Source organism: Pseudomonas sp. fls2-241-R2A-110, from assembly GCF_030209165.1.
In the GTDB taxonomy this organism is placed as follows: Bacteria; Pseudomonadota; Gammaproteobacteria; order Pseudomonadales; family Pseudomonadaceae; genus Aquipseudomonas.
The window spans coordinates 1-83,012 of record NZ_JARVSN010000045.1 but is presented as its reverse complement, the minus strand read 5'-3'; the positions used below and the strand labels follow the sequence as shown (position 1 = coordinate 83,012).

At 58.2% G+C, this 83,012-nt stretch carries 86 protein-coding genes, 1 tRNA gene and 1 pseudogene; 45 read left to right on the top strand and 43 right to left on the bottom strand.

Annotated elements, in window-relative coordinates:
* The 4 genes from QRN31_RS30230 to QRN31_RS30215 form a co-directional block, all read left to right on the top strand.
* Positions 1-941 (top strand): RHS repeat-associated core domain-containing protein (locus QRN31_RS30230; RefSeq protein WP_285436502.1); only part of this gene is annotated, 941 nt, incomplete at its 5' end.
* Between the two features lies 1 nt (position 942).
* On the top strand, positions 943-1,338 hold the full coding sequence (locus QRN31_RS30225) for a hypothetical protein (protein ID WP_285436501.1): 396 nt from the start codon (positions 943-945) through the stop codon (positions 1,336-1,338).
* A 94-nt stretch (positions 1,339-1,432) separates the two neighbouring features.
* Positions 1,433-1,825, top strand: a complete 393-nt coding sequence (locus QRN31_RS30220; RefSeq protein ID WP_285436499.1) for a hypothetical protein — start codon at positions 1,433-1,435, stop codon at positions 1,823-1,825.
* 41 nt (positions 1,826-1,866) lie between these two features.
* The gene (locus QRN31_RS30215) at positions 1,867-2,280 is read left to right on the top strand and encodes a hypothetical protein (protein ID WP_285436498.1); all 414 of its coding nucleotides are present in this window, start codon (positions 1,867-1,869) and stop codon (positions 2,278-2,280) included.
* 177 nt (positions 2,281-2,457) lie between these two features.
* Here QRN31_RS30215 and QRN31_RS30210 read toward each other — a convergent pair whose 3' ends face one another.
* The 8 genes from QRN31_RS30210 to QRN31_RS30175 all read right to left on the bottom strand — a co-directional run bounded on the left by QRN31_RS30210 (position 2,458) and on the right by QRN31_RS30175 (position 5,864).
* Positions 2,458-2,670, bottom strand: a complete 213-nt coding sequence (locus tag QRN31_RS30210) for a hypothetical protein (RefSeq protein ID WP_285436497.1) — start codon at positions 2,668-2,670, stop codon at positions 2,458-2,460.
* A 105-nt stretch (positions 2,671-2,775) separates the two neighbouring features.
* The gene (locus QRN31_RS30205; protein WP_259150869.1) at positions 2,776-2,970 is read right to left on the bottom strand and encodes a hypothetical protein; all 195 of its coding nucleotides are present in this window, start codon (positions 2,968-2,970) and stop codon (positions 2,776-2,778) included.
* Positions 2,971-3,098: 128 nt separating this feature from the next.
* Positions 3,099-3,527 (bottom strand): glycine zipper domain-containing protein, encoded by a 429-nt coding sequence (locus tag QRN31_RS30200; RefSeq protein WP_285436496.1) that lies wholly within the window; start codon positions 3,525-3,527, stop codon positions 3,099-3,101.
* A gap of 192 nt (positions 3,528-3,719) precedes the next feature.
* Positions 3,720-4,085, bottom strand: coding sequence for a bacteriocin (locus tag QRN31_RS30195; protein WP_285436494.1), 366 nt, complete (start codon positions 4,083-4,085; stop codon positions 3,720-3,722).
* Between the two features lie 335 nt (positions 4,086-4,420).
* A complete protein-coding gene (locus QRN31_RS30190) occupies positions 4,421-4,609 on the bottom strand; it encodes a hypothetical protein (protein ID WP_285436492.1) in 189 nt (62 codons plus the stop codon).
* Positions 4,610-4,795: 186 nt separating this feature from the next.
* Positions 4,796-5,116: a YbjQ family protein gene (locus QRN31_RS30185; RefSeq protein WP_285436506.1), complete on the bottom strand. Its 321-nt coding sequence runs from the start codon at positions 5,114-5,116 to the stop codon at positions 4,796-4,798.
* Positions 5,117-5,259: 143 nt separating this feature from the next.
* Positions 5,260-5,442, bottom strand: a complete 183-nt coding sequence (locus tag QRN31_RS30180; RefSeq protein WP_208672255.1) for a hypothetical protein — start codon at positions 5,440-5,442, stop codon at positions 5,260-5,262.
* A 332-nt stretch (positions 5,443-5,774) separates the two neighbouring features.
* Positions 5,775-5,864, bottom strand: a tRNA-Ser gene (locus QRN31_RS30175).
* A gap of 308 nt (positions 5,865-6,172) precedes the next feature.
* On the opposite strand from QRN31_RS30175, the gene QRN31_RS30170 reads away from it, so the two are divergent.
* The 3 genes from QRN31_RS30170 to QRN31_RS30160 all read left to right on the top strand — a co-directional run bounded on the left by QRN31_RS30170 (position 6,173) and on the right by QRN31_RS30160 (position 8,932).
* Positions 6,173-6,862 (top strand): crotonase/enoyl-CoA hydratase family protein, encoded by a 690-nt coding sequence (locus tag QRN31_RS30170; protein WP_285436490.1) that lies wholly within the window; start codon positions 6,173-6,175, stop codon positions 6,860-6,862.
* Between the two features lie 213 nt (positions 6,863-7,075).
* Positions 7,076-7,798, top strand: a complete 723-nt coding sequence (locus tag QRN31_RS30165) for a lysophospholipid acyltransferase family protein (RefSeq protein WP_285436488.1) — start codon at positions 7,076-7,078, stop codon at positions 7,796-7,798.
* A gap of 162 nt (positions 7,799-7,960) precedes the next feature.
* Positions 7,961-8,932, top strand: a complete 972-nt coding sequence (locus tag QRN31_RS30160; RefSeq protein ID WP_285436486.1) for a magnesium and cobalt transport protein CorA — start codon at positions 7,961-7,963, stop codon at positions 8,930-8,932.
* A gap of 91 nt (positions 8,933-9,023) precedes the next feature.
* Here the strand turns inward: QRN31_RS30160 and QRN31_RS30155 are convergent, their stop codons facing one another.
* From QRN31_RS30155 to QRN31_RS30145, 3 genes are all read right to left on the bottom strand, one after another.
* On the bottom strand, positions 9,024-9,746 hold the full coding sequence (locus QRN31_RS30155) for an amidotransferase (protein WP_285436485.1): 723 nt from the start codon (positions 9,744-9,746) through the stop codon (positions 9,024-9,026).
* Between the two features lie 95 nt (positions 9,747-9,841).
* Positions 9,842-11,986, bottom strand: coding sequence for a 3-hydroxyacyl-CoA dehydrogenase NAD-binding domain-containing protein (locus QRN31_RS30150; RefSeq protein WP_285436484.1), 2,145 nt, complete (start codon positions 11,984-11,986; stop codon positions 9,842-9,844).
* 25 nt (positions 11,987-12,011) lie between these two features.
* A complete protein-coding gene (locus QRN31_RS30145; protein WP_285436483.1) occupies positions 12,012-13,217 on the bottom strand; it encodes an acetyl-CoA C-acetyltransferase in 1,206 nt (401 codons plus the stop codon).
* Between the two features lie 272 nt (positions 13,218-13,489).
* Between QRN31_RS30145 and QRN31_RS30140 the strand changes: the two genes are divergently transcribed.
* Complete coding sequence (locus QRN31_RS30140) at positions 13,490-13,702, top strand: hypothetical protein (RefSeq protein WP_222590499.1); 213 nt, start codon at positions 13,490-13,492, stop codon at positions 13,700-13,702.
* Positions 13,703-13,807: 105 nt separating this feature from the next.
* A pseudogene (locus QRN31_RS30135) lies at positions 13,808-14,630 on the top strand (c-type cytochrome).
* Positions 14,631-14,692: 62 nt separating this feature from the next.
* Here QRN31_RS30135 and QRN31_RS30130 read toward each other — a convergent pair.
* The 10 genes from QRN31_RS30130 to QRN31_RS30085 form a co-directional block, all read right to left on the bottom strand.
* Entirely contained in the window at positions 14,693-15,508 is an 816-nt protein-coding gene (locus QRN31_RS30130) for a transglutaminase family protein (protein ID WP_285436480.1), read from the bottom strand.
* Positions 15,505-16,455, bottom strand: a complete 951-nt coding sequence (locus QRN31_RS30125; RefSeq protein ID WP_033055742.1) for an alpha-E domain-containing protein — start codon at positions 16,453-16,455, stop codon at positions 15,505-15,507. Before QRN31_RS30125 ends, QRN31_RS30130 begins: the two co-directional genes overlap by 4 nt.
* A 12-nt stretch (positions 16,456-16,467) precedes the next feature.
* The gene (locus QRN31_RS30120; RefSeq protein ID WP_090181836.1) at positions 16,468-17,877 is read right to left on the bottom strand and encodes a circularly permuted type 2 ATP-grasp protein; all 1,410 of its coding nucleotides are present in this window, start codon (positions 17,875-17,877) and stop codon (positions 16,468-16,470) included.
* A 397-nt stretch (positions 17,878-18,274) separates the two neighbouring features.
* The gene (locus QRN31_RS30115; RefSeq protein ID WP_090181832.1) at positions 18,275-18,616 is read right to left on the bottom strand and encodes a ribonuclease E inhibitor RraB; all 342 of its coding nucleotides are present in this window, start codon (positions 18,614-18,616) and stop codon (positions 18,275-18,277) included.
* A gap of 218 nt (positions 18,617-18,834) precedes the next feature.
* Positions 18,835-19,068, bottom strand: coding sequence for a hypothetical protein (locus QRN31_RS30110; protein ID WP_285436478.1), 234 nt, complete (start codon positions 19,066-19,068; stop codon positions 18,835-18,837).
* A gap of 155 nt (positions 19,069-19,223) precedes the next feature.
* Complete coding sequence (gene speE / locus QRN31_RS30105; RefSeq protein ID WP_285436476.1) at positions 19,224-20,099, bottom strand: polyamine aminopropyltransferase; 876 nt, start codon at positions 20,097-20,099, stop codon at positions 19,224-19,226.
* A gap of 267 nt (positions 20,100-20,366) precedes the next feature.
* Complete coding sequence (locus QRN31_RS30100; RefSeq protein WP_054048570.1) at positions 20,367-20,558, bottom strand: PLDc N-terminal domain-containing protein; 192 nt, start codon at positions 20,556-20,558, stop codon at positions 20,367-20,369.
* Positions 20,559-20,621: 63 nt separating this feature from the next.
* The gene (locus tag QRN31_RS30095; protein WP_259150902.1) at positions 20,622-21,152 is read right to left on the bottom strand and encodes a hypothetical protein; all 531 of its coding nucleotides are present in this window, start codon (positions 21,150-21,152) and stop codon (positions 20,622-20,624) included.
* 72 nt (positions 21,153-21,224) lie between these two features.
* Positions 21,225-21,743 (bottom strand): ankyrin repeat domain-containing protein, encoded by a 519-nt coding sequence (locus QRN31_RS30090; protein ID WP_285436472.1) that lies wholly within the window; start codon positions 21,741-21,743, stop codon positions 21,225-21,227.
* A 111-nt stretch (positions 21,744-21,854) separates the two neighbouring features.
* Positions 21,855-23,681, bottom strand: coding sequence for a long-chain-acyl-CoA synthetase (locus QRN31_RS30085; RefSeq protein WP_285436504.1), 1,827 nt, complete (start codon positions 23,679-23,681; stop codon positions 21,855-21,857).
* Between the two features lie 343 nt (positions 23,682-24,024).
* Here QRN31_RS30085 and QRN31_RS30080 point away from each other — a divergent pair, with 343 nt between their 5' ends.
* Positions 24,025-24,303, top strand: coding sequence for a DUF3509 domain-containing protein (locus QRN31_RS30080; RefSeq protein WP_208671975.1), 279 nt, complete (start codon positions 24,025-24,027; stop codon positions 24,301-24,303).
* 200 nt (positions 24,304-24,503) lie between these two features.
* Here the strand turns inward: QRN31_RS30080 and mtnC are convergent, their stop codons facing one another.
* Genes mtnC through aroC form a run of 5 tightly spaced genes read right to left on the bottom strand, consistent with a single transcriptional unit; the run spans position 24,504 to position 28,651 of the window.
* Positions 24,504-25,187, bottom strand: a complete 684-nt coding sequence (gene mtnC / locus QRN31_RS30075) for an acireductone synthase (protein ID WP_285436469.1) — start codon at positions 25,185-25,187, stop codon at positions 24,504-24,506.
* Between the two features lie 4 nt (positions 25,188-25,191).
* The gene (locus tag QRN31_RS30070) at positions 25,192-25,737 is read right to left on the bottom strand and encodes a 1,2-dihydroxy-3-keto-5-methylthiopentene dioxygenase (RefSeq protein ID WP_285436468.1); all 546 of its coding nucleotides are present in this window, start codon (positions 25,735-25,737) and stop codon (positions 25,192-25,194) included.
* Positions 25,738-25,757: 20 nt separating this feature from the next.
* Positions 25,758-26,384 (bottom strand): methylthioribulose 1-phosphate dehydratase, encoded by a 627-nt coding sequence (locus tag QRN31_RS30065; RefSeq protein ID WP_285436466.1) that lies wholly within the window; start codon positions 26,382-26,384, stop codon positions 25,758-25,760.
* Complete coding sequence (locus QRN31_RS30060; protein WP_222585367.1) at positions 26,381-27,547, bottom strand: MFS transporter; 1,167 nt, start codon at positions 27,545-27,547, stop codon at positions 26,381-26,383. Before QRN31_RS30060 ends, QRN31_RS30065 begins: the two co-directional genes overlap by 4 nt.
* 12 nt (positions 27,548-27,559) lie before the next feature.
* Positions 27,560-28,651 (bottom strand): chorismate synthase, encoded by a 1,092-nt coding sequence (gene aroC, locus QRN31_RS30055; RefSeq protein ID WP_285436464.1) that lies wholly within the window; start codon positions 28,649-28,651, stop codon positions 27,560-27,562.
* Between the two features lie 129 nt (positions 28,652-28,780).
* On the opposite strand from aroC, the gene QRN31_RS30050 reads away from it, so the two are divergent.
* Both QRN31_RS30050 and QRN31_RS30045 read left to right on the top strand, forming a co-directional pair.
* Positions 28,781-29,734: an alpha/beta hydrolase gene (locus QRN31_RS30050; protein WP_285436463.1), complete on the top strand. Its 954-nt coding sequence runs from the start codon at positions 28,781-28,783 to the stop codon at positions 29,732-29,734.
* 96 nt (positions 29,735-29,830) lie between these two features.
* Positions 29,831-30,622 (top strand): hypothetical protein, encoded by a 792-nt coding sequence (locus tag QRN31_RS30045; RefSeq protein WP_285436461.1) that lies wholly within the window; start codon positions 29,831-29,833, stop codon positions 30,620-30,622.
* Positions 30,623-30,748: 126 nt separating this feature from the next.
* Here the strand turns inward: QRN31_RS30045 and prmB are convergent, their stop codons facing one another.
* A complete protein-coding gene (gene prmB / locus QRN31_RS30040) occupies positions 30,749-31,657 on the bottom strand; it encodes a 50S ribosomal protein L3 N(5)-glutamine methyltransferase (protein ID WP_090181807.1) in 909 nt (302 codons plus the stop codon).
* Between the two features lie 239 nt (positions 31,658-31,896).
* Here prmB and QRN31_RS30035 point away from each other — a divergent pair, with 239 nt between their 5' ends.
* From QRN31_RS30035 to QRN31_RS30025, 3 genes are all read left to right on the top strand, one after another.
* On the top strand, positions 31,897-32,487 hold the full coding sequence (locus tag QRN31_RS30035; protein ID WP_259150920.1) for a cysteine hydrolase family protein: 591 nt from the start codon (positions 31,897-31,899) through the stop codon (positions 32,485-32,487).
* Between the two features lie 130 nt (positions 32,488-32,617).
* Positions 32,618-32,938, top strand: coding sequence for a hypothetical protein (locus QRN31_RS30030; RefSeq protein WP_222585363.1), 321 nt, complete (start codon positions 32,618-32,620; stop codon positions 32,936-32,938).
* 85 nt (positions 32,939-33,023) lie between these two features.
* Positions 33,024-33,581: a Smr/MutS family protein gene (locus QRN31_RS30025; protein WP_222585362.1), complete on the top strand. Its 558-nt coding sequence runs from the start codon at positions 33,024-33,026 to the stop codon at positions 33,579-33,581.
* Positions 33,582-33,627: 46 nt separating this feature from the next.
* On the opposite strand, the gene QRN31_RS30020 is transcribed toward QRN31_RS30025, so the two are convergent.
* The gene (locus tag QRN31_RS30020) at positions 33,628-34,287 is read right to left on the bottom strand and encodes a hypothetical protein (protein ID WP_285436458.1); all 660 of its coding nucleotides are present in this window, start codon (positions 34,285-34,287) and stop codon (positions 33,628-33,630) included.
* A 369-nt stretch (positions 34,288-34,656) separates the two neighbouring features.
* Between QRN31_RS30020 and folE the strand changes: the two genes are divergently transcribed.
* Complete coding sequence (folE, locus tag QRN31_RS30015) at positions 34,657-35,202, top strand: GTP cyclohydrolase I FolE (RefSeq protein ID WP_010456659.1); 546 nt, start codon at positions 34,657-34,659, stop codon at positions 35,200-35,202.
* Between the two features lie 101 nt (positions 35,203-35,303).
* A complete protein-coding gene (locus tag QRN31_RS30010) occupies positions 35,304-35,675 on the top strand; it encodes a glutathione S-transferase N-terminal domain-containing protein (protein ID WP_222585361.1) in 372 nt (123 codons plus the stop codon).
* A 168-nt stretch (positions 35,676-35,843) separates the two neighbouring features.
* Here the strand turns inward: QRN31_RS30010 and QRN31_RS30005 are convergent, their stop codons facing one another.
* Positions 35,844-37,010 carry an aminotransferase-like domain-containing protein gene (locus tag QRN31_RS30005; protein WP_285436455.1) on the bottom strand — a complete coding sequence of 389 codons (1,167 nt, stop codon included), beginning with the start codon at positions 37,008-37,010 and terminating at the stop codon, positions 35,844-35,846.
* 82 nt (positions 37,011-37,092) lie between these two features.
* Between QRN31_RS30005 and QRN31_RS30000 the strand changes: the two genes are divergently transcribed.
* From QRN31_RS30000 to QRN31_RS29990, 3 genes are all read left to right on the top strand, one after another.
* Positions 37,093-37,539: a MarR family winged helix-turn-helix transcriptional regulator gene (locus tag QRN31_RS30000; RefSeq protein WP_285436454.1), complete on the top strand. Its 447-nt coding sequence runs from the start codon at positions 37,093-37,095 to the stop codon at positions 37,537-37,539.
* Positions 37,540-37,872: 333 nt separating this feature from the next.
* Complete coding sequence (locus tag QRN31_RS29995; protein ID WP_222585358.1) at positions 37,873-39,222, top strand: NCS2 family permease; 1,350 nt, start codon at positions 37,873-37,875, stop codon at positions 39,220-39,222.
* Positions 39,223-39,300: 78 nt separating this feature from the next.
* On the top strand, positions 39,301-39,927 hold the full coding sequence (locus QRN31_RS29990; RefSeq protein ID WP_222585357.1) for a LysE family translocator: 627 nt from the start codon (positions 39,301-39,303) through the stop codon (positions 39,925-39,927).
* A 193-nt stretch (positions 39,928-40,120) separates the two neighbouring features.
* Here the strand turns inward: QRN31_RS29990 and uraH are convergent, their stop codons facing one another.
* Positions 40,121-40,474, bottom strand: coding sequence for a hydroxyisourate hydrolase (gene uraH / locus QRN31_RS29985; protein WP_010456673.1), 354 nt, complete (start codon positions 40,472-40,474; stop codon positions 40,121-40,123).
* A 419-nt stretch (positions 40,475-40,893) separates the two neighbouring features.
* On the opposite strand from uraH, the gene puuE reads away from it, so the two are divergent.
* From puuE to QRN31_RS29945, 8 genes are all read left to right on the top strand, one after another.
* The gene (puuE, locus tag QRN31_RS29980; protein ID WP_285436451.1) at positions 40,894-41,820 is read left to right on the top strand and encodes an allantoinase PuuE; all 927 of its coding nucleotides are present in this window, start codon (positions 40,894-40,896) and stop codon (positions 41,818-41,820) included.
* Entirely contained in the window at positions 41,817-42,332 is a 516-nt protein-coding gene (uraD, locus tag QRN31_RS29975) for a 2-oxo-4-hydroxy-4-carboxy-5-ureidoimidazoline decarboxylase (RefSeq protein ID WP_285436449.1), read from the top strand. The genes puuE and uraD overlap by 4 nt, the downstream gene beginning before the upstream one ends.
* A gap of 90 nt (positions 42,333-42,422) precedes the next feature.
* Positions 42,423-43,418 (top strand): allantoicase, encoded by a 996-nt coding sequence (gene alc, locus QRN31_RS29970; protein WP_090181786.1) that lies wholly within the window; start codon positions 42,423-42,425, stop codon positions 43,416-43,418.
* 143 nt (positions 43,419-43,561) lie between these two features.
* A complete protein-coding gene (locus tag QRN31_RS29965) occupies positions 43,562-44,065 on the top strand; it encodes an ureidoglycolate lyase (RefSeq protein ID WP_090181784.1) in 504 nt (167 codons plus the stop codon).
* Positions 44,066-44,115: 50 nt separating this feature from the next.
* Entirely contained in the window at positions 44,116-45,417 is a 1,302-nt protein-coding gene (locus tag QRN31_RS29960; RefSeq protein ID WP_285436448.1) for a urate hydroxylase PuuD, read from the top strand.
* A gap of 139 nt (positions 45,418-45,556) precedes the next feature.
* On the top strand, positions 45,557-46,915 hold the full coding sequence (locus tag QRN31_RS29955) for a nucleobase:cation symporter-2 family protein (RefSeq protein ID WP_285436447.1): 1,359 nt from the start codon (positions 45,557-45,559) through the stop codon (positions 46,913-46,915).
* A 160-nt stretch (positions 46,916-47,075) separates the two neighbouring features.
* Positions 47,076-47,861, top strand: a complete 786-nt coding sequence (locus QRN31_RS29950) for an outer membrane protein OmpK (protein WP_285436445.1) — start codon at positions 47,076-47,078, stop codon at positions 47,859-47,861.
* 376 nt (positions 47,862-48,237) lie between these two features.
* A complete protein-coding gene (locus QRN31_RS29945) occupies positions 48,238-49,023 on the top strand; it encodes an outer membrane protein OmpK (protein WP_285436444.1) in 786 nt (261 codons plus the stop codon).
* A gap of 106 nt (positions 49,024-49,129) precedes the next feature.
* Here QRN31_RS29945 and QRN31_RS29940 read toward each other — a convergent pair whose 3' ends face one another.
* Both QRN31_RS29940 and QRN31_RS29935 read right to left on the bottom strand, forming a co-directional pair.
* Positions 49,130-50,302, bottom strand: a complete 1,173-nt coding sequence (locus QRN31_RS29940) for a patatin-like phospholipase family protein (protein ID WP_285436442.1) — start codon at positions 50,300-50,302, stop codon at positions 49,130-49,132.
* Positions 50,303-50,337: 35 nt separating this feature from the next.
* Positions 50,338-51,270: a lipid A biosynthesis lauroyl acyltransferase gene (locus QRN31_RS29935; RefSeq protein ID WP_285436441.1), complete on the bottom strand. Its 933-nt coding sequence runs from the start codon at positions 51,268-51,270 to the stop codon at positions 50,338-50,340.
* A gap of 118 nt (positions 51,271-51,388) precedes the next feature.
* Between QRN31_RS29935 and minC the strand changes: the two genes are divergently transcribed.
* From minC to QRN31_RS29900, 7 genes are all read left to right on the top strand, one after another.
* Positions 51,389-52,126: a septum site-determining protein MinC gene (gene minC, locus QRN31_RS29930; protein ID WP_090188538.1), complete on the top strand. Its 738-nt coding sequence runs from the start codon at positions 51,389-51,391 to the stop codon at positions 52,124-52,126.
* A 191-nt stretch (positions 52,127-52,317) separates the two neighbouring features.
* Positions 52,318-53,130 (top strand): septum site-determining protein MinD, encoded by an 813-nt coding sequence (gene minD, locus QRN31_RS29925; protein WP_090181772.1) that lies wholly within the window; start codon positions 52,318-52,320, stop codon positions 53,128-53,130.
* Positions 53,130-53,384 (top strand): cell division topological specificity factor MinE, encoded by a 255-nt coding sequence (gene minE, locus QRN31_RS29920; RefSeq protein WP_007898843.1) that lies wholly within the window; start codon positions 53,130-53,132, stop codon positions 53,382-53,384. Before minD ends, minE begins: the two co-directional genes overlap by 1 nt.
* 90 nt (positions 53,385-53,474) lie before the next feature.
* Complete coding sequence (locus QRN31_RS29915) at positions 53,475-54,110, top strand: RluA family pseudouridine synthase (protein WP_030131660.1); 636 nt, start codon at positions 53,475-53,477, stop codon at positions 54,108-54,110.
* 170 nt (positions 54,111-54,280) lie between these two features.
* Positions 54,281-55,570 carry a M18 family aminopeptidase gene (locus QRN31_RS29910; protein ID WP_285436435.1) on the top strand — a complete coding sequence of 430 codons (1,290 nt, stop codon included), beginning with the start codon at positions 54,281-54,283 and terminating at the stop codon, positions 55,568-55,570.
* A gap of 179 nt (positions 55,571-55,749) precedes the next feature.
* Complete coding sequence (locus tag QRN31_RS29905) at positions 55,750-55,926, top strand: hypothetical protein (protein WP_167360485.1); 177 nt, start codon at positions 55,750-55,752, stop codon at positions 55,924-55,926.
* 76 nt (positions 55,927-56,002) lie between these two features.
* Entirely contained in the window at positions 56,003-58,162 is a 2,160-nt protein-coding gene (locus tag QRN31_RS29900; RefSeq protein ID WP_285436434.1) for a mechanosensitive ion channel family protein, read from the top strand.
* Between the two features lie 139 nt (positions 58,163-58,301).
* Here QRN31_RS29900 and QRN31_RS29895 read toward each other — a convergent pair whose 3' ends face one another.
* Positions 58,302-59,015 (bottom strand): UTRA domain-containing protein, encoded by a 714-nt coding sequence (locus tag QRN31_RS29895; RefSeq protein ID WP_090181765.1) that lies wholly within the window; start codon positions 59,013-59,015, stop codon positions 58,302-58,304.
* Between the two features lie 349 nt (positions 59,016-59,364).
* On the opposite strand from QRN31_RS29895, the gene QRN31_RS29890 reads away from it, so the two are divergent.
* From QRN31_RS29890 to QRN31_RS29865, 6 genes are all read left to right on the top strand, one after another.
* Positions 59,365-60,429 (top strand): ABC transporter substrate-binding protein, encoded by a 1,065-nt coding sequence (locus tag QRN31_RS29890; protein ID WP_285436433.1) that lies wholly within the window; start codon positions 59,365-59,367, stop codon positions 60,427-60,429.
* Positions 60,430-60,612: 183 nt separating this feature from the next.
* Entirely contained in the window at positions 60,613-61,419 is an 807-nt protein-coding gene (locus QRN31_RS29885) for an alkaline phosphatase family protein (RefSeq protein WP_285436432.1), read from the top strand.
* Positions 61,416-62,261 (top strand): ABC transporter permease, encoded by an 846-nt coding sequence (locus QRN31_RS29880; protein ID WP_285436431.1) that lies wholly within the window; start codon positions 61,416-61,418, stop codon positions 62,259-62,261. The genes QRN31_RS29885 and QRN31_RS29880 overlap by 4 nt, the downstream gene beginning before the upstream one ends.
* A complete protein-coding gene (locus QRN31_RS29875; RefSeq protein WP_285436430.1) occupies positions 62,248-63,048 on the top strand; it encodes an ABC transporter permease in 801 nt (266 codons plus the stop codon). The genes QRN31_RS29880 and QRN31_RS29875 overlap by 14 nt, the downstream gene beginning before the upstream one ends.
* A complete protein-coding gene (locus QRN31_RS29870) occupies positions 63,045-64,034 on the top strand; it encodes an ABC transporter ATP-binding protein (RefSeq protein ID WP_285436429.1) in 990 nt (329 codons plus the stop codon). Before QRN31_RS29875 ends, QRN31_RS29870 begins: the two co-directional genes overlap by 4 nt.
* A 35-nt stretch (positions 64,035-64,069) precedes the next feature.
* The gene (locus tag QRN31_RS29865; RefSeq protein WP_008145849.1) at positions 64,070-64,723 is read left to right on the top strand and encodes an HAD family hydrolase; all 654 of its coding nucleotides are present in this window, start codon (positions 64,070-64,072) and stop codon (positions 64,721-64,723) included.
* A 111-nt stretch (positions 64,724-64,834) separates the two neighbouring features.
* Here the strand turns inward: QRN31_RS29865 and QRN31_RS29860 are convergent, their stop codons facing one another.
* The gene (locus QRN31_RS29860) at positions 64,835-65,797 is read right to left on the bottom strand and encodes a zinc-binding dehydrogenase (protein ID WP_285436428.1); all 963 of its coding nucleotides are present in this window, start codon (positions 65,795-65,797) and stop codon (positions 64,835-64,837) included.
* 139 nt (positions 65,798-65,936) lie between these two features.
* Between QRN31_RS29860 and QRN31_RS29855 the strand changes: the two genes are divergently transcribed.
* Both QRN31_RS29855 and QRN31_RS29850 read left to right on the top strand, forming a co-directional pair.
* Positions 65,937-68,018, top strand: coding sequence for a carboxy terminal-processing peptidase (locus QRN31_RS29855; protein WP_285436427.1), 2,082 nt, complete (start codon positions 65,937-65,939; stop codon positions 68,016-68,018).
* Between the two features lie 137 nt (positions 68,019-68,155).
* Positions 68,156-69,946 (top strand): bifunctional diguanylate cyclase/phosphodiesterase, encoded by a 1,791-nt coding sequence (locus QRN31_RS29850; protein WP_285436426.1) that lies wholly within the window; start codon positions 68,156-68,158, stop codon positions 69,944-69,946.
* Between the two features lie 459 nt (positions 69,947-70,405).
* Here QRN31_RS29850 and QRN31_RS29845 read toward each other — a convergent pair whose 3' ends face one another.
* The 9 genes from QRN31_RS29845 to bamJ all read right to left on the bottom strand — a co-directional run bounded on the left by QRN31_RS29845 (position 70,406) and on the right by bamJ (position 79,668).
* Positions 70,406-70,783 carry a UCP019853 family protein gene (locus QRN31_RS29845; RefSeq protein WP_285436425.1) on the bottom strand — a complete coding sequence of 126 codons (378 nt, stop codon included), beginning with the start codon at positions 70,781-70,783 and terminating at the stop codon, positions 70,406-70,408.
* A gap of 84 nt (positions 70,784-70,867) precedes the next feature.
* Positions 70,868-71,251 (bottom strand): hypothetical protein, encoded by a 384-nt coding sequence (locus QRN31_RS29840; protein ID WP_285436424.1) that lies wholly within the window; start codon positions 71,249-71,251, stop codon positions 70,868-70,870.
* Between the two features lies 1 nt (position 71,252).
* Positions 71,253-75,905, bottom strand: coding sequence for an RHS repeat-associated core domain-containing protein (locus QRN31_RS29835; protein ID WP_285436423.1), 4,653 nt, complete (start codon positions 75,903-75,905; stop codon positions 71,253-71,255).
* A 300-nt stretch (positions 75,906-76,205) separates the two neighbouring features.
* Positions 76,206-76,532, bottom strand: coding sequence for a hypothetical protein (locus tag QRN31_RS29830; protein ID WP_285436422.1), 327 nt, complete (start codon positions 76,530-76,532; stop codon positions 76,206-76,208).
* Positions 76,533-76,973: 441 nt separating this feature from the next.
* The gene (locus QRN31_RS29825; protein ID WP_285436421.1) at positions 76,974-77,381 is read right to left on the bottom strand and encodes an SEL1-like repeat protein; all 408 of its coding nucleotides are present in this window, start codon (positions 77,379-77,381) and stop codon (positions 76,974-76,976) included.
* Complete coding sequence (locus QRN31_RS29820; RefSeq protein ID WP_003223109.1) at positions 77,382-77,753, bottom strand: hypothetical protein; 372 nt, start codon at positions 77,751-77,753, stop codon at positions 77,382-77,384.
* On the bottom strand, positions 77,750-78,091 hold the full coding sequence (locus QRN31_RS29815; RefSeq protein ID WP_222585337.1) for a helix-turn-helix domain-containing protein: 342 nt from the start codon (positions 78,089-78,091) through the stop codon (positions 77,750-77,752). The genes QRN31_RS29820 and QRN31_RS29815 overlap by 4 nt, the downstream gene beginning before the upstream one ends.
* Before the next feature lie 114 nt (positions 78,092-78,205).
* Positions 78,206-78,661, bottom strand: a complete 456-nt coding sequence (locus QRN31_RS29810) for a YkvA family protein (RefSeq protein WP_285436419.1) — start codon at positions 78,659-78,661, stop codon at positions 78,206-78,208.
* Positions 78,662-78,954: 293 nt separating this feature from the next.
* Positions 78,955-79,668, bottom strand: a complete 714-nt coding sequence (bamJ, locus tag QRN31_RS29805; RefSeq protein WP_222585335.1) for a BamJ family beta-barrel-assembly machinery protein — start codon at positions 79,666-79,668, stop codon at positions 78,955-78,957.
* Between the two features lie 268 nt (positions 79,669-79,936).
* Between bamJ and QRN31_RS29800 the strand changes: the two genes are divergently transcribed.
* Complete coding sequence (locus QRN31_RS29800) at positions 79,937-81,745, top strand: di-heme-cytochrome C peroxidase (RefSeq protein WP_285436415.1); 1,809 nt, start codon at positions 79,937-79,939, stop codon at positions 81,743-81,745.
* Positions 81,742-82,875, top strand: a complete 1,134-nt coding sequence (locus QRN31_RS29795) for a catalase family protein (RefSeq protein ID WP_285436412.1) — start codon at positions 81,742-81,744, stop codon at positions 82,873-82,875. The genes QRN31_RS29800 and QRN31_RS29795 overlap by 4 nt, the downstream gene beginning before the upstream one ends.
* Positions 82,876-83,012 lie beyond the last annotated feature (137 nt).

Genomic DNA, 83,012 nt, shown 5'->3' with positions numbered 1-83,012 from the left:
GGCAAGGCGACCACCTCGTCGCCGAAAGCAGCCGCGAACACTACCGCAGCTACGTATACGAACCCGGCACCTTCCGCCCACTGGCCATGCTCGACGGCAAAGGCCCGCGCCAGGCGTGCCCTTTCTACTACCAACTCGACCACCTTGGCACGCCGCAAGAACTGACTGACTACAGCGGCGACATCATCTGGGCCGCGCAATACAACGCGTATGGCCGCCTGACCCGACTCAACCGCGACACCCATCAGGTGCTGGATCAGCCGTTGAGGTTTCAGGGGCAATATTTCGATGCCGAGACAGGCCTGCATTACAACCGGCATCGGTATTACAACCCGGATGTGGGGCGGTATCTGACGCCGGATCCGAGTGGATTGGCGGGCGGGTTAAACGGGTATCAGTACACAAGGAACCCGACGGGGTGGGTTGATCCGTTGGGGTTGAATGAGTGTCCTGGGGGGGATGGGTGTCGCAAGCCTTCGTTTGGGAATGAGGATCCGGTTGGGAAGGTTAAGATAGGTGAGGGGGAAGTAATACTTCCCGAGCCTAGCATCAAGACTGAATATCTCTATCGTGGTGATTTGAAACACCCAGATGAAGTATTCAAATCAGGATTTAAGAGCAAAGGAGAAAGCCGTGATCTATTGCTTCACGCTATGGACAGTGATGATCCACCCAGCTATTTCATCAGTACCTCACCATCGCGGCGCACAGGCATCCAATTTGGAACTAAGTTTGAAACAAGAAAAGGTTTTTTATACTCACTGAAAAAAATTGATGGGATAGATGTGAACAAAGAGTTGAAAAACCTTGTTCCGTTCGGAGATGAAACTGAAATAGCAATCCCCAACAAAATCGACACAGCCGACATATTGGGTGTAACACCGCTAAAAAAGGACGGGAGCTACGTCGGATACTCCACTCCAAATCCAAACAGGAAATAAAATGGAAACCACTAAAATATCAATAATTGTAGACGGTCGTGAAGAGCAGGCGACACTGCAATTTGATGCCGTAAAGATGCTGATAAAAATCACAATGAACAACGGGTTCTGCAAAACATACGAAAGCGACGACCTCTATCTATGCTTAGCAAAAATCAGACAAGACCTTCCACATATTAAATTCTTATGCAAAGGAGCAAAACTCAATGTTACCCCTTCTAGAATGTGCTCTCAGATGAGTGGCGGGGCCGTTGCCTATCAACTCACAATGGGAAAATCCGCAACATTCGACGATATAGTTCACATATTCGATTACGAAAATAACAATATTGCAGCCACACCAGACGAGCAGAGAGAGTTTTATAAAAAATGGTTACAGTCGTTGAGCACTAGGTGATCGGAATCGGCACAAAAGAGATGAGGAACAATTTTGATAACGCTTGGGCGCTCTTCGAGAATAGCTTATACAGTCCTATTCAAAATAAACAACAATGACAGTTGAAACAGTTCCTATTTTGATCAAGGACAAACTAGAGATTGCTGTACTCGATTGTGATGAAGATACACCCTCCATCCAAATAACATTGGAGAGCGGCCGAACACAAAAATTTTCAGGGCTTGATATTTATGAATGTCTTGGAAAAATAATCAAGTCGTTTCCTGAAATTAAATTTCTATGTAAAGGCGCAAAAATAAACGTGCGTCCCTCCAGTATGTCGTCGCAGATGAGCTGTGGGATTATGGCCTACGAGCACAAGTTAGGAGTCCGAGCGTCTAGAAAGGATCTGGTCAATATCTTTCAGTATGATGATCAAGACATTATTCATGACCCACAAATGCAAACTGATTTTTTCCATCGCTGGCTAGAATCAATCAAAAAATAGTCAATACAAATAAAAAACCACCCTATACCTTAAAGGTGCTCATGAAAGCATTTGAAATAGCCACACTCTCCGATGGCACCACTGACAGTACTATAATTGAATACCAGCGCGAAGGAGCGCTATTGTCCTTGCGAGCCAGATGCAACCCAGAGAAAACTTACAAAGCGTATGACCTGTTCCAATGCTTTGGTCTATTGCGAGCAGATAACCCGACCACAAAATTTTTATGCAAAGGCGCTAAAATCAATGTTTATACTTCGAGTATGTCATCGCAAATGTCTGCCGGCCTAGTTGCGTATGAGCTTCAACTAGGCAGACCTGCGGAGCTTGAGGGTGTAGTGAGAATATTTGACTATGAGGAAAACAACATCACAAACAACATCCAGCTACAACAGGAGTTCCGCAAACGCTGGATCGAGTCGCTAGCGAACAGGTGTAAAAATAGCTGCTTGTAACGAATAGATTGCTACAGGCCTGAAAACAAAGACTATCGTAAATCCAAAAAAACTAGATGGCTTTTATTTGTAAGCGCATCATCGAACTGACCATGACGCATCTCTTTTAAAAAAGGTGCATACCTGATCTGGCAGCGCTCTCTTTTTAAAGCTGCAACACAATCGATAAGCGGCTTTTCAGCTCGGCTCACCCGAATAATCCTCACCGGCAATGTCCGGATCTTCAGGATCCGCCTCGACATCACCGCGCCTCACATCATCAGCGGGCACTTGTTCCACCGCCGTGTCGTCATCCGGCGGCCGCTGATCGCGGCTTAAAGAATCGGTGGGCGAAGGCAGCGAGTATTCAGGGGTGTCGTCGGTTTCGGCATCTTTCGGGTCAGCGTTCATTCAGCACCTCTCAAAGGGCCTGAAGAGCAGGCCCTGAAATTTCGAGGGTGGGTCTCTACGAGCGTTCGATCAGAGAGATGATCGGTCGATCCGCTCCAATGCGGGTCAATCTTCCTCATTTTCTTCGTCTTCATCCTCTTCTTCATACTCGACGTTACCCACATCACCGGCATCATCGGAATCGTTGAGTGGCACCGTAGCGTCATCCATTAATGAACCTGGATCTTCGTTGCCGGGATCATTGATAAATGGCAGTCCGCTCGGGCCTTTTTCTTCTTTGCCTTCGGTTTCAGGTGTCATGACGTGCCTCGTAGGATTCAGGGAGCTATGAAGTTCGAGGCGGCCTACGGCCAAACGTTCCGATACCCAACAGACAGAAACGAAAAACCCGGCACCAGGCCGGGTTTTTTCTGTCACTCACTGACGAATCAGTGATTTTTGTTTCTGTGTTTGTTCTTATGCTTGTGGCCGTTTCCAGAATGAGAACCGCCACCGCCGCTGTCAGTGCCCAGGTTGTTGCCGAGAGCGCCGCCTGCTGCACCGCCGAGGCCTGCGCCAATGGTCGAACCGGTGGATCCACCGAGGCGATTGCCGATCACTGAACCACCGGCAGAGCCCAAACCACCGCCAATGGCTGCTTCTGTGCGGCTTCCCTTGTTAGCGCCGACGGCACTACCTGCCGCGCCGCCCACACCAGCGCCAATCGCCGCGCCTGTGCTGCCGCCCATGCTCTGGCCGACCGCGTTGCCCAATGCACCGCCTAAACCACCGCCAACTGCCGCAGTGCCGTCACCGGCAGCCATTGCACCTTGAGCGACCAAAAGTCCCAGAAACAACGTGGACAATGTCAAACGCATGATATGAACCTCAAATTCCGCATCGGGGGTAAGAGTACGCTCTGCGGATGGGCGCGAGTCTAGCACCTGCACCCACTGAATCCGGTCAGCGATGTAGGTTGGACAGCTTTTAATTCGAAGTAAGCGCAAAAGAAACATTCAGATACGAAAAGCCCGGCATTAAGCCGGGCTTTTCAGCAAATCAATTCACAATCAGTGACGTTTGCGACCCAGGTTGCTGCCTACACCGCCACCCAACGCACCACCCAAGCCGGCGCCGATGGTAGAACCGTTCTTGCCGCCCAGGCTGTTACCGATCACCGAACCGCCCGCCGCGCCGACACCGCCACCAATGGCTGCTTTGGTGCGGCTGCCTTTACGTGCGGCAACAGCGCTGCCGGCTGCGCCCGCAACGCCAGCACCAATCGCCGCGCCAGTGCTGCCGCCCATGTTCTGGCCGATCACGTTGCCCAACGCACCACCCAGACCGCCACCGATCGCCGCGGTGCCATCACCGGCAGCCATTGCACCTTGAGTCACCAGAAGTCCCAGAACCAGAGCAGGCAGTGTTAAACGCATGACGAAAAACCTCAAAAATAGGGGGAAACCGAAAAGCCGGGGATTGAATGCTTTTGAGGAGGTAACGTCCACACAAAAACCACCGTACCTCGCAATTAGCGACGGTTGGACAGCTTTTATGGGAAAGGTTTTATGACAGGCAAAAAAAAGCCCGCTGGGGAACGGGCAGGTACTGCTTTCTAACGGATGAGCTGAGACTACGGCGCAAGGTGTGAAAAGTTTGTGAAATTAAATCAACAGGAAAATGATCATTCTTCTGTAGGCCATTTCGCGGAAAATCAGTCCTGGAAAAATGAAAACCCCGCTCTGATAGGCGGGGTCTGAACCGTTGAATGCTACTTCCTGGGAGGCGCCGCCACCCGAGGCAGGAATTTCGTCTTGGCCCCTCGGGGCGCCTTGGATTTCACTTTTTGAGTCTGGACCGGATCTTCGCCAAAACCCGCCACATACTCCGTCTGGCCACATTGCACGCAATTGTTGATTGGAAACTCTGCCCCGTCGTCTTCGATATACGGATCAGCCATAGCTCTTCCCCTCTCAAAGCGGGATCGATACCGGCAAGCCCTATTTGCCTGAAAAATATCGACCACCAAGGCTTTTGAGACTAGCCGGTCATTAGCGGACTTGTAATTCAGATTTTGCCATGACCGACGAATGGACCGCGTCGCTTCCTACAAATCAACCAGACGAATAAACAGATCCACGCCCCCTCACCTCAGCTTCACAGCCGTCCCGGTCACAAACACCACCACCATCCCGCCCTTGCCGCCCGGCATGCTGATCTCAAAATCCAGCCCCACCACCGCATCCGCCTGAAGAGCCCGCGCCCGCTCCTTGATCTCGTCGGTCGCCTGAATTCGCGCTTCCTTCAACGCCCGCTCCAACGTCTGAGACCGGCCACCGAAAAAATCTCGCATGCCAGCGAACATGTCGCGGATAACGTTGACACCCTGCACCGACTCGGCGCTGACGATGTCCAGGTAGGCAGTGATTTGCCGGCCTTCGATGGCGTGGGTTGTGGTGGTGATCATCGGAATTCCTTCTTCACGGGGGCAAGCATTATTCCCCGACAGCCAACTGAAAACAAAAAAGCCCAGCATCGTCTGGGCTTTTGAATTCATATTTCGCTCAAGTATCAGGAAATATCGGGAGTCGGGCAGCGGGCTCAACAAGGTCATAGTAGCTTGATCAACACCGTCGTAATGGTTGCCACGGTTCCAATCAATCCTGTCGCAACAGCCACTGGATACCAAAAAGTTTCACGGGTCATCTTGCCAGCTTCGGCATTCAGTTTGCGTTGTTCAGAGAGCAACTTGACGATCTCTACGTGAACCTTTTCCAGCTCGGCCTGTTTCATGGTCATTTCCTGCATATCTTGCGTACGTCCATCTCGGATAAGGGAGAGCGCCACTTGCGCTGCTCTTTGATTCATTTTGTACCTTTGAGGTACAAAACAAATACCCCACCCCAAAGCAGCTCATTAGAGGTGCAAGCCCCCATGGAAGCACCGAAGCAACTGGCTTTCCAGCATTACTTCCGACACCCCAATGACTTTTCCTACATCATTTCAGGACGTGTCTTCGCCGATTCAGCTGCTTCCAAATCGGCGCAATGACTATTATTCAGTCTCCCAGAAACCACAAAACCCCTGATTTCTCTCGAAATCAGGGGTTCTGGTTACATCGAATTTGGCGGTGAAGGAGAGATTCGAACTCTCGATACAATTTCTTGTATACACACTTTCCAGGCGTGCTCCTTAAGCCACTCGGACACTTCACCGTATCTCGTCAAACATGTTCTGTCTGTCGAGGCGCGCTAATGTAGTCGAAAGCTTTTGCGATGGCAAACTTTTTTTGCAGAATTTTCATGTGCTTAGCGTTTCAGTCGTTCCAGCAGATTCCGGGCCATGGCAAACCTGCCAATCTCCGGCTTCGCGTCCTCTTCTATAGAGAGGGGAATGCGTTGTGGGGGCGGCGGACTACGCTTGCCGGGCGGGGAAAGGGTGACTGGCGGGTCAGTCACGGCGCTTTACCTGGCCTGTCGTGGTGGGTAACGTCTGCCCCAACTTTCATATAAGGAATAGCGTCATGAGTGAGTTGATTTCCTACCATCTCGAAGACGGTATCGCGACCCTGACCTTGAGCAATGGCAAGGTCAATGCCATCTCGCCGGACGTGATTGCAGCGTTCAATGCTGCGCTGGATCAGGCAGTGACTGATCGTGCGGTGGTGATTATTACCGGTACGCCCGGGATTCTGTCCGGTGGTTATGACTTGAAGGTGATGACGTCCGGCCCTAAGGAAGCGGTGGCGCTGGTCACGGCTGGCTCGACCCTGGCCCGTCGCCTGTTGTCGCACCCGTTCCCGGTCATCGTCGCGTGCCCTGGGCATGCGGTGGCCAAAGGCGCCTTCCTGCTGTTGTCGGCGGACTACCGCATCGGTGTCGACGGCCCGTTCAGCATTGGTCTGAACGAAGTGCAGATCGGCATGACCATGCACCACGCTGGTATCGAGATCGCGCGTGATCGTCTGCGCAAGTCGGCGTTCCACCGCTCCGTCATCAACGGTGAGATGTTTAATCCTCAAAGCGCCGTGGATGCCGGCTTCCTCGACATAGTGGTGTCGGCCGAGGAACTGCAAGGCGCGGCGCTGGCGGCGGCCCGTCAGTTGAAGAAAATCAACATGACCGCGCACAAGAACACCAAGTTGAAAGTGCGCAAGGCACTGCTGGAGACGCTGGACAACGCGATCATCCTGGATCAGGAACACTTGGGTTAAATCCAAACGCGCCACACCGAAAAGCCCGACCGTCGTGTCGGGCTTTTTCTTACGCCCATTGTTGAAAACCCAACAACCGCTCTAGAACGCGTCTGACCCACAAGTCGGAAACATGCGCACAAACATCGCCTATCTCCTTCCTCTATAGGCGCAATTGCCGAAAACAGTGCACATCCGTACACTGCGCCACCTTTTGTCCCGGTGGGCCTGCAAATGCTGTTTGTGTTGCGTATGTTATTGATGGGCCTGCACTTTGTTCTGGCGGGCGTGCTGGGAGTGATACTCGGTCTGTGTAGACCCTTCAACCCGGACAACAGCCGTCTGTGCGCGCGCCTGTATGCATGGCCGGCGATGTGTATTTTACGTTTGCGAGTGAAGGCCGACGTCGGGCCGTTGATGAACAAACCCGAGAGCTGCGTGATCATCGCCAACCACCAGTCCAACTACGATCTTTTTGTGTTCGGCAACGTGGTGCCCCGCCGCACCGTGTGCATCGGCAAGAAAAGCCTGAAGTGGGTGCCGCTGTTCGGTCAGTTGTTCTGGCTGGCGGGAAATGTGTTGATCGACCGGGGCAATGCGCACAAGGCGCGCCAGTCGATGCTGACCACCACGCATACGTTGCAGCATGAGGACACCTCGATCTGGGTCTTCCCGGAAGGCACGCGTAACCTCGGTGAAGAACTGCTGCCCTTCAAGAAAGGCGCGTTCCAGATGGCGATCGCCGCCGGGGTGCCCATCGTGCCGGTGTGCGTCAGTAGCTACGTCAAACACATGCGATTGAACCGCTGGCGCAGTGGGAAAATTCTGATTCGCTCGCTGCCGGCGATTCCAACCGCGGGATTGAGCCTGGACGATATGCCTCTGCTGATTGCCCAGTGCCGTGAACAAATGCGCGAGTGCATCGAGTCGATGGACCGGCAACTGCAAGCCGCGTAAAAGGAAAACCCGCCTTGTGCGGGTTTTCTTTTGCCTGCGAGCTTTGGCCCACGAACTCTGTGGTGTTTGCCGACTCTCAAGCAGCAGACACGGCTAAGCTTAATAGTGCTTGCCACTGAGTTTTCGCTGATAAAAACGCTGAATAAGAAGTGAATCAACATCATGGGTAGAGTTGTCGCTGCAGCGGTGTATAGCGCCGGTAAGAAAGTCTCCAATATCACCCTCGACGAAGGCGCTGCCTGGGCTGCGAAGCCTGGCCACTTTGTCTGGATCGGCCTTGAAGAGCCGAATGCGCACGAACTGGCCAACCTGCAACGCCAGTTCAATCTGCACGAACTGGCCATTGAAGACGCCCTGGAGAAACACAGCCGACCGAAGCTCGAAACCTTCGGCGATGCGTTGTTTATCGTCACGTATTCGCCGATCCGCCACGAAGGCAAACTGCAGTTCATCGAGACTCATATTTTTGCCGGCAACGGTTACATCATTACCGCACGCAATGGACATTCGGCGTCCTACGCCCTTGTCCGACAACGTTGTGAGGCGCGTCCGATTCTGCTGGAGCACGGGGAAGACTTCGTCCTCTATGCCATCCTCGATTTCGTCATTGAAAACTACCAGCCGATGGGCGAAGCGATCCATGCCGAGATCGATGAACTGGAGCGCAACGTGCTGTGCAGTGAGTTGAAGGAACATGACATCCAGAAACTCCACAGCCTGCGCCGGGATGTATTGCGCCTGCGTCGTTACGCGGGGCCGATGGTGGAAATCGGTGAGGAACTGCAAAAGCTGAGCTTTCCATTCATCGACAAGAACATGCGCCCCTACTTTCGCGATGTGCAGATTCACGTCACGCGGCAATTGGAAGACCTGACAACACTGGCGGACATTGCCAGCCAGACGATTGAGGTTGGCGTTTTGCTGGAAGCGGCACGCCAAAGCGTGGTGCAACGCAAGTTTGCGGCGTGGGCGGCCATTCTGGCATTCCCGACGGCGGTGGCCGGGATTTATGGGATGAACTTCCAGAACATGCCCGAGTTGGCGTGGCACTACGGCTATTTTGCGGTGTTGGGGTTTATTACGCTGGGATGTGCAGGTTTGTGGGCGAGTTTCAAGAAGTCGGGGTGGCTATAGCCAACACCGATTCGCCTGGAATAATCGCGAGCAGGCTCGCGCCCACATTGATCTGCGCAACACCGCAGAGCCCATGTGGGCGCTTTTAGCGTCAAACAGCTTCCGGCTTGTGCGCCACAAACCGCATCATCCATTCCGCCACGGTCGTGCCGTGATGCTCATGCTCAAGACTCGCCATGCCTTGGGAATAAACCTGCTCGCCCAGCGCTTCCTGACGGATATCCAGTAACGCTCGCGAGTAATCGTGAATGAATTCAGGATGGCCCTGGAAACACAGCACCTGGTCGTTGATGTGGTACGCGGCGAACGGACAGAAATCGCTCGAGGCGATGACCGTGGCGTTTTCCGGCAGCGACGTCACCTGATCCTGGTGGCTGATCAACAAGGTCAGCTCTTCGCGCAGCGGGCTCATCCACGGCGCTTTCGCAGCCATTTTGTATTTGTGCGTGCCGACGCCCCAGCCTTGGGTCGCGCGCTCGCTCTTGCCGCCCAACAGCAGCGCCAGCAACTGATGGCCGAAGCACACGCCCAGCAGTTTGTCGCCGCGCTCGTAACGCTTGAGCAAGTAGGCTCGCAAGGTTTCAATCCACGGGTCGGTGCCGAAGGAGTCAGCCTTGCTGCCCGTGATGAGGTAGGCATCGAACGTCAGATCATCGCTCGGGTACTCGCCCTGCATCACGTTGTAGACGCTGAACTCGGCCTCGATGGGTTGCTGCGAAAACAGGCGCTGGAACATCTGCCCGTAACCCTGATATTGATCGACCAGTTCTGGACGCAGGATGTCGGTTTCCAGAATGCAGATGCGTAACGACATAAAAAATACCTGACACGTGATGGGAATAATGCACACCCCAGAGCCTGCCTTGAAACACGGTGGCAAGGCAAGCCCCGGAGTGCGTCATACGTCCCTTAGAAGGCCTCCCCTCTGGCGGCTTTCTCCAGCAGCAACGCAGGCGGCAAAAAACGCTCGCCATATTGCCGGGCCAGGTACTGGGCACGGGCGACGAAGTCTTTCACGCCGTACTGGTTGATGAACTGCAGCGCGCCGCCGGTCCAGGCCGCAAAGCCGATGCCGAAGATCGAGCCAACGTTGGCGTCCGCCGTCGAAGTCAACACGCCCTCCTCCACACAACGCACGGTTTCGATGGCTTGCACGAACAGCAAGCGATCACGCACGTCCTTGGGCGAAATCTGTCCGTCGGCTTTCTCGAAACGAGTTTTCAGCCCGGGCCACAGATGTTTCTGGCCACCGGCCGGATACTCGTAGAAACCGCCCCCTGCCGCTTTACCAGGCCTTTTGTATTCGTTGAGCAGCAAGTCAATCACGGCGAACGCCGGGTGCTCTGTCAGTGGTTTCCCTTCGGCTTGCAGGTCTTTGGCGGTTTGCTGGCGGATATGGCTCATCAGGCTGAGGGATACTTCGTCGGAGATCGCCAGCGGCCCGATCGGCATGCCGGCCTTGCGCGCTTCGGTCTCGATCATCGGCGCGCTCACGCCTTCGCCGAGCATGGCGATGCCCTCGTTGGTGAAGGTGCCGAACACCCGCGAGGTGAAGAAACCGCGACTGTCGTTGACCACTATCGGGGTTTTCTTGATTTGCAGGACGAAATCGAATCCACGCGCCAGGGTTTCGTCGCTGGTGTGGGTGCCTTTGATGATCTCCACCAATGGCATTTTTTCCACAGGGCTGAAGAAATGCAGGCCGATGAACTTGGTTGGGTCCGGCACGGCGGTGGCCAGGCCGCTGATCGGCAACGTCGAGGTATTGGAGGCGATTACGGCGTCAGGGCCAACGACCTCCTGCGCGGCCGAAGAGACGTTGGCTTTCAGTTCACGGTCTTCGAACACCGCTTCAATGATCAGATCGCAACCGGCAAGATCCGCATCGCTCTGCGTGGTGTGAATCCGCGCCAGAATCGCCTCGCGCTGTTCGGCAATCATCTGCCCGCGGGCGACTTTCTTGTCCAGCAGTGCTGCCGAGTGCGCCTTGCCCTTCTCCGCTGCCGCGAGCGTGACGTCTTTGAGCACCACTTCAATACCGGCCGATGCACTGACAAACGCAATACCGGCGCCCATCATCCCGGCGCCGAGTACGCCGACTTTCTGCGTCACGTAAGGAGCAAAACCTTGAGGTCGCGAGCCGCCAGCGTTGATCTCATTGAGTTGAAACCAGAACGTACCGATCAGGTTTTTCGAGATTTGGCCGGTGGTCAATTCAGTGAAATAGCGGGTTTCGATCAGGTGCGCCGTGTCGAAATCCACCTGGGCACCTTCCACCGCCGCACACAGGATTTTCTCCGGCGCGGGCAGACAGCCTTGGGTTTTACTGCGCAGGATCGACGGCGCGATGGCCAGCATTTGCGCAACTTTCGGGTTCGACGGCGTGCCACCCGGAATCTGATAACCCTTCACGTCCCAACGCTGAACGGCCGACGGATTGGCCACAATCCAGGCCCGCGCCTTGCTCAGCAACTCATCGTGATCCTTCGCCAACTCGTCAATCAATCCCGCCTGCAACGCTTGTTGCGGCCGGACTTTTTTACCCTCGAGCAAGTAAGGTAAAGCCTTTTCAATCCCCAGCATGCGCACCATGCGCACCACCCCGCCGCCGCCCGGCAATAAGCCAAGGGTCACTTCCGGCAAGCCAAGTTGCACCGATGGATTGTCCAGTGCCACCCGGTGATGACACGCCAGGCAGATTTCCCAACCGCCGCCTAATGCCGCGCCATTGATCGCGGCGACCACCGGTTTTTCAAGTGTCTCCAGCGTACGCAATTGGCCCTTGAGGGTCAGCACCATGTCGTAGAAGGCTTTGGCTTCGGGTTTGCCGACCTTGATCAATTCATTGAGGTCGCCACCGGCAAAAAAGGTTTTCTTGGCCGAAGTGATGATCACGCCGGCAAGGCTGTCCTTTTCGGCCACCAGTCGGGCAACGCAGGTGGCCATGGCCTCGCGATAGACCGCGTTCATGGTATTGGCACTCTGGCCCGGCATATCGATGGTCAGGACGACGATCTGGTCCTGACCTTTTTCGTAACGAATGGCTTCTGTCATGTCATTTGTTCCTTAAGGTCGGGGCTCAGAGGCGTTCGATGATGGTGGCAATGCCCATGCCGCCGCCGACACACAAGGTCGCAAGGCCGTAGCGCAGGCGCCGGGTTTCCAGTTCATCGAGCAAGGTGCCGAGAATCGCGCAGCCCGTGGCGCCCAGCGGGTGCCCCATGGCAATGGAGCCGCCGTTGACGTTGACCTTCTCCGGGTCGATGGCCATGTCCTTGATGAATTTGAGCACCACCGAGGCGAAGGCTTCGTTGACCTCGAACAGGTCGATGTCTTCGACCCGCAGCCCGGCCTTGGCCAATGCCTTGCGCGTAGCCGGTGCAGGGCCGGTGAGCATGATGGTCGGATCGGTGCTGGTCACGGCAGTGGCAACGATCCGCGCACGCGGCTGTAACCCGAGCGCCCGGCCCTTGGCCTCGGAGCCGATCAACATCAGCGCCGCGCCGTCGACGATCCCGGAGCTGTTGCCCGGTGTGTGCACGTGGTTGATCCGCTCGACATGGCTGTACACCCGCAATGCGGTGGCGTCGAAGCCCATTTGCCCCATCATCTCGAAACTCGGCTTGAGTTTGGCCAGGCCTTCGAGGGTCGATTCGGCGCGGATGAACTCATCGTGATCGAGCAGGATGATGCCGTTCTGGTCCTGTACCGGCACCAGTGACTTGTTGAACGAACCATCAGCCCGCGCCCGCGCTGCTTTCTGCTGGGAGTGCAACGCGTAGGCATCGACGTCCTGACGGCTGAAACCTTCGATCGTGGCGATCAGGTCGGCGCCCACGCCTTGCGGGGTGAAATGGCTGTGCAGGTTGGTTTCCGGGTCCAGCGCCCAAGGGCCGCCGTCGCTGCCCATGGGCACGCGAGACATGGACTCGACGCCGCCGACCACCACCAGGTCTTCGAAACCGGAACGGACTTTCATCGCGCCCAGGTTCACGGCTTCCAGTCCCGAGGCGCAAAAGCGGTTGATCTGCACGCCTGACACGCTCACGTCCCAATCGGCCACTTGTGCCGCGGTTTTGGCGATATCGGAGCCTTGATCGCCGATTGGCGTGACACAGCCGAGCACCACGTCATCCACTTGGCTGGTGTCCAGAGACAGGCGCTGTTGCAGTGCCGTAAGCAGCCCGGCCACCAGATTCACTGGCTTGACGCTGTGCAGCGAGCCCTCAGGCTTCCCTTTGCCACGGGGCGTGCGTAACGCGTCGAAAATCAAAGCTTGAGTCATGACGTCCTCGAACCTGGCGGTGAGTAAACACTGAGCCTCCACCTTATTCCGAGCCCGCGCCGATTCAATGACCGCAATGCTCACTGGCGTTGACGGACACGCTCAGACGGACGGTCGCCAACCCGTCGATTAAGCGATTCACGCCACCAAGCTGTCTAGCAAAAGGGCGCCCAAGAAGCTGGCAATAGGCCTCATGCCTTTTTAATAGCCTGTAGCACGCGAACCATATGAAATGGATCTAAACCAAGCGTGACGCGGGCTCTAAGGTGAACATGTACGAAGTTGTCGTCGGGTTTTGCCGAGGCACTCGTCTTACAGGAAGTGCAGCGCTCGCCGTCATGGAGATATGCAGGCAGGCATCAGGAAATAACAAAAAAGGCGGTCAAGCCATGTTCAAACATTCGAAAGTACGTCAAGCCGGGCTCATTTTATTCGCCACTACGCTGTTGTTGATTTTGCCGAACCTGACGAAAGTGATCGGCTAGTCGATCATTAACGGTGCCAGGTTTTTATATCGCCCACTTAAAAATGTGACTGGCTCGCTACCCGGGCCAGCGTGGGTGTGCCAACCTTTATGGAATTCTCACGACATGGACGGCGATCATCTTGAAAACGTTTATTTTGTTCGGGGCCTTGCTGCTCGGCTCGCCCCTGTATGCCGCACAGCTGAATCTGGAGCTGGGCGCGAACAGTCGCACCTGGCAGACCGAGGAGTTGCTCAAACACCCTCAAGCCCAGACCATCACCATCAGTAACGACGTTTCCTACAAACGGGACATGAGCTATCGCGCCGTTCCGTTGAGCGCATTATTGACCGGTATCAAGCCTGACGATCATCTGCAAGCCGTGGCGGCGGACGGGTTTGCTGCGGAGTTGCCGGCGGCGCCGTTACTCAATGCCAAGGGCGCGCGCGCATGGTTGGCGATTGAGGACCCGGCCAAGCCGTGGCCGGCGTTATCTGCAGGTAAACACGGTGCAGGGCCGTTTTATCTGGTCTGGACCAATCCGCAGGCTGGCAACATCAGTCCCGAGCAATGGCCATACGAGCTGGCAAGCATCAAGCGCATGGCGCCCGTGGCCGAGCGCTTCCCTGCCCTGTTGCCGGATCCGGCGTTGAAGGCAGACGACCCCGTCAATAAAGGCTTTGCGCTGTTTCAGAAAAATTGCCTGGCCTGTCATCGACTTAATGGTGCAGGGGACGCGCAGTTTGGGCCGGACCTGAATATTCCGTTCAGCCCGACCGAATACTTCGGGGCGGAATTTCTCAAGCGCTACATTCGTGATCCGCAAAGTTTGCGCCAGTGGCCGCAAGCGAAGATGCCGGGGTTTGCGCAGTCGGTGTTGCCGGATGGCGATCTGGAGATGTTGGTGGGGTATTTGAAACACATGGCGGGGCGCAAGGTTAAGCCCTGATACCTATCCCATTGTGGGAGCGGGCTTGCCCGCTCCCACAGGTTTTGTTGTGGTGTTGCGGATTATTGTTGCTGAACGGAGATTACCGGCGCCGGCATCGGCGTTGGCGATACAAACACCTTCGCGTGCATCTGCTCACACCCACCACCGCGCCGCATGCCGCGCACCGGGCAGGCGTCCAGGTAATCCAGGCCCACGGCCAGTTTCAAATGGCGCTCCGGACGGGCCAGCTCGTTGGTCACATCGAAGCTGTACCAGGCGTCATCCAGCCAGGCTTCGGCCCAGGCGTGACTGGCCAGGTGCTCGCAGTTCTCGCTGTACAAATAACCCGACACATAACGCGATGGAATGCCCAGGCTGCGCGCACAGGCGAGGAACGCATGGGTGTGATCCTGACAGACGCCTGCACGTCCGGCGAAAGCTTGGGCGGCGCTGGTGTCGACTTCAGTAGAGCCCGGTGTGTAGGTCATGTGCGAGTTCAAGCCATGCATCAAGTCGATCAGCGCCGTGCGATCCCGACGTTTCTTGCATTCTTTTTCCGCAAACGCGCGCAGGGCTTCGTCCGCTTCGGTCAGCCGTGTGAAGCGCAGGAACGGCAGCGCCGACTGGCTTTCATGCTCGGCTTCCCTCAACTCGTCAATGTCGACCTGGCCACGGGCGCCGATGATGATCGCTTCATGCGGCTCGTCCATGGTCAGCACATGCAAGATATTGCCGAACGGGTCCAGTTGCGCGCGCACCGGGCGCGGCAGGTCGAGCTGCCAGCTCAGAACGTGCTGGCGCTCACTGTCGTGGGGGGTCAGTCGCAAATACTGGATGCTCGCCCGCACCTGATCTTCGTAGTGATAGGTGGTCTCGTGGCTAATGGAAAGTCTCATGCAGCCTCCAGGTAGGAACTGTGAATGGCGTTACCCAACTGGCGCACCAGCGGGATGAACTCGGTCAGCCAGGCGTGCAGGCCCTCGTCGAGAATTTCGGTGATGCCGGTGTAACGCAGGCGCGCGTCCATCTCAGCCGCCAGACGTTGCGCGGGACGGCCGTTGGCCCCCGGCAACTGGGCGAGGATCTGGTCGATTTCTTCGGTGCAGGCGCGCAGGGAACGCGGAACGTCCGCTCGCAGCAACAGCAGCTCGGCGACATGGCGGGCGCCGGGCGCGTCGCGATAGATTTCGGTGTACGCCTCGAACGAGGACAACGCCCGCAGTAACGCGCTCCACTGGTAATAGGCGTGAGCGGTGCCGTCGCTGACCGCCTCGGCCTGATCGCCGGCCATTTCATAGCGGGCGTCGAGCAGGCGCAACGTGTTGTCGGCCCGCTCGATAAACGTCCCCAGGCGAATGAAGCGGAACGCATCGTTGCGCATGATCGTGCCGTAGGATGCGCCGCGAAACAGGTGGGAACGCTCCTTGATCCACTCGCAGAAACGGCTCATGCCATATCGGCTCAAGCCCTGATCGGCGATCCCGCGAATTTCCAGCCAGGTGGCGTTGATGTTTTCCCACATGTCGGCGGTGATTCGCCCACGCACCGCGTGGGCACTGGCCCGTGCGGCGCCAAGACAGCTGTAGATGCTGGCCGGGTTGGCGGCGTCCAGGGCGAAGAAATGCAGCAGCCGTTCGGCGTGCAAATCACCGTGGCGCTCCAGGTAATCGTCCAGGGTGCCGGTGATCAGCAATGGCATGGCCAATTCGTGCAGACCGTCACCGCGACCATCCTGTGGCATCAGCGACAGCGAATAACTGATGTCGAGCATCCGTGCGAGGTTTTCCGCCCGCTCCAGGTAACGCGACATCCAATACAAATCCGAGGCAGTTCTACTTAACATGGCAAGCTTCCTTCAATCCTCGACTACCCAGGTGTCCTTGGTTCCGCCGCCTTGGGATGAATTCACCACCAGGGAGCCTTCGCGCAGGGCGACACGGGTCAAACCGCCGGGCACAACCCGTGTTTCGCGGCCAGACAATACAAACGGACGCAGGTCGATGTGGCGTGGGGCGATGCCGTTTTCGACAAAGGTCGGACAGGTCGACAATGACAACGTCGGTTGCGCGATGTACGCATGGGGTTTGGCTTTGATCCGCGCACGGAACGACTCGATCTCCGCCGCCGTCGCCGCCGGCCCCACCAGCATTCCGTAACCGCCGGAGCCTTGGGTTTCCTTGACCACCAGGTCTGGGAGATTGGCCAGCACGTGGGACAGTTCCGAGGGATTACGGCACTGGAACGTCGGCACGTTCTTCAGGATCGGTTCTTCATCGAGGTAGAAACGGATCATGTCCGTGACAAACGGATACACCGACTTGTCGTCCGCGACCCCGGTGCCGATGGCATTCGCCAGCACTACGTTGCCGGAGCGATAGGACGACAATAGCCCTGGCACGCCGAGCATCGAATCCGGGTTGAACGCCAGCGGATCGAGGAACGCATCGTCGAGGCGTCGGTAAATCACGTCGACGGCTTTCGGCCCGTCCGTGGTGCGCATGAACACCTTATCGTCGCGCACGAACAGGTCCGCGCCTTCCACCAGTTCAACGCCCATCTCCCGCGCCAGGAAGGCATGTTCAAAAAACGCGCTATTGAAGCGGCCCGGCGTCAGCACTACCACGCTCGGGTTATCGATCGGGCTCGAGCTTTTCAGGGTATCGAGCAACAGATTCGGGTAGTGGTCGATGGGCGCGATGCGCTGGGCCGCGAACAACTCGGGGAACAGGCGCATCATCATCTTGCGGTCTTCGAGCATGTAGCTCACGCCGCTCGGTGTGCGCAGATTGTCTTCGAGCACGTAATACGTGCCGTCGCCATCACGCACCAGATCGACGCCGGAGATGTGCGAATAAATATCGCGGTGCAGGTCCAGCCCCTGCATCGCCAACTGGTATTGCTCGTTGGCGAGCACTTGTTCGGCCGGGATGATGCCGGCCTTGATGATGCGCTGCTCGTGATACAGGTCGGCGAGGAACATGTTCAACGCCTTGACCCGCTGGATACAGCCGCGTTCGACAATCCGCCATTCGCTGGCGGGGATGCTGCGGGGGATGGTGTCGAAGGGAATCAGGCGCTCTGTCCCCTGCTCATCACCGTAAAGCGTGAACGTAATCCCGGCGCGATGAAACAGCAGATCGGCCTCGCGTCGCCGTTGTGCCAAGAGCTCGTCAGGCGTCTCGGCCAGCCAACGGGCAAACTCCCGATAATGCGGGCGGACCTGGCCGCCGGCATCGTACATCTCATCAAAATAGGTGCGGATCATGCCGTACTCCTTGTCACCCGGACATCTAGGCTTCGCAAGGCCCGTGCCATCGGCAGAAACGCTTTAATATCAATCAGTTGGATAATGACCCCGTTAGCACCGCACCAATCCTGTGCAGCAAACGCCCCAAGCTGACAGCCCCCGCTTCATTGCAAGGCGAAGTACTCGCCTATCACCAGCATAGTCAGAGTTGATTTCACTGCCCGATAGTCGACACGGATAATCCGCGCATCCGCTGCAAAACCTGACCGAAACTTCCCTTTAGCCGCCTGCTCAGGCGGTTTTTTTTGTGCCGGATTCTTGTTTCAGGGTTTTGCCGAGGGGATTGCCGGCCACACAAACGAAAACGGCCAACCCGAAGGTCAGCCGTTGCTGAGCATTGTCACTGTTCATAGCGTTATGCGAGTAGCCCTCGTACCTCCTGCTTGACGCCCCATCCTTCGATGATGCCGCCCAGAGGCTCGACCACCGCCTCGAAATCCTGCTCAAAGTCGCCAATCCCGTCATAGGTGGCGTACATCACTTTGCTCAGTTCCAGGGCCCATGCGCCGTCATCGCGCACGCTGATTTGTGCATTCAAGGATTCACCACAGTAATGCCCTGCCGCCCTGCGTGCCCGCTCCTCATCCGGGAAAATGGCGTAGAACTCGATGGGATGGAATCGTGAAAAGTCAAAACCGCCTTCTTTCATGCGGCGCAACACGCTGCTGCTGATGTCTTCTTGATAGGCTGTGCTCATGAAACGTCCCCCTCAAATTGATGGATAGACTTTCCGTATTCCCGGCACTCGCAACCGATGGGTGCGAGCGATGCGGCAACGATGTTGCCGGTGGGAAGCAAGCATGTAGCTGACAAGACCAGACCTTAGCGATCCGTTCGCTGATCTCGAATGCAGAGTAGCCCCAACTCAGAGCCGCTGCCAAGGCCTGGTGTTTCAAGAATGTGCCAGAAGGTGTATCAGACGGGAGCAATACCGAGGATTTCAATGCTGTTTTGGGTTTTTAGACTTTTGACACTCGCATCAGCCGTTCGCCCTTCCAGATCATTCAGATCCAGTTTGGCGGCGACAGGAAAAAGTCTTTCCTTGAGGAGTTCGGCGGCTTTCTCGTTATCCGGGCAATCGTCGCACTCGAAGACTTCGTCGACTGTTTCACCGTGATCATCCACGAAAGTGATTTTCCACTTTTGCATCAGTGCCTCCTCGAACAAACCCGCAAATGGGCTTACCTCTATCTGGACTTTTGGCCTGACTGATCGTTCAACGGACTACACCGTAAACGCATGAAATATATAACCTGTGGGCGCGAGCCTGCTCGTGCCCACAGGGTCATGAGTACATCTTCAGTTTAGTCGTTGCTCGGCTTGTTCACGGCTTGCAGCACGTATTGCGGCAAGGCGAAGGAGCCGATGTGGATTTCCGGGTTGTAGTAGCGGGTGACGATGCCGCTGCCGGCGAAACGCTGTTGCAGGGTTTCACGGGACAGTTTGCGATACGCGGTATTGGTCGCGCCCCACGCAAAGGTCATCGAGCCACCGATGTAGGTCGGCACCGCGGCCTGATAGAAGTGCCAGTCCGGGAACAGGCTGCGCAAGCGGCCGGCGGTGGTTTTGACTTCTTCGATCTGCATGAACGGCGTGCCGTTCTGCGTGACCAGAATGCCGCCTTCGTTGAGGCAGCGACGGCACGCCTGGTAGAAGTTTTCCGAGAACAGCACTTCACCCGGACCGATCGGATCGGTGGAGTCGGAAATGATCACGTCGAATTTTTCAGTGGTGGTGGCGACGAAACGCATGCCGTCGTCGATCACCAGGTTCAGGCGTGGATCATCGAACGCACCTTTGGAGTGGTTCGGCAGAAATTCCTTGCACATGTCGACCACAGTACCGTCGATCTCGACCATGGTGATGTGCTCGACGCCGCCGTGCTTGGCCACTTCACGCAACATGCCGCCGTCTCCGCCACCGATTATCAGTACGCGCTTGGCGCTGCCGTGCGCCAGGATCGGCACATGGGTGAGCATTTCGTGGTAGATGAATTCATCGGCTTCGGTGGTCTGAATCACGCCGTCCAGCGCCATCACTCGACCCATGCGCGGGTTTTCGAAGATCACCAGGTGCTGGTGTTCGGTGCGAACTTCGTGCAGCAGCTTTTCCATGCGAAAACGCTGGCCGTAGCCTTCGTAGAGGGTTTCCAGGTATTCGCTGGTTGGGGTCGTGCTCATGGGAAGTGCTCCGAGGAATGCGGATGGCAACGGACGGTTACCCGCCCATGATGGCCAATCGATCGGCACGATTGACCGGGAAAGGCGCGCATTCTACGTCGCGGAATATGACAGGTCGAACCTTCGTCGGCCGGGTAGACACAGCACATTGTGGGAGCGAGCCTGCTCGCGATGCCGTCACCGCTGTTATTCAGTCAAACCGCGTTATCGTTCATCGCGAGCAGGCTCGCTCCCACAGGGGAAAGCGAGTCTGTTTTGATTGCGTGCTCAGATCCGAACATTGCCTCGTGGCCCGGCGATGGCCCAGATGATCAGGCCCAGCACCGGCAGCAACAGGATCAGCAGCACCCAGATGATTTTCATCCCTGTTTCAGCGCCACTTTTGAGCACGTTGATGATTGCCCAGATATCCAGGGCAAGAATGATCAGGCCAACCAGACCGTTGAACGTGGAACCCATGGTGTCGCTCCTAAGAGTGGTATGCACTCTTAGGATAGCCGGGCCTTGCGAGGGTTCCGTTATTTAAACGTGAATCGCGACTTTGAGGGCTTCGAGCGAAGGCGCGGCCGCGATGCCGACTTCGGCGCACAGCTCCAGCACGCGAGGCACGTCGTTGCCGAAGACCAGCACCACTTGCAACTCGTCATCGAGCAACTGACTGAAGTTCATCAGCGTGTAACCGCCGTTTTCCTTGTTCATGCTGCCCATCTGCACCTGAATGCGATTGAGCGCGGTCAGGGCTTCGGTCTTGGCCAGTTGCTTGGGCTTGATGTTGAAATCCACCCCGGGGCCGAACGAGGCAACGATCTGCGCGAACAAATCCATATAGGTGTCAGCCTGGAACAGCACAGTCTCTGGCAGGCTGCCGACAACCACCCATTCACCCAGCGGAATCGGGAAAGTGTCGTCGTAGTTGATATCCGGATTGGCCGCCAGAAAAGCTTCGGGATCGGCGTAGGCCTGGGCCGCTTCCTCAGCGACTTTGAGGATTTCGTCATCGCTCATGCACCCGGAGCTGATTTTGCTGATGAGTTCGACGAGTGCGGCTTTCATGGGCGGATCCTGTAGCGAGTGAAATTTGAGGGCGCGAAGGATAGCGCATTACGCCCCCCAATCCGTAGCCGATCAGCCGAGCAGTTTCTGCAATTGCGCAGTGGTATCGACGGCGCCCATCGTTTTCGCAGCATCCAGCGCGGACACGCCATTGGCGTCCTTGGCTTTCGGGTCGGCGCCTTTACTGATCAGGTAGTCGACGATTTCAACACGATTGAACATCGCCGCCATCATCAGCGCGGTACGACCGTCAAACGACGAGCCTTCGACTTGTGCGCCACCTTCCACCAACGCCTTGACCACCGCCAGGTCGCCCTTGAACGCAGCACCGGCAATCGGGCTCTGGCCGTTGTCGTTGCGGATTTCCGGGTCGGCCTTGTGTTCCAGCAGCACTTTTACCGTGTCCACATGACCGTGGTACGCGGCGAGCATCAACAAGGTGTCGCCCTTGTGGTTGCGCAGGTTCGGCGGCAGCCCTTTGCTCAGCAGCGCGGCCATCATCGCCGCATCGCCCTCGCGCGCTTTGTTGAAGACCTGCTCGGCAAATTCGGCGGCTTCTTCGGGGGTCATCTGGCGGCTTTGGTCTGACATCGGGCACTCCACGTTCGGTTATTCGCAAAGGCGACAGTTTCCCGAGCAGCCCCGAAGCTGTCACTTCTTTTTTCTCAAGCGCCGCCATAGCCACCTTCAATAGCGCTGCTTTCAATAACGAAAAGCGCCGCCGTGAATATCCGCCAGCAACTGCGGAGTGACTTGCACATAAGTCTGGGTGCCGGGCAGCCACGCATAGATCGGGTCGCCGCCGGTTTTAGCCGGGTCGAAGGCTTCGTCCTTGAGCCGGGTCTTCTGGTACTTGAAGGTACCGGTGGTCTCCATTTTCACTTTCACCCGCAGGAAAAGCGGCACTGCATACGCGGGCATTTGCTCGCGGGCAAACGCCAACAGTTCGCTGAAGTCCAGGGTCGCCAGGGACTCCGCCGGTGTGATTGCGGCCATGCCGGCTCGTCCGTTGGTGTTGCGGATTTCGACGCCGTAGGCCACGGCTTCGCAAATATTCGGGTGTTGCAGGAGGATGTTCTCGACCTCGGTGGTCGAAACGTTCTCACCCTTCCAGCGGTAGGTGTCGCCCAGCCGGTCGACAAATTGCGCGTGACCAAAACCAATGTTGCGCAGCAGATCGCCGGTGTTGAAGTAACGGTCGCCTTTAACGAACACGTCGTGAAGGACGACTTTCTCGGTCTTTTGCGGATCGGTGTAACCGTCCAGAGGCGCCTTGTCGTCAATCCGCGCCAGCAACAGGCCCTGCTCGCCTTTGCCGACTTTGCGCATGAACCCATTGGCGTTTCGCGTCGGCATGCCGCTGTCATGGTCGTAGGCCACCAGCTCCCAGGCCATCAAGGAGAAACCGATGGTGTTGTCAAAGTTGAGAATGTTGCTGAACCCGATGTTGCCGTCGCTGGCGGCATACAGCTCACAGATGTGCCCGACGCCAAAGCGCGTCTTGAATTCGCGCCAGGCGCCGGGACGCAGGCCGTTGCCGATCATCTTGGTCGCCGGGTGCTGGTTGTCGTCGGCGCTGGGTGGTTGATCCACCAGGTAGCGGCACAATTCACCGACATAGCCCAGGGTGGTCGCCCGATACTTGCGCACGTCATGCCAGAATTGGCTGGCGCTGAATTTGCGGCGGATGGCAAATCCTGATGCGCCGTTGATCGCCGAGCCCCAACACACGCAAAGCCCGGTGGCGTGATACAGCGGCAAGGTGCAATAGACCACATCCTCGGGCTGCATATTCAGGGCGATCAGGCCGAAGCTGACCGAGCTGCGCATCCAGCGACCGTGCTTGAAGACGCCCGCCTTGGGCAATCCGGTGGTGCCCGAGGTGTAGATATAGAAACAAGGATCGTCGAAAAAGACCTGCCGGCTGCTGACGGGGTTCTCGCTGGGCGCGTTGGCGGCGTCATTCATCAGATTGATGAAACCGGCGGGCGCGACACCGGGACGGCTGTAGGTGTCTTGATCGGCAACGAACCAGGTGCGCGTCGTCTCGATCGATACCCGTTCGCGGACCGCATTGAAGGCCGGGACCAGTTCTTCACCGACGATGATCGCCACGGGCGTCACCAGGTTCAGGCTATGGGCCAGTGTGTCGCGGGTTTGCGAGGTATTGAGCAAGGCACTGATCGCACCGACCTTGGCCACGGCCAATATCGTCACCAGCAGTTCCGGGCGATTCTCGAGAAAAACCGCCACCACATCCCCCTTGCCGATACCTTGGGCAATCAGGTGATGGGCGATGCGATTGGCCCACTGGTTGACCTGTGCATAACTCAGCACCACATCGCCCTGCAGCAACGCTGGGCCATCAGGGTTGCGCAAGGTCGCTTGCTCGAACGTCCAGCCGAGGCCACACGGTTGGGTCGGGTCCTTGACGTTGGCGACCTTCATGCCTTTCACCACGCGGGGAATGGTTTTGGCAATGGTAGGCAGCTTACGGAGCATCATGCCCCAGGTAATCGTGTCGCTTATGCGTGCTCCCGTTAGTTCTTTTTTATTGTCGGGCGGCGTTCTATGAAACCGAAAATACGTCAGCGGTTCTTGAGCTGTACACGCGGTTTTTGAAATGTTTTGTATCTGCATAGCGGGTTGAAAACCGTGAACCTCAGCGCGGCCAAATGGTTCCATTGAATCGTGCCCGACCACGCAAAATGCAGGATGCACGATGGCCTTTCATGCAGTTTGCACGAATCCAAAAAACCACCTAAAAATTAACTCATTGATTTGTAACGATTTTTAAAAAATCGTGTGCTGGCACAATCGCTGCAACTACCTCTCCATGCTTGCTAATCAAGTGCTAACGGAGCTGATAGACATGAGCCTGATCCAAGAAAAATTTACCTCCCTGTTCTCCAACTTCGAAGTGACCACCCAGCCGCGTCCTGACGGTGGCATCCTGCTGACCTTGCGCAGCACCGAAGGCAAAGTGTTCAAGCGTTCGATTTCCTACCAGCAATTGCATGCTGGCGATCAGTTGTCCTGGGTGATCAGTGCGATCCGTCGTGACCTGGCCGAACAAGCCAGCGAACTGCCGCAGATCTCCATGCTGCAAAGCCAGCAACGGTTTGCCCTGCCGACGTATCACTCGGCGTAAAACCTGCGGTTGTATAAGTCAGTACACAGCAAACAAACAGGCCGTGAGAGCTTTCGCTCCACGGCCTGTTTTGTTTAAGACGGTACACCGATCCCCTGTGGGAGTGAGCTTGCTCGCTATGGTGTGTCAGGCGACATTAATATTGACTGATACAACGCTATCGCGAGCAGGCTCGCTCCCACAGGTTACGGGGTTGGACCTTAGAAAGTGGAAGTGTCGATCCGCGTGAAACTGTCGACGGTCGTATGCCCCGCCAGCTCCCCGCCCTCTCGCGCCAGCCCGCAAGTCGCCATGCCGGCCGTGCGCGCCGCATCAAGTTCTTCGACGATGTCGGACAAAAACAGAACCTGCGACGGCTCGACGCCGATGGCCTGGGTGATGCGCGCATAAGACGACGCTTCACGCTTGGGCCCCGACGTGGTGTCGAAATAGCCGCTGAACAGTGGCGACAAATCCCCCGCCTCCGAGCAGCCGAAAATCAGCTTTTGCGCCTGAATCGAGCCCGAGGAATAAACAAACAGTTTGAAACCTTCCTGATGCCAGCGCTTGAGCGCTTCAACGGCGTCCGGATAAACGTGGCCTTTCAACTGCCCGGCCTGATAACCCTGGGCCCAGACCATTCCTTGCAACGCCTTGAGCGGCGTGGCCTTGCGGTCTTCGGCGATCCAGCCCAGCAGAATGTCGATGACTCGCTCGACGTCAGCCTCAGGCTCATGGTTGTCCCGGCGCACGGCCGTCAGTTGCTCGGCCACATCGGCGCGTTCCGCGTGTTGGCGAACGAAGTCCGGCAAGTGTTTGGCCGCGTAGGGAAACAGCACGTCGAACACAAAACTCACCGCGCTGGTGGTGCCTTCAATGTCGGTGAGAATCGCTTTGATCGGCATCGGCTCAGTCCTCAAGACGCGGGAAGCGGCTGGCGATGTCTTTGCCGGTGAAGTTGGCCACCCAGCCTTCAGGGTTGTTGAACAGGCGAATCGCCACGAAATGCGGATGCTCACCCATGTCGAACCAGTGAGGGGTGCCGGCGGGCACCGAGATCAGGTCATTCTTCTCGCAGAGCACCGCATAGACGTAATCGTCGATGTGCAGGGTAAACAGCCCCCGGCCAGCGACGAAAAATCGAACTTCGTCTTCGCCATGGCGGTGTTCGTCGAGGAACTTGGCGCGCAATTCGGCTTTTTGCGAGTGATCGCTGTTCAGGCTGATCACATCGACCGTGATGTAACCGCGTTCGGTCATCAGCTTGTCGATCTGCTCCTGGTACGCGGCAATCACTTCTTCCTGGCTGGCGCCGGGCTGGATTTTCGCTGTGGCTTGCCAGCGGTCGAAACGCACGCCTTGCTCGGCCAGGGTCGAGGCGATGTCTTCGAAATGGGTCAGCACCTTGTTCGGAATATCAGGGCTTGAGACGTGGTAAACGGACAGGCTGCTCATCAGGGCAACTCCTTAACGGTTCATGCATTACGGTTAAAGAGCGAGCGCGTCTTCAACTCGCACTCGAACAAAAATTCAAAGGCCTCGATCTGACGCAGCGCATCGCTCATGCGTGCGCCCCAGGTGTAGAGGCCATGGCCGCGAATCAGGTAGCCGACGCAATCCGGATGGGCTTCAAGCCAAGGCTGCACCTTGGCGGCGAGGCGCGCAATGTCCTGATCGTTGTCGAAAATCGGCACGCGCACCCGGGATTCATGGGTCGAGATACCACTGAAAGCTTTTTGCAGCTCGTAGTCTTCAAAGTCGATGAACTCACCCGGCGTCAGGCGTGACAGCACGGTGGCATTCACCGAATGGGTATGCAGCACCGCGCCGATTTCCGCGCGCCAGTTGTAGAGCTGGGTGTGCAGCAGGGTTTCGGCAGACGGCTTTTTGCCCGGTTCCAGGCTGTTACCCGACAGGTCGGTGGCCAACACATCATCCACACCGAGTTGGCCTTTGTGCTTACCGGACACTGTCAATAACGCTTCGGTCGCCGACAGGCGGGTCGAATAGTTGCTGCTGGTGGCCGGCGACCAGCCGCGGCCATACAGAAAACGCCCGGCGTCGATGATTTCCTGGGCGAGGTGTTCACGGGTAAGGCTCATGGCCTGTCCTCTTGCAGTCGTGTGGCAATGATAACGGCAGCCGCCAGCGCTGCGAGGCTTGCAATACTAAAGGTCAATGTCGCGCCAAGGGCGTTCCAGCTGTAGCCGGCATATAAAGCGCCCAATGCGCCACCGGTACCGGCCAGCGCGGCGTACAACGCCTGGCCCTGCCCTTGCTGGCGCGCACCGAAGCTACGTTGCACGAACTGGATGGCAGCGGCGTGAAAGCTGCCAAAGGTCGCGGCGTGCAACACCTGGGCAAACAGCAGCACCCACAGAAGCTCGGCGAACGAACCCAACAGCAACCAGCGCAACGCCGCCAGCAGAAAACTCGCCAGCAGCACCCGACGCACCGAGAAACGCGCGAGGATCTTGCTCATGGCCAGAAACATCAGGACTTCGGCAACCACGCCGACCGCCCAGAGCATCCCGATCACGCCACGGCTGTAACCGAGTCGCTCAAGGTGCAACGTCAGAAAGGTGTAATACGGACCGTGACTCATCTGCATCAGCGCCACGCACCCGTAAAACGCCAGTACCCCGGGGCTGCGCAGTTGCTTGAGAAACCCGTCCGCCGCCGGTCGCTCACCGTGAACGGGTTGGGCGTTGGGCACCCACAAGCTGCTCACGACGATCCCGGCCATGATCAGCACCAGCGCCACCGGGTAAATGTCGAGACTCAGCCATTCGAACAACCGGCCGAGCGCGACCACGGTGATGATGAATCCGATGGAGCCCCAAAGACGGATCTGACTGTAGCGCGACGTCTGCCCTTTCAAGTGTGCCAGGGTGATGACTTCGAACTGCGGCAACACCGCGTGCCAGAAGAATGCGTGCAAGGCCATGACCATCGCCAGCCAGGCGTAGGTCTTGCTGACGAAAATCAGCGAGAACGTCAGCAGCGTGCACACGGCGCCGAAGCGCACGATGGCCAGGCGTCGGCCGGTGTAGTCGCCGAGCCAGCCCCAGATGTTCGGCGCCACGCAGCGCATCAGCATCGGGATCGCCACCAGTTCGCCGATGCGCGCGCTGGAAAAACCCAGGTGATCGAAGTACAGCGCCAGAAACGGCGCCGTCGACCCGAGCAAGGCGAAATAGAACAGATAGAAACTGGAAAGCCGCCAGTACGGGAGCGCCGCCACGTCGTCAGACCGCAGCGGCATTAAGGTCAGCCATTAAAGCTGACCCAGCACCGGCGTGCTCACACGCACGTCGGCATTCTGCCCGCGATGACGCAACAGGTGATCCATCAGCACGATGGCCATCATCGCTTCGGCGATTGGCGTTGCGCGGATACCGACGCAAGGGTCGTGGCGACCTTTGGTGATGACATCCACCGGGTTGCCGTGGATGTCGATGGAACGGCCGGGCGTGGTGATGCTCGAAGTTGGCTTGAGCGCCAGGTGCGCAACGATCGGCTGGCCCGACGAGATCCCGCCCAAAATGCCGCCCGCGTTGTTGCTGAGGAAACCTTGCGGGGTCATTTCATCGCGGTGTTCGGTGCCACGCTGGGCCACGCTGGCGAAACCGGCGCCGATTTCCACGCCTTTGACCGCGTTGATGCTCATCAGCGCATGGGCCAGTTCGGCGTCGAGACGGTCGAAGATCGGCTCGCCGAGGCCCGGCATCACGCCTTCGGCGACCACGGTGATCTTCGCGCCGACCGAATCCTGGTCGCGGCGTAACTGGTCCATGTAGGTTTCCAGCTCCGGCACCTTGTCCGGGTCAGGGCAGAAGAAAGCGTTCTCTTCTACCGAATCCCAGGTCTTGAACGGGATTTCGATCGGACCGAGCTGGCTCATGTAGCCGCGAATGACAATGCCTTGGGTGGCCAGGTATTTCTTGGCGATTGCACCGGCGGCCACGCGCATCGCGGTTTCACGCGCCGAGCTGCGACCGCCGCCACGGTAATCGCGCTCGCCGTATTTGTGGTGGTAGGTGTAATCGGCGTGGGCCGGGCGGAACAGATCCTTGATCGCCGAGTAGTCCTTGGACTTCTGGTCGGTGTTGCGGATCAGCAGGCCGATGGAGCAACCGGTGGTACGCCCCTCGAACACGCCCGAGAGGATTTCGACTTCGTCGGCTTCCTGGCGCTGAGTGGTGTGGCGGCTGGTGCCGGGCTTGCGGCGATCCAGATCGCGCTGCAAATCCTCAAGGGAGATCTCCAGCCCAGGCGGGCAGCCGTCGACAATGGCGACCAACGCCGGACCATGGCTTTCGCCCGCGGTGGTGACAGTGAACAGCTTGCCGTAGGTATTGCCGGACATGCAGGACGCTCCGTGAAATGAACCTGAATACGTAATGCGCGCCAGTATACGCAGGCTACCCAAGTAGTTCATCCTCGAACCTTATGGGTGCCTGCGAGTCCAACCGGCACCTTTGTGAATGATGGCGTGATGATGCTGCGAGTTCTAGTCTTGACTCTTACCCTGTTTACCGGCTTTGCCCAGGCCACTGTCCTGCAACGCCCGATCACCCTTGATACCGGTAGCGGAGAGCTTTTCGGCTCGCTGTTGCTGCCAAAATCCGACACTCCAGTGCCGGTTGTCCTGATCATTTCCGGCTCCGGTCCTACGGATCGTGACGGAAACAACATTGAAGGCGGACGCAACGACAGCCTCAAACGGCTGGCCTGGGTGTTGGCCAAACACAACATCGCCAGTGTGCGTTTCGACAAACGCGGGGTGGCGGCGAGCCTTGCGGCGACGCCAGACGAGCGCAACCTGTCGGTGGAAGCCTATGTGGCCGACGCCGAGGCCTGGGCCCGCAAGCTCAAAACCGATCCACGTTTCGGCCAGCTGATTTTGCTGGGCCACAGCGAGGGCGCGCTGATTGCCACCCTCGCCGCTCCGAGCGTCGATGCCGCGGCGGTGATTTCCTTGTCCGGCAGCGCCCGGCCGATCGACCAGGTCATACGCCAGCAATTGAGCAACCGCCTGCCGCCACCGTTGATGCAGCGCAGCAATGAGTTGCTCGACAGCCTCAAGGCGGGCCACGCCGACGACAACGTGCCGCCGCAACTGGAGGTGATTTTCCGCCCGAGTGTGCAGCCGTACATGATTTCACTGTTCCGCCAGGATCCGGCCGCAGCGTTCGCAAAGTTGAAGATGCCGGCGTTGATCATCCAGGGCAGCAACGACATCCAGGTCGGCGTGGGTGACGCCAAAATGCTCAAGGCCGCCAAACCGGACGCCGAACTGGTGGTGATCGAAGGCATGAACCACGTCATGCGCATCGTGCCCAACGATGTAAAACGGCAACTGGCGTCCTACAAGGATCCACAATTGCCACTGGCCGCCGAACTCGGCACGCGGATCATCGAGTTTATTGACGGACTTCACACCCGTTAAGCGACCAGCCCTCCAGTCCTGAAAAAAACGGCCGATAAGCCTTTGTCGCCAGCGCTATGGCGGGCGACAAGCAGAGCTTGGACAGGACTCGCCGCGATGACAGATACCCAGACTTCACCCGACACCACCGCTGAAAAAGACGTACCGCCAGCGGTTGAGCTGCCGTGGGCGGACGTCCACGTCGAGCACCACAAGATGCTCCGCCTGGCGCCGCTGCAGACCGACCGCAACACCGGTGGCCGGCCGTTGCGCTTTGTCGAGTTCGGTTACGCCGAGCGTACCAGCAAGGAATACAGCCTGATGCGCATGAGCATCACGCTGCCCGGCCAGCGCGTGCGCAAAGAGCAGAATCATCTGGATGTGTGGGTCGATCACACGACCAAGTGTGTGCATTTCGGGCCGGACAGCGGCCTGCAGGTCGAACCGGTCAACCGTGGCATCGGCCGCTTCATGGCCGCGCAAGGCATCACTTGGGCGAAGAAGCGCTGGCCCGGCTACACCGTTGATGGCACTGACCTGAACAATAAAGATGCGCTGAACGAAGACACGCGCCTGCGCCGCGATAACTTTCTCAAAGCGCACGGCTTTGAGGTGGTGTACGCCGACGCCCAGCACCTGAAAGGCAGCGTCAAAGAGGTTCAGGTCGGCGACCTGAAGGGTGACTGGAACAGCGAAAAGCTGCAGGTGGTGGAAATCATCGAGGCGGCGCAGATGCTTCAGCAGGCCGAGCAGAATCTGGCCGAGCAGGAAGTGAAGCTCAAGAAACACGAAGAGAAAGTCAGCAAGTACAAGCGTGAAGACGCCGGGCTGCGCTTCACCATTACGTGCCTGGTGGCGTTTGCGGTGTTTCAGGCGGGGTTGTTGATCTGGATTGCGACGCACCGGTAATGATCTGAGACCGCGGCGCGGCCATCGCGGGCAAGCCACGCTCCCACAGGATCTACGTCGTGCTCAAATTACGCGGCACGACACAACAACTGTGGGAGCGGACTTGCCCGCGAAGGCGTCCTAAAGTCAGACGCGGGAAGCGAACAGCGCTTGATGATCGCGGCACTGCTCAGCCGTCAACATGAACACGCCATGCCCGCCGCGCTCGAAATCGAGCCAGGCGAAGTCGACTTCCGGGTACAGCGCCTCGACGTGCACCTGGCTGTTGCCTACTTCAACAATCAGCAGGCCCTTCTCGGTCAAATGATCCGCCGCCTCGGCGAGCATCCGTCGCACCAGGTTCAAACCATCATCGCCACAGGCCAGGCCCAATTCCGGTTCATGCTGGTATTCATCCGGCATGTCGGCGAAATCTTCCGCATCGACGTAGGGCGGGTTCGACACGATCAGGTCGAAACGCTGACCCGGCAAACCGTCAAAACCATCGCCCTGAACGGTGTACACCCGCTCATCCACGCCGTGACGCTCGATGTTCTGGTTGGCCACCTCCAGCGCTTCGAACGACAGGTCCGCCAGCACCACTTCGGCCTTCTGGAACTCGTAGGCACAGGCGATGCCGATGCAACCGGAACCGGTGCACAGGTCAAGAATCCGCGCAGGTTCGGCGCCCAACCAAGGCTCGAAACGTTTTTCGATCAGTTCGCCAATTGGTGAACGCGGGATCAGTACGCGCTCGTCGACGATGAACGACATGCCACAGAACCAGGCCTCGCCCAGCAAGTAAGCGGTGGGAATGCGTTGTTCTATGCGACGCTTGAGCAAGCGTTGCAGATTGACCACCTCGTCCTCTTCCAGATTGCAGTCCAGATAGCTGTCGGCGATTTCCCACGGCAAGTGCAAGGCACCGAGCACCAATTGACGGGCTTCGTCCCAGGCGTTGTCGGTCCCATGGCCGAAAAACAGATCCTCCCCATGGAAGCGGCTGACGGCCCAACGGATATGGTCACGCAGGGTACGAAGGCGGGAAGTGATCACGGGGGTAGACTCCAGAAAAAACGACTGGCGATTCTAACAGCCAAAACGCGCCACGACGACGCAGGAAAAATACCGGATCAGATGTAGGACATATCCATTTTTGCCCGTGGCTATTGAACAAAATGTGCATCTTGACAAGGCTGCACGCCAGCAACGACGGCGTTTGCGATAGTAGCGATTCACAGAACCGCTCAGCCAGAGGACAATGTCGCAAAAGCCCCACTCCAAGGAGCCCCAGAATGTCCGTTCCAAAAACGATGTTTCAACTCAGCGGCCGCGGTTACGCAGCAGCCAATCTGGGTCATGCGACCCTAGTCATCATCGATGCCCAGAAAGAATACCTCAGTGGTCCTTTGGCCCTGAGCGGCATGGATGCTGCCGTCGCGAACATCAAGCAACTGGTCGCCGCTGCCCGCGCGGCAGGTCGGCCGATTGTGCATGTGCGTCACTTGGGTACCGTGGGTGGCCTGTTCGATCCACAAGGGGAACGCGGTGAGTTCATCCCGGGGCTTGAGCCACAGGGCGACGAAACCATCATCGGCAAACTGTTGCCGAGCGCGTTTCATGGCACCCAATTGTACGATCGACTGCAAGAACTGGGCTCCCTGGACCTGATCGTTTGCGGTTTCATGAGTCATTCCAGCGTTAGCACCACCGTGCGCGCGGCGAAAAACCTGGGCTTTCGCTGCACGTTGGTGGAAGACGCCTGCGCGACCCGCGATTTGCCCTACAAGGGTGGCGTACTCACGGCCGAGCATGTGCAGCAAACGGAAATGGCGATCATGGCGGATAACTTCGCCACCCTCGCGCTGACTCACGATCTGATCTGATCGGCCTCGGTGAGCGGTCGATACCGCCGCTCATCCACAAAAGCCTCTGATTTGCTGCAATTGACTTAGCCTCAGGAACAACCCGGACAACTCCCGGTCGAAGGGCCGATACCCATTGAGGAAGGTCGGAATGAAGTTATCCGATGGTTTTGATGCACGCCGCCTGCGGCCCAAAGGGCAACGCAATTGGCGTTTTCGATTCGGTGCCGCGTTTGCGGCTTTGCTGGCAACCTGCGGTGTGTTGCTGGCCATGGCGGGTGCCGCCAGCCTGCTGGGTCGTCCACCGGCCCTGGGCGAGCTGAATGCCAGCCGGCTGGGTTCGGCGATCATTCTGGCCGTCGGCCTGTTGGTGCTCTATATCGGTGTGTGGTTGTGGCGCCGCTGCCGTCGCCGCTCGCGCCAGTCGCGAGAGCTGAACATCTCCCCGCACCTGATGAAAAAACACGACTGAATCCAGGCCCGCCCTTTGGCGGGCCTCAATTGTTATGGATAGCGCCCCGACTTGGGTAAACTGGCCGCCCTTCGCGGAGGCTGACATGCAAGACGACGATTTTTCCCTGTTCAAAAGTGCGATCCAAGGCGTCAAGCCGATCAAGCACGATCGCGCCGACACCGGCAAACCCAAGGCCGACCGCGCGCAAATCGCCAAGCTGCGCCAGGCCGCGACCGTGCGCACCGACGCCACTACCGTTGATGGCTTGTCCGATCAGTTCGTCATCGACGTCGGCCCGGAAGACGAGTTGATGTGGGCGCGTGACGGTGTTCAGGAAAGCCAGATGCGCAAGCTCAAGATCGGACAGATTCCGTTCGAAGGCAGCCTGGACCTGCATGGCATGACCGTGGAAAAGGCCCGGGAAACCCTCTGGGCGTTTCTGGCCGAAGCGACCAAATTCGAAATCCGCTGCGTGCGTGTCACCCACGGCAAAGCCGTGCGCCTGGACGGCAAGCGGCCGATGATCAAAAGTCACGTCAACACCTGGCTGCGCCAGCATTCGCAGGTGCTCGGCTTCACCTCGTGCCAACCCAGGCACGGTGGCGCCGGCGCCGTTTATGTGATGCTCAAACGAACCATGATGGAAGGCCGCGACGAGTAAAGCTGCCGCTTCTCGCTTGCGGCGCCGTGCCTTATGGCAATTTTCCTTAAAACGACTCGACTGGCTTATTTGCCTGCTGATCCAGCTTTTTTTGGTCAAGCTTTGGAAAGGAAAACTTTAAAATCAAATAAGCATCTTTACCTACGCTATCGGCGATCAGATCTACAGTCCTCACATTGTCAGGCGCAAATTCCAATAATCGACGAAAACTTTTAGCATATCCAATCGAAACTCTATTATCTATGAAAGTATAAGTAACATGCCCTCCAGCCAAGGCCATACTTTCATAATTAGAAGCTCCGATTTTTAAAAACTCGGGTTTTGACACTTTGCTCGCCATCGAAAGTACATCGAAAGTATCTTGCCCATTGCCAATCACTACCATGCCAAAGCTCTTCCTAATGGCCGCCATGGCGCGCAGGTACAACTCACGCTCAAACGGGGAGCGTAGCGAAACCATCGAAAGCTTGTCATTTTTGAAAACTAGCGACGCTGTGAATTTATTTTCAATAAAAACTAATTCAGTACATTTAGCCGTCGTACCTACCTGCGACGAACAATCATAATAACCGTTAGTCTTAGTGTAATTTGAGATAGGTGAGTCATAAGCGTATTTCTTAAACAGGTAGTCAGTTGCAACTGCATTCTGCGCACCCGAGATAATGGCTACCATGGACAGGGCCAGCGCACAGGTTTTTTTAAACATGGATTCCATTCCTAGGATAGAGGGCAAGGGATAGCGCAATGCTATCAGCCCTGGATCAGATTTGTCTCTTCAACCCAAGCAGGCCGGTGTGGTCTACAGATACTCAGGTCAGTACCGACCGGATTGAAGGTTCACGCCCACCGGCCATACAACTGCCGACACACTTAAGCTACCATGTGCAGCACGACGGGTATGAAACCCTGCAATCACTGCCTTTAAGCTCGGTCAAAGCGTCAGATACTGTCGACCTATGCCCTGTGGACCTCCAGCACCGACTGGATGACCTAGGCAAACGAAACAGCTCGATTGATACAAAATTGGTACAGACAGAATAAGTACCCTCCTGAAACCCTTATGGAATCAGCCTCTGTGACACTGGAACAGAATTACACCGCGATTCTCGGCCAATTGGGCGAGGACGTCTCCCGCGAGGGCCTGCTCGACACGCCTAAGCGTGCCGCCAAAGCCATGCAGTACCTCTGCCGCGGCTATGAACAGACACTGGAAGAAGTCACCAACGGTGCCTTGTTCAGCTCAGATAACAGCGAAATGGTGCTGGTCAAGGACATCGAGCTCTACTCGTTGTGCGAACACCACCTGCTGCCGTTCATCGGCAAGGCTCACGTCGCCTACATTCCGAGCGGCAAAGTGCTGGGCCTGTCGAAAGTCGCGCGGATCGTCGATATGTACGCCCGCCGCCTGCAGATCCAGGAAAACCTCAGCCGCCAGATCGCCGATGCGGTCCAGCAAGTCACCGGCGCCCTGGGCGTTGCGGTGGTGATCGAGGCCAAACACATGTGCATGATGATGCGCGGTGTGGAGAAACAGAACTCGTCGATGATCACCTCGGTGATGCTGGGTGAGTTCCGCGAAAACGCGGCGACCCGCAGCGAGTTTCTCAGCCTGATCAAGTAACCCGCAGCACGAAGAAAACCGGCATTCATCGCCGGTTTTTTTTCGCCTGTGAAAATCAGGTAAGCTGCGCGCCTTCTGCTTGCCCCTGTGAGGCTTATACCGTGTTCGTAAAAGCGCTTCGTGTCGGCCTTGGCCAACTGATCATCTTCATCGACTTCATCACCCGTCCCGGCAAGAAACAACGTCCTGCCGAGGTTCAGGCCCAGGTCAACACGGCGGCCAAGAGCCTGACGTTGTATCAGTTTCACGCCTGCCCGTTCTGCGTGAAAACCCGCCGCACCTTGCGCCGTCTGAACGTGCCGGTGGCGTTGCGCGATGCGAAGAACAATGAACAGGATCGCCAGACCCTGCTGCAGCAAGGCGGCAAGATCAAGGTGCCGTGCCTGCGCATTGAAGAGAATGGGCAGACCACCTGGATGTATGAGTCCAAGGTGATTATTGATTATCTGGATAAGCGATTTGCTGCGGCCTGATGGTTTTGTGGTGCACTGACTGACGCCATCGCCAGCAGGCTGGCTCCCACCGTGGATTCGTGTTGCTCACAAAACCTGTGGGAGTGAGCCTGCTCGCGATGAGGACACCGCAAAACCCAGACAAAAATAAACCGGCCATGAGCCGGTTTATTGGTTTCTACTCTCCCCTCAAGCCGCTTTCGCCGCGTGGGCCTGGCATATCACCGCCGCCAATCGACTGAGCCCTTCGTCCAGCCGCGCCGGGTCGATGTGGCTGAAGTTGAGCCGCAGGTGCCCCGGATTGTTGTCCGGATCGGGAAAGAACGGTTCGCCCGGCATGAACGCGACATCCGCCGCCAGTGCTGGCTTGAGCAATGTCCGGGTGTCCATCGGTTGTTTGAGCGTCAGCCAGAAAAACAGCCCGCCCTGCGGCACGTTCCAGTCCGCCAGATCGGAAAAATGTGTTTGCAGAGAACACTGGAAAGCATCCCGGCGCACACGATAGAAATCCCGCAACTCGCGCAAATGTTGGTCGAACTTATCAGTGCCAATCCACTGCAACGCTTGCCACTGCCCCACGCGATTGGTGTGCAGGTCCGCGGACTGCTTGAGTTTCAACAAGTGCGGGAACAGGTCTGGACTGGCAATCAGGTAACCGACCCGCAAGCCTGGCAATAAGGTTTTCGACACGGTGCCGGTGTAGATCCAGCTGCTCTTTTTCAGGCGACCGACAATCGGCATCGCACTGCCGCCATCGAAGGTCAGCTCGCGATACGGCTCGTCTTCGATCAAGGTCACGCCGAATTCATCCAGCAACGCCGCCACCGCATCGCGCTTGGCTTCGCTGTAGCGCACCGCCGAGGGATTCTGGAACGTCGGGATCAGGTAGATAAACGCCGGACGATGTTTTTCCAGACGGACACGCAATTGCTCCAGGTCGGGGCCATCCGCCTCCAGCGGCACAGTGATGCAGTCCGCCCCGAACAACTGGAAAATCTGCAACGCCGCCAGGTAGGTCGGCGCTTCCAGCAAAATCTCTGTGCCTTTGTCGATGTACAACTTGGCCGCCAGATCGAGGGTTTGCTGGGAGCCGCTGACCACCAGGATCTGACTCGCTTCGCACGGTACGCCCAGCGCCCGAGCCTCGGCCGCCAAGGCTTCACGCAGTGCCGGCTCGCCCTCGCTCATGCCGTATTGGCCCATCGACAGCGGCATGTCCGCCCACTCGACTTTCGGCAGCATGGCTTCGGCCGGCAAGCCGCCAGCGAACGACATCACTTCCGGGCGCTGGGCGGCGGCGAGGATTTCACGGATCAAAGAACTTTTAAGGCGCGAGAAACGTTCGGAAAAAGCCATGGGGGTCACCGGTAGCGAGGCCTGAGGAAAATGAGTCAAACTGGTTGACCGAAATCACGACAACTCGAACGGAAACGTCAACATGCTTGACCTTAAAAACCCCGACACCCAGCAACAAGCCATGGAAGCGTTTTTCTTCGGCTACCAGGCGTTCACCGCGAAGGCTGACGAAATGCTTGAGCGTCGAGGCCTGAGCCGGGTGCATCAACGCATCGTGTTTTTCATCGCCCGCTACCCAAACCTGAGCGTCAAGGAGTTGCTGGCATTGCTGGGGGTGACCAAGCAGGCGCTGAACATGCCGCTGCGTCAGTTGGTGGAAATGCATCTGGTGAACAGCGTCTCGTCCGAAACCGACAAGCGTAAGCGGCTGCTCGAATTGACCGAGGATGGCGCGCGGTTCGAACAGTCGCTGCGGCGCGAGCAGGTGAAATTGCTCGAGCGGGTGTTTGCCGAGGCTGGGGAGTCGGCGGTGAATGGGTGGTTGGCGGTGAATCTGGCGCTGGGGAAAAGTCAGTTGGCTGCTGATTGAGTTTTTCCCTGGTGGATTTGTAGTGGCCAATCTGGCCTCTTCGCGAGCAAGCCCGCTCCCACACTCAACCGCATTCCTCTGAAGGAACCCGATCACCTGTGGGAGCGGGCTTGCTCGCGAAGGGGCCAGAACAGGCGATATATCCCTATCGCCAAACTTTTCGTCTACAAGATCAAAAACATTATTTGCTTTATTTGTATACAAAAGCATAATCCACTTCGTGCGAGTTCCTGACCAACCGGTCAACAAATTCGCAAGTGCCTCAAAGGGCCGCCGCCACCCTCATGGGTCCGGCCCTGGAAATAACAATAAAACTCTTGAGGAGTACTCGCTGTGGAAAGCCGCAAATCCGAAGCCCCGACGCTGGAACTCTCGCCGCCGTTACGCAATGGCTGGCTGGAGCGCATCTTCAAACTCACCTTGCACGGCACCACGGTGAAGACCGAGCTGATTGCCGGTCTGACAACCTTCATCACCATGGCCTACATCATTTTCGTCAACCCCAACATCATGGCTGACGCGGGGATCGATCACGGTGCCGCGTTCGTCGCGACCTGCATCGCCGCGGCATTGGGCTGCCTGCTGATGGGCCTCTACGCCAACTGGCCAGTCGGCCTGGCGCCAGGCATGGGCTTGAACGCTTTCTTCACCTACACCGTGGTCGGCACCATGGGCTACAACTGGGAGACCGCCCTCGGCGCAGTGTTTGTTTCCGGCGTGTTGTTCATGATCCTGACCTTTTCGCGGATTCGCGAATGGCTGCTCAATAGCATCCCGGTGAGCTTGCGCTTCGCCATGGGCGCCGGCGTGGGTCTGTTTCTCGGGCTGATCGGCCTGAAAACCGCCGGCATCGTCGTCGATAGCCCAGCGACCTTAATCAAGCTCGGCTCCCTTCGCGAACCCGGTCCGCTGCTCGCCGCCATCTGCTTCCTGATGATTGCCGTGCTCAGCTACCACAAGGTATTCGGTGCGATCCTCATCAGCATCATCACCGTGACCCTCGCGGGCTGGGGCCTGGGCCTTGTCCACTACGAAGGCATCATGTCGGCACCGCCGAGCCTGGCCCCCACCTGGATGGCCATGAACATTGCCGGCGTGTTCAACGTCAGCATGATCAGCGTGGTGCTCGCGTTCCTCTTCGTGCACATGTTCGACACCGCCGGCACCTTGATGGGCGTCGCTCAGCGCGCCAACCTGGTGAACGCTGACGGCCGGATCGAAAACCTCTCCCGCGCCATGAAAGCCGACAGCGCGTCCAGCGTCTTCGGGGCAATGGTCGGTGTGCCGCCAGTGACCAGCTACGTGGAAAGTGCTGCCGGTGTCGCGGCAGGTGGTCGGACTGGTCTTACCGCAGTGACCGTAGGTGTGCTATTTATTGCGGCGATGTTTTTCGCACCGCTGGCTGGCATGATCCCCGCTTACGCAACCGCCGGTGCGCTGATTTACGTGGCAATGCTGATGATGGGCGGCATGAAGCACATCGAATGGGACGAAGCGACCGACAGTATTCCGGCGATCGTCACCGCGATCATGATGCCGCTGACCTTCTCGGTGGCTGACGGTATCGCACTGGGCTTTATCACTTACGTGGTGCTCAAGGCGTTCACCGGTAAGCACAAGGAAATTTCCGTCAGTTTGTGGGTGCTGTGCGCGATCTTCATCGCCAAGTTCGTTTTCTTGTAAGCCGCATACGATTCAAAAACAGGATTCAAAACAGCCTCACCCCGTCGGGTGGGGCTTTTGCACAAATGGAGGAAAGTGATGAGTCTGGAAACCTGGCTGCTGTTCAGTGGCGCTGCGCTGGTGGTGATCCTGATCCCCGGCCCCCTGTCGTTGCTGATGATCAGCAACAGCCTGAATTACGGCTTGCGTCGTTCATATCCGGCATTTCTGGGTGGCGTGATTGCCTCGATCTGCTTGCTCAGTGCTTCGGCGTTGGGTCTGGGCGCGCTGTTGCTGGCTTCGGAACAACTGTTCAGCGCCCTGAAAATCGTCGGCGCGTTGTACCTGTTCTACCTCGCCTGGCAGAGCTGGCAGCAATCGCGCCAGCCATCGGTGGGCGCTCAAGTGCCCCAGGCGGCGCCGGTGCCACGCTTTCGCGCACTGTTCGGGCGCGCGTTCGTGCTGGGCGCGAGCAATCCGAAAGACATCCTGTTCTTCGCCGCTTTCCTGCCACAGTTTTTGAATGCCGGGCAGCCGTTCCTGCCGCAATTGCTGGTGATGATTGCGACCTGGACCGTGCTCGATCTGCTGTGCAAATTGGCTTACGGACTGGGCGCACATGGTGCGGCGCGGTATCTGCGCAGCGGCAAGGGCCAGAGCTGGTTCAACCGGGTCAGTGCCGGGTTGTTCAGTGGTGCCGGAGCTGCATCGCTGTTGAGCCGCTAACAGCTAAAAGCATCGCGAGCAGGCTCACTCCTACAGGGGACCGCATACTTCTGCAGGAGCGAGCCTGCTCGCGATAACGCCAGATCTGTCAGCACATTTTTAAAGGCAAAAAAAAGCCCGCAGTGTGAGCGGGCGAAAGACCAAAGAAGCTATATGCGCAGTCGCTTCCAGGTTGAGGCAGCTGCTTGGGGGATCAGCTGCCGCGGTACGTGGAATAGCTGTATGGCGAAATCAGCAGCGGTACATGGTAGTGATCCTGTTCGGCAGAGATGCCAAAACGCAGCACCACCACATCCAGGAACGCCGGCTCCGGGAGCTGAACGCCACGGGCGCGGTAGTAATCGCCCGCATGAAACTGAACCTGATAGACCCCGGAACGGTAGTCATCGCCTTGCAGCAGCGGCGCATCGACACGGCCGTCGCTGTTGGTGATCGCGCTGGCGACCAATTCCAGCTGCGAGCCTTCAACGCGGTACAACTCGACCTTGATCGAGCTGCCCGGGCAACCGTGTGCAGCGTCCAAAACGTGTGTAGTCAAACGTCCCATTGATTCTGCGCGCCCGCCTGCAAAGAGCAGTCAGGCCTCGCGCCTCCCGAAGTCAGTTGAAAAGGAGACCGCACCGATTCGGAGCACGAAACGCTGCGGCGAGCGACTGATTAAGACACTTTTCAAAAAAATTGTACACAATAAAAACGACATTTTTGCAGCCAGTCCCGCCATTGTCGATTTCAAGGTGAATCTGAAGAAAAACCATGCTCTCAGCGGACCTCCCACCCATTACCTGACCAACTGGGCAAGTTTCTTGCAGTAGCATGAGAAGATGACAGTTCATCAAAAATGCAAAAAATCAGGCTTACAAAGTGAATATAAAGTTGTATACAATCAACCCATCGCTGTGACGCCAGCCTGTCATCTCATCGCCAGGCCGCCACACAACCTGTCAACGAATAAGAAGGAAGACTGCAGTGAGCGCTGACTACCCACGCGACCTGATCGGTTACGGCAGTAACCCTCCTCACCCCCACTGGCCGGGCAATGCCCGCATCGCCTTGTCGTTCGTACTCAATTACGAAGAAGGCGGCGAGCGCAATATCCTGCACGGTGATAAAGAGTCTGAAGCCTTCCTCTCGGAAATGGTTTCGGCCCAGCCGCTGCAAGGCGCGCGCAACATGAGCATGGAATCCTTGTACGAGTATGGCAGCCGTGCCGGCGTCTGGCGGATTCTGAAACTGTTCAAGGAATTCGACATTCCGCTGACCATCTTCGCCGTGGCCATGGCCGCCCAGCGCCACCCGGATGTGATCCGCGCGATGGTCGAGGCCGGCCACGAGATCTGCAGCCACGGCTATCGCTGGATCGATTACCAGTACATGGACGAGGCGCAGGAACGCGAGCACATGCTCGAAGCAATCCGCATCCTCACCGAACTCACCGGCGAACGCCCGCTGGGCTGGTACACCGGCCGCACCGGTCCGAACACTCGTCGACTGGTGATGGAAGAAGGCGGTTTCCTCTATGACTGCGACACTTACGACGACGACCTGCCCTACTGGGAACCCAACAACCCGACCGGCAAGCCGCACCTGGTGATCCCGTACACCCTGGACACCAACGACATGCGCTTCACCCAGGTTCAGGGTTTCAATAAGGGCGACGATTTCTTCGAATACCTCAAAGACGCCTTCGACGTGCTGTACGCCGAAGGCGCCGAAGCACCGAAGATGTTGTCGATCGGCCTGCACTGCCGCCTGATCGGCCGTCCAGCGCGCCTGGCCTCGCTCAAGCGCTTTATCGATTACGCTAAAAGTCATGAGCAGGTGTGGTTCAGCCGCCGTGTCGACATCGCGCGCCACTGGCACGAAACCCACCCGTACCAAGGGGCTGCCCAATGAGCACCTTTCAAACACTGAAACCCTCGACCCTGAGCCGCGACGCGTTCGTCAAAGCCTTCGCCGACATCTACGAACATTCGCCATGGGTAGCCGAAAAGGCTTTCGACCTGGGCCAGGACGCCTCGATCGACGAGATCGAAACCCTGCACCAGCGCATGAGCGACATCCTGTTGAGCGCCGATCATGAAAGCCAACTGGCCCTGATCAACGCTCACCCGGACCTGGCCGGCAAAGCCGCCGTCCAGGGCCAACTGACCGAAGCCAGCACCAATGAACAAGCTGGCGCCGGTATTCACCAATGCACGGCCGAAGAGTTTTCTCGCTTCACCGAGCTGAACGACGCCTACAAGGCCACGTTCAAGTTTCCCTTCATCATGGCGGTAAAAGGCAGCAACCGGCATCAGATCCTCGCGGCGTTCGAAACGCGCATTCACAACCCGGCAGACACCGAATTCAAGTGCGCGCTGGCGGAGATCAACAAGATCGCCCTGTTCCGATTACTGACCCTATAAGCAAGCCTCGCCCGAGTGTTCTTAAACGCGAAGAAACACCCAGGGCCTGGCAAGCATCCCAAGCCAACTTATTAAAGGCAGACAAGAAGAATGAAAGCTTACGCCGTACCTTTCGAGAAGTTCGTCAACCTGGCCGACGCCCGCCTGGGCACCAAAATCATTTCGGTCACCGATGACTGGTTCGCTGATGCCAACCGCCTGTTCCAGCCGACTCCGGCTGTGTGGAAAGAAGGCGTGTTCGATGACAACGGCAAGTGGATGGACGGCTGGGAATCGCGCCGCAAGCGCTTTGAAGGCTACGACAGCGCCGTGATCCGCCTGGGCGTACCGGGTTCGATTAAAGGCGTGGACATCGACACTTCATTCTTCACCGGCAACTTCCCGCCGTCGGCCTCCCTGGAAGCGTGCTTCCTGGCCTCGGGCGAACCGGACGACAACACCCAGTGGACTGAAGTGCTGTCCGCTGTCGAGCTGCAAGGCAACAGCCACCACTACCACGAAATCAGCAATGACCAGGCCTTCAGCCACTTGCGCTTCAACATCTACCCGGATGGTGGCGTGGCCCGTCTGCGTGTGTACGGCATTCCGTTCCGCGACTGGTCTTCTGTCGGCGATAACGAACAAGTCGACCTCGCCGCCGCGCTCAACGGTGGCCGCGCGCTGGCCTGCTCCGACGAACACTTCGGTCGCATGAGCAACATCCTCAACCCGGGCCGTGGCATCAACATGGGCGACGGCTGGGAAACGGCGCGTCGTCGCACCCCGGGCAATGACTGGGTGATCGTCGCGCTGGGTCATGCCGGCGAGATCGAAAAAGTCATCGTCGACACCCTGCACTTCAAGGGCAACTACCCGGACACCTGCTCGATCCAGGGCGCCTTCGTGAAGGGTGGCACCGACAGCCAGATCGAAACCCAATCGCTGTTCTGGCGCGAATTGCTGCCGGCGCAGAAACTGGAAATGCACGCCGAACACACCTTCGCCGAGCAGATCAAAGCCCTGGGCCCGATCACCCACATCCGCCTGAACGTGTTCCCGGACGGTGGTGTGAGTCGCCTGCGTGTTTTGGGCAAGGTCGCTAAGTAACATCCGATCGTTCCCACGCTCCGCGTGGGAATGCATCACCGGACGCTCTGCGTCCGCTTTAGATGTGACGCGGAGCGTCACGGGCTGCATTCCCACGCAGAGCGTGGGAACGATCAAACACAGAATTCTGATAAGAGACCAGCATGCGCACACTGACGATTGAACCGCTGACCAAAGAAGCCTTCGCCCCTTTCGGTGACGTGATCGAAACCGACGGCAGCGATCACTTCATGATCAACAACGGTTCGACCATGCGCTTTCACAAACTGGCGACGGTGGAAACCGCCACGCCAGACGACAAGGCGATCATCAGCATCTTCCGCGCCGACGCGCAGGACATGCCGCTGACCGTCAGCATGCTGGAGCGTCACCCGCTGGGCAGCCAGGCTTTCATTCCGCTGCTCGGCAACCCCTTTCTGATCGTGGTCGCGCCACTTGGCGATGAACCTGTATCAGGCTTGGTCCGCGCCTTCGTCACCAACGGCAGGCAGGGCATTAATTACCATCGCGGCGTTTGGCACCATCCGGTGCTGACGATCGAAAAGCGGGATGACTTCCTGGTGGTTGATCGCAGTGGCACAGGCAACAACTGCGATGAGCATTTTTTCAAAGAGGATGAGCGTTTGATCCTCGCCCCCCACCAATAAGAGAAGGTCTGATCACTCGACAACAGAGTGACAGGCGAGAGGTAAAGACTGTGGAAGCACATCTGTTGGAATGGCTGAACCTGAGCGTGCGCTGGGTTCACATGATTACTGGCGTGGCCTGGATCGGTGCGTCGTTCTATTTCGTCTGGCTGGAAAACAACCTCAATCGGGTCAATCCGAAAAGCGGTCTGGCCGGCGATTTGTGGGCGATCCACGGCGGCGGTATCTACCACCTGGAAAAATACAAACTGGCCCCACCGACCATGCCGGACAACCTGCACTGGTTCAAATGGGAAGCCTACTTCACCTGGATGTCAGGCATCGCGCTGCTGTGCGTGGTGTTCTACTCCAACCCGACGCTGTATCTGCTGGCGCCGGGCAGCACCCTGAGCGGTCCTGAAGGCGTGGCCATCGGTATCGGCTCGCTGTTCATCGGCTGGTTCATCTACTCCTTCCTCTGCGACTCGGCCCTGGGCAAACGCCCTGCCCTGCTCGGCGCAATCCTGTTCGTGCTGATCATTGGCGCCGCCTATGGCTTCAGCAAAGTGTTCAGCGGTCGTGGTGCTTACCTGCACGTCGGCGCGATCATCGGCACCATCATGGTCGGCAACGTGTTCCGCATCATCATGCCGGCGCAGCGCGCACTGGTGGCAGCGATTGCCGAGAACCGCACGCCCGATCCGGCGCTGCCAGCCAAAGGCCTGTTGCGTTCGCGTCACAACAACTACTTCACCTTGCCGGTGCTGTTCATCATGATCAGCAACCACTTCCCAAGCACCTACGGCAGCCAATACAACTGGCTGATCCTGGCCGGGATCGCGGTGCTGGCGGTGTTGGTGCGTCACTACTTCAACACCCGTCATGACAGCCACAAGTTTGCCTGGACGTTGCCGGTGGCAGCGGTCGGCATGATCTGCCTGGCTTACGTGACTGGCCCGGCGCCGATGTCCAGCGCACCTGAAGTGGCCAAGGCACCTGGCGCCATCGAGTACCAGCCGCTGCCGGAAACCGCCCTCGGTGGTGGCGCCAAACCTGAAGCCGCAAAACCTGCAGCTCCGGCTGCCGCACCGGCCCAGGCGTCGAACCAGGGTCCGGCGTTCGACAAGGTGCACAGCGTGATTCAGGAACGTTGCGCGGTGTGTCACTCGGCCAAACCGACCAGCCCGCTGTTCAGTGCCGCACCGGCCGGCGTGATGTTCGACACCCCCGAGCAGATCCGCCAGAACGCACCACGCATCCAGGCGCAAGCCGTTACCAGCCAGATCATGCCACTGGGCAACATCACCCAGATGACCCAGCAGGAACGTGACCTGATCGGTGCCTGGATTGTTCAGGGAGCTCAAACCAACTAACCGTTGAAAAGCATCGCAGGCAAGCCAGCTCCCACAGGATTCAGGTTGTCCCTGTGGGAGCGGGCTTGCCCGCGATTGGCCGCGCCGCGGTCAACCTGACGCACAAAATCACAAGAATAAAAAAGATCCGAGGTGTTGCATGTCCGAGCTATCCGAAGCGCGCATCCCCGACGCACCCGCTATTCAGCGATTGCCCCTTTTGCAACTGATTCTGGTTGGCCTGCAACACGTTCTGCTGATGTACGGCGGTGCCATCGCAGTGCCTCTGATCATCGGACAGGCCGCCGGCCTGAACCGCGAAGAAATCGCCTTTCTGATCAATGCCGACCTGCTGGTAGCCGGGATCGCCACCATCGTGCAGTCGCTGGGCATCGGCCCGATGGGCATTCGCATGCCGGTGATGATGGGCGCCAGTTTCGCCGCGGTGGGCAGCATGGTCGCCATGGCCGGCATGCCGGGTATCGGTCTGCAAGGGATCTTCGGTGCGACTATTGCCGCCGGTTTCTTCGGCATGATCATCGCGCCCTTCATGTCCAAAGTCGTACGCTTCTTCCCGCCCCTGGTGACAGGCACCGTAATCACCTCGATCGGTTTGTCGCTGTTCCCCGTGGCCGTCAACTGGGCCGGTGGTGGCGCTGGCGCGGCTCAATTCGGTTCACCGGTTTACCTGGCCATCGCCGCGTTGGTGCTGGCCACCATTCTGGTGGTACACCGTTTCATGCGCGGTTTCTGGGTCAACATTTCCGTGCTGATTGGCATGTGCCTGGGCTACGTGGTCTGCGGGCTGATCGGCATGGTCGACCTGAGCGGCATGGCCCAGGCGCCATGGCTGCAGATCGTCACCCCGTTACACTTCGGCCTGCCCAAATTTGAACTCGCACCGATCCTGTCCATGTGCCTGGTGGTGGTGATCATCTTCGTCGAGTCCACCGGGATGTTCCTTGCCCTGGGCAAAATCACCGGTCAGGAAGTCTGCCCACGGATGCTGCGTCGCGGCTTGCTTTGCGATGCCGGCGCCTCGTTTGTCGCCGGTTTCTTCAACACCTTCACCCACTCATCTTTCGCCCAGAACATTGGCCTGGTGCAGATGACCGGCGTGCGCTGCCGTTCGGTGACCATCGTTGCCGGTGGCTTGCTGGTGGTGTTGAGCCTGCTGCCCAAAGCGGCGTTTCTGGTGGCGTCGATTCCGCCAGCGGTGCTGGGCGGCGCAGCGATTGCGATGTTCGGCATGGTTGCGGCCACCGGCATCAAGATCCTTCAGGAAGCCGACATCGGTGACCGTCGCAACCAGTTGCTGGTGGCGGTGAGCATCGGCATGGGACTGATTCCGGTGGTGCGACCGGAATTCTTCGCCCACCTGCCGTTGTGGATGAGTCCGATCACGCACAGCGGCATCGCCATGGCGACCTTGAGTGCGCTGTCGCTGAACCTGCTGTTCAACATCCTCGGCGGTAAAGAACGCGCGGCCATCAACGACTGCCCCGCTCACCCGCACTAACCCACCAGCGCCACAGAAACCTGTGGGAGCGGGCTTGCCCGCGAAGGGGCCATCAGCCTCAACATCTTTGTTGACTGACACACCGCTTTCGCGAGCAAGCCCGCTCCCACAGGTCAGGGCTGCCTGTGCCTCAAACAATAAAAACAAGAGGGAGCAACAGATGATTCGAACACAGACAAACATGCTGTTAGGCGGTGGTCTATTGGCCGCCAGTCAGGCCATGGCCGGAGATTTGCTGCTATGGCAAACCAACAGCCTGAGCTATCTGTATGGCAAGGACTTCGCGGTCAACCCGTCGATCCAGCAGACGATCACCTTTGAACACGCCGACCGCTGGAAATACGGCGACAACTTCCTGTTCCTCGACAGCACTTACTACAACGGCGAGAAAGACCGGAACAAAGGCGTTCACGCCTATTACGGTGAGTTCAGTCCGCGCCTGTCTTTCGGCAAAATCCTCGACCGCCATTTCGGATTCGGCCCGATCAAGGACGTGTTGCTGGCCATGACCTACGAGAATGGCGAAGACGATACCGAAGCCTATCTGATCGGCCCCGGTTTCGACCTCGCGGTACCGGGCTTCAATTTTTTCACCTTGAACTTCTACTACCGCCAGACCGAAGGCTCGCGTCCCGGCGACGATGTCTGGCAGATCACGCCGGCCTGGTCCTACACCCTGCCATTGGCCAACTCGAACCTGTTGATCGACGGTTACATCGACTGGGTCGTGGATAACGACCAGAACTCACAGGGCACCTACCACGCCAACCTGCACTTCAATCCGCAGATCAAGTACGACCTGGGCAAAGCCATGGGCTGGCGGGAGAAACAGGTGTACGTCGGCGTCGAGTACAGCTACTGGAAAAACAAATACGGCATCGAAAACAGCGCCCGCCTCGACACCAATGAGAACACCACCAGCCTGCTGGTGAAGGTGCACTTTTAAGATGGCCCGCAACCGTGCTCCAAACCTGTCGTCGGTGCGCTGTTGCGGGGCACTTGAGACCTGGCCAAGGAGTCAGTATTCTCCGCGGCCGCCTGAATCCGCGTTAAAAAAAAGCCCGGATTTAATTCCTGACCAGAAAGCCAACTTATCCCGGCTCTGGACGGTACCAAGGCCCTCCAAAACCCCTCTCAATCGACTGCTCTTGAGCCGCCGAGCGGGAGTTTTTTTGCTTATCGAAAGCCTTGGCTCAGCTCTTGCTAACAGCACTAAAGCTGACCGTATGGATAATTTTTTACAGCTAAAGAAAAAGGCGCCACACCAGAGCGCCGACCTTAGAAAAATAACGTGGAACCACCTTCTTTTTGGGAGCAACCGAATGAAACGTACGTGCACCAGCCTGATGCTCGCGGGTTCGTTACTGGCCGGGGGCCAGGCAATGGCCGGCGACTTGCTGCAATGGCAGAACAACAGCCTGACCTACTTGTATGGCAAGGACTTCAAGGTCAACCCGGCCATCCAGCAAACGGTCACCTTCGAGCATGCCGACGCCTGGAAATACGGGGATAACTTCTTCTTCGTCGACAAGATCTTCTACAACGGTGCCGCGGACCATAACGTTGGCTCGAACACCTACTACGGTGAATTCCAGCCACGTATTTCCCTGGGCAAAGTGCTCGACCAGAAGATCGAATTCGGCCCGATCAAAGATGTATTGCTGGCGATGACCTACGAGTTCGGTGAAGGCGATGTCGAGTCTTACCTGATCGGTCCGGGTTTCGACCTGGCGATTCCCGGGTTCGACTACTTCCAGCTGAACTTCTACCAGCGCCACACCGACGGTTCGCGCCCGGGTGACAACGTCTGGCAGGTCACACCCGTGTGGTCCTACACCATTCCGGTCGGCGACTCGAGCATCCTGATTGATGGTTACATGGACTGGGTGATGGACAACGACGTCAATAACAAAGGCGAATACCACGCCAACCTGCACTTCAACCCACAGGTCAAATACGACTTGGGCAAAGCGCTGAATATCGGCGCGAAGCAGCTGTATGTCGGTGTTGAGTACGACTACTGGAAAGACAAGTACGGGATCGACGATACCCGTGCATTCACCACCAATCAGAACGTGACGAGCTTCCTGGTCAAGTTCCACTTCTGATTTTGAAAGGGCAGGCGTCTGCAAGGACGCCTTCGCGAGCAGGCTCGCTCCCACAACGCGGTCAATTGTGGGAGCGAGCCTGCTCGCGATAGCCGCACCGCCAATCTCAAGCCGAAACCACAGGCTCCGCCAACCCGAGAAACCGGCACAGCTCCTCGCGCTTGGCCAACGCATCCCGGCGCCCCAGGTCGATCAATTCGCTGCAATATCCCGCCTCGAACAGCAAATAACTCAACACCCCCGCTCCGCTGGTCTTGGTCGCCCCTGGCCCGCGCAGAAACAGGCGCAACGCCGCCGGCAACTCCTGCCGATGCCGCGCCGCAATCTCGTCGATCGGCTGACTCGGCGAAATCACCAACACCTCCACCGGCGCCACACCCAACGCACGGGTCGGCGTGCCATCGGGCAGCAGGTGACTGAACTGATTCAGACGCTGCAGCAACTCGATGTCACTTTCCAGGCTGTCAATGAACGTACTGTTGAGCATGTGCGCACCGATTTGCGCCAGCGATGGCTGCTGCCCCGTGTAAGCGCGTTGCAGCGGCTGCTCCGGGTCGACACCGCGCGGGTTGCCGCTGACGCCCACCACCAGCACTCGGCTCGCGCCCAAGTGCAGCGCGGGACTGATCGGTGCGGATTGGCGTACCGCGCCATCGCCGAAATACTCCTCGCCGATTTTCACTGGCGCGAACAGAAGCGGAATCGCGGAGCTGGCCAGCAAGTGCTCGACGCTGAGTTGGGTGGGAATGCCGATGCGCCGATGACGCAACCAGGCGTCGATGGTCCCGCCGCCCTGATAGAACGTGACGGCCTGTCCGGACTCGTAACCGAACGCTGTGACGGCGACCGCGTGCAATTGCTTTTGCGCGATGGCCTCGGCGATGCCGCCCATGTGCAATTTGTCGTTGAGCAAACCGCGCAGCGGCGAACTGTTGAGCAACGCGACCGGCACCGGCGCCCCGAGCCCCAGCAAACTGTGGCTGACAAACCGGGTGGCCTGGCTGATCACGCCGGGCCAGTCACTGCGCAACACCAGATGACTGCGAAAGCCCTGCCAGAAAGCGGTCAGGCGCTCGATCGCACCCCGAAAATCCATCGCCCCGCTGGCCAGGCTGACCGCATTGATCGCCCCCGCCGAGGTGCCGACGATCACCGGAAACGGATTCGCCGCGCCCATCGGCAATATCTCGGCAATCGCTGCCAGCACGCCCACCTGATAAGCCGCCCGAGCCCCACCGCCGGAAAGAATCAACCCTGTAACCGGTTCAGCAGGACTCATCGCAACACTCCATGGCGCTTAAGGGAATCGGTGACTCAACCGCGTTTCTTATAAAGCTTCGGCTCGCCCGGCGGACGGCTCTTGAAGCGCCGATGGGCCCAGAGGTATTGCTCCGGACATTCGCGCAACGCACCTTCGACCCACTGGTTGATGCGAATGCAATCGGCCTCTTCGGTCTCGCCGGGAAACCCTTCGAGCGGTGCATGGATCACCAGTCGATAACCGCTGCCATCGGCCAGGCGGCGCTGGGTGAACGGCACGACAAGTGCCTTGCCCAATCGCGCAAATTTGCTGGTGGCGGTGACGGTCGCTGCCTGGATCCCGAAAAACGGCACAAAAATGCTTTGCTTGGCGCCATAGTCCTGGTCCGGTGCGTACCAGATCGCCCGTCCGGACCGCAGCAGCTTGAGCATGCCGCGCACGTCGTCGCGCTCCACCGCCAGCGAATCAAGGTTGTGGCGCTCGCGGCCACGGCGCTGGATGTAATCGAACAGCGGATTCTTGTGTTCGCGGTACATGCCATCGATGGTGTGCTGCTGCCCCAGCAGCGCCGCGCCGATTTCCAGCGTGGTGAAATGCACCGCCATCAGGATCACGCCCTTGCCTTCACGGTGCGCCTTTGTCAGATGCTCCAGCCCTTCGACATGGGCCAGCTTCGCCAGACGCTGGCGCGACCACCACCAACTCATGGCCATCTCAAAGAACGCGATGCCGGTGGAGGCAAAGTTTTCCTTGAGCAGGCGCTTGCGTTCGGCAGCGGACTTTTCAGGAAAACACAGTTCCAGATTGCGTTTGGCAATGCGCCGTCGGTCGCCCGCCAGCCGATACATCAATGCGCCCAGCAGGCGACCGATAAACAGCAACACCGGATACGGCAACTGAACAATCAGCCACAACAGCCCCAAGCCACACCACAGCGGCCAGAAACGCGGCATAAGAAATGTTTTTCGAAAACGCGGGCGATCCATTAAATGTTCCGGAAAGACAATGGCCGCGCATTCTACATCGTTCGACCCGGCTTGCGGCTTGCGGGCGTTCTCGTTATAAGTCTCGGCACTTTTAGTGACAAGCCGTTGTATGCCGACCATGAGCCAAACCGAACCGCTAGACCAAGATCCCGTGTTCCAGCTGAAGGGCAGCATGCTCGCCATTACGGTGCTGGAACTGGCCCGCAACGACCTTGAGAACCTTGATCGGCAACTGGCCGCCAAGGTTGCACAAGCGCCGAATTTCTTCAGCAACGCGCCGTTGGTGCTGGCCCTGGACAAACTCCCGGCCAGCGAAGGCGCGGTCGATCTGCCGGGGCTGATGCGCGTTTGCCGCCAGCATGGCCTGCGCACCCTGGCGATCCGCGCCAGCCGCATCGAGGACATCGCGGCCGCCATTGCCGTCGATTTGCCGGTGCTGCCGCCGTCCGGTGCCCGAGAGCGTCCGCTGGACCCGCTGGAAGGCCAGGTGAAGAAAAAACCGGAAAAGCCGCCCGAGCCGACGATCAAACCGACAAAAGTCATCACGTCGCCAGTACGTGGTGGCCAGCAGATATATGCCCAGGGTTGCGATCTGGTAGTGATTTCGTCGGTCAGCCCGGGTGCGGAACTTCTCGCCGATGGCAACATCCATGTATACGGCCCGATGCGCGGTCGCGTGTTGGCCGGAGTCAAAGGCGACACCAAGGCCAGGATTTTCTGTCAGCAAATGAGCGCTGAACTGGTCTCCATCGCCGGCCATTACAAGGTGTCCGAAGATTTGCGCCGCGACCCTTTATGGGGTTCGGGTGTGCAAGTCAGCCTGTCAGGCGACGTGTTGAACATCATTCGGCTTTAACGGATACTGCCGCATTTTCCAAGCATCTCTAAAACGTAGCGAAAACGGCTCAAACGAAGTAGGAAAAAGGCCAAAAGCAGTGTTTATCGCTGTTCTGGACCGGATTCCAGCCAAGGCTGTCCGACTGCAGTAGTTTTTCAAGAGATGTTTTTCAGGGGCTAAATGTCCTTTTTCCTTAGGGGTGAAACACCTTGGCCAAGATTCTAGTGGTTACATCCGGCAAGGGTGGTGTGGGTAAGACCACCACCAGCGCCGCTATCGGTACCGGCCTCGCTCTGCGCGGTCACAAAACAGTTATCGTCGACTTCGACGTCGGCCTGCGTAACCTCGACCTGATCATGGGTTGCGAGCGTCGCGTGGTGTATGACTTCGTCAACGTGGTCAACGGCGAAGCCAACCTGCAGCAAGCGCTGATCAAAGACAAACGCCTCGAAAACCTCTACGTGCTGGCCGCCAGCCAGACTCGCGACAAAGACGCGCTGACCGTCGAAGGCGTGGAAAAAGTCCTGATGGCGCTCAAGGAAGACTTCGAATACGTGGTCTGCGACTCCCCGGCCGGTATCGAGAAAGGCGCCCACCTGGCGATGTACTTCGCTGATGAAGCGATTATCGTGACCAACCCGGAAGTGTCCTCGGTACGTGACTCGGACCGCATGCTCGGCCTGCTGGCCAGCAAATCCCGTCGCGCCGAAAACGGCGAAGAGCCGATCAAGGAACACTTGCTGCTGACCCGCTACAACCCGCAACGCGTCAGCGATGGCGAAATGCTGGGCGTGGAAGACGTCAAGGAAATCCTGGCAGTCGCCCTGCTGGGCGTCATTCCGGAGTCCCAAGCGGTACTCAAGGCTTCCAACTCGGGCGTGCCCGTGATTCTCGACGACCAGAGCGACGCCGGCCAGGCGTACAGCGATGCGGTCGATCGTCTGCTGGGCAAAACCGTGGAACATCGTTTTCTCGATGTGACGAAGAAGGGTTTCTTCGAGCGCCTGTTTGGAGGTAGATAATGAATCTTTTTGACTTCTTTCGTGCCAGCAAAAAGGTCAGCACCGCGTCGGTAGCGAAAGAGCGTCTACAGATCATCGTGGCGCATGAACGCGGCCAACGCAGTACACCGGACTACCTGCCAGCCTTGCAGAAGGAACTGGTGGAAGTAATCCGCAAGTACGTCAATATCGGGTCCGATGACGTGCACGTCGCTCTGGAAAACCAGGGCAGCTGCTCGATCCTGGAACTCAATATCACCCTGCCGGATCGCTAGTCGATCCAGCGGGAGCCACGGCGGCTCAGGGCCCTTCTTTCATTGGAAGGGGCCTGAGTCGCCGTTGGCGTTTGTTACGAGGCTGTTTTAATGCCGCTGTCCAACATCCGCATCATCCATCAGGACGCCGCCGTACTGGTGGTGGATAAACCGACCCTGTTGCTCTCTGTCCCTGGCCGGGCCGATGACAACAAGGATTGCCTGATTACCCGCCTGCAAGAAAACGGCTACCCGGAAGCACGAATCGTCCATCGCCTGGACTGGGAAACGTCGGGCATCATTCTGTTGGCCCGAGACCCGGACACTCATCGCGAGCTGTCTCGGCAGTTTCACGACCGCGAAACCGAAAAGGCCTACACCGCTCTGTGCTGGGGCCAGCCGGAACTGGACAGCGGCAGCATCGACCTGCCCTTGCGCTACGATCCGCCGACCAAGCCGCGCCATGTTGTCGATCACGAATTCGGTAAACATGCCCTGACGTTCTGGCGTGTGCTGGAGCGTTGTGGCGACTGGTGCCGCGTCGAGTTGACGCCGATCACCGGTCGCTCCCACCAGTTGCGTGTGCACATGCTCTCCATCGGTCATCCGCTGCTGGGCGACGGCCTCTATGCCCACGAGCAAGCCCTGGCAGCCTGGCCACGATTGTGCCTGCACGCCAGCATGCTCAGCTTCACCCATCCTCAGACCGGCGAACGCTTGCGCTTCGAGTGCCCGGCACCGTTTTAAGCGCAGGCAATAACCCTGTGAAAGCGAGCTTGCCCGCGATGGCGATGCATCAGCATCAACGGTGAATGTGAGTCCGCTTTCGCGGGCAAGCCCGCTCCCACAAGTTTTGCGCCGCCGCACTTTGCGCTTTCAATACGGTAAACTTGCGCCACTGCTGTCTGGAGCTTCTTATGCGCGAAGAGTTGAACCAAGGCCTGATCGACTTCCTCAAGGCCTCCCCTACCCCGTTCCATGCCACCGCCAGCCTTGCCCAACGCCTGGAAGCGGCGGGTTTTGTGCGTCTGGACGAGCGCGAGCCGTGGACCACCGAAGCCAACGGTCGTTACTACGTCACCCGCAATGATTCCTCGATCGTCGCGTTCAAGATGGGACGCCATTCGCCCCTGCATGGCGGGATTCGCCTGGTGGGCGCCCACACCGACAGTCCGTGCCTGCGGGTCAAACCCCAGCCGGAGCTGCAGCGTCAGGGTTTCTGGCAGCTGGGTGTCGAAGTCTACGGCGGTGCGCTGCTGGCGCCGTGGTTTGACCGCGACCTGTCCCTGGCCGGCCGCGTGACGTTCCGCCGCGACGGCAAGGTCGAAAGCCAGCTGATCGATTTCAAGGCTCCGATCGCCACGATCCCGAACCTGGCTATCCACCTCAACCGTGAAGCCAACATGGGCTGGGCGATCAACGCACAGACCGAACTGCCGCCGATCCTCGCGCAATTTGCCGGTGACGAGCGGGTGGACTTCCGCGCCGTGCTGACCAATCAGCTTGCGCTGGAGCACGGTTTGAATGCCGATGTGGTGCTCGACTACGAGCTGAGCTTCTACGACACCCAAAGCGCCGCCGTCATCGGCCTGCATGGCGACTTTATCGCCGGCGCGCGCCTGGACAACCTGCTGTCGTGCTATGCCGGCCTGCAAGCCTTGCTGACCGCCGAAACCGACGAAACCTGCGTGCTGGTGTGCAACGACCACGAAGAAGTCGGCTCCTGCTCGGCGTGCGGCGCCGATGGCCCGATGCTTGAGCAAACCCTGCGTCGTCTGCTGCCCGAAGGTGACGAGTTCGTACGCACCATTCAGAAATCCCTGCTGGTCTCGGCCGACAACGCCCACGGCGTGCACCCCAACTACGCCGACAAGCACGATGCCAACCACGGCCCGAAACTCAACGCCGGCCCGGTGATCAAGGTCAACAGCAACCAGCGCTATGCCACCAACAGCGAAACCGCCGGGTTCTTCCGCCATCTGTGCATGGCCGAAGAAGTGCCGGTGCAGAGCTTCGTGGTGCGCAGCGACATGGGCTGCGGCTCGACCATCGGCCCGATCACCGCCAGCCATCTGGGCGTGCGCACCGTGGACATCGGCCTGCCGACGTTCGCCATGCACTCGATCCGCGAACTGTGCGGCAGCCACGACCTGGCGCACCTGGTCAAAGTGCTGAGCGCGTTCTACGCCTGCCAAGAGCTGCCGTAATCACTGACGCTATCGCGGGCAAGCCCGCTCCCACACTGGAATGCATTTCAATGTGGGAGCGGGCTTGCCCGCGATGGCGTCGGCTTAGACCCCGCTGATTTAAAGATCCAGCACACCTCACCAACGGTCGTCCAAAAGCCACCTAGACTTTAAATACCCGTCCGACAAGGCAGTCACCCATGATCACGTTGTCTTCGTTCCACGCCATGCTGATCCCCATTCTTGCAGGGATGATCCTGCTGGCAATCGGCTTCAACTTTCGCGACAAAAACGCCGGTGTATTCGCCATGTGGATCGGCATGCTGACGATCCTGGCGACGGTAGTGTTCAAGATCCTCGCCAAACTCAACGAATAAATCCTCCCCCGACTCGCATTGATTTTGACGGGCTCGTACACTCGGCCAATCCGTTCATCCCGAGGTTGACCGCCTAGTGCTCGCTCGTCTTTTCGCCCTGCCGTATTTTTTCCTTGTCTGCCTGATGACGCTGCTGCCGATGGCGCCTGCGCAAGCGGTTGGTTTGCCGAGCCTGCTCGGTAGTTCAACCAAGGCCCAGCCAGAAGCACAGGCCCCGCTGGGACAATCGCTGGACGAAGTCATCAAGTCGCTGGAGAACGATCAGCAACGGACAAAGTTGCTGGCCGACCTGAAGAAACTGCGCGATGTCACCAAAAAAGCCCAGCCGACCGCAGAGGAAGGCGTTCTCGGCCTGATCGGCGGCACGCTGGCCACTTTCGAAAAGCAGTTTTCCGGGGCCGACAGCCCGCTCACGCGCTGGTCCGAGGAGTTTGCCCTGGCCGAGGATGAGCTGATGGACTTGATGTTGCCGGCCAATGAATGGCTGCCGATCATCTTCGCTTTCGCCATGATCCTGATGGTCTGGAGCCTGCTGGCCGCCGCGCTGATCTGGGTCGGTCACCGGGTGCGCATGCGCTTCGGCCTGACTGAAGAGCTGCCGCAACACCCCAAGGCCCTGGACATGTTGCGCTTTGCCCTGCGCAAACTCGGGCCGTGGCTGATTGCCTTGGTCATCACGGTCTACATGAGCTACGCCCTGCCCTCGTCACTGGGCAAAAGCCTGGCCATGGTGCTGGCGTATGCGCTGGTGGTCGGCACCTGTTTTTCGGCCATCTGTGTCATCGCCTTTTCCGTGCTCGATGGCCCCCATCGCCATCGCGCCTTGTACATCCTGCGGCATCAAGCGTTTCGGCCATTGTGGCTGATCGGCAGTTTTGCGGCCTTCGGTGAAGCGCTGAGCGATCCGCGCCTGGTCACCAGCCTCGGCACGCACCTGGCTCACACCGCAGCCACCGTGGCCAACGTCCTGGCGGCGCTGTCCACGGGGCTGTTCATCCTGCGCTTTCGTCGACCGATCGCGCACCTGATCCGCAACCAACCGTTGTCCCGCCGCCTGACCCGCCGCGCGCTCAGCGACACCATCGATATTCTGGGGACCTTCTGGTACGTGCCGGCCCTGGTGTTGGTGGGCATCTCGCTGTTCGCCACGTTTGTCTCGGCCGGCGATACCAGCACCGCACTGCGTCAGTCGCTGATCTGCACCGTGCTGCTGGTGCTGTGCATGGTCATCAACGGCCTGGTGCGGCGCCATTCGCTGAAACCGCAACGCGGGGTGAAACGTCATGCGCTGTATTCGGAGCGCCTGAAAAGCTTCTTCTACAACCTCGCCCATCTCTTGGTTTGGCTGGCGTTCATCGAGTTGGGCCTGCGTGTCTGGGGCATGTCGCTGATCGGCTTCACCGAAGGTGAAGGCCATGAAATCAGCGTCAAACTGTTCAGCCTCGCTGGCACGCTGATTTTTGCCTGGCTGGTCTGGATCCTCAGCGACACCGCCGTGCACCACGCCCTGACCCGCTCACGCAAAGGCCTGGCAAACGCGCGCGCGCAGACGATGATGCCGCTGATCCGCAACGTGCTGTTCGTGGCGATTTTCATCATCGCGCTGATCGTCGCGCTGGCGAACATGGGCATGAACGTCACGCCGCTACTGGCCGGTGCCGGTGTGATCGGCCTGGCCATCGGTTTCGGTGCACAGTCGCTGGTCGCGGACTTGATCACGGGCCTGTTCATCATCATCGAAGACTCCCTGGCCATCGACGACTACGTGGACGTCGGCGGTCACCTGGGCACCGTCGAAGGCCTGACCATCCGCACCGTGCGGCTGCGTGACATCGACGGCATCGTCCATACCATTCCGTTCAGCGAAATCAAAAGCATCAAGAACTATTCGCGGGAATTCGGCTACGCGATCTTCCGGGTCGCGGTGCCTTCCAGCATGGACATCGACGAAGCGATCAAACTGATGCGCGAAGTCGGTCAGAAAATGCGCACCGACCCGCTGCAACGCCGCAACATCTGGTCGCCACTGGAGATCCAGGGTGTCGAGAGTTTCGAGTCCGGCAACGCGATTCTTCGTGCCCGGTTCAAGACCGCGCCGATCAAGCAGTGGGAAGTTTCACGGGCGTTCAATTTGTCGCTCAAGCGCCATCTGGATGAGGCTGGAATGGATCTGGCGACACCGCGCATGAGCGTGCAGGTGATCACGGCGGGCGGCGGGCAGGAAAAACAGGAGTGACTGCACGGACGCCATCGCGAGCAAGCTCGCTCCCACATTTGGTCCTGGCCAGCCGCAAAATTGCATACTCAGGAGATCTACTGTGGGAGCGAGCTTGCTCGCGATAGGGGCACCCAGGTCTTCCAGACAAACCCGCCAGTCAAACCACATCCACGCCCACATGAATCGCGTCATGCCGCCAGAACTCCAGGTCACAATCGATCAACCGCTCATGCTGGTCATAATTGACCCGGGCAATCCGCAGCCCCGGACTTCCCACCGACACCCGTAAGGCCGCCGCCGCATCCACCGACAACGCCGTCGGCACGATCTCGAAACGAACCCGCCCGTAGTGCAAGTCGTAGTGCCTGGCGTACAGCTCGGTAATCGACTGATTCAAATCAAACTCCAGAATCCCCGGAAAATACTGCGGATTGAGGTAGTGCTCCACGTACAACACCAGCCGCTCATCGATACGCCGCGCCCGGCAGATCTGGATCACGCTCGACAACGCCGGCAACTGCAACCAAGCACATACCGCCGCCGACGCCGGTTGCAAGCGCGCCGAAATCACCTCGGTGGACGGCACACGCCCCTGGGCGCTGACCATCGCGTGAAAGTGACTGCGCTGCATCAGGTTGTAAGCCAGGCGCGGCGGCGACACGAACCAGCCACGGCGCTCCTCGCGATAAATCTGCCCTTGGGCCTCCAGTTGCAACAATGCTTCACGCACAGTGATCCGCGTGGTACCGAACAACTCACTGAGTTTGCGCTCGGACGGCAGCTTGCTACCGGACGCCAGCAGGCCGTGGTCGAGCTGTTCCTGTAGAACCTGACCAATGGCTGTCACCGCTTTGGTGGTCTCAATGCGCATCAACGTTACCTATCTGGACTAGACCAGCACTGTTTCGGGGCGGAACCGTCGCTCAAACCGGCTCCATCAACTCCCTGCAAGCCTAGGCACTGCGTGTGACTGGCAGATGACAAAGCCGCCGAACGGTTGAGTCAGACATCTGCAAAATCACGGCCAAGTCCTTTTGTATCAGCCCTTTAGCCATGGTCTACGCTTACCCGCAAGCCTGAGCATTAGCGTTTGAAAAATAGTGGCCGACCACTCATCGACATCAAAATGTCATCAGCGGCGCCTAAATTGGCTCAGGTATTGCTGACCTAGACCAACACAACCGCAATCGCAGCGTTGAAAACGCCCAAAGGAGCTTCGGATGAAAAAGCTTTTCCTGGCATCACTGTTAGGCTCGACCATTGCCATGTGCACCGCCGCAATGGCCGCTGATGATTTGAAAACCCTGGAAGCCGCTGCGAAAGCGGAAGGCGCGGTCAATAGCGTCGGCATGCCCGATGACTGGGCTAACTGGAAAGGCACCTGGGAAGACCTGGCCAAGAACTACGGCCTGAAACACATCGATACCGACATGAGCTCGGCGCAGGAAATTGCCAAGTTCGCCGCTGAAAAAGACAACGCCAGTGCCGACATCGGCGACGTTGGCGCCGCTTTCGGCCCTATCGCTGTCAAACAGGGCGTGGTGCAACCTTACAAGCCAAGCACTTGGGATCAGGTTCCGGAGTGGGCCAAAGACAAGGACGGCAACTGGGCACTGGCCTACACCGGCACCATCGCCTTCATCATCAACAAAAAGCTGCTGCACGAATCCGATGCGCCTACCAAATGGGCTGATCTGAAAACCGGTAAATACAAGGTGTCTATCGGTGACGTGAGCACCGCGGCCCAGGCCGCCAACGGTGTACTGTCCGCAGCACTGGCCAATGGTGGCGACGAGAAGAACCTGCAACCTGCGCTGCTGTTCTTTGCAGACATTGCCAAGCAGGGCCGCCTGTCCATGGCCAACCCGACCATCGCTACGATGGAAAAGGGTGAAATCGAAGTCGGCGTGGTCTGGGACTTCAACGGCCTGAGCTACAGGGCCAAGATGGCCAACCCGGATGACTACGTGGTGGTGATCCCTTCCGATGGCTCGGTGATTTCCGGCTACACCACCATCATCAACAAATACGCGAAGAACCCGAACGCCGCCAAGCTGACTCGCGAATACATCTTCAGCGATGCCGGTCAGATCAACCTGGCGAAAGGCAACGCCCGTCCGATCCGCGCCGAGCACATCACACTGCCGGAAGACGTAAAGGCCAAGCTGCTGCCGAACGAGCAGTATAAAAATGTCACGCCGATCAAGGACGCGGATGCATGGGAGAAGAGCTCCAAGGCCCTGCCGCAGAAGTGGAACGAAGAAGTCATCGTCGAAATGAAGTAATCCTGCAGCCCGCCATCTGACGGGCTAATGGAGATCCCTGTGGGAGCGAGCTTGCTCGCGATGGCGGACTTACATTCAACGGTGATGTTGACTGGACAACCGCTATCGCGAGCAAGCTCGCTCCCACACGGGTCCGTGTGAATTTCAAGTTTTCGAATGTCTGTTTCGCGGAGTTTTGCCCCTATGAAGCACAACGTCATCCTTGTCGTGCTCGACGGCCTCAACTACGAGGTCGCGCGCCACGCCATGGGGCACCTGCAGGCTTATGTCGGCGCAGGACGCGCGGCGCTCTACAAACTGGAGTGCGAACTGCCGGCCCTGTCCCGCCCCCTGTACGAATGCATCCTCACCGGCGTTGCGCCCATCGAGAGCGGCATTGTCCATAACAACGTCTCGCGCCTGTCCAACCAGCGCAGCATTTATCACTACGCCCGCGATGCCGGCCTGACGACAGCCGCCGCGGCCTATCACTGGGTCAGCGAACTGTACAATCGTTCGCCGTTCGTGGCTGCACGGGATCGCCACACCGACGCCCCCGATCTGCCGATCCAGCACGGTCACTTCTACTGGACAGATCACTACCCCGATTCACACCTGTTCGCCGACGCCGAAAACCTGCGCCTGCGTCATGACCCGGCGTTTTTACTGATTCACCCCATGAACATCGACGACGCCGGGCACAAGCACGGCCTCGACACCCCGCAATACCGCAACAGCGCCCGCTCGGCCGACATCATCCTCGCCGATTACCTGCAAGGCTGGCTCGACAGCGGCTATCAGGTGTTGGTGACCGCCGACCACGGCATGAACAACGACCGCTCCCACAACGGCCTGTTGCCGGAAGAGCGCGAAGTGCCGCTGTTCGTCCTCGGCGACGCCTTCAGCTTCAACGCCGGCGCCACACCGAAACAGGCTGAAATCTGCGGTACCGTCTGCGAACTGCTGGGTGCGCCCCATGACAAACCTGTGTGCCGGGAGCTGCTCAAGTGAATGCCATGACTCGCGGCAAATGGCTGGCAGCGTTATGCCTGGTGCCCTTCGTATTGTTCTTTATCGTGTTCGAGATCGCGCCGCTGGTCTGGGTGATGATCAACAGCCTGCAATCGGAAGAGTTCGGTTGGGGGATCACCAACTTCACCAAGATCTTCAATTCGAAGTTCTATATGCAGGCGATCCAGTACAGCCTCGAGATCAGTTTCTGGTCCAGCGTATTCGGCATCATCATCTCGGTGTTGGGCGCTTATTCCCTGCGCCGGGTCGACTCTAAACTGCGTAATTTCGTGAATGCGTTCGCCAACATGACCAGCAATTTCGCCGGCGTGCCTTTGGCCTTTGCGTTCATCATTCTGCTGGGCTTCAACGGCAGCTTCACCATCATGCTCAAGCAGGCCGGAATCATTCAGGATTTCAACCTGTACTCGAAAACCGGGGTGATCATTCTCTACACCTACTTCCAGATTCCATTGGGCGTATTGCTGCTCTACCCGGCCTTCGACGCCTTGCGCGAAGACTGGCGTGAGTCCGCCGAACTGCTCGGGGCCAACAGCTGGCAGTTCTGGCGGCATATCGGCCTGCCCGTGCTGACGCCGGCATTGCTCGGCACTTTCGTGATCCTGCTGGCCAACGCTCTCGGCGCCTACGCCACGGTCTACGCGTTGACCACTGGCAACTTCAACGTGATGCCAATCCGCATCGCGGCGATGGTCTCCGGCGACATCTCGCTGGACCCTAACCTGGCCAGTGCCCTGGCCGTGGTGCTCGTGGCATTGATGACCCTGGTGACCATCGTGCATCAGCTGCTGTTGAAGAGGAGCTACCATGTCTCGCGTTGAACTGGGCCCTGTCGGTGTCTATCACCGCGTCGTGGTGTATCTGCTGTTTGCGATTCTGTTGCTGCCGCTGGCCGGGACGTTGATTTATTCGATTGCCAGCAATTGGTCGGCGACGATTCTGCCCAGCGGCTTTACCTTCAAGTGGTACATCCAGCTGTGGAGCGATCCACGTTTTCTGCATGCGTTCGGGCAATCGTTGCTGGTGTGCGTCGGCGCGCTGATCCTGTCGGTGGTGCTGATCCTGCCGCTGCTCTTCGTGGTGCATTACCACTTCCCCAAACTCGATGCGCTGATGAACATCCTGATCCTGCTGCCCTTCGCGGTGCCGCCGGTGGTGTCGTCGGTGGGGCTGTTGCAGCTCTACGGTTCCGGGCCGTTTGCGATGGTGGGTACGCCGTGGATCCTGATCGGCTGCTACTTCACCATCGCACTGCCGTTCATGTACCGGGCGATCACCAACAACCTGCAAGCGATCAACCTGCGCGACCTGATGGACGCCGCCCAATTGCTCGGCGCCAGTACCTGGCAAGCCGCGTTCCTGGTGGTGCTGCCCAATCTGCGCAAGGGTTTGATGGTGGCGTTGCTGCTGTCGTTCTCGTTCCTGTTCGGTGAATTCGTGTTCGCCAACATCCTGGTCGGCACCCGCTACGAAACCCTGCAGGTCTACCTCAACAACATGCGTAACAGCAGCGGCCACTTCACCAGTGCGCTGGTGATCTCCTACTTCTTCTTTGTGCTGGTTCTGACCTGGGCGGCCAATATCTTGAACAAGGACAAAAGCGAATGAGCTATGTCAGCGTCCAACACCTACAGAAAAGCTACGCGGGCACCACGGTGTTCAGCGACATCAACTGCGAAATCCAGAAAGGTGAATTCGTCACCCTGCTCGGCCCGTCCGGTTGCGGCAAATCCACACTGCTGCGTTGCATCGCCGGCCTGACCTCGGTGGATGGCGGCAAGATTCTGCTGGAGGGTGTCGATCTCGTGCCGATGAGCCCGCAAAAACGCGGAATCGGCATGGTGTTCCAGAGTTACGCATTGTTCCCCAACATGACCGTGGAACAGAACGTCGCCTTCGGTTTGCGCATGCAAAAGGTCAACGCCGACGACAGCCAGAAACGCGTGACCGAAGTACTGAGTCTCGTGGAGCTCAACGACTTTGCCGCCCGCTACCCGCATCAACTGTCAGGCGGCCAGTGCCAACGTGTGGCCCTCGCCCGCTCGTTGGTCACGCGGCCTCGGTTGTTGTTGCTGGATGAGCCGTTGTCGGCCCTGGATGCGCGGATTCGCAAGCACCTGCGCGAACAGATCCGTCAGATCCAGCGTGAACTGGGCCTGACCACGATCTTCGTCACACACGACCAGGAAGAAGCGCTGACCATGTCTGACCGGATTTTCCTGATGAATCAGGGAAAAATCGTACAGAGCGGCGACGCCGAAACCCTTTACACCGCCCCGGTGGATGTCTTTGCCGCCGGTTTTATCGGCAACTACAACTTGCTCGACCCTGCCAGCGCAACCAAGCTGCTACAGCGGCCAATCACCCATCGCATCGCGATTCGCCCGGAGGCCATCGAACTGAGCCTCAATGGCGAGCTTGACGCGCAAGTGCGCAGCCATAGCCTGTTGGGCAACGTGATTCGCTACCGGATCGAAGCCCGGGGCGTGGAATTGGTGGTGGATGTGCTGAACCGCTCGGCGGCCGATTTGCATCCCGATGGTCAGCGCCTGGCACTTTCCATCGATCCGACGGCCCTGCGTGAGGTAGCCTGAATGCCTTTGCTGATGTTGAAGAGAGAACTGCACTGATGGCCCTGGCAATTTTTGATCTGGACGAAACCCTGATCCACGGCGACTGCGCCACCCTCTGGAGTGAGCAAATGGGCCGCCTGGGTTGGGTCGACCCGGAGTCGTTCATGCGGCAGAACAACGAACTGATGGACGCCTACAGCCACGGCAAGCTGCGGATGGAGGAGTACATGACCTTCAGCCTGGAGCCGATGATCGGGCGTACACCGGAAGAAGTGGACCATTTGGTCGGGCCTTGGGTGGAAGATTTCATCGAGCCGATCATCTTCAGCGACGCCACCAAGGCCATCGCCGCCCACCGCAAGGCTGGCGACCGGATTCTGGTGATTTCGGCGTCAGGCACGCACCTGGTCCGGCCGATTGCCGACCGGCTGGGCATCGACGAGATTCTCGGGATCGAACTGGAAGTCGCGCACGGCGTTTATAGCGGCAACACCGTCGGCACCCTGACCTACCGCGAAGGCAAGATCACCCGGTTGCTGGAGTGGCTGGATGCGGAAGAGGAAAACCTCGAAGGCGCGAGCTTCTATTCCGACTCGCGCAATGATTTGCCGCTGCTGCTAAAGGTGGATTTCCCCCACGTGGTCAACCCGGATCCGGTGTTGCTTGAGCACGCCGAGAAAGCCGGCTGGCCGATTCATCTCTGGAAATAACCCAAAAACCCTGTGGGAGCGAGCCTGCTCGCGATTCAAGCGACGCGGTTTAGCTGGAAAACCGCGTCATCGTTCATCGCTAGCAGGCTAGCTCCCACAGATTTTGTATAGTCAGGCCAGGCTTGCGTCGATTATCAGCACCAACTTCCCCGCCACTTTGTTGCTCGCCAACTCCGCAAACGCCGCCTCGGCATCCTTGATCGCAAACGTCCTCGCCAACTGCGGACTCAACCGCCCTTCGGCAAACAGCGGCCAGACGTGCTGACTGAGGTCACTGAACAAATCCGCCTTGAACTGATCGTCGCGACTGCGCAACGTCGAACCCAGCAGTTGCACGCGTTTGGCCAGCACCTGCGCCAGATCCAGCTTCGCCTCACGACCGCCCATCAGGCCGATCAGCACCCAACGGCCATCCAGGGCCAGCATTTTCAGATTAAGCGCCGCGTACTCACCGCCGACCGGGTCGAGGATCACATTGAACGGTCCCAGATCCCTCAAACTGTCCAGATCCGTTGTACGCACTGCCCCGCCCTGGGCACCCAGTGCTTCGCAATAGGCCAAACGTTCGGCGGAACCGACGCTGACCCAGCACGGGTTGCCAAATGCCTTGCACAGCTGAATGGCGGCTGAACCGATTCCACTTGCTCCGGCATGCAGGAGAACTTTCTCACCCGGTTTGAGCGCGGCCAGTTGAAACAAATTAAGCCAAACGGTCGCGTACACCTCCGGCAACGCAGCGGCCTCGGCCAAGGACATTCCGTCGGGAACCGGCAGCACATGCCGTCCGTCGACAACTACCTCTTCGGCCATCCCACCCCCGGCCAGCAAGGCGCAGACCCGATCACCGACCTGCCAGGACGAACCCGCGCCGACCTCGCTGATCACCCCCGAACACTCAAGACCCAGTGCCTGACTGGCTCCCGGCGGTGGCGGATAAAGACCGGCTTTCTGTAACAAATCGGCTCGATTGAGTCCCGCAGCCGCCACTCGAATCCGAACTTGTCCTACATCACACGCAGGACTGGGCTCTTCAACCCACACCACTTGATCTTCCACGCCTTGCAATGCTTTCACAGTGCCTCCATAGTGAGTCTGGACTGAGCCCGTAGCTGTAGCGCCGGGCTTTCTTGCATTATGCGACCGGCTCTCGTAGAACCGGCGACTTCAAAGACGGCCTAATATGCGTGATCAATTGTCCCCGCGTCGAATCAGCATGAAGCACTTTTTCCCAAGCACCGCCCTAGCCCTGTTCATTGGTATCGGTCTGTTGCCGATGTCGAGCAATTCGTTTGCCGCCAATAGCTGGGACAAGCTTCAGCCTGATCGTGACGAGGTAATCGCCAGTCTGAACGTCGTCGAGTTGCTCAAGCGTCACCACTACAGCAAGCCGCCGCTCGACGACGCGCGCTCCGCGATTATCTATGACAGCTACCTCAAGCTGCTGGATCCGTCGCGCAGCTACTTCATGGCCAGCGACATTGCCGAATTCGACAAGTGGAAAACCCAGTTCGACGACTTCCTCAAAAGCGGCGACCTGAACGCCGGGTTCACCATCTACAAGCGCTATCTGGACCGCGTCAAGGCGCGTCTGGACTTTGCCCTTGCCGAGCTGGACAAAGGCGTCGACAAGATGGACTTCACCACCAAGGAAACCTTGCTGATCGATCGCAAGGACGCCCCTTGGCTGAAGTCCACCGCAGAACTTGACGACCTGTGGCGCAAACGCGTCAAGGACGAAGTCTTGCGGCAGAAGATCGCGGGCAAGGACTCCAAGCAGATCCAGGACACCCTGACCAAGCGCTACAAGAACCAGTTGACGCGCCTGGACCAGACCCGCGCGGAAGACATCTTCCAGGCGTACATCAACACCTTCGCCATGTCCTACGACCCGCACACCAATTATCTGTCGCCGGATAACGCGGAAAACTTCGACATCAACATGAGCCTGTCCCTCGAGGGCATCGGTGCTGTGTTGCAGAGCGATAACGATCAAGTGAAGGTCGTGCGTCTGGTGCCTGCCGGCCCGGCGGACAAGACCAAACAAGTCGCACCGGCTGACAAGATCATCGGCGTTGCCCAAGGCAACAAAGAGATGGTCGATGTGGTCGGCTGGCGTCTGGACGAAGTGGTCAAGCTGATCCGTGGTCCGAAAGGCACCGTGGTGCGCCTGGAAGTCATTCCGGCCAGCAATGCGCCAAACGACCAGACCAGCAAGATCGTGCCGATCACCCGCGAAGCGGTGAAGCTTGAAGACCAGGCTGTGAAGAAATCGGTCCTCAACCTGAAACAGGATGGCAAGGACTACAAGCTCGGCATCATCGAGATTCCAGCCTTCTACCTCGACTTCAAGGCATTCCGTGCCGGCGATCCGGATTACAAGAGCACCACCCGCGACGTCAAGAAGCTGTTGACCGAGTTGCAGAAAGACAAAGTCGACGGCGTGGTCATCGACCTGCGCAACAACGGCGGCGGTTCCTTGCAGGAAGCCACTGAGCTGACCAGCCTGTTCATCGACAAAGGTCCGACCGTACTGGTGCGTAACGCCGATGGCCGGGTCGATGTGCTGGAAGATGAAAACCCGGGCGCCTTCTACAAAGGCCCGATGGCATTGCTGGTCAACCGTTTATCCGCCTCGGCTTCGGAGATTTTTGCCGGCGCCATGCAGGACTACCACCGTGCATTGATCATCGGCGGCCAGACCTTCGGTAAAGGCACCGTGCAGACCATTCAGCCGCTGAACCATGGCGAACTGAAACTGACCCTGGCCAAGTTCTACCGGGTTTCCGGTCAGAGCACCCAGCATCAGGGCGTCCTGCCGGACATCGATTACCCGTCGATCATCGACACCAAGGAAATCGGTGAAAGTGCCCTGCCGGAAGCCATGCCGTGGGACACCATCAAAGCCGCGATCAAGCCGGCGGTCGACCCGTTCAAACCGTACATCGCGCAGCTCAAGTCCGAGCATGACGTGCGCTCGGCCAAGGACGCGGAGTTCGTGTTCATCCGCGACAAGCTGGCCCTGGCCCAGAAGCTGATGGCAGAAAAAACCGTCAGCCTCAATGAAGCCGATCGCCGTGCCCAACACGCCGATATCGAAGCCAAGCAACTGGCGATGGAAAACATCCGTCGCAAGGCCAAGGGCGAAGAGCCGCTTAAAGAGCTGAAGAAAGAAGACGAAGACGCGATTGCGGCAGAGCCGGACAAGACCAAGCCAGAAGACGATGCCTACCTGAGTGAGACCGGGCGGATTCTGCTGGATTACTTGAAACTGAACACGGCGGTCGCCAAGCACTAAGAAGCTGATGGCAATTTAATGCTGACGCTCCCCGGAGCGTCATCAAACAGTCATCATTCTGTCGTGAAATAAAGGATTGGGAGCCCTCTTTATCCAAGAGAGCGCTCCCAGTCCTTTTTTTATCGCCAGAGAATGCCATGACCACTACCGAACAGCTGAGTGCGTTGAGTTCAATACTGGCTCAAAGCGGTTTGCACAGCCTGTTCCAGCCGATCATTTCCCTCTCTGAGCGACGCATTGTCGGCTATGAAGCCCTCACTCGTGGCCCGTCAAACAGTCCGCTGCACTCCCCCATCGCATTGTTCGCCGTAGCGCGCCAGGCCGGTCGTTTGAGCGAGCTGGAAATCGCCTGCCGGGAAAGTGCCTGTCGGCGGTTCAACGACCAACAACTGCCGGGCAAACTGTTCCTCAACGTGTCGCCCGAATCGCTGCTCGAAGTCGCTCACCAGCCCGGTCGCACCCTGCAATTGCTGCAGGATTTCGGCATTCCGCCCGATCAGGTGGTGATCGAACTCACCGAACAAACCCCGACCGATGATTTTCAGTTGCTGCAAAATGCCCTGCATCACTATCGGGCGATGGGGTTTTCGATTGCGCTGGATGACTTGGGCGCGGGTTACTCGAGTTTGCGCCTGTGGTCCGAGCTGCGCCCGGACTACGTGAAAATCGACCGGCACTTCATAGACGGCATCCACCAGGACGCGCTCAAGCGCGAATTTGTCGGTTCGATCCTGCAAATCGCCAAGGCCTCGCGGGCCAAAGTGATCGCCGAAGGCATCGAACTGCCCGAAGAACTTGCGGTGTTGACCGAGATGGGCGTGGACCTGGTCCAGGGCTATTTGCTGTGTCGCCCGCAGGAACAGCCACCTCGCGATGCCCGCGCCTTGATGCCCAAGCACGACAGCACTGCCGTGGCGCTGAACGACGAAGGCAGCGACCTCAGCGCCTTGCTCAACGAGCAACCGGCCGTGACCCGCGATACACCGACGGCCACGGTGCTGGAAGCCTTCCGCCGCCAGGCCAACCTGAACTCGCTGGCGGTGCTCGACGGGCAAGGCCACCCCTGTGGCATCGTCCACCGGCATTCGCTCTCGGACGCGCTGCTCAAGCCCTTTGCCACCGACCTCTTCGCCCGCAAGCCGATCAGCCGTTTGATGAACGATGATTTTCTTGCCGTGGAAATGAGCCAGTCGCTGCAACAGGTCAGCCGCCTGATCACCAGTCGCGCTCGACAACGTATCGAAGAGGATTTCATCATCACCCTCGACGGCGGTTATTTGGGATTGGGCCGGGTGATCGATGTGCTCAAGCTGATTACCGAACTGAAAATCCAGCAAGCCCGCTACGCCAACCCGCTGACCTTGCTGCCGGGTAACGTGCCCATCCAGCAGTGCCTGACCCGGCTGCTGCAACAACAGCGCGAATCGGTGATCTGCTACGTCGACATCGACAGTTTCAAACCCTTCAACGACATCTACGGCTACGGTCGTGGCGATGAAGTCCTGCTGTGCCTGGCGCAATGCCTGAACGACCGCGTCGACCCGTCCCGCGACTTCGTCGGCCATATCGGTGGCGATGACTTCCTGCTGGTGCTTGGCCCGCAAGACTGGCGTAAACGCCTGAACCAATTGCTCGAAGACTTCCAGAGCCAGTGCCGGCGCTTCTACCGCAGCGAACACCTGGAAGCCGGCTGCTTTATCGCGCCGAACCGTCAGGGCGTGCGTCAGGAGTTTCCACTGTTGTCACTGTCGATCGGCGTGGTGCATTTGCATCCACAGGCCTGTGGACAACTCGATGCGAGCCAGTTGGCAGAGATGGCTTCACAGGCCAAGCACCACGCGAAGAATGTGCCGGGGTATAGCGTGCATGTGATTGATAGTCTGGCGGTGCCGGTGCAGCACGAGGAATTGTTCATGGGGCAGCGGTGATTGGGCTGACGCTATCGCGAGCAGGCTCGCTCCCACAGGGTATTTGTGTCGTTTCCAATTGTTTGTGAACGACACAGAAAACTGTGGGAGCGAGCCTGCTCGCGAAGAGGCCAGACCAGACAACCAAAATCTCAGGATCTAATCAGCCAAAAGCCTTCCTACAGGCTTGGGTGGCAGCTATACGCGGGGTAGGAATACCGAGCATCGGAGACTCGACCACGCCGAAGCGTGCCCGCGCATAGCCGCCGCAACAGATGTTACGGACGCACATGGACGGCCGCAAATCAGGTTTCGACGCTTACGCAATACCGATGCTGATAGGGTTCCTACACCCCACCACTGAGTTCTCAGTGACCATCAAAGGCTATCGGGTGAGCTTACTTCGCACCAGTTCATGAAAGCCGCTACAACTCGAAGGAAATCTCCGACGACCCTGCCCTGTAATTTAGCTGCCTCCCATCAGAAAGACACATCTATTCGATCTACATTAATTTTTACGTACCGTTCGTTCAGATGAGGATAGTCGTAGTGAATATCTTGATCTGGAAAATCAACAAAAGATCGAATCATACTTCCATCCAGATACCCATAAATAGCGCAGGAGAATCCGCTGCCTATCATTTCAATCAATGTAGTAAGTGGTTCCTCTGTCGCAGCAACAACATCGGTATCAGAGAGGACCAATTCGAACTCCACCTCATAGGTTTCCCCCACCACAATTTTTGAAGGACAGTAGCTTGCGAAGCATTTAATTTCCAAGCCATTAACAAGCAACAGGACCTCTTCCTCAACAATTTGACCTACTGCCAAAACAACTACCTTGTATCTTTCAGCCATTCGCGACCATCACTACTTTGCAACCGTCAAGGGACGGATTTTTTTCGATCAAACAGCCCCAAAGAAAAACACCAGTTTAAGTATTCAGACACCCGTCGGATATAAACTTAAACTCTTAACCTTTAAATCGACAAACAGTGGACCCACTTCTGCACATCCAGCCAACTCAACGAGTATTTTTGAGCCTCTCAGGTCAACGACTCCACAACCATCCGTTTCATTTGAGATCAATGTTCCCGTCATAGTCACAATGTCATCCCTCACTTTAATCGAATCGACATTATTGAGCGCAGGACAAGCATTCACCCCCCAAAAAAACTCATCACCTATTTCCAATTCGACATCATAATGATCGCCTACTTTCGGCGGAGCACCATGCCAAACTGCAACCGCAGAACCGACGTCAGTTGAAAAATCCACAAAAATTTCTTTCGCAACGAGAGTCACGAGCTCTATGGTTACGTTCATTTTATTTCTTCAGCAATGGGACGCGGATAACAGTATTTTCAACATTCATAACATTCTCCTTTAGCTGAAGTATCCACTTTTCTTCGTGGTAGTGATGCTTACTAGGTTTGCCACCCATTTCATGCGCCCCGTAGCGAATACTTCTCTTGCCGTCCGCGGAAACCAACCTGTCAGGATCAGGGCGATTCGTCCTCGGATGATTGTTTGAATAAGGCCCTTCACCTAAAAATTCTTCCCAGTTATTGGTCGCATCCTGCGGTTTAACTGGCTTACTCGCATAGTTTTCTTCGTGATACCCCATCTTAGGCGTATCACCAAACACCTCTGGTGCTTCAGGTACCCCGTCTGTTACCGCCACCTTACCCGAAGGATCCTGTTCCCCGAATGTCGGTTTCTTACATCCATCCCCACCGGGGCAGGTATTTAACCCCAACGGATCAACCCACCCCGTCGGATTCGGCGTGTACTGGTACTGATTCAGCCCACCTGCCAACTTGATCGGGTCCGGCGTCAGGTAGCGACCAACCTCTGGATCATAGTACCGATGCCGGTTGTAGTGCAGGCCGCTCTCGGCGTCGAAGTATTGGCCCTGAAACCGTAGCGGCTGCTCAAGCTGCTCGCCCCCGCCGAACGCCAAGTGCGTGACTTTGCCGTAGGCGTTGTACCTCGCCGACCAGACGATCTCGCCACCAAAATCGGTCAGTTCCTGCGGCGTCCCCAGGTGGTCGAGTTGGTAGTAGAACGGGCAGGCCTTGCGCGGGCCTTTGCCGTCGAGCATGGCCAGTGGGCGGAAGCCGCCGGGTTCGTAGACGTAGCTGCGGTAGTGTTCGCGGCTGCTTTCGGCGACGAGGTGGTCGCCTTGCCAGAAGAACTCGGTGGTTTTGCCATCGACGGTTTTGGCGATGCGGCGGCCGAAGGCGTCGTAGCGGTAGCTGGAGTTGTGACCGTCCGGGGTGGTGACGCCGACCAGGCGGTGTTGGCAGTCGTAGCGGTATTCGGTGACGAGTTTTTGTCCGGTGCCGCGGCGTTCGCGGATCAGGTTGCCGAAGGCGTCGTAGTCGTAGTGGCGGTCGCCTTGCATGAGCAGGCGATTTCCCACGACTTTCGCGGCGCCAGGTCGGTCCTGCATCAGCAGGTTGCCGGCCGGGTCGTGGGCGAAGCTTTCGGGCGGCTGGTCGCGCAAGTGGCGGACGCGGATCAGGCGGTTGAGCGGGTCGTATTGGTAGTTGCGCTGGCCGTGACGGGTGTCGGCGATGCTGTCGAGATTGCCGTTGGCGCTGTAGGCATAGTCGCGGCGATACAGCGCTTGGTGCTGTTGGCTGACAGCGTGAGCCTTCAGGCGGCCCTGATCGTCGTAGGCATAGTCGCTGAGCAGTTGACCTTGCTGGCGTTGTCGTTCGCGACCGAAGACGAACTGGTGGGTCGTGAGCCGCGCGCCGTTGAGGTCGATGGCGGTGAGTGCGCCGCCCTTGGCGTGGTGATAATCGAGTTTGCTGCCGTCGGGCAGACGCAGATGGTTGAGCTGGCCACAGGCGTCGTAGGCATAACGCAACGTGCCCCAGCCCTGATGCTCGGTGATCAGGCGATCCTGTTGGTCGTACGCGAATTCCAGCGGATGGTCGTGGCCATCGTCGACGCTGACCAATCGGCCGAGGCTGTCGTAGCGGTATTGGACCTTGATGCCGTCGGGCAGGGTTTTGACTAATAGCCGCCCTTCCGCATCACGCTCGTAAGCGGTGATCAGCTGCGAGCCGTCATCACCGAGTTCGGTTTTCTCCAGCAGATGGCCGTTGAGGTCGTAGGCATACGCCGTGCGCTGCCCATCGAAGCCGGTTTCCTGTCGGATCAAGCCACCGGGCGTGTAGTCCAGCCGATATTGTTCGCCGGATTCGTTCTCGATTTCCGTGAGCAACAGTTGTGCGTTGTCGTAGCGATAACGCAGTTGCGTACCGTCAGGGTTAATCCGGCGGCTGACCAGGTGCAGATCGTCGAGGTATTCGTAGCGCGTGACGCGGCCCAGTTCGTCGCGTTCGGCGGTGATCTTGCCGTAGGCGTTGTAGCTGTAGGCACGACTCGCGCCGGTAGGAAGAGTCGTCTGGATCAGTCGGCCAACAGCATCCCATTGCGACTGGGTGACCGCGCCATGTTCGTCCTGACGGGTAAGCTGCCGACCCAGCACATCGTAGGAAAACCGCCGTACGCCACCGTCCGGCAAGGTCTCTTCGAGCAGTTGCCCTAAGGCGTTCCAGACGAACACATGCCGGCTGGTATCCGGGTAGCGGATCGACAGCAACTGACCCTTGTCGTCGTAGTGATAGTGGGTGACCTGCCCGTCAGGATCGATGGCTTCGGTAACGTCACCTGGGGCATTGCGCCGCCAGGTCCACACCGCTTCACCGCGATAACGCGCATGCAGGAAGCCGTTGCGATACTCGTAGGACGTTGGTTCGTCTTCCGGTGGAATCAGCGCCACCAGCCGTCCGACTTCGTCGTAGCGATATTCAGTCACCGCGCCGAGCGGATCCTGCTCGGCAATCAACCGGCCTTCATCGTCGTAGGCCTTGAGCTGTTCACCACCGTCCAGGTCAACCTTGCGCACCAACCGCGCTCGCTCGTCGTGGACATAAACCTCTTCGCTGCCATCGATGTTGTGGACGGTGACGCTGCCCTCGTCATCCCAGACATACCGCGCGTCCATCTGTGAAAACGAAGCCCAGTGGCGGACACATCGGGCCGCCTTGCCGGAGCGTTCCCACTCCCAGAAGAAACTCGCCCCACCGGCCAGTTGCCGCTGCAGAATCACGTGGTGGTCGTCGTAGTCGTAGCGTTCGCTTTCGCCGGCGGCGTTGGTGGCTTCGATGAGTTGATCGCGCTCGTCGTAGCGATAACTGACCAGCGTCTGCTCGGTCTTCCAAGGTTCGTCGAGCGTCTGGGCCGGGACAAAAACCTGGTAGTCGACGGCAATCAGATGGCTGCGCTCATAGCGCAACAGCAAGGCGCGGCCGGCGCCGTTGTCGAGGCGTTTGATACGACCCTGCCTGCCGCGGGTGATGCGCAGACGGTTGTCGTATCCGTCGCTGATCGCTGTCAGAAAACCATACTGAAAGTGATAGAAACGCGCTTCGTCACCGGCCTGGGCAAGGATCAGTTCTTCAGGCTGGTCACCCAGGAAAATCGCGGCGCGCGAGAGGCTGTTGTGAATTTCCGGGCGTGCAGTGTTCGGCAACGGGAACGTGGTGCGGCGGTTTTCGTGATCGATCCAGATGACCGTGTCGCCGTCGATGTCCAGTCGATGGGATAACGAATGGCTCCAGCCGAAACCGAGGCCGCAGTCGATCTCGGCGGCGCTGGTGCGATAGAGCCGGGTGAAGTCGAACGGCAGGAGGCCGTCGAGCGCACCGTCGCTGAGGGTCAGCAACTCTTCGCCGGTGACCATCGACACCGGGCATTTGTTGGTGGCGGTTTTGTCGGCGGAATCGGCGGGGTCGCCGTTGGGGTTTTTCGCTTGAACCGGGACGTTGTCGTGATGCTCGGTTTGCTTGAGTGTGGTGTTGCGCTTGGCATCCCAGCGCAGTTGCATGCGACCTTTTTTGAGACCCGCGGCTACACCGCGCGCGGCGACCGATTTGTACTGGTCGACGTACTTCATGAAGGTGTTGAGGATATTGAAAGTGGCCTCAACGAAACGCATCGCGAGATTGGCCAGCACCATCCCGTATTTGAGTCCGCGAGTTGTTAAATAGGCTTTGGCGGCGGGTATACCGACACCAGTAAAAGCCAGCGCCCCTGCGATCAAAATATCGATCAGCAACGAGACAATGAATTGGCTGGCGGTCTCTGCCGAAGTGACGGCGATCTCGCTGGGCGGGAGCATTTCCAGCCAGAGACTGGCTGTGCGCAGCAGTAAACACAGCGCAGCCTCATCGCTGGCCAGCAGTTGGACTTTTTCCATCACCTGCGGCGCAGTCTTCGCGAGCTTTGCCAGCTCGTCGGCACCGCTACCCAGCCGTTCGGCGAACTTGCGGGGATCTTGAAGAATGTCCGAGAGCAGGCTGAGGCTGTCCCATACGCCAATAACCGCCGCCCAACTTCCCGCCAGCAGTCCGTTACCAGCGGCGGTAAACGTCGACTGTGACCATTGCGGTTTAAACCCCTTCCATTCTTTACGCAGCCACCCTTCCAGTTCTTGGGTCAGGCCATCGTAGGAAGCGAAAAGATCTTCAACTTGCTGCGGCGTGACTTCGCTGTGAACGTGAATGCGGTAGAACTTGCCCTCGTCCCCTTTAAAGGTGCCTTTACCCTTTTCATTGAGCGTGACCGGCGTCGTTTTTCCGCCATCAATCGCAATCACATCGACCTGAATATTCCCGACGGGAACGTCATAAACCGATTCGAACTTGCTCTCGATTTCCAGCTCACCACCCTTCGGGCATTGCACGACGGTGGAGATAAAATCGTCATCGCCGCTGCTCACGATGGTGCTGGTATTACCGAACCGAACGATCCGTTCCACCCCCATCAGCGAAGGCAAATCAGCCGTGTGACTGGCCGTGTCCGCCGCCTGGCTAAGCCAATGCTTTAGCTGCTCACGGTAGAGGGAAAGGGTGTTCGGGAAACTGTCGAGCTCCCGCTCGATACGGACGATGTGCTCCATCAACGCACCGAACGGAATGAAGTGGAGAAGAGAATCGGGGCGAACATAAGCAATCCCTCGCGCAGAAAAATGGAGCGCGCAAGACTTTGCATGGGATTAATCGGGAAAGAAGTCAGGGAAGTTGGCTATAGGCGTAGGACAAGTCTTTATTAACAATAAACGGACAACGAATAGACCAAAACGCAAACATGGCGCGAGGTTTCCCTCACGCCACGTTTATGTATAAAACAACCAGCTCGGCTGACGCTCTGCATTTCAATCCCGCGAAGAAGCCAGACAGGACAACTAAAAGCGCTGAAACTAATCAGCCACCGACTGCGCCCCCAACCGCCGCCCAACCACATCCAGCACATCACAGCCATCGCGCAAGGGAATGGCGCAGAGCAGCGCAAAGTCGCTGAGAATCATGGAGTCGCACTCAACCGAACCGCGCATGGAGAGGTTCTCCAGCACTTGGGTGACGGCTCGGATTCGGTAGCGGGCAGCGTCGGTCAATATATCGAGCGGCGCGTGGGTGTCGACGAACAGGGTGGGCATGTCGCTGCAGTTGCTGGTTAGCGCCATGAAGCGGCTTTTTGGGTGAGCAATAGGTTTTTCATAGGGTGGATCAGGATGAAGTGTTGGCATTTGCGACCTTCCGATGACAATGGGAGCTGCCAAAAGCCTTCCTACAGGCTGGGGTGGCAGCTATACGCGGGGTAGGAATACCGAGCATCGGAGACTCGACCACGCCGAAGCGTGCCCGCGCACGGCCGCCGCAACAGATGTTACGGACGCACATGGACGGCCGCAAATCAGGTTTCGACGCTTACGCAATACCGATGCTGAAAGGGTTCCTACACCCCACCACTGAGTTCTCAGTGACCATCAAAGGCTATCGGGTGAGCTTACTTCGCACCAGTTCATCAAAGCCGCTACAACTCGAAGGAAATCTCCGACGAGCTTACACAGAAATAAACACGCAGGACTTTGCGGGGGATGAATTCTAAAAGAAGTCAGGAAAGGACGATCTTGGCGTAGGGCAATTCTCTAATACGTTACGAACGGTCAGAAACGCAAACGATCGGGTTACTTCGCCGCATCCCGAGCCGCCAGCTCTTTCAATTTAAGCTCAGCCAACGGATGCCCGGCCTTCGCTGCCAGGGCCCAAAATCTCGCCGCTTCCACCGGGTCCGGCGCCTTGCTCGGCGTTCCCGCCAAACTGATCACGCCCACTTGATACGCCGCTTTGCCATCCCCCGCCAAAGCCGCCAGGCGCAGCAATCGCACGCCTTCCTCACGAGCGCCAAGGCCGACGCCGCGAAAGGTCAGGATGTGGCCATAGAAGCTTTGCGCGCCGACGTCTCCCAGGTTGGCCATGCGCGCGAACTGGCCTTCGAGCCAGCTCCAGCCCCGTGGCTGTCGCACGAACCAGGACCAGTGAAACAGCCGGCGGGCCAGCCAGTAAGAGGCCCGTGCCTTGAGCTTTAAAAACACTCAGGCCTCCGCTGATTCGGGGTATTCGTATTCGAAGACTCGCACCACTTCCGAGGCGTGCCACGAGGCGGCAGCAACGCCGTCGGACGGCCCGGAGAATCGCCCCAGACGCTCGACGCACTCAAAAAAACCGGTACGTGGCAGGCGACTGGCGCCCTGGCTGATCACCAGCGAGCTGCGCAGCGGCTGCTCGGCCTTGGCGTCCAGCGCTGCCAGATGCTCGAGCGCTGCGGTCAGGGTTTGCATGGCCGGCGTGGGCAATTGCAAACGTTCCAGCAAGGCCCGGTAAGTCAAAAGATGTCGCTGACGGCGCGCCTGATCCAGCTCACCCAGCAACCCGTCCCAATGTTGACGACTGATGCGTACGCTCACGATTCGTCCCTCCACCCTGGCACCGTCAATTCCCAGGCCAGGCTGCGGCGAATCGCTGCGTCGGGTTGACGCTCGCCACTTTCGATCAAGGCCAGATAAGACGGGCTGATGCCTACCGTGCGGGCCAGCGCCTCGATGGCGATGCCCTTCCCTTCGCGCAAACTGCGTAGTTGATCCAGACCAGGCAAAATCTGGTCTGGCGGTGCCGCCTGACGTGCCGGTGCGTCGGGCACCGGCTGCTCGTTAATGCCTGCTGCTTTCAGTAGAGCCTGATACTGAGCCCACGGCAAAACCGCATATTCGGGCTCGCCTTCGCGTGTGATTATCTGGATATCCATGACTTCCCCGTAGGACAACGACACTTAGCGAGTCGGCACTTTTCCCTAGAAGTGTAATCCTAACAGCGGCCAAGGTCGCGCGGGGGCATGAAATAGGGACGATGTCCCATCAAATCATGCTTTTTTCGGTCCTTGTAGCCGAAGTTGTTCGGGAGTGTCAGGGAGACGTTCGACCACCGCAAGCTTCTCCGGCTGCTGACGATTGCGCCAGGCGCGAAAGCCATTGAGTTCATCGTCGAGAACTTTCATCAGCCAGGCCAGCACGGCGATGTCATCGAGCATGCCAAATACCGGGATGAAATCCGGGATCGCATCCACCGGGCTGAGGAAGTACATCAGGCCGGCTACTACCGAGATCATCGCCTTCGGGCTGATGGCGCGGTACTCGCCGCGCCAGTACGCCAGGCAGAGCGCCTGCAACAAGCGCAGATCATCTTTGAGCTTGCCCAGTCGGTTGCCCTGACTTGCACCTTTGCTGGCGACAGCGAACAACAGGGTCGGCAAACGGCCCCGGGCAAGCATGCGTCCGGCGAGGGGCAGGAAACGCTCGAAATTCCAGGGTGCTTTCATCATTCCTCCGACTGAAATGTTATCCACACAAATTGTGGATAACCTTGTGAACAGAGCTATTTTTCACGGCTGAAAGCCCCGTTTCATAAGGCCTCAACTCAGATCGGGCGTTTTTTACTCACATAAAAAAACCCAAGATTTCATTGACTTGGCGCTCCAGCGCGGCTAGCGATGGCGTCTCAATGGCTATGACTGCACTGTGTGGCATCCGTTCGCTTTGTTTACCCTTGCTGAACGCCAGATGCAACAACGCCCCGCATATAGCGAGGCGTTGTTTTTGGAGCGGACGCGTATTACTTGGCAGCGTCTTCTTTTGCTGGATCTTTGATCCCCAGCAGTTCCAGGTCGAATACCAGCACCGAGTTGGCTGGAATCGCCGGGCTCGGGCTTTGGGCACCGTAAGCCAGTTCGCTAGGGATGTACAGCTTGTACTTCTCGCCAACGTGCATCAGTTGCAGGCCTTCAACCCAACCCGGAATCACACCGCTGACCGGCAGATCGATCGGGCTACCACGCTCGACGGAGCTGTCGAATACGGTGCCGTTGGTCAGCTTGCCGGTGTAGTGAACGGTCACTACGTCAGTCGGCTTAGGCTGTGCGCCGTCGGCTTTCTTGACCACTTCGTATTGCAGGCCCGAAGCTGTGGTGGTGACACCGGCTTTCTTGGCGTTGTCTTCGAGGAATTTCTTGCCGGCAGCAGCCGACTCTTCGCTCATTTTGGCCATGCGCTCTTCAGCACGCTTTTGCAGCGCTGCGAAGGCTTCGACCAGTTCGTCATCCTTCAGCTTCTGTTCTTTCTTGCCGACGGCATCTTCGATGCCTTGGGCTACGGCCTTGGAGTCGAGGTCATCCATGCCTTCCTGAGCCAGGCTCTTGCCCATGTTCAGGCCAATCCCGTAGGAAGCTTTTTGCGCCGGGGTTTTCAGCTCTACGCTGGTCTGCGAATCACAACCCGCAAGTACCAGGCTAACCAGGGCCACCGCCGCCGCCAACCGATGCTGTTTCATGCTATTTCCTTGTTCATGCGCCTAAAGGGCAATCGAGTAAAGCCGCGAGCTTATCAGGCGGCCACGACCAATGGCTACCGGCATGAGAGCAGGAAACATCCGATAAGTTCAGGTGTTTTAACGCATTTCCCCCATGCAACGATGAAGCTTCTGTCATCTAACGCCCATCGGATGATGCTGTATCCCCCTACATCTGGCGTAATGGCCACTTGCCGCCACCTTGGGCGCTGAGGCATAAGAGAGCCATAAATCGACAAGGATGTTTATCTTGCGCCTCTTATTGCGTTTACTCGCCCTGCTTGCAGTGCTGCTGGTGCTGGGCCTGGCCGTGGTGCTGTATTTCGTCGCCAATCCGAAATTGCCGACAGAATCACCGGGCCGGCAGGTGCATTACCTGGACCAGTGGAGCGACGCTGACCGCCAGGTTTTCTACTTCACACCTCAGGGCACCGAGGTCAAAGGGTTGCGCTATGACTGGTTCCGAGCCCTTGAACTGCCCTTCTCGACACAACGATTCGCCGCCCCCGAATACCTCGCACGCTTTGGTTTTCTGATCGACCCTGAGCAGAAAGCCACGCCAGATAACCCCGGCAACTTGCCGGTGGGGTTTGCCCGGCATAAAAAACCTGGCAGTCAGGAAGAGTATCTGGACATCACCTGCGCCGCCTGCCACACCGGGGAATTGCGCTTCAACGGCCAGGCCGTGCGCATCGATGGCGGCTCGGCGCAGCATGTCTTGCCTTCCAGCGTTCCGACATTGCGTGGTGGCAGTTTCGGGCAAGCGTTGGTGGCAAGTTTGGCCTCGACGTATTACACCCCCTGGAAATTCGAACGTTTCGCACGCAACGTGCTTGGCGACGACTACGACACCCGACGCCAACAACTGCGCAAGGATTTCAAAGCCTCGCTCGACACCTTCGTGAAGGTGGCCTGGAACGACACCCATCGCGGACTTTATCCAACAGAGGAAGGCCCCGGCCGCACCGACGCCTTCGGTCGTATCGCCAACGCCAGCTTCGGTGACGCGATTTCGCCCCGCAATTACCGTGTGGCCAATGCCCCGGTGGACTACCCGCAACTGTGGGACATGTGGACTTTTGACTGGGTGCAATGGAACGGTTCGGCGCAGCAACCGATGGCCCGCAACATCGGCGAGGCACTGGGGGTCGGCGCCACGCTGAACCTCTTCGACGCCAATGGCCAACCGCTCAAAGGAGACGATCGCTACCCCTCCAGTGTGCGGTTGCACGACTTGCACCTGATCGAACAAACCCTGCAACGGCTCAAGCCTCCGGCCTGGCCGGAAGCGCTGTTGGGAGCAGTCGATAAACCTCTGGCGGCTCAAGGGCGCGAATTGTTCAGCGAAAACTGCGCCGGCTGCCACGTACCGCGATCGGTGCAAAGTGACGGACGCTGGGTGCAGCATCTCAAAATGCTGCCGGTGGACTATATCGGCACAGATCCGGGCGCGGCCAACAACATTGCCGACCATCGCTTCGACCTCAGCGCGTTGCAATGGGACCCGGCGGAACTGGCGAAACTGGATGTCCAGTTGCAGCCAACGCCCACCGAACCGTTGGACTTGAGCAAACTCTCGTCAGCCAGAGGATTGGCCTACATCACCGCTTTCGTCAGCAACCGGGCCTACCTCGACGCGAACATTCCCCTCGCCCAGCAACCCGCGATGAATGGCTTCGGCCTGCCCATCGGCGTACGTGAAATGCGCGCCTACAAGGCACGGCCCTTGGCCGGTATCTGGGCAACGGCGCCGTTTCTGCACAACGGTTCGGTGCCAAGCCTTTATCAGCTGCTCTCGCCCCAGGATGAGCGCGCGACAACCTTCTATAAAGACACGTTCGAGTACGACCCCAGGCACCTGGGGTATCGCACCGAGGCTTTCAGCAATGGTTTCGTGTTCGACACGCGCATCACCGGCAATCACAACAGCGGCCACGAATTCCGTGCCGGCAAGCGTGGCAATGGCGTGATTGGTCGTCTGCTGGACCCGCAGGAGCGCTGGGCGCTGCTGGAATACCTGAAAGTGTTGGGCGGCCCGTTGGAGGCACAATTGCCATGAGCAGACTCTGGATGCGCCTTGGCGTCTTTTTCGGCAAATCCCTGTTGTGCTTGCTAGGCCTTGGATTGCTCGGCTGGGCGCTGGCCACGGCATGGTTCGCCTGGCAGCACAGAGGACCGGTCTCGGCTGAAGAATTGATTCCGGACGGCGAAGCGGCGATGACTCAGGACATCATTCAGACCGCCGTGCGCATTGTCGATCAGCACCGTGAAAACACTCGCTACCTGCGCGATGCGCATGCCAAGGCCCATGGCTGCGTGAAGGCCGACGTTCAGGTGCTGCCGGATCTGGCGAGTGAACTGCGTCAGGGTGTGTTCAGCCAACCCGGGAAAACCTGGCAAGCGACGGTGCGGCTGTCCAACGGCAATGCCTACCCGCAATTCGACAGCATCCGCGATGCCCGCGGCATGGCGATCAAGTTGATGGATGTGCCGGGCAAACAATTGCTGGACGATCAGCAAAGTCGGCATGAGCAGGACTTCGTGATGTTCAGCCATCCGAATTTCTTCGTCAGCGATGTCGCCGAATACCGGCAGAATGTGGCCGCCCAGGCAGACGGCAAGACGTTGATGGCGTTCTTCCCTGGCTGGGATCCGCGCACCTGGCAGGTCCGACATTTATTTGTGGCCTTGGCGACACTCTCCCCCGCCCCGCAAAGTCCGACGCAGACCACTTACTTTTCGGTTTCGCCCTACAAGTTCGGTGAAGCCAATGCCAAGTTCCGCGTGGCGCCGGATCCTGACAGCTGCCCGACCTACGCCCTGCCCGCTCAAAACCAGAAGCTGCCGAACTTCCTGCGCGCTGCGCTGAATCAGCAATTGTCGACGGATCGGGTGCCGGCTTGCTTCGTCTTGCAGATCCAGCGACAGGATCCGCGCCAGTACATGCCGATCGAAGACACCAGTATTGAGTGGCAGGAAAACGATGCGCCGTTCCAGACTGTGGCGCGGATCAAGCTGCTTGCCCAGGACTTCGACACACCGGCTCTTAACCTGCAATGCGACAACCAGTCGTTCAATCCGTGGTTCGGGCTGGAGGCGCATCGACCGATTGGTGGCATCAACCGCCTGCGCAAAGCGGTGTATGAAGCCGTGAGTGATTACCGCCACAGCCGTAACGCCGAACAATAAAACCCAAATCCCAGACAGCAAAAAGCCCGCATAAAGCGGGCTTTTTCCGTGGTTACCTGGCGTTCAGCGTTCCAGATTACCGAATATGGCGCAGCGGACGGGACTCGAACCCGCGACCCCCGGCGTGACAGGCCGGT

Bases quoted from the DNA above. Each gene is read 5' to 3' on its own strand.
- QRN31_RS30225 (WP_285436501.1), top strand. From the start codon at position 943: ATGGAAACCACTAAAATATCAATAATTGTAGACGGTCGTGAAGAGCAG.
- QRN31_RS30220 (WP_285436499.1), top strand. From the start codon at position 1,433: ATGACAGTTGAAACAGTTCCTATTTTGATCAAGGACAAACTAGAGATT.
- QRN31_RS30215 (WP_285436498.1), top strand. From the start codon at position 1,867: ATGAAAGCATTTGAAATAGCCACACTCTCCGATGGCACCACTGACAGT.
- QRN31_RS30210 (WP_285436497.1), bottom strand. From the start codon at position 2,670: ATGAACGCTGACCCGAAAGATGCCGAAACCGACGACACCCCTGAATAC.
- QRN31_RS30205 (WP_259150869.1), bottom strand. From the start codon at position 2,970: ATGACACCTGAAACCGAAGGCAAAGAAGAAAAAGGCCCGAGCGGACTG.
- QRN31_RS30200 (WP_285436496.1), bottom strand. From the start codon at position 3,527: ATGCGTTTGACATTGTCCACGTTGTTTCTGGGACTTTTGGTCGCTCAA.
- QRN31_RS30195 (WP_285436494.1), bottom strand. From the start codon at position 4,085: ATGCGTTTAACACTGCCTGCTCTGGTTCTGGGACTTCTGGTGACTCAA.
- QRN31_RS30190 (WP_285436492.1), bottom strand. From the start codon at position 4,609: ATGGCTGATCCGTATATCGAAGACGACGGGGCAGAGTTTCCAATCAAC.
- QRN31_RS30185 (WP_285436506.1), bottom strand. From the start codon at position 5,116: ATGATCACCACCACAACCCACGCCATCGAAGGCCGGCAAATCACTGCC.
- QRN31_RS30180 (WP_208672255.1), bottom strand. From the start codon at position 5,442: ATGAAACAGGCCGAGCTGGAAAAGGTTCACGTAGAGATCGTCAAGTTG.
- QRN31_RS30170 (WP_285436490.1), top strand. From the start codon at position 6,173: ATGAGTGAGTTGATTTCCTACCATCTCGAAGACGGTATCGCGACCCTG.
- QRN31_RS30165 (WP_285436488.1), top strand. From the start codon at position 7,076: ATGCTGTTTGTGTTGCGTATGTTATTGATGGGCCTGCACTTTGTTCTG.
- QRN31_RS30160 (WP_285436486.1), top strand. From the start codon at position 7,961: ATGGGTAGAGTTGTCGCTGCAGCGGTGTATAGCGCCGGTAAGAAAGTC.
- QRN31_RS30155 (WP_285436485.1), bottom strand. From the start codon at position 9,746: ATGTCGTTACGCATCTGCATTCTGGAAACCGACATCCTGCGTCCAGAA.
- QRN31_RS30150 (WP_285436484.1), bottom strand. From the start codon at position 11,986: ATGACAGAAGCCATTCGTTACGAAAAAGGTCAGGACCAGATCGTCGTC.
- QRN31_RS30145 (WP_285436483.1), bottom strand. From the start codon at position 13,217: ATGACTCAAGCTTTGATTTTCGACGCGTTACGCACGCCCCGTGGCAAA.
- QRN31_RS30140 (WP_222590499.1), top strand. From the start codon at position 13,490: ATGTACGAAGTTGTCGTCGGGTTTTGCCGAGGCACTCGTCTTACAGGA.
- QRN31_RS30130 (WP_285436480.1), bottom strand. From the start codon at position 15,508: ATGAGACTTTCCATTAGCCACGAGACCACCTATCACTACGAAGATCAG.
- QRN31_RS30125 (WP_033055742.1), bottom strand. From the start codon at position 16,455: ATGTTAAGTAGAACTGCCTCGGATTTGTATTGGATGTCGCGTTACCTG.
- QRN31_RS30120 (WP_090181836.1), bottom strand. From the start codon at position 17,877: ATGATCCGCACCTATTTTGATGAGATGTACGATGCCGGCGGCCAGGTC.
- QRN31_RS30115 (WP_090181832.1), bottom strand. From the start codon at position 18,616: ATGAGCACAGCCTATCAAGAAGACATCAGCAGCAGCGTGTTGCGCCGC.
- QRN31_RS30110 (WP_285436478.1), bottom strand. From the start codon at position 19,068: ATGCAAAAGTGGAAAATCACTTTCGTGGATGATCACGGTGAAACAGTC.
- speE (WP_285436476.1), bottom strand. From the start codon at position 20,099: ATGAGCACGACCCCAACCAGCGAATACCTGGAAACCCTCTACGAAGGC.
- QRN31_RS30100 (WP_054048570.1), bottom strand. From the start codon at position 20,558: ATGGGTTCCACGTTCAACGGTCTGGTTGGCCTGATCATTCTTGCCCTG.
- QRN31_RS30095 (WP_259150902.1), bottom strand. From the start codon at position 21,152: ATGAAAGCCGCACTCGTCGAACTCATCAGCAAAATCAGCTCCGGGTGC.
- QRN31_RS30090 (WP_285436472.1), bottom strand. From the start codon at position 21,743: ATGTCAGACCAAAGCCGCCAGATGACCCCCGAAGAAGCCGCCGAATTT.
- QRN31_RS30080 (WP_208671975.1), top strand. From the start codon at position 24,025: ATGAGCCTGATCCAAGAAAAATTTACCTCCCTGTTCTCCAACTTCGAA.
- mtnC (WP_285436469.1), bottom strand. From the start codon at position 25,187: ATGCCGATCAAAGCGATTCTCACCGACATTGAAGGCACCACCAGCGCG.
- QRN31_RS30070 (WP_285436468.1), bottom strand. From the start codon at position 25,737: ATGAGCAGCCTGTCCGTTTACCACGTCTCAAGCCCTGATATTCCGAAC.
- QRN31_RS30065 (WP_285436466.1), bottom strand. From the start codon at position 26,384: ATGAGCCTTACCCGTGAACACCTCGCCCAGGAAATCATCGACGCCGGG.
- QRN31_RS30060 (WP_222585367.1), bottom strand. From the start codon at position 27,547: ATGCCGCTGCGGTCTGACGACGTGGCGGCGCTCCCGTACTGGCGGCTT.
- aroC (WP_285436464.1), bottom strand. From the start codon at position 28,651: ATGTCCGGCAATACCTACGGCAAGCTGTTCACTGTCACCACCGCGGGC.
- QRN31_RS30050 (WP_285436463.1), top strand. From the start codon at position 28,781: ATGATGCTGCGAGTTCTAGTCTTGACTCTTACCCTGTTTACCGGCTTT.
- QRN31_RS30045 (WP_285436461.1), top strand. From the start codon at position 29,831: ATGACAGATACCCAGACTTCACCCGACACCACCGCTGAAAAAGACGTA.
- QRN31_RS30035 (WP_259150920.1), top strand. From the start codon at position 31,897: ATGTCCGTTCCAAAAACGATGTTTCAACTCAGCGGCCGCGGTTACGCA.
- QRN31_RS30030 (WP_222585363.1), top strand. From the start codon at position 32,618: ATGAAGTTATCCGATGGTTTTGATGCACGCCGCCTGCGGCCCAAAGGG.
- QRN31_RS30025 (WP_222585362.1), top strand. From the start codon at position 33,024: ATGCAAGACGACGATTTTTCCCTGTTCAAAAGTGCGATCCAAGGCGTC.
- QRN31_RS30020 (WP_285436458.1), bottom strand. From the start codon at position 34,287: ATGTTTAAAAAAACCTGTGCGCTGGCCCTGTCCATGGTAGCCATTATC.
- QRN31_RS30005 (WP_285436455.1), bottom strand. From the start codon at position 37,010: ATGGCTTTTTCCGAACGTTTCTCGCGCCTTAAAAGTTCTTTGATCCGT.
- QRN31_RS30000 (WP_285436454.1), top strand. From the start codon at position 37,093: ATGCTTGACCTTAAAAACCCCGACACCCAGCAACAAGCCATGGAAGCG.
- QRN31_RS29990 (WP_222585357.1), top strand. From the start codon at position 39,301: ATGAGTCTGGAAACCTGGCTGCTGTTCAGTGGCGCTGCGCTGGTGGTG.
- uraH (WP_010456673.1), bottom strand. From the start codon at position 40,474: ATGGGACGTTTGACTACACACGTTTTGGACGCTGCACACGGTTGCCCG.
- uraD (WP_285436449.1), top strand. From the start codon at position 41,817: ATGAGCACCTTTCAAACACTGAAACCCTCGACCCTGAGCCGCGACGCG.
- alc (WP_090181786.1), top strand. From the start codon at position 42,423: ATGAAAGCTTACGCCGTACCTTTCGAGAAGTTCGTCAACCTGGCCGAC.
- QRN31_RS29965 (WP_090181784.1), top strand. From the start codon at position 43,562: ATGCGCACACTGACGATTGAACCGCTGACCAAAGAAGCCTTCGCCCCT.
- QRN31_RS29955 (WP_285436447.1), top strand. From the start codon at position 45,557: ATGTCCGAGCTATCCGAAGCGCGCATCCCCGACGCACCCGCTATTCAG.
- QRN31_RS29950 (WP_285436445.1), top strand. From the start codon at position 47,076: ATGATTCGAACACAGACAAACATGCTGTTAGGCGGTGGTCTATTGGCC.
- QRN31_RS29945 (WP_285436444.1), top strand. From the start codon at position 48,238: ATGAAACGTACGTGCACCAGCCTGATGCTCGCGGGTTCGTTACTGGCC.
- QRN31_RS29940 (WP_285436442.1), bottom strand. From the start codon at position 50,302: ATGAGTCCTGCTGAACCGGTTACAGGGTTGATTCTTTCCGGCGGTGGG.
- QRN31_RS29935 (WP_285436441.1), bottom strand. From the start codon at position 51,270: ATGGATCGCCCGCGTTTTCGAAAAACATTTCTTATGCCGCGTTTCTGG.
- minC (WP_090188538.1), top strand. From the start codon at position 51,389: ATGAGCCAAACCGAACCGCTAGACCAAGATCCCGTGTTCCAGCTGAAG.
- minE (WP_007898843.1), top strand. From the start codon at position 53,130: ATGAATCTTTTTGACTTCTTTCGTGCCAGCAAAAAGGTCAGCACCGCG.
- QRN31_RS29915 (WP_030131660.1), top strand. From the start codon at position 53,475: ATGCCGCTGTCCAACATCCGCATCATCCATCAGGACGCCGCCGTACTG.
- QRN31_RS29910 (WP_285436435.1), top strand. From the start codon at position 54,281: ATGCGCGAAGAGTTGAACCAAGGCCTGATCGACTTCCTCAAGGCCTCC.
- QRN31_RS29905 (WP_167360485.1), top strand. From the start codon at position 55,750: ATGATCACGTTGTCTTCGTTCCACGCCATGCTGATCCCCATTCTTGCA.
- QRN31_RS29895 (WP_090181765.1), bottom strand. From the start codon at position 59,015: ATGCGCATTGAGACCACCAAAGCGGTGACAGCCATTGGTCAGGTTCTA.
- QRN31_RS29890 (WP_285436433.1), top strand. From the start codon at position 59,365: ATGAAAAAGCTTTTCCTGGCATCACTGTTAGGCTCGACCATTGCCATG.
- QRN31_RS29885 (WP_285436432.1), top strand. From the start codon at position 60,613: ATGAAGCACAACGTCATCCTTGTCGTGCTCGACGGCCTCAACTACGAG.
- QRN31_RS29875 (WP_285436430.1), top strand. From the start codon at position 62,248: ATGTCTCGCGTTGAACTGGGCCCTGTCGGTGTCTATCACCGCGTCGTG.
- QRN31_RS29870 (WP_285436429.1), top strand. From the start codon at position 63,045: ATGAGCTATGTCAGCGTCCAACACCTACAGAAAAGCTACGCGGGCACC.
- QRN31_RS29865 (WP_008145849.1), top strand. From the start codon at position 64,070: ATGGCCCTGGCAATTTTTGATCTGGACGAAACCCTGATCCACGGCGAC.
- QRN31_RS29855 (WP_285436427.1), top strand. From the start codon at position 65,937: ATGAAGCACTTTTTCCCAAGCACCGCCCTAGCCCTGTTCATTGGTATC.
- QRN31_RS29850 (WP_285436426.1), top strand. From the start codon at position 68,156: ATGACCACTACCGAACAGCTGAGTGCGTTGAGTTCAATACTGGCTCAA.
- QRN31_RS29845 (WP_285436425.1), bottom strand. From the start codon at position 70,783: ATGGCTGAAAGATACAAGGTAGTTGTTTTGGCAGTAGGTCAAATTGTT.
- QRN31_RS29840 (WP_285436424.1), bottom strand. From the start codon at position 71,251: ATGAACGTAACCATAGAGCTCGTGACTCTCGTTGCGAAAGAAATTTTT.
- QRN31_RS29835 (WP_285436423.1), bottom strand. From the start codon at position 75,905: ATGGAGCACATCGTCCGTATCGAGCGGGAGCTCGACAGTTTCCCGAAC.
- QRN31_RS29830 (WP_285436422.1), bottom strand. From the start codon at position 76,532: ATGCCAACACTTCATCCTGATCCACCCTATGAAAAACCTATTGCTCAC.
- QRN31_RS29815 (WP_222585337.1), bottom strand. From the start codon at position 78,091: ATGGATATCCAGATAATCACACGCGAAGGCGAGCCCGAATATGCGGTT.
- QRN31_RS29810 (WP_285436419.1), bottom strand. From the start codon at position 78,661: ATGAAAGCACCCTGGAATTTCGAGCGTTTCCTGCCCCTCGCCGGACGC.
- bamJ (WP_222585335.1), bottom strand. From the start codon at position 79,668: ATGAAACAGCATCGGTTGGCGGCGGCGGTGGCCCTGGTTAGCCTGGTA.
- QRN31_RS29795 (WP_285436412.1), top strand. From the start codon at position 81,742: ATGAGCAGACTCTGGATGCGCCTTGGCGTCTTTTTCGGCAAATCCCTG.